The sequence below is a fragment of the Pseudomonas bharatica CSV86 genome (assembly GCF_000319305.2).
Lineage (GTDB): Bacteria > Pseudomonadota > Gammaproteobacteria > Pseudomonadales > Pseudomonadaceae > Aquipseudomonas > Aquipseudomonas bharatica.
Genome location: NZ_AMWJ02000001.1, coordinates 1,579,609 through 1,694,951, shown reverse-complemented (window position 1 = coordinate 1,694,951; position 115,343 = coordinate 1,579,609). Strand labels below are relative to the sequence as shown.

General features: G+C 64.0%; 87 protein-coding genes, 1 tRNA gene, 6 pseudogenes and 1 riboswitch (2 of these 95 only partly in view). Of the genes and pseudogenes, 47 read left to right on the top strand and 47 right to left on the bottom strand.

Going from position 1 to position 115,343, the window contains the following annotated elements; all coding sequences use genetic code 11:
• Positions 1 to 399, top strand: partial view of an alginate export family protein gene (locus CSV86_RS07430; RefSeq protein ID WP_009407327.1) — the 3' end only. It extends 930 nt beyond the left edge of the window; only the last 399 of its 1,329 coding nucleotides appear in the window; its start codon lies beyond the left edge, outside the window; the stop codon is at positions 397 to 399.
• 124 nt (positions 400 to 523) lie between these two features.
• Here CSV86_RS07430 and CSV86_RS07425 read toward each other — a convergent pair whose 3' ends face one another.
• The 6 genes from CSV86_RS07425 to CSV86_RS07400 form a co-directional block, all read right to left on the bottom strand.
• Complete coding sequence (locus CSV86_RS07425) at positions 524 to 715, bottom strand: hypothetical protein (RefSeq protein ID WP_009407329.1); 192 nt, start codon at positions 713 to 715, stop codon at positions 524 to 526.
• Between the two features lie 114 nt (positions 716 to 829).
• Positions 830 to 1,663, bottom strand: a complete 834-nt coding sequence (locus CSV86_RS07420; protein WP_009407330.1) for an alpha/beta hydrolase — start codon at positions 1,661 to 1,663, stop codon at positions 830 to 832.
• A gap of 14 nt (positions 1,664 to 1,677) precedes the next feature.
• Complete coding sequence (locus CSV86_RS07415; protein WP_009407331.1) at positions 1,678 to 4,035, bottom strand: TonB-dependent siderophore receptor; 2,358 nt, start codon at positions 4,033 to 4,035, stop codon at positions 1,678 to 1,680.
• A gap of 76 nt (positions 4,036 to 4,111) precedes the next feature.
• On the bottom strand, positions 4,112 to 5,011 hold the full coding sequence (locus tag CSV86_RS07410) for a DUF4880 domain-containing protein (protein WP_009407332.1): 900 nt from the start codon (positions 5,009 to 5,011) through the stop codon (positions 4,112 to 4,114).
• Positions 5,008 to 5,526, bottom strand: coding sequence for a sigma-70 family RNA polymerase sigma factor (locus tag CSV86_RS07405; RefSeq protein ID WP_009407333.1), 519 nt, complete (start codon positions 5,524 to 5,526; stop codon positions 5,008 to 5,010). Before CSV86_RS07405 ends, CSV86_RS07410 begins: the two co-directional genes overlap by 4 nt.
• A gap of 180 nt (positions 5,527 to 5,706) precedes the next feature.
• On the bottom strand, positions 5,707 to 6,486 hold the full coding sequence (locus CSV86_RS07400) for an IclR family transcriptional regulator (RefSeq protein ID WP_009407334.1): 780 nt from the start codon (positions 6,484 to 6,486) through the stop codon (positions 5,707 to 5,709).
• Positions 6,487 to 6,810: 324 nt separating this feature from the next.
• Here CSV86_RS07400 and CSV86_RS07395 point away from each other — a divergent pair, with 324 nt between their 5' ends.
• The 6 genes from CSV86_RS07395 (at position 6,811) to CSV86_RS07370 (ending at position 14,165) form a co-directional block, all read left to right on the top strand.
• The gene (locus CSV86_RS07395) at positions 6,811 to 8,181 is read left to right on the top strand and encodes an aminotransferase (protein ID WP_009407335.1); all 1,371 of its coding nucleotides are present in this window, start codon (positions 6,811 to 6,813) and stop codon (positions 8,179 to 8,181) included.
• On the top strand, positions 8,178 to 9,332 hold the full coding sequence (locus CSV86_RS07390) for an ABC transporter ATP-binding protein (RefSeq protein ID WP_009407336.1): 1,155 nt from the start codon (positions 8,178 to 8,180) through the stop codon (positions 9,330 to 9,332). The genes CSV86_RS07395 and CSV86_RS07390 overlap by 4 nt, the downstream gene beginning before the upstream one ends.
• 98 nt (positions 9,333 to 9,430) lie before the next feature.
• The gene (locus CSV86_RS07385; protein WP_009407338.1) at positions 9,431 to 10,480 is read left to right on the top strand and encodes an ABC transporter substrate-binding protein; all 1,050 of its coding nucleotides are present in this window, start codon (positions 9,431 to 9,433) and stop codon (positions 10,478 to 10,480) included.
• A 28-nt stretch (positions 10,481 to 10,508) separates the two neighbouring features.
• A complete protein-coding gene (locus tag CSV86_RS07380; RefSeq protein ID WP_009407340.1) occupies positions 10,509 to 11,726 on the top strand; it encodes an ABC transporter permease in 1,218 nt (405 codons plus the stop codon).
• Positions 11,723 to 12,523: an ABC transporter permease gene (locus CSV86_RS07375; protein WP_009407342.1), complete on the top strand. Its 801-nt coding sequence runs from the start codon at positions 11,723 to 11,725 to the stop codon at positions 12,521 to 12,523. Before CSV86_RS07380 ends, CSV86_RS07375 begins: the two co-directional genes overlap by 4 nt.
• Before the next feature lie 418 nt (positions 12,524 to 12,941).
• Complete coding sequence (locus CSV86_RS07370; protein ID WP_009407346.1) at positions 12,942 to 14,165, top strand: OprD family porin; 1,224 nt, start codon at positions 12,942 to 12,944, stop codon at positions 14,163 to 14,165.
• A gap of 145 nt (positions 14,166 to 14,310) precedes the next feature.
• On the opposite strand, the gene CSV86_RS07365 is transcribed toward CSV86_RS07370, so the two are convergent.
• The 4 genes from CSV86_RS07365 to CSV86_RS07350 all read right to left on the bottom strand — a co-directional run bounded on the left by CSV86_RS07365 (position 14,311) and on the right by CSV86_RS07350 (position 19,798).
• Positions 14,311 to 15,111, bottom strand: coding sequence for an IclR family transcriptional regulator (locus tag CSV86_RS07365; RefSeq protein ID WP_009398905.1), 801 nt, complete (start codon positions 15,109 to 15,111; stop codon positions 14,311 to 14,313).
• A 75-nt stretch (positions 15,112 to 15,186) separates the two neighbouring features.
• Positions 15,187 to 16,527 (bottom strand): MFS transporter, encoded by a 1,341-nt coding sequence (locus tag CSV86_RS07360; protein ID WP_009398904.1) that lies wholly within the window; start codon positions 16,525 to 16,527, stop codon positions 15,187 to 15,189.
• Between the two features lie 88 nt (positions 16,528 to 16,615).
• Positions 16,616 to 18,205, bottom strand: a complete 1,590-nt coding sequence (locus tag CSV86_RS07355; protein ID WP_009398903.1) for a GMC family oxidoreductase — start codon at positions 18,203 to 18,205, stop codon at positions 16,616 to 16,618.
• A gap of 162 nt (positions 18,206 to 18,367) precedes the next feature.
• The gene (locus tag CSV86_RS07350) at positions 18,368 to 19,798 is read right to left on the bottom strand and encodes an NAD-dependent succinate-semialdehyde dehydrogenase (protein WP_009398902.1); all 1,431 of its coding nucleotides are present in this window, start codon (positions 19,796 to 19,798) and stop codon (positions 18,368 to 18,370) included.
• A gap of 192 nt (positions 19,799 to 19,990) precedes the next feature.
• Here CSV86_RS07350 and CSV86_RS07345 point away from each other — a divergent pair, with 192 nt between their 5' ends.
• Positions 19,991 to 20,383, top strand: a complete 393-nt coding sequence (locus CSV86_RS07345; protein WP_009398901.1) for a cupin domain-containing protein — start codon at positions 19,991 to 19,993, stop codon at positions 20,381 to 20,383.
• Positions 20,380 to 21,147: an HpcH/HpaI aldolase family protein gene (locus CSV86_RS07340; RefSeq protein WP_009398900.1), complete on the top strand. Its 768-nt coding sequence runs from the start codon at positions 20,380 to 20,382 to the stop codon at positions 21,145 to 21,147. The genes CSV86_RS07345 and CSV86_RS07340 overlap by 4 nt, the downstream gene beginning before the upstream one ends.
• A 72-nt stretch (positions 21,148 to 21,219) precedes the next feature.
• On the opposite strand, the gene CSV86_RS07335 is transcribed toward CSV86_RS07340, so the two are convergent.
• Complete coding sequence (locus CSV86_RS07335) at positions 21,220 to 22,497, bottom strand: ISL3 family transposase (protein ID WP_000610830.1); 1,278 nt, start codon at positions 22,495 to 22,497, stop codon at positions 21,220 to 21,222.
• Positions 22,498 to 22,509: 12 nt separating this feature from the next.
• Entirely contained in the window at positions 22,510 to 23,514 is a 1,005-nt protein-coding gene (locus tag CSV86_RS07330) for a permease (RefSeq protein WP_040363373.1), read from the bottom strand.
• 141 nt (positions 23,515 to 23,655) lie between these two features.
• Between CSV86_RS07330 and CSV86_RS07325 the strand changes: the two genes are divergently transcribed.
• The 3 genes from CSV86_RS07325 to CSV86_RS07315 all read left to right on the top strand — a co-directional run bounded on the left by CSV86_RS07325 (position 23,656) and on the right by CSV86_RS07315 (position 26,185).
• The gene (locus CSV86_RS07325) at positions 23,656 to 23,970 is read left to right on the top strand and encodes an ArsR/SmtB family transcription factor (RefSeq protein WP_000349485.1); all 315 of its coding nucleotides are present in this window, start codon (positions 23,656 to 23,658) and stop codon (positions 23,968 to 23,970) included.
• Between the two features lie 200 nt (positions 23,971 to 24,170).
• A complete protein-coding gene (locus CSV86_RS07320; protein ID WP_009398898.1) occupies positions 24,171 to 25,103 on the top strand; it encodes a DUF6282 family protein in 933 nt (310 codons plus the stop codon).
• Between the two features lie 8 nt (positions 25,104 to 25,111).
• On the top strand, positions 25,112 to 26,185 hold the full coding sequence (locus CSV86_RS07315) for a beta/alpha barrel domain-containing protein (protein WP_009398896.1): 1,074 nt from the start codon (positions 25,112 to 25,114) through the stop codon (positions 26,183 to 26,185).
• A gap of 101 nt (positions 26,186 to 26,286) precedes the next feature.
• Here the strand turns inward: CSV86_RS07315 and yghU are convergent, their stop codons facing one another.
• From yghU to CSV86_RS07300, 4 genes and pseudogenes are all read right to left on the bottom strand, one after another.
• Complete coding sequence (gene yghU, locus CSV86_RS07310) at positions 26,287 to 27,171, bottom strand: glutathione-dependent disulfide-bond oxidoreductase (protein ID WP_170394712.1); 885 nt, start codon at positions 27,169 to 27,171, stop codon at positions 26,287 to 26,289.
• A gap of 32 nt (positions 27,172 to 27,203) precedes the next feature.
• The gene (locus CSV86_RS31770; protein ID WP_311985796.1) at positions 27,204 to 27,491 is read right to left on the bottom strand and encodes a methylated-DNA--[protein]-cysteine S-methyltransferase; all 288 of its coding nucleotides are present in this window, start codon (positions 27,489 to 27,491) and stop codon (positions 27,204 to 27,206) included.
• A 92-nt stretch (positions 27,492 to 27,583) separates the two neighbouring features.
• Positions 27,584 to 27,742: pseudogene (locus CSV86_RS31765) on the bottom strand (methylated-DNA--[protein]-cysteine S-methyltransferase); the annotation flags it as partial.
• A 147-nt stretch (positions 27,743 to 27,889) separates the two neighbouring features.
• Complete coding sequence (locus CSV86_RS07300; protein ID WP_009398891.1) at positions 27,890 to 28,813, bottom strand: LysR family transcriptional regulator; 924 nt, start codon at positions 28,811 to 28,813, stop codon at positions 27,890 to 27,892.
• Positions 28,814 to 28,927: 114 nt separating this feature from the next.
• On the opposite strand from CSV86_RS07300, the gene araD1 reads away from it, so the two are divergent.
• The 4 genes from araD1 to CSV86_RS07280 all read left to right on the top strand — a co-directional run bounded on the left by araD1 (position 28,928) and on the right by CSV86_RS07280 (position 34,503).
• Positions 28,928 to 29,926 carry an AraD1 family protein gene (gene araD1 / locus CSV86_RS07295; protein ID WP_009398889.1) on the top strand — a complete coding sequence of 333 codons (999 nt, stop codon included), beginning with the start codon at positions 28,928 to 28,930 and terminating at the stop codon, positions 29,924 to 29,926.
• Between the two features lie 67 nt (positions 29,927 to 29,993).
• Entirely contained in the window at positions 29,994 to 31,313 is a 1,320-nt protein-coding gene (locus tag CSV86_RS07290; protein ID WP_085982841.1) for an MFS transporter, read from the top strand.
• Between the two features lie 29 nt (positions 31,314 to 31,342).
• Positions 31,343 to 32,896, top strand: a complete 1,554-nt coding sequence (locus CSV86_RS07285) for a D-arabinonate dehydratase (protein ID WP_009398886.1) — start codon at positions 31,343 to 31,345, stop codon at positions 32,894 to 32,896.
• Positions 32,897 to 32,925: 29 nt separating this feature from the next.
• Positions 32,926 to 34,503: an aldehyde dehydrogenase (NADP(+)) gene (locus CSV86_RS07280; protein ID WP_009398885.1), complete on the top strand. Its 1,578-nt coding sequence runs from the start codon at positions 32,926 to 32,928 to the stop codon at positions 34,501 to 34,503.
• Between the two features lie 103 nt (positions 34,504 to 34,606).
• Here the strand turns inward: CSV86_RS07280 and CSV86_RS07275 are convergent, their stop codons facing one another.
• Positions 34,607 to 36,388 (bottom strand): thiamine pyrophosphate-requiring protein, encoded by a 1,782-nt coding sequence (locus CSV86_RS07275; RefSeq protein ID WP_009398883.1) that lies wholly within the window; start codon positions 36,386 to 36,388, stop codon positions 34,607 to 34,609.
• A gap of 97 nt (positions 36,389 to 36,485) precedes the next feature.
• Positions 36,486 to 38,438, bottom strand: a complete 1,953-nt coding sequence (locus tag CSV86_RS07270; protein ID WP_376699736.1) for an ATP-binding protein — start codon at positions 38,436 to 38,438, stop codon at positions 36,486 to 36,488.
• Between the two features lie 303 nt (positions 38,439 to 38,741).
• Here CSV86_RS07270 and CSV86_RS07265 point away from each other — a divergent pair, with 303 nt between their 5' ends.
• The gene (locus CSV86_RS07265; RefSeq protein WP_009398881.1) at positions 38,742 to 39,479 is read left to right on the top strand and encodes an AraC family transcriptional regulator; all 738 of its coding nucleotides are present in this window, start codon (positions 38,742 to 38,744) and stop codon (positions 39,477 to 39,479) included.
• A 768-nt stretch (positions 39,480 to 40,247) separates the two neighbouring features.
• Here the strand turns inward: CSV86_RS07265 and CSV86_RS07260 are convergent.
• From CSV86_RS07260 to CSV86_RS07235, 6 genes are all read right to left on the bottom strand, one after another.
• Entirely contained in the window at positions 40,248 to 42,485 is a 2,238-nt protein-coding gene (locus tag CSV86_RS07260; RefSeq protein WP_009398880.1) for an ATP-binding protein, read from the bottom strand.
• The gene (locus CSV86_RS07255; protein ID WP_009398879.1) at positions 42,482 to 43,096 is read right to left on the bottom strand and encodes a biliverdin-producing heme oxygenase; all 615 of its coding nucleotides are present in this window, start codon (positions 43,094 to 43,096) and stop codon (positions 42,482 to 42,484) included. Before CSV86_RS07255 ends, CSV86_RS07260 begins: the two co-directional genes overlap by 4 nt.
• 191 nt (positions 43,097 to 43,287) lie before the next feature.
• Positions 43,288 to 52,059 (bottom strand): beta strand repeat-containing protein, encoded by an 8,772-nt coding sequence (locus tag CSV86_RS07250; protein WP_009398878.1) that lies wholly within the window; start codon positions 52,057 to 52,059, stop codon positions 43,288 to 43,290.
• Positions 52,060 to 52,098: 39 nt separating this feature from the next.
• Complete coding sequence (locus CSV86_RS07245) at positions 52,099 to 53,694, bottom strand: ShlB/FhaC/HecB family hemolysin secretion/activation protein (protein ID WP_009398876.1); 1,596 nt, start codon at positions 53,692 to 53,694, stop codon at positions 52,099 to 52,101.
• A 1,419-nt stretch (positions 53,695 to 55,113) separates the two neighbouring features.
• Positions 55,114 to 56,415 carry an ATP-binding protein gene (locus CSV86_RS07240; RefSeq protein WP_009398874.1) on the bottom strand — a complete coding sequence of 434 codons (1,302 nt, stop codon included), beginning with the start codon at positions 56,413 to 56,415 and terminating at the stop codon, positions 55,114 to 55,116.
• Positions 56,412 to 57,155 (bottom strand): response regulator, encoded by a 744-nt coding sequence (locus tag CSV86_RS07235; RefSeq protein ID WP_009398871.1) that lies wholly within the window; start codon positions 57,153 to 57,155, stop codon positions 56,412 to 56,414. The genes CSV86_RS07240 and CSV86_RS07235 overlap by 4 nt, the downstream gene beginning before the upstream one ends.
• A 218-nt stretch (positions 57,156 to 57,373) precedes the next feature.
• On the opposite strand from CSV86_RS07235, the gene CSV86_RS07230 reads away from it, so the two are divergent.
• From CSV86_RS07230 to CSV86_RS07195, 8 genes are all read left to right on the top strand, one after another.
• Complete coding sequence (locus CSV86_RS07230) at positions 57,374 to 58,582, top strand: cytochrome c biogenesis protein DipZ (RefSeq protein ID WP_009398868.1); 1,209 nt, start codon at positions 57,374 to 57,376, stop codon at positions 58,580 to 58,582.
• A gap of 12 nt (positions 58,583 to 58,594) precedes the next feature.
• Positions 58,595 to 59,623: an alpha/beta fold hydrolase gene (locus CSV86_RS07225; protein WP_009398866.1), complete on the top strand. Its 1,029-nt coding sequence runs from the start codon at positions 58,595 to 58,597 to the stop codon at positions 59,621 to 59,623.
• Between the two features lie 201 nt (positions 59,624 to 59,824).
• The gene (locus tag CSV86_RS07220; RefSeq protein WP_009398864.1) at positions 59,825 to 60,721 is read left to right on the top strand and encodes a LysR family transcriptional regulator; all 897 of its coding nucleotides are present in this window, start codon (positions 59,825 to 59,827) and stop codon (positions 60,719 to 60,721) included.
• A 229-nt stretch (positions 60,722 to 60,950) separates the two neighbouring features.
• Positions 60,951 to 61,874, top strand: a complete 924-nt coding sequence (locus CSV86_RS07215; RefSeq protein ID WP_037060049.1) for a hydroxymethylglutaryl-CoA lyase — start codon at positions 60,951 to 60,953, stop codon at positions 61,872 to 61,874.
• A gap of 10 nt (positions 61,875 to 61,884) precedes the next feature.
• The gene (locus CSV86_RS07210) at positions 61,885 to 63,069 is read left to right on the top strand and encodes a CaiB/BaiF CoA transferase family protein (RefSeq protein WP_009398860.1); all 1,185 of its coding nucleotides are present in this window, start codon (positions 61,885 to 61,887) and stop codon (positions 63,067 to 63,069) included.
• Between the two features lie 15 nt (positions 63,070 to 63,084).
• Complete coding sequence (locus CSV86_RS07205; RefSeq protein ID WP_009398858.1) at positions 63,085 to 63,609, top strand: gamma carbonic anhydrase family protein; 525 nt, start codon at positions 63,085 to 63,087, stop codon at positions 63,607 to 63,609.
• 64 nt (positions 63,610 to 63,673) lie between these two features.
• Positions 63,674 to 64,993: an MFS transporter gene (locus CSV86_RS07200; RefSeq protein WP_009398856.1), complete on the top strand. Its 1,320-nt coding sequence runs from the start codon at positions 63,674 to 63,676 to the stop codon at positions 64,991 to 64,993.
• 54 nt (positions 64,994 to 65,047) lie between these two features.
• Entirely contained in the window at positions 65,048 to 66,337 is a 1,290-nt protein-coding gene (locus tag CSV86_RS07195; protein ID WP_051032696.1) for an OprD family porin, read from the top strand.
• Between the two features lie 365 nt (positions 66,338 to 66,702).
• Here the strand turns inward: CSV86_RS07195 and atzF are convergent, their stop codons facing one another.
• The 9 genes from atzF to CSV86_RS07150 form a co-directional block, all read right to left on the bottom strand.
• Positions 66,703 to 68,460, bottom strand: coding sequence for an allophanate hydrolase (gene atzF / locus CSV86_RS07190; RefSeq protein WP_009398852.1), 1,758 nt, complete (start codon positions 68,458 to 68,460; stop codon positions 66,703 to 66,705).
• Positions 68,457 to 72,041: an urea carboxylase gene (gene uca / locus CSV86_RS07185; protein ID WP_009398850.1), complete on the bottom strand. Its 3,585-nt coding sequence runs from the start codon at positions 72,039 to 72,041 to the stop codon at positions 68,457 to 68,459. The genes atzF and uca overlap by 4 nt, the downstream gene beginning before the upstream one ends.
• A 159-nt stretch (positions 72,042 to 72,200) precedes the next feature.
• On the bottom strand, positions 72,201 to 72,827 hold the full coding sequence (locus tag CSV86_RS07180) for an urea amidolyase associated protein UAAP2 (RefSeq protein ID WP_009398845.1): 627 nt from the start codon (positions 72,825 to 72,827) through the stop codon (positions 72,201 to 72,203).
• 9 nt (positions 72,828 to 72,836) lie between these two features.
• Positions 72,837 to 73,550 carry an urea amidolyase associated protein UAAP1 gene (locus CSV86_RS07175; RefSeq protein WP_009398843.1) on the bottom strand — a complete coding sequence of 238 codons (714 nt, stop codon included), beginning with the start codon at positions 73,548 to 73,550 and terminating at the stop codon, positions 72,837 to 72,839.
• Positions 73,551 to 73,552: 2 nt separating this feature from the next.
• Complete coding sequence (locus CSV86_RS07170; protein ID WP_009398841.1) at positions 73,553 to 74,332, bottom strand: ABC transporter ATP-binding protein; 780 nt, start codon at positions 74,330 to 74,332, stop codon at positions 73,553 to 73,555.
• Entirely contained in the window at positions 74,329 to 75,144 is an 816-nt protein-coding gene (locus CSV86_RS07165) for an ABC transporter permease (protein WP_009398839.1), read from the bottom strand. The genes CSV86_RS07170 and CSV86_RS07165 overlap by 4 nt, the downstream gene beginning before the upstream one ends.
• 13 nt (positions 75,145 to 75,157) lie before the next feature.
• Positions 75,158 to 76,225, bottom strand: a complete 1,068-nt coding sequence (locus tag CSV86_RS07160) for a putative urea ABC transporter substrate-binding protein (RefSeq protein ID WP_009398837.1) — start codon at positions 76,223 to 76,225, stop codon at positions 75,158 to 75,160.
• Positions 76,226 to 76,291: 66 nt separating this feature from the next.
• Positions 76,292 to 76,393: riboswitch (guanidine-I (ykkC/yxkD leader) on the bottom strand.
• A gap of 169 nt (positions 76,394 to 76,562) precedes the next feature.
• The gene (locus tag CSV86_RS07155) at positions 76,563 to 76,748 is read right to left on the bottom strand and encodes a hypothetical protein (RefSeq protein ID WP_009398835.1); all 186 of its coding nucleotides are present in this window, start codon (positions 76,746 to 76,748) and stop codon (positions 76,563 to 76,565) included.
• A 102-nt stretch (positions 76,749 to 76,850) separates the two neighbouring features.
• Positions 76,851 to 77,078: a ribbon-helix-helix domain-containing protein gene (locus tag CSV86_RS07150; RefSeq protein WP_009398833.1), complete on the bottom strand. Its 228-nt coding sequence runs from the start codon at positions 77,076 to 77,078 to the stop codon at positions 76,851 to 76,853.
• Between the two features lie 496 nt (positions 77,079 to 77,574).
• On the opposite strand from CSV86_RS07150, the pseudogene CSV86_RS32990 reads away from it, so the two are divergent.
• The 6 genes and pseudogenes from CSV86_RS32990 to CSV86_RS07120 all read left to right on the top strand — a co-directional run.
• A pseudogene (locus CSV86_RS32990) lies at positions 77,575 to 77,805 on the top strand (type II toxin-antitoxin system HicB family antitoxin); the annotation flags it as partial.
• Between the two features lie 176 nt (positions 77,806 to 77,981).
• Positions 77,982 to 78,692: pseudogene (locus tag CSV86_RS07140) on the top strand (IS5 family transposase); the annotation flags it as partial.
• A 281-nt stretch (positions 78,693 to 78,973) separates the two neighbouring features.
• Positions 78,974 to 79,684 carry a Fe(II)-2OG oxygenase family protein gene (locus CSV86_RS07135; protein WP_170394484.1) on the top strand — a complete coding sequence of 237 codons (711 nt, stop codon included), beginning with the start codon at positions 78,974 to 78,976 and terminating at the stop codon, positions 79,682 to 79,684.
• Between the two features lie 38 nt (positions 79,685 to 79,722).
• On the top strand, positions 79,723 to 80,634 hold the full coding sequence (locus CSV86_RS07130) for a Rossmann-fold NAD(P)-binding domain-containing protein (protein WP_009397554.1): 912 nt from the start codon (positions 79,723 to 79,725) through the stop codon (positions 80,632 to 80,634).
• Between the two features lie 141 nt (positions 80,635 to 80,775).
• Complete coding sequence (locus CSV86_RS07125; protein ID WP_158487709.1) at positions 80,776 to 81,936, top strand: SH3 domain-containing protein; 1,161 nt, start codon at positions 80,776 to 80,778, stop codon at positions 81,934 to 81,936.
• Positions 81,937 to 82,162: 226 nt separating this feature from the next.
• Positions 82,163 to 83,179: pseudogene (locus CSV86_RS07120) on the top strand (IS630 family transposase).
• Positions 83,180 to 83,305: 126 nt separating this feature from the next.
• Here CSV86_RS07120 and CSV86_RS07115 read toward each other — a convergent pair.
• The 3 genes from CSV86_RS07115 to CSV86_RS07105 form a co-directional block, all read right to left on the bottom strand.
• Complete coding sequence (locus CSV86_RS07115; RefSeq protein WP_009397567.1) at positions 83,306 to 83,851, bottom strand: hypothetical protein; 546 nt, start codon at positions 83,849 to 83,851, stop codon at positions 83,306 to 83,308.
• 6 nt (positions 83,852 to 83,857) lie between these two features.
• Positions 83,858 to 84,886: a hypothetical protein gene (locus CSV86_RS07110; RefSeq protein WP_009397568.1), complete on the bottom strand. Its 1,029-nt coding sequence runs from the start codon at positions 84,884 to 84,886 to the stop codon at positions 83,858 to 83,860.
• A 262-nt stretch (positions 84,887 to 85,148) separates the two neighbouring features.
• A tRNA-Ser gene (locus tag CSV86_RS07105) sits at positions 85,149 to 85,236 on the bottom strand.
• Positions 85,237 to 85,361: 125 nt separating this feature from the next.
• On the opposite strand from CSV86_RS07105, the gene CSV86_RS07100 reads away from it, so the two are divergent.
• A complete protein-coding gene (locus CSV86_RS07100) occupies positions 85,362 to 86,033 on the top strand; it encodes a Bax inhibitor-1/YccA family protein (protein ID WP_009397569.1) in 672 nt (223 codons plus the stop codon).
• A gap of 141 nt (positions 86,034 to 86,174) precedes the next feature.
• Here the strand turns inward: CSV86_RS07100 and CSV86_RS07095 are convergent.
• A pseudogene (locus CSV86_RS07095) lies at positions 86,175 to 87,556 on the bottom strand (aminotransferase-like domain-containing protein).
• Positions 87,557 to 87,707: 151 nt separating this feature from the next.
• Here CSV86_RS07095 and CSV86_RS07090 point away from each other — a divergent pair.
• The 6 genes and pseudogenes from CSV86_RS07090 (at position 87,708) to mrdA (ending at position 95,257) form a co-directional block, all read left to right on the top strand.
• The gene (locus CSV86_RS07090) at positions 87,708 to 88,994 is read left to right on the top strand and encodes a hydroxymethylglutaryl-CoA reductase, degradative (RefSeq protein ID WP_009397571.1); all 1,287 of its coding nucleotides are present in this window, start codon (positions 87,708 to 87,710) and stop codon (positions 88,992 to 88,994) included.
• On the top strand, positions 88,991 to 89,899 hold the full coding sequence (locus CSV86_RS07085) for a hydroxymethylglutaryl-CoA lyase (RefSeq protein ID WP_009397572.1): 909 nt from the start codon (positions 88,991 to 88,993) through the stop codon (positions 89,897 to 89,899). The genes CSV86_RS07090 and CSV86_RS07085 overlap by 4 nt, the downstream gene beginning before the upstream one ends.
• Before the next feature lie 102 nt (positions 89,900 to 90,001).
• Positions 90,002 to 90,454 carry a hypothetical protein gene (locus CSV86_RS07080; protein WP_009397574.1) on the top strand — a complete coding sequence of 151 codons (453 nt, stop codon included), beginning with the start codon at positions 90,002 to 90,004 and terminating at the stop codon, positions 90,452 to 90,454.
• Positions 90,454 to 91,836, top strand: a complete 1,383-nt coding sequence (locus tag CSV86_RS07075) for a tripartite tricarboxylate transporter permease (protein ID WP_009397576.1) — start codon at positions 90,454 to 90,456, stop codon at positions 91,834 to 91,836. The genes CSV86_RS07080 and CSV86_RS07075 overlap by 1 nt, the downstream gene beginning before the upstream one ends.
• A 72-nt stretch (positions 91,837 to 91,908) precedes the next feature.
• Complete coding sequence (locus CSV86_RS07070; protein ID WP_009397578.1) at positions 91,909 to 93,159, top strand: OprD family porin; 1,251 nt, start codon at positions 91,909 to 91,911, stop codon at positions 93,157 to 93,159.
• Between the two features lie 200 nt (positions 93,160 to 93,359).
• Positions 93,360 to 95,257, top strand: a pseudogene (gene mrdA / locus CSV86_RS07065) (penicillin-binding protein 2).
• Between the two features lie 6 nt (positions 95,258 to 95,263).
• Here the strand turns inward: mrdA and CSV86_RS07060 are convergent.
• From CSV86_RS07060 to CSV86_RS07045, 4 genes are all read right to left on the bottom strand, one after another.
• Positions 95,264 to 96,037 (bottom strand): ABC transporter ATP-binding protein, encoded by a 774-nt coding sequence (locus tag CSV86_RS07060; RefSeq protein ID WP_009397582.1) that lies wholly within the window; start codon positions 96,035 to 96,037, stop codon positions 95,264 to 95,266.
• A gap of 152 nt (positions 96,038 to 96,189) precedes the next feature.
• A complete protein-coding gene (locus CSV86_RS07055; RefSeq protein WP_009397584.1) occupies positions 96,190 to 97,575 on the bottom strand; it encodes an efflux transporter outer membrane subunit in 1,386 nt (461 codons plus the stop codon).
• A gap of 9 nt (positions 97,576 to 97,584) precedes the next feature.
• Positions 97,585 to 100,665, bottom strand: a complete 3,081-nt coding sequence (locus CSV86_RS07050) for a MexW/MexI family multidrug efflux RND transporter permease subunit (protein ID WP_009397585.1) — start codon at positions 100,663 to 100,665, stop codon at positions 97,585 to 97,587.
• Positions 100,662 to 101,603 (bottom strand): efflux RND transporter periplasmic adaptor subunit, encoded by a 942-nt coding sequence (locus CSV86_RS07045; RefSeq protein ID WP_376699735.1) that lies wholly within the window; start codon positions 101,601 to 101,603, stop codon positions 100,662 to 100,664. Before CSV86_RS07045 ends, CSV86_RS07050 begins: the two co-directional genes overlap by 4 nt.
• 231 nt (positions 101,604 to 101,834) lie before the next feature.
• On the opposite strand from CSV86_RS07045, the gene soxR reads away from it, so the two are divergent.
• The 8 genes from soxR (at position 101,835) to CSV86_RS07005 (ending at position 107,379) form a co-directional block, all read left to right on the top strand.
• Positions 101,835 to 102,308, top strand: a complete 474-nt coding sequence (soxR, locus tag CSV86_RS07040; RefSeq protein WP_009397589.1) for a redox-sensitive transcriptional activator SoxR — start codon at positions 101,835 to 101,837, stop codon at positions 102,306 to 102,308.
• 167 nt (positions 102,309 to 102,475) lie between these two features.
• Positions 102,476 to 103,846 (top strand): nucleobase:cation symporter-2 family protein, encoded by a 1,371-nt coding sequence (locus CSV86_RS07035; protein ID WP_009397591.1) that lies wholly within the window; start codon positions 102,476 to 102,478, stop codon positions 103,844 to 103,846.
• Between the two features lie 84 nt (positions 103,847 to 103,930).
• A complete protein-coding gene (tusD, locus tag CSV86_RS07030) occupies positions 103,931 to 104,323 on the top strand; it encodes a sulfurtransferase complex subunit TusD (RefSeq protein WP_009397593.1) in 393 nt (130 codons plus the stop codon).
• 1 nt (position 104,324) lies between these two features.
• Positions 104,325 to 104,684 (top strand): sulfurtransferase complex subunit TusC, encoded by a 360-nt coding sequence (tusC, locus tag CSV86_RS07025; RefSeq protein ID WP_009397596.1) that lies wholly within the window; start codon positions 104,325 to 104,327, stop codon positions 104,682 to 104,684.
• Entirely contained in the window at positions 104,684 to 104,974 is a 291-nt protein-coding gene (gene tusB / locus CSV86_RS07020) for a sulfurtransferase complex subunit TusB (RefSeq protein WP_009397598.1), read from the top strand. Before tusC ends, tusB begins: the two co-directional genes overlap by 1 nt.
• Positions 104,971 to 105,306: a TusE/DsrC/DsvC family sulfur relay protein gene (locus tag CSV86_RS07015; protein ID WP_009397599.1), complete on the top strand. Its 336-nt coding sequence runs from the start codon at positions 104,971 to 104,973 to the stop codon at positions 105,304 to 105,306. Before tusB ends, CSV86_RS07015 begins: the two co-directional genes overlap by 4 nt.
• Complete coding sequence (locus CSV86_RS07010; RefSeq protein ID WP_009397600.1) at positions 105,303 to 106,298, top strand: glycosyl transferase family protein; 996 nt, start codon at positions 105,303 to 105,305, stop codon at positions 106,296 to 106,298. Before CSV86_RS07015 ends, CSV86_RS07010 begins: the two co-directional genes overlap by 4 nt.
• Positions 106,299 to 106,410: 112 nt before the next feature.
• Positions 106,411 to 107,379, top strand: a complete 969-nt coding sequence (locus tag CSV86_RS07005; RefSeq protein WP_009397601.1) for a glutathione S-transferase family protein — start codon at positions 106,411 to 106,413, stop codon at positions 107,377 to 107,379.
• Between the two features lie 63 nt (positions 107,380 to 107,442).
• Here CSV86_RS07005 and cysG read toward each other — a convergent pair whose 3' ends face one another.
• The 6 genes from cysG to ftsK form a co-directional block, all read right to left on the bottom strand.
• Positions 107,443 to 108,828 carry a siroheme synthase CysG gene (cysG, locus tag CSV86_RS07000; protein WP_009397602.1) on the bottom strand — a complete coding sequence of 462 codons (1,386 nt, stop codon included), beginning with the start codon at positions 108,826 to 108,828 and terminating at the stop codon, positions 107,443 to 107,445.
• Positions 108,829 to 110,109: a serine--tRNA ligase gene (serS, locus tag CSV86_RS06995; RefSeq protein ID WP_009397603.1), complete on the bottom strand. Its 1,281-nt coding sequence runs from the start codon at positions 110,107 to 110,109 to the stop codon at positions 108,829 to 108,831.
• A gap of 29 nt (positions 110,110 to 110,138) precedes the next feature.
• Positions 110,139 to 110,513 carry a fluoride efflux transporter CrcB gene (gene crcB, locus CSV86_RS06990; protein ID WP_009397604.1) on the bottom strand — a complete coding sequence of 125 codons (375 nt, stop codon included), beginning with the start codon at positions 110,511 to 110,513 and terminating at the stop codon, positions 110,139 to 110,141.
• The gene (locus tag CSV86_RS06985) at positions 110,510 to 111,835 is read right to left on the bottom strand and encodes a replication-associated recombination protein A (protein WP_009397605.1); all 1,326 of its coding nucleotides are present in this window, start codon (positions 111,833 to 111,835) and stop codon (positions 110,510 to 110,512) included. Before CSV86_RS06985 ends, crcB begins: the two co-directional genes overlap by 4 nt.
• Positions 111,836 to 111,853: 18 nt before the next feature.
• Positions 111,854 to 112,477, bottom strand: coding sequence for an outer membrane lipoprotein periplasmic chaperone LolA (gene lolA / locus CSV86_RS06980; RefSeq protein WP_009397606.1), 624 nt, complete (start codon positions 112,475 to 112,477; stop codon positions 111,854 to 111,856).
• Between the two features lie 64 nt (positions 112,478 to 112,541).
• Positions 112,542 to 114,947, bottom strand: coding sequence for a DNA translocase FtsK (gene ftsK, locus CSV86_RS06975; protein WP_009397607.1), 2,406 nt, complete (start codon positions 114,945 to 114,947; stop codon positions 112,542 to 112,544).
• A 351-nt stretch (positions 114,948 to 115,298) separates the two neighbouring features.
• Here ftsK and aat point away from each other — a divergent pair, with 351 nt between their 5' ends.
• On the top strand, positions 115,299 to 115,343 hold the 5' portion of the coding sequence (gene aat, locus CSV86_RS06970) for a leucyl/phenylalanyl-tRNA--protein transferase (protein ID WP_009397609.1). 651 nt of this gene lie beyond the right edge of the window; 45 of the gene's 696 nt are visible here — the first part of the coding sequence; it begins with the start codon at positions 115,299 to 115,301; its stop codon lies beyond the right edge, outside the window.

Here is a 115,343-nt window from a genome sequence, read left to right as displayed (position 1 = left end):
TACCGCTACACCCGTTATTCCCAGGGCTGGGATTCGCTGTTCACCGGCCTGAGCACCGGCTATGGCACCTGGTTCCAGGGTGAAGTGGCGGCCAACTACTCCGGCCCGTTCAACAGCAACACCGGCATCCACCATGTCGGCCTGAAGGCCACGCCGCTGGAAAATCTCACCGTCGGCGCGCTGTATTTCGACTTCAATACCCTGAGGACCCGCGACACCCTCAACCTCGATGCCCGCGAGCTGGATTTCTATGTCGAATGGGCGGTCAACGAGCACCTGATCGTCAGCCCGCTGATCGGCCTCTACCAGCCGAAGAAGGATGAGACGAACGGAGGGAATCAGGTGGGCGGGAACGGGACCAATGTGTATAGCCAGTTGACCGTGGCGGTACCGTTCTAGCTCTCCATTGGTCTTGAGGGCCTCATCGCTGGCAAGCCAGCTCCCACAGGATCACCACTGCTCTTGAGAGCGGTGCTGTACCTGTGGGAGCTGGCTTGCCAGCGATGAGGCCCGAAAGAACACCTCAACCATCCGCCTTCTTGTCAGCCTTGTCCTGCTTCACCACCTGCTGCTCCTTGTCCCGGTCACCCCACAGCCGGTCCTGCTCGGCCTGGAACCTGGCCTGGAAATCCTGGATCCGCTGCATGCCATCAGCCGCCTGTGCCGTCCCGGCCAGCGCCGACACCAGACCCGCCACCGCCATTACCTTGAGCATCCGCATCACACCTCGAACGTTTTCGGACGCCCAGGGAAAGGGGTCCTGTTGCCGCCCAGTCTATGCAGGTGCAGCTAACGCCAAGGTGAGACGCGGATGACAATCGTGAAAGGTTCAGTAACGTCGCGTACTCATCAACTCGTCCAGCACCCGGTTCGGCACGCGGAATGGAATCGCCGCGTGATCCTCTCCTGCCTCGATCTGCAGGTCGCTGCGCAGTCCGTACTGCGAGAGGTTCTCCAGGCGCAGTTGCAGCGAGCGCACATCCTGGATCTCCTGGGGCATTTCCCGGTCGCCGACGCTCAGGCTCAGGCTGCGGTGGATCAGGTCCAGCTTGCCGGCATGGGCGTTGGCGGTGAAGGCCCGTTCATGGGCCAGCAGGAAACGATCCTGCCACCACAGGCTCGGGCTGATCGCCACGTAGTGCTGGAACAGCCCGGGCCGGGTGAACAGCGTATAGATGGCGAACATTCCGCCGAACGAGTGGCCGACCAGGCTGCGCTGGTCCTGGTCGACCTTGAAGCGCTCGTTGACCCTGGGCATCAGGCGCTTCTCGATGAAGTCGAGGAACACATCCTGCCCGCCCTGTGGCGGCTTGTTGCGCTCGGCCGGGGCCGGCGGCGACAGGTCATAGGCGCGGCGCACGAAATCCAGCGGTGTGTCGCTCGGATAGCCGATCCCCACCAGCACCGCCCCGCGCAGCCGGTCCTGGGCCCGCTTGGCGGCATGGAAGGCCGGGAAGTAGGCATTGCCGTCGAGCAGGTAGATCACTGGGTAGCCGCCGGTCCAGGGCACATCACCCTCGGGCAGGCTGACCATGATGCGGTATTCGCGGCCTTCGGCACTGTGCATCGTCCATTGTTCGGTGCCATCCAGGGTCACCGGTTCAGCCCGGGCCAGACCACTGAACAGCAGCACCGCAAGGCTCATCATCCAGTTACGCAGCATGTGTTTTCCCCTCGTTACCAGCGATAGCTGAGGCTGGTGACCACGCTGCGCGCTTCACCGCGATAGCAGTAGCCGTCCTGGCAATTGATAAAGCGCTCGTCGAACAGGTTGCGAGCATTGACGCCCACCCGCACGCCGTCGAGACCGCCACCGAAGTCGTAGTGCACGCCGGCGTCGACCAGGGTATAGCCCTGGTTCTTCACCCGGTTGGCCGCATCGCCGTAGGTGCTGCCGGTGTAGCGCGCGCCGCCGGAAATGCCGAAGCCGAACGGCAGCCTGTAGTCCAGCCACAGCGAAGCCAGGTGGCGCGGTACGTTCTTCGGCACCTTGCCCTGGTCGCCGTTGTTGCCCTTGGTCACCTCCGCGTCGTTGAAGGCATAGCTGGCAGTCAGGCGCAGGCTGTCGTTGACGTCCGATACCGCTTCCAGCTCGAGCCCGCGGGACACCTGCTCGCCGGTCTGCAGGTTGTTCAGCGGGTTGACCAGGTCGCGGGTCTGTACGTTGCTCTGGGTCAGGTGGTACAGCGAGGCGGTGAGCAGGGTGCTGCTGCCTGGCGGCTGGTATTTCACCCCGACTTCATACTGCTTGCCCTCGGTAGGCTTGTACGGCTGGCCGCTGGCGTTCACGCCGCTGACCGGCAGGAACGAGGTGGCGAAGCTGGCATAGGGTGCCACGCCGTTGTCGAACAGATAGAGCACCCCGAGCTGACCGGTGGTGGCCGAATCGCTGGTGGTGCTGTTGATGTCGGTCAGGTTGTCGTCGCGCCGCACATGCACCCAGTCGCGGCGCAGGCCGGCGGACAGGCGCCACTGGTCGAGCTCGATCTGGTCCTGCACATAGGCGCCCATGCGGTGTTCCAGGCCATCCTGGTCGGCCAGCGGCGAAGTCGGCTTGGCGACCGGCTGGTGGTAATCCGGGTTCCAGCGATCGATGGTGGGTGCCGGGCCCATGGCGTAGAGCAACGAGGTGTCCAGCCAGGCATAGTCGACGCCGCTGACCAGGGTGTGGTGCAGGTTGCCGGTGGAGAAGCGGCTGACCAGGCGTGTGTCGGTGGACAGCGAGTTCATGTCCTCGTACACGCCCACCGCATAGCGGTCGAGGATATGCCCGGCGGTGATCGAGGTCGGCTGCAGGTACTGGTTGGTGGTGCTGACCTGGCCGTAGCGCAGGTTCTGCTGAAGGCTGAAGGTTTCATTGAAGGCGTGCTCGAACTCGTAGCCGAAGGTCCACTGGCGCTGGTGCAGCTTGTCGAAGTATTCGTCGCCCTGCCAGAAATGGGTCAGGTGGTCGCCTTCCTGGAGCATCATCGGCGAAGCGGCGGTCTGCCGCTCCTGGTATTGCGCCAGCAGGGTCAGGCTGGTGTCCGGGTCGATCTGCCAGCTCAGGGACGGCGCCAGCAGACGCGAGTCGTTGTCCATCTGCTCGACCGAATAGCCGGAATCGCGGTACAGGCCAACGCTGCGGAACAACACGTCACCCGCCTCGTCCAGCTGACCGCCGATATCGAACTGGCCTTGCCGGTGGTCATAGCTGCCGGCTTGTACCTGCACTTCATTCCTGGCCAGCAGGCTCGGGCGCTTGCTGACCCGGTTGACCATGCCGCCGGGGCTGATCTGGCCGTAGAGCACCGAGGCCGGGCCCTTGAGTATTTCGATGCGCTCCAGCGCGTAGGCTTCGGTGGAATACAGCGACAGCCAGCCGCTGCCGGGCTGGCGCAGGCCGTCGAGGAAGTCGGCAGCGATGGTGGTCTCGAAGCCGCGCACCTGGATATTGTCGAAGCGCGGGTCCAGGCCCGAACTGCCGACCCGCACCCCGGCACTGTAGGCTACGGCATCCTCGACCTTGTTGACCTTGCGGTCGTTGATCTGCTCGGCGGTGACCACGCTGATGCTCTGCGCGGTCTCCAGGATGGGCCGGTCGCTCTTGGTCGCACTGCTGGCATTGCTGGCGAAATAACCCGGCACCGGGGCGAAGGCGCTCTGCACCGAGGTGCTTTCGATGCTGGTTGGCGCCAACTGCAGACCAGCTTCGCTATCGCGCAGTACCACATAACCGGAGGCGGTCTTGCGCGCGACCAGGCCGCTGCCCGCGAGCAGCCGGTTCAGGCCCTCCTCCAATGAGCCGCCACCGCCGAGGCCGGAAGTGCTCAGGCCACGCACGTCATCAGGGGCGAACGACAGGGTGATCCCGGAGCGCTCGGCGAAACTGCTCAGGGCCTGGGCCAGCGGGCCGGCAGCCACGGCCGGGGCGACCGGGTATTCGGCCCGGGCCGGCAAGCTGGCGACAGCGCTGCCCAGGGCCAGCGCCAGGCACACGGCGCGGGACAGGAAACGGGGCTGCGAGGGAATCGATGGAGGGCTTGGGCGGCGCATTCAGGGGTCCAATAAGGGAAGTGATAGCCCATAACCGGACGAGTCCATGAAGTCCGACAAAAAATTCTGCCCGGCGCTATGCCGGCACTACCCGCACCCACCAGCGGGTGCGCTCCACCACTTTCACTGGCAGCAGATGGCTGATGTTGTCCAGCAGCGAGGCTGGCTCATCCAGGCGGAAAACGCCGGACAGGCGCAGGTCGGCAATTCGCTCGTCGCAGCCCAGCCAGCCGTGTCGATAGCGCCCGGCCTCGGCGAGGAAGTCACCCAATGGCATATCGTTGACCACCAGCAGCCCACGGCTCCAGGCGAACGGATCGAGGCGGCTCTTGCCCAGTTCCGTCAGCGCCGACGCCGACGCGCCCAGCCCCTCGCCCGCCTGCAAGCGGCGCTGGCCGACCGGCGAGGTCACCAGCACCTCGCCGCGATCGACGCGGATCTCGCTGTAGCCATCGCGCTCGCGCAGCGCCACCCGGGCCTCGCGGCCGCTGCATTCGGCGAAACGGCAGCGCGCCTGCCAGCGCGCACCGTCCACCAGCACCTCGCCGGAGCGCAGCAACAACTCACCGCCCTGCACGTCCACCGAGCTGTCGCCGTTGAGGGTGACCTGGGTACCGTTGCCCAGGTCGATCTGACGGCGCTCGCCGAGGCCGGTGATATAGCCGGGATGCCAGGTCGGTGGCGCGCTCACTGTCGCCAGCGCGGTACCTCCAGCGACCAGCCCGAGCATCTTCAGCATGCGTCGCCGGCTGAGGTCGGCCGAGGCGCGCTGCAGCAACGGGATACTCTGCTCGGCCCGCGGCAACTGGCTGGCCTGGAACATCCCAGCCATCTGCTGCAGGCGTTGCCAGGCCAGTTGATGACGGGGGTCGCGGCGCAACCATTCATTGAACGGGGCCTGCAGTTCGGGGTTGCCGCGCAGGCGCATCTGCCAGTCGATGGCGGCACGCACCACGTTTTCCGGCAGGCGACTCATGATGGCGTCTCGAAGCACAGGCGGTAGCAATGCAGCAGGGCATGGGCGACATGCCGCTCCACGGTACGGCTGGACACCCCCAGTTGCTCGGCGATCCGGGTGTGGGTCAGGCCGCCGAGCTGGTACAGCAGGAAGGCTTCGCGCACCGCCGGCTTCAGGCCTTCGAGCATCTGCGCGATGCGCTCCAGGCACTGCAGGGTTTCATGTCGGACTTCCGGCGAGGGGTGGCAGGCTTCCGGCAGATAGGACAGGGTTTCGAGGTAGGCACGCTCCAGGGCATCGCGACGCCAGTGATCGATCACCAGGCCACGGGCAATACGCGCCAGCAGGGCCCGGGGCGAACGGTTGGTCACCGGCTGATTGCGCACCAGCAGGCGCACGAACGTATCCTGGGCCAGGTCGGCGGCCTGCTGCGAACAGCCGACCGAACGCCGCAGCCAACCGTTGAGCCAGCCGTGGTGGGTGCCGTAGAGCACTTCGAAAGGCACGATGGAACCCGCTTCATGTAGCGACATGGCACCCCCTCCGGAGCCAGAACGGCTGAAATACGGGGGCACATTAATAGCGAATCATTCTTATTTCAATATGAAGAGTTGTGTTGTTACTACTGGCTTATCGCTGGCAAGCCAGCTCCCACAGCGATACCTGGGGGAGCTGGCCTGCCAGCGATGAGGCCCTCTGCCACACAGGAACTCTCAAGGCCCATCCCGATACCCAAGATTCCACGAAGCCCGCAACGCCGCCTTCTTCAGGGCGTGCACCTGCGCCGGGTCCACCTGCCGGGTGATGTTCTGCACCGTCGCCACCAGCGCCACCGCGCCGATGAACTCGGCATTCAGCCCGAGGATCGGCGCGGCGATCGCCGAGATCCCCAAGGTCTCTTCCTCGATCGCTGCCGCCCAGCCCTGGGCCCTGACTTCCGCAACCTGGCGCTTCAGTTCCTGACGATCGGTCACCGTATTGACCGTCACTGCCGGGAGATCCGCCGCCCCCAACTGATCCACCCCCAATTGCCGGGCAAAGGCCAGCGCCACCTTGCCCTGGGCATTGCAGTGCAGCTGCAGCTCGGTGCCGGTGCGCACGCCGATTTCCAACGCCGACTTGCCCAATTGGGTGTCCACCACCACCAGGCGCCGCCCCTGCAATACCGAGAGCACCACCGACAGGCCCAGTTCATCACGCAGATCCCGCAGGGCATCGGCCGAGGCGCTGAGCAGGTCGATTCCGTCCGCCGCCGCATGCCCCAGCACATAGGACTGGACGCCGAGACGGTAACGCGAGGTCTGCGGGTTCTGGCTGAGGTAGCCGCGTTCCACCAGGGTTTTCAGATGGCGAAATACAGAGCCCTTGGTCGTGCCCAGTTGCACTGCCAACTCGCTGACGCCGATTTCCTCGCTGGCCCCCGCCACCCGCTCCAGCACATCCAGGGCGAGCTGCACCGAGCGCACGCCGCCCGAGGTCGTTTCTTCCTTCATCGTGAAGATCCCTGATAGGTAGAAAAACATACCGCGTTCGCATAGGCGAAACGCAGCGATGGCCGGACTATCGCGCAGTTTCATGTAAGCTGACAAGCCCCGCCCCGATCCGTCCAGGTCCAGTTCAAGGGACTATTACCACGCAACCCCATGATTTAACGGAAAATATCGGATCACCTCGCGCCACGCCGAACTGAACAGTTCTTTCAGAGAAAAACCATTCTTTCAAAAGAAACAAAAATGATTTGACGAAACTCCAGACCAATCATAAAAATGAAACTACGTACCGCATACGCATACGAAAATCGCATCGAGGATAACGTCATGACAGCTCGTGGTTCGGCCCTGGCCCAGCGCGACATCGCCTACCATCTGCACCCCCAGACCAACCTGCGCCTGCACGAGGAAGTCGGGCCGCTGCTGATGGAGCGTGGCGAGGGAATCCATGTGTTCGACGAACAGGGCCAGCGCTATATCGAAGGGATGTCCGGCCTGTGGTGCGCGACCCTGGGTTTCAGCCAGCCGCGCCTGGTCGAGGCGGCCTACCAGCAGTTGCTCAAGCTGCCCTACCAGCAGACCTTCGCCCACCGCAGCCACGGCCCCGCCGCCGACCTGGCTGCGCTGCTGATCGAGCATGCTCCCGTCGGCCTGACCAAGGCGGTGTTCCAGAGCTCCGGCTCGGAAGCCGTGGATACCGCGATCAAGTTCGTCCGCTACTACCACACCGCGATCGGCAAGCCGGGCAAGACCCGCCTGATCGCCCGCCAGCGCAGCTACCACGGCACCACCCTCGCCGCCGCCAGCCTGACCGGCCTGCCGAACATGCACAAAGGCTGGGGCGAACAGCTGGCCGACGTGATCCATGTGCGCTGCCCGCATCTTTATCGCCAGGGCCTGCCGGGGGAGAGCGAGGAAGCCTTCGCCACCCGCCTGGCCGAAGAACTGGAACAGACCATCCTCGACGCCGGCCCGGACACCATCGGTGCCTTCTTCGCCGAGCCGGTGATGGGTACCGGCGGGGTGATCCTGCCGCCCGCCGGCTACTTTGCCAAGGTCCAGGCAGTGCTGAGCAAGTACGACATCCTGATGGTCGCCGACGAGGTGATCTGTGGTTTCGGTCGTACCGGCCACTATTGGGGCTGCGACGCCATGGGCATCGAGCCGGACATGCTGACCTGCGCCAAGGGCCTGTCGGCGGCGTTCCAGCCGATCTCGGCGCTGCTGGTCAGCGAGCGCATCTACCAGGTGATTGCCGACCAGAGCCAGGCCCTCGGCGGCCTCGGCCACGGCTACACCTACGGCGGCCACCCGGTGGCGGCCGCGGTAGCCCTGGAAACCCTGAAGATCTATGACGAGCTGGATATCGTCGCCCATGTACGCGACGTGGCCCCGGCCTTCCAGGCCGGCATACGCGCCCTGGCCGACCATCCACTGGTGGGAGAGGCCCGCGGCATCGGCCTGATGGCAGCCCTGGAATTCGTCGCCGACAAGGACAGTCGCATGCCCTTCCCCGCCGAGTTGAAGATCGCCCAGCAGGTCAGCAACGCCCTGCAACGCAACGGCATCCTCCTGCGCGCCCTCGGCGACACCCTGGTGATGGCGCCGCCACTGATCATAGATGCACAACAGATCGCGACTATCCTCAACGCACTGACCCAGGCCCTGGACGACGTGCTGGCAGGTATCCGGCCATGATCGCCCAGGACCTCCGCCCCTTGCCCAAGGCCGCCATGAACATCGAGTCCGACGCCTCCGATCCACTGGCCGACGCCCCGCTGCTGGTGCGTTTCGAGGAGGTCTGCAAGACCTACGACGAACGCTCCTGGGTGGTCGATAACCTGCACCTGGATATCCGCCAGGGCGAGTTCCTGTCCTTGCTCGGGCCCAGCGGCTCGGGCAAGACCACCACCCTGATGATGCTCGCCGGCTTCGATGCCCCGGACCGCGGGCGCATCCTCATGGACGGCGCCGATATCAGCCGCCTGCCGGCGTACCGACGCGATATGGGCGTGGTGTTCCAGAGCTACGCGTTGTTCCCGCATATGAGCGTGGCGCAGAACGTGGCCTTCCCGCTCAACCTGCGCAAGGTACCCGCCGCCGAAACCCGCGAGCGGGTGCGCGAGGCCCTGGCCCTGGCGCGCCTGGAAGGCTTCGAGGATCGCCAGCCGGGGCAATTGTCCGGCGGCCAGCAGCAACGTGTCGCCCTGGCACGCGCCCTGGTCTACCGCCCGCGCATGCTGCTGATGGACGAACCCCTTGGTGCCCTGGACAAGGCCTTGCGCGAGCATATGCAGCTGGAGCTCAAGGCGATCCACAAGCAACTGGGCATCACCTTCATCTACGTCACCCATGACCAGGACGAGGCGATGACCCTGTCCGACCGGGTCGCGGTGTTCAACGAAGGACGCATCGCCCAGATCGCCGCGCCGCAGACCCTGTACAACCGCCCGGCGACCCGCTTCGTCGCCAACTTCCTCGGTGAGACCAACCTGCTGGAAGGCCGGGTGATCAGCAACGCCGGCGGTTTCGCCACCCTGCGCCTGGAAGAGGACGGCTCGCTGCACCACGCCCGCTGCGCCGATACCACGCTGGCCGCAGGTGACAGCGCGGCCCTGGCGATCCGTCCGGAAAACCTGCGCCTGGCCAGCGGCGACGAGCCGGCCGTGGCGGCCCGGGTGATCGACAGCATCTTCCACGGTGCCCATTGCCGCCTGCGCCTGCACATGGCCGGTGGCAGCGAACTGTCTATGACCTATAACCCGGGCAGCCTCGGCCGCCCGGCGCCGCTTCCGGGCGAAGCGGTGATCCTCGGCGTACCGCCGCAACTGGCGATGATCCTGCGCTGAACCGGCCTCAAGACACCACAAGAACAAGCACCACCCGATTCGATGAACCGCTCTGTCACTGCCGTCCAAAACCAATTTCAAAGGCTGGGAGTTCCATCATGTTCATACCCTCTTCCGTGCGTCATTTCACCCTCGCCCTGTGTGGCCTTGCCCTGTGCGCCGGCGCGGTCCAGGCCCGCGACCTGACCGTGGCCTCCTGGGGCGGCGCCTACCAGGACGTGCAACGCAGGATCTTCTTCGAACCCTACGCCCAGGCCAGCGGCAACAAGGTGGTCGAGGATAGCTGGGAAGGCGGCATCGGCCTGCTGCGCACCCGTGCCGAAGGCCAGGACGGCGGCTGGGACCTGGTCCAGGTGGAAGCCGAGGACCTGCAACTGGGCTGCGGCGAGGGCCTGTTCATGGCCCTGGACTTCAACCGCATCGGCGGCAAGGACAGCTACATTCCCAGCGCCGTCAGCGAATGTGGCATAGGCAACGCGGTGTACAACTTCGTCATCGGCTACGACACCAGCAAGCTGTCCCGCGCGCCCGCCGGCTGGGCGGATTTCTTCGACACCAAGACCTTCCCCGGCAAGCGCGCCCTGCGTCAGGGCCCGAAGGGCAACCTGGAGATCGCCCTGATGGCCGACGGTGTGGCACCGGCCGACGTGTACAAGACCCTCAACCTGCCCGGCGGTGTCGATCGCGCCTTCAAGAAGCTCGACAGCATCAAGGACCAGTTGTTGTTCTGGAAGGCCGGTGGCCAGCCGATGCAACTGCTGGCCTCGGGTGAAGTGGCCATGACCACCTCCTACAACGGCCGGGTGACCAACGCCATTCGACAGGACCACAAGCCCTTCGGCCTGGTCTGGAACCAGTCGCTGCAGACCATGGACAGCTGGGTGATCCTGGCCAACTCGCCGAACCAGGACAAGGCCTACGGCCTGCTCAAGGTGATGGGCGAAGGCGAGCACCAGAAGCTCTGGCCGGCCCTGCAACCGACCGGCATCACCTCGTTGCAAGGCATCGCCGATACCGACCCCAAGGCCCTGGCCGACTCGCCGAGCGCACCGCAGAACGCGGCCAATGTGCTGGTGCTGGACGATAGGTTCTGGGTCGACCGCATCGACGAACTGAATGCCAAGTGGACCGCCTGGTCGGCCAAGTGATCCTTGCCACCGCTGCCGAGGAATCGACATGAGCGCTATAGCCCTCCCCCCTTCACTGCCAGTGGTCGCGCGCAAGGACCGCGCCGCCCTCTGGCGGGCCTATGGCCTGCTGGCACCGCTGGTGCTGTTCCTGCTGCTGACCTTCGTAGGCCCGATCGGCACCCTGCTCTGGCGTGCCGTGGCCGACAACGAGCTGCCCCAGGCCCTGCCCACCACCGCCCGCGCCCTGTCGGCGTGGGACGGGCGTTCGGCGCCGGACGAGACGTTGTTCAAGCCCTTCGTTGCCGACCTGCGCGAGGCCAGCCCCCGCGACCTGGCCGCCCTGGCCCGGCGCCTGGCCTATGAAACGCCAGCCCTGCGCAGCCTGCTGGCAACGGCCAAGCGTGAAGTCGCCGGTCTCGACGGCAGCGTCGCGGCCATGGGCGCGCTGGACCAACGCTGGCTGGACAACGCCACCTGGCAAACCTTCAAGCGCGCCGCCGGCCCGGTCGGCAGCTATCACCTGCTCTCGGCCGTGGACATCAAGCACGACTACCAGCAGGGCCTGGTGAACAAGGACGAAGCGGGCCTGTACCGCTCGATCCTCGCCCGCACCTTCAGCATCGCCGCCATCACCACCCTGGTCTGCGTGCTGCTGGCCTTTCCACTGTGCGTGTTCCTCGATCGGCGCACGCCGCGCACGCGCAACCTGCTGCTGTTGATGATCCTGCTGCCGTTCTGGACCTCGATCCTGGTGCGGACCACGGCCTGGATGGTGCTGTTGCAGGACGGCGGCATGGTCAATGCCCTGCTCATGGCCCTGGGTTGGGTCGATAGCCCGGTGCACCTGCTCTATAACCGCTTCGGGGTGATCCTGGCCCTTGTCCATGTGATGCTGCCGTTCATGGTCTTCCCGCTGCTCGCGGCCATGGCCGGCTGCAACCGCCTGCTGGTACAGGCCGCGTATTCCATGGGGGCACGGCCGCTGCGGGTATTCTTCCAAGTCTACCTGCCGCAGGTGCTGCCGGGGCTGGCGGCCGGGGCGCTGATGGTGTTCATCGTCACCCTCGGCTTCTACATCACCCCCGCGCTGCTCGGCGGGCCGGCGGACCAGATGATCAGCTTCTATATCGCCCAGTTCACCACCGGCACCCTCAACTGGGGCCTTGCCTCGGCCCTTGGCCTGGTGCTGCTGGTCGCCACCACCCTGCTCTACCTGGTCCAGGCGCACCTGGCCCGGCGTGGCGCGGAAGGAGTCAAACGATGATCCGCAACCCAAACAGGGGGCGCCTGGCCTGGTTCGGCAACCTCGGGCTGTCGCTCAGTGGCTGGCTGGTGCTGGCCTTCCTTCTGCTGCCGATCCTGGTGGTGCTGCCGCTGTCGTTCAGCGACAGCCGCTACATGTCGCTGCCGCTGGGCAATTTCACCCTGCACTGGTACGAGGAGTTCTTCGGCTCGGCGCAGTGGCTGGGGGCCTTGTTCAACAGCTTTGCGATTGCCGTGGCCAGTACCGTGCTGGCTGTCGTCCTGGGCGGGCTGGCGGCCCTGGGGCTGCGCCATCCGGCGATGCCGGGCAAGCGGCTGATCGAAGTGCTGCTGATCGCACCGATGATCGTCCCGGCGGTGATCGTCGGGGTGGGCATGTACTTCGTCTTCGCCAATGCCGGGCTGACCCGCAGCTACCTCGGGCTGATCCTGGCCCATACCACGCTGGCGGTGCCGTTCGTCATCGTCAACGTCGGTTCGGCGCTTGGCGGGCTCAACCAGCGCTTGCTGTGGGCAGCAGCGAGCATGGGCGCGACCCCATGGATGACCTTGCGCAAGGTGACCTTGCCACTGGTATCACCCGGCCTGATTTCCGGCGGGTTGTTCGCCTTCGCCACCTCGCTGGACGAGGTGGTGGTGACGCTGTTCCTCGCCGGGCCTGACCAGCGCACCTTGCCGCGAGAGATGTTCACCACGGCGCGGGAGGCGTTGAGCCCGGTGCTGCTGTCGGCGGCGACCATCATGGTGCTGTTCGCCACGCTGCTGTTGCTGGTTTCGCGGTCGTTGAGCAAACGCTGAACTATCACTGAATTGCGGAGCCCCTGTGGGAGCTGGCTTGCCAGCTCCCACAGGGGCTTTCGGCTGTCTGGGAAATAGCGGTGGAAAAGCCGCCGAAATGCCTCTCCCAGAACCTTGACAGTCCTCCCAATACCTCCATAACATCACCAACCAGAGAAACCGTGTTTCTCCAGAAAAAACAAATTACATTGCTCACTGCCAACAACAATTCCATAACAGAGAGACGCAATGAACCTGATCTCCCGCCGCTTCCTGCTCGTGCCGCACATTGCGGCGTTCCTCGACCGCCTGTGCCAGAACGTCCAAAGGCGACCTGGCTGATCTGACGCTTTCCCTTTCTACAACCCCTGCGGTCCACGCCCTGTTCCGCTCCCGGAACAGGCCGCGTGCCCGCGCACCTGCCTGGAAACCTAAAACAATGAATGGCAAAACCCTTCTCGCCCTGGCGATTCCCTGCGCCCTTCCCTTCAATGCCCTGGCCGAGGGCGGCGGCTTCGTCGAGGATGCGCATTTCTCGATCAAGGCGCGCAACTTCTACATGAACCGCAATTTCCTCGACGAGCGCACGTCGCAGAACTACTCGGAGGAGTGGGCCCAGGGCTTCATCGGCATTTTCGAATCCGGATTCACACAAGGCACCGTGGGCTTCGGCGTGGACGCCATAGGCCTGCTAGGGATCAAGCTCGACACCGGCAATGGCCGCAAGGGCGGCGGCACCCTGCTGCTGGAAGAAGATAGCGATGGCGCCAAGGACAGCTACGGCTATAGCGGCGCGGCGCTGAAAGCGAAGTTCTCCAACACTGTTTTCAAGTACGGCGACCAATTGATGAACCTGCCGGTACTGGCCACCAGCGACAACCGCCTGCTTCCGGAAACCACCCAGGGCTGGCTGCTGACCAGCAAGGAAATCGACGGCCTGACCCTGCATGCCGGGCACTTCACCGCCCTGCGCAGCCGTGACCAGAGCGAGCACGACAGCGGCGGCATGACCACGGTGGACCTGGTCGGCGGCAACTATCAGTTCAACCGCGACCTCAGCGCCCGCCTCTACCACTCGGACGTCGACGACTACTGGCGCAAGACCTACGCCGGCGCCACTGCGCAATGGCAACTGTCACCGAACTGGCTGAGCAAGTTCGACTTCAACGGTTACGACACCCGCAGCCAGGGCCGCGAGCTGGGCGGCAAGCTGGATAACCGCATCTGGAGCCTGTCGGCGACCCTCGGCACCGGCCCACACAGCGTAATGATCGCTCACCAGCGGGTCAGCGGGGATGGCAACTACACCTACGGAGTGGACGGCAACAGCACGGTGTTCCTGGCCAACTCGGTGCAGTATTCGGACTTCAACTACGAGAACGAGCGCTCGTGGCAGGCACGCTATGACTTCGACTTCGCGGCAGTGGGGGTGCCGGGGCTGACCTTCATGACGCGCTACTTGCGCGGCACCGGTTTCCATACCGCGCAGACCAATGACGGCAAGGCCTGGGAGCGGGATATCGAGCTGAAGTATGTGGTGCAGTCGGGGGCGGCGAAGGATTTGTCGATGCGCGTGCGCCAGGCGAGCTTCCGCAGTGCGGACCGGGGGCTGAATTTCAATGAGGTGAGGTTGATTACCGAGTATCCACTCAATGTCTTCTGAGAACAGGGGTAATCCGCTGTAGGAGCGTGGCTTGCCCGCGAAGGACCGCGCAGCGGTCCCAAAATAGTGGTGACACTGAGATTTTGGGACCGCTGCGCGGTCCTTCGCGGGCAAGCCACGCTCCTACCTGTGTCTGCGGTACCCGCTAGAGCCGCTGGTAAGTCCCCGCATGCAAGCGCTCGCTGATCTCCGCCGCCGCCGATTGCAGCTCCCGCAGCATCGCCGCCGGAGGCGGTGACGGGATCGCCGCGCTGGGCCCGACAATGCCAATGGTCCCGACGATCTGGTCATTTTCCCTGAACAACGGGCAGCACAAGGCATTGATTCCCAGGGTCACCTCCCCGTCCGCGTCGTCATACAGCCGCTCGCGAATCAGCTCCAGACGCGCTGCAAGTTGCTCCGGATCATGCAGCGTGCGCTCGGTCAGTTGCGGCATCTTGCGCCGCATCACCCGCTGCTGGCTGGCGGCATCGGCAAAGGCCAGCACCGTCCGGCCCTGGGCCGAGCAGTATGGCAGCACGCGATTGCCCGGCTTGACCGAGATGCATACGTTGGCCTTGGATTCGACGCAAGACACCACCAACGCCGTGTCATGGGTCGCCACGGCGAGCAACGCGGTCTGCCCGGTGGCATCGCGGATACGGGTGAGATAGGGGTCGGCGATGGCGCGCAGGTCGAACTGCTCCCCGGCGGCCTCGCCATAGGCCACCAGGCGCGCGCCGAGCATGTACTTCTCGCTGGCCGGATCCTGTTCAAGGATGCCCAGTTGGCGCATCGAGGCAAGGTGGCGATAGGTACGCGGCTTGGCGGTCTGCAGCAGTTGCGCCAGTTCGGTCACGCCCAGGGGGCGGCGGGCGGCGGTGAGTTCATCGAGCAGGCGGAAGACCATTTCCACCGACTCCAGCAGCGCAGGACCGCTGCTGGGCTTTTCTTCATTCTGGTCCAATCGATCACCTCGTACCGGTAACGGGAAAGTGATCGATTGTATCGCTGCGCGAAACGCTTGTGTTGGTGCGCAACACTAAATTGCTGAAGGCTGGCCGACTCGCTGTGCCTGCCCGCTGCCTGGGGTCTTCACCGAGAACATCGCAAGGGCACCGAGGACAGTCATCGCCGCCAGCACGTACAAGCCATATTCCAAATGCCCGCTGCTTTGCTTGACCCAGCCCATCATGAACGGGCTGGCATAGCCGCCGAGGTTGCCGATGGTGGCGATCAGGGCAATCCCCGCCGCCGCCGCAGTACCGGTCAGCAGCACGCCAGGCAGGGCCCAGAGCACGCAGAACCCGGCCAGGCCACCGGACATCGCCAGGCTCAGACCGGCCAGGGACAGTACCGGCTGGTCATGGAAGAACGCCGCCAGCGCCAGCCCTGCCGCCGAGGCCAGGTTGCACAGGGTACCGTGCCAGCGCCGCTCGCGGGTACGGTCGGAATGGCGGCTGACCAGGATCATCACCACCGAGGCGATGGCGAACGGGATCGCGGCGATGAGGCCGGTGCGGGTCAAGCTCTCGACCCCCAGGTTGCGCACGATCTGCGGCAGCCAGAACGACACGCCATAGGTCCCGCAGAGCAAGGCGAAGTTCACGTAGATCAGGCGCCACAAGTCCTTGTTGACGAAGGCCGCGCGGAAGTTGTGCCCGGCGCCGGCCTGCTCCTGCTGGCGGCGCTGCTCGGCCAGTTGGCGTACTACCCGTTCGTTCTGCTCCGGGGTCAGCCAGTGCACCTTGCCCGGGCGGTCATCCAGGTAGAAGAACACCACGATGCCAAGGATCACCGCCGGCATCCCTTCGAGCAGGAACAGCCACTGCCAGCCGGCCATGCCCGCCACGCCGGCGAAGGTCTGCATGATCCAACCCGACAGCGGGCTGCCGATCACCCCGGCCATGGCAATGCCGAGGTTGAACCAGGCCATGCCCTGGGACCTGGCGTGGGACGGGAACCAGTAGGTCATGTACAGCACGACGCCGGGATAGAACCCGGCCTCGGCCATGCCCAGCAGGAAACGCAGAACGTAGAACTGGTTCGGCGTGCTGACGAACATCATCGACACCGACAGCAGCCCCCACATCACCATGATCCGGGTGATCCAGAATCGTGCACCGACCCGTTGCAGCATCATGTTGCTGGGAATCTCGCACAGGCAGTAGCCGAGGAAGAAGACCCCGGCGCCAAAGCCGAAGGCCAGGTCGCTGAGGCCGATGTCGGCGGACATCTGCAACTTGGCGAAACCCACATTGACCCGGTCGAGGAAGGCGACGATATAGAGCACGAAGAGAAACGGCAGCAGACGCCAGGCAATGCGGTTGTACAGCGTGCTGTCCTGCTCGTTGTCGAAGGTATTGCGGGCTATGAGGTTCATCGCGGCACTCTTGTAATTGTTGTTTCGGCGAAGGGGTGAAACCGCATCCGTGCGGGCCGGCGCATGCGCCGGCCTGAAGAACCTCCGGTCAAGCCTGGGCCGCAAGGATGAAATCCGCGCAGCGCTCGCCGATCATGATGCTCGGCGCGTTGGTATTGCCACTGACGATCGTCGGCATGATCGAGGCATCTGCCACCCGCAGGCCCTTGATACCGTGCACGCGAAGGTCGGGGGCGACCACCGCATCGCGGTCCTGGCCCATGCGGCAGGTGCCGGCGGGATGGAACACGGTCTTGGCGACCTTGCGCACGTAGTCCTCGAACACTTGGTCGGGAACATCGTCCTCTTCCGGCAGCAGCAACATGCTTTCCACCACGGCGGCCAGGGCCGGGGCGCGAAGGATGCGCCGCGCCATCTTCACTCCGGCCACCATGGTGCGCATGTCTTCCGGGTCGCTGAGGTAGTTGGCGTTGAGCGCCACTTCGTCCTGCGGGTCTGCGCTTTTCAGGCGCAGGCGGCCGCGGGAACGAGGGCGCAAGGCACAGGGGTTGATGGAAACACCATGGCCTTCCGGCGGCAGGCGGTCGATATCGCCGACCAGCGCCGGGACCACATGGAACTGCACGTCCGGGCGGCCACAGCCGGTGGCATCGACGAAGGCACCGCTTTCCACGACATTGGAGCTGAGCAGGCCGCGGCGCGAGGCCAGGTATTTGAGGCCGTGACCAAGAGCGCGCAGGCCCCGGTCGTGGCCGAGCAGGCTGTCGGGCGTGCGAATGCGGGCATAGACCGAGGCACTGAGATGATCCTGGAAGTTTTCGCCGACGCCGGGCAGGTCCAGGCGTACCGGGATGCCCAGTTCGTCCAGGTGGGCACGGGGGCCGATACCGGAGAGCATCAGCAGCTTCGGGGAGGCGATGGCCCCGGCACTGACGATCACCTCGCCGCTGGCTCGATAGCTGACGGTTTCGCCACGGCTGTCCACTGCCTCGACACCGACCACTCGCTCGCCTTCGAACAGCAGGCGGGTGGCGAGGGTTTCGGTGAGCACGGTCAGGCGCCGATCACCACGCAACGGCTTGAGATAGGACACCGCCGAGCTGGCCCGACGGCCCTGGCTGGTGGTGGTCTGGTAGAAGCCCGCGCCTTCCTGGCGGGCGCCATTGAAATCGTCGTTGGCCGGCACGCCAGCCTGCACGGCGGCACTGACGAAGGCTTCGCTCAGCGGGTGGCGGTGGCGTGGATCACTGACCTTGAGCGGCCCGGCCTGGCCGTGGAACTGGCCACCGAGACGGGCGTTGTCCTCGCAACGGCGAAACACCGGGAGCACGTCGTCCCAGCCCCAGCCGGGACAGCCGCTGGCTTTCCACTCGTCATAGTCCTCGGCCTGGCCGCGGATATAGATCATCGCGTTGACCGCGCTGCCGCCGCCCAGGGTGCGCCCCTGAGGGATGAAGACCTGGCGCTGGTTGACGAAGGGCTCCGGCTCGGTGCGGTACATCCAGGTGCGGCGAGTGCCGTGGACACGGATGAAGGTGCCGGGGATATGGATATAGGGATGGTTGTCGGCGGGGCCGGCTTCCAGCAGCAGCACGCGGCGCCCGGCCCGGGCCAGGCGTGCGCTCAGGGCACAGCCGGCCGAACCGGCACCGATCACGATGTAGTCGAAGGTTTGCATTGTTTTTATTCTCGCCGTAAGTCGCTGGAATCAAGAAGCGGGAGCGGCGCGGACCTTGTGGGAGCTGGCTTGCCAGCGATTGCGATGGTGAATTCACCAATGTCATCGCTGGCAAGCCAGCTCCCACAGGTTCCCTGCTAGCTCAGGAGGTCATGTGCTCGATCAGCCCACCTGGCTGACGAACTTGGTGGTGAAGTAGGCATCCAGCCCTTCGCTGCCGCCCTCGCTGCCATAGCCGCTGTCCTTCACCCCGCCAAACGGCGTTTCCGGTGCGGCCAGGCCGAAGTGGTTGATCGAGACCATGCCCGACTCCAGCTCGTCGGCCAGCAAGGTGGCACGCTGGATCGAACGGGTGAAAGCGAATGCGGCCAGGCCGAAGGGCAGGCTGTTGGCTTTGTCGATCACTTCTTCAAGGGTAGAGAAACGTACGATCGAAGCGATCGGCCCGAACGGCTCTTCGCTCATGACACGGGCGTTTTCAGGCACACCGGTCAGCACCGTGGCCGGGTAGAAGAAACCCTCGCCCTCACCGCGCTGACCACCCAGGGCCAATTGCGCGCCCACCGCAAGGGCATCGTCGACATATTCCTGGATAGCCGCGACGCGGCGGGGGTTGGCCAGCGGGCCGAGCTGGCTGGACGGATCCTGGCCATCGCCCATCTTCAACCCCGCACCGGCACGGCAGAAGGCCGCAACGAATTGGTCATGCACCGCGTCCTGCACATAGAAGCGGGTCGGCGAGGCGCAGATCTGCCCGCCGTTGCGGAATTTAAGGCCGGCCCCCAGGGCCGCCACCGCCTCGACATCGACGTCATCGCAGACGATGAACGGCGCATGCCCGCCCAGTTCCAGGGTGCAGCGCTTCAAGTACCGGCCGGCCAAAGCACCCAAGGCACGGCCCACCGGCACGGAGCCGGTAAAGGATACCTTGCGGATTACCTCGGAACGAATCAGGTAGTCGGACACCTCGGCCGGCACGCCGAACACCAGGTTCAGCACCCCCGGCGGTACACCTGCATCCTGGAAGGCCCGGCACAACTCGATGCAGGACGACGGGCTTTCCTCCGGGCCCTTGGCGATGATCGAGCAGCCGGCCGCCAGCGCCCCGGCGATCTTGCGTACCAGCTGGCTGACCGGAAAGTTCCACGGGCTGAACGCCGCCACCGGGCCGATCGGCTCGCGCAGCACCACCTGGCGCACACCACGGGCACGGGGCGGAATCACCCGGCCATAGGCGCGACGGCCTTCTTCTGCATACCAGTCGATATGGTCGCCAGCCCCGAAGGCTTCCATCTTCGCCTCGGCCAGCGGCTTGCCCTGCTCAAGGGTAATCAGCGCAGCGATTTCGTCGGAACGCTCGCGCACAAGGTCGGCAGCGCGTCGCAGCACCTTGGAGCGCTCGTAGGCCGAGACCTTGCGCCAGGCCTGGAAACCGCGCTGGGCAGCCGCCAGGGCGCGGTCCAGATCAGCGCTGGAGGCCAGGCCCAGGCGGGCGATCAGCTCGCCCGTCGCGGGGTTGAACACATCGGCCTGGCGCTCATGGCCGCCTGCCGACCACTGACCGTCGATAAGAAGAGATTCGATAACGCGCATGGAGCCACTCCCTCAGAGCTTTCTATTTCTTACATAGAAATATTGTTTTGATCTGCGACACATCCTATGGGGCGATTCCGGCACCTGTCAAGGCATGAAAAAGACACTTGACCAGCGTCGCAGGCAAGGCTTAGCTTTATCTCACAAAGAAACACAGTTCTCTCAAAAGAAATATAAAATGGAGTGAAACCGATGAGCCTCGCCCAAGCCCTGCTACATAACTGGAACGACCTGCCTCGCGAAGTGGTACGCAAGGGCGTAGAGCGCGTCGCCTTCCGCGGCGACGACACCCTGTGCGTGATGAACTGGCTGAGCCCGGGCATGGATGTCTTTCCCCACAGCCACACCTTCGAGCAACTGGTCATCATCGTGCAGGGCCGGGTGCGCTTTCACCTGGACGACGAGGTGGTCGAGGGCGGCCCCGGCAGCATGATCCGCATTCCGCCGCACGTAGTGCACTACGCCGAGCCACTGGGCGATGAAGTGGTGATGAATCTCGATGTGTTCTCGCCGATCCGCGACGACTACCGCCACCTGATCGAATACCAGGCCGCCGAGTTCCCAGGCCAGGAAACCTCGGCATGAGCACCGCGACCTTCACCCAGCGCCTGCGCGCCGGCGACACCCTGCTGACCAGCTTCATCAAGACCCCGGCCCATGCCGTGGTGGAGATCGCCGGTGATGCCGGACTGGATGGCGTGGTGCTGGATACCGAGCATGCACCCTTCGATGCCGCCAGCCTGGACCGTACCCTGCTCGCCTGCCGCGCCACTTCGGTAGCCGGGCTGGTGCGAGTCGCCGAGCAGCGCCCGGCCACCCTGCTCCAGGCCCTGGACCTGGGTGCCGACGGTCTGGTACTGCCGCATATCATCGGCGCCGAGCAGGCTCGCCAGGTGCTGGCGGCAACCCGTTATCGCGACGGCTGTCGTGGCTTTTCCAACTCACCCAGGGCCGGCGGCTACGGCCGCGCAAACCTGGCCGAGCACCTGGCGGCGGAAGACGGCCGCCACGCCATGGTCGCGCAGATCGAGGACCGTGAAGCGCTGGACAACCTGGACGCCATCGCCGCCGTTGCGCAGATCGACTGCCTGCTGGTGGGCCGTGCCGACCTCAGCGTGTCCCTGGGCGCCAGCAGCCTCGACGATCCTCGGGTCGAGGACGCCACCCTGCGCACCATCGATGCCGCCCGCAGCGCCGGCAAGGCCGCCGGAATCTTCGTCGCCAGCCTCGACGATCTGGACCGTTTCGCCGAACGCGGCGTGACCCTGTTCATTCTCGGCTCCGACCAGGCATTGCTGCGCGCCGGCTGGAGCCATCAGGTCAGGCACCTGCGCAACCGCGCACGCTGACCCCATCAAACAATGGGTATACGGATTTAATGGTTGATGGGGCACCTTTACCCCACCAACCTGATACCATTATCAGATGGTTGATAGATCGACTCCGTAGTTGAGTTCCTCTGCGAAGTCCGGCAGTCCGTAACCGATGGTTTTCTTGTAGAAAGGAGAGACCTTCGCAGTCGGTGCCTTCTTCTTGTGCTTCGTGGTGTAGAGCATTCGTGCCCGCATCACCTCGAAGGAGTAACCGCGCCCTTCACGGTTCTTGTCCTTGGCCAGTCGGTTGATGGACTCCGTGTAAGCGTTGGTGACGGGCATGTCCGTCTCGAAGTAGGTCATGGTCTCTTCGCGCCAGTTTCCCACTGCCCTGACCAGATCGCTCCAGACTTCCTTTTGGCCCTTCGGGATGGTGGCTATCCACTCGTCCAGGGCGGCTTCTGCCTGGAGCCGTGTGGTGGCGTCCCAGATGCCGTAGAAGCGCTCCTTGTGCTCGTAGGCGGCCAGCAGTTGCGGGAACGCGCCTGTCCAGGTCTCCATGATGAGGCGCTCCCGGTCTGAGACTTCGTGAGCGCGTTTCAGCAGGATTTTCCGGTCTCCCTTGAGAGTCCGGCTCTGGGACGGTTTCAGCTCCTTTCTGAGGCCCTTGCGCACTCTCTCTAGGGCATCGTTGGCCATGCGCACCACATGGAACTTATCGACCACGATACGGGCCTGGGGCAGCACAGCCTTGACCGCTGCCCGGTAGGGGTTCCACATGTCCATGCTGACGATCTCGACCTTCTGCCGGTCTTTCAGCTTCATCAGGTAGTTGGTCACCACGTCCTGGCGGCGGGTGGCCAGCAGGTCGAGCAGGGTTCGCTCCTCAATGTTGGTCAGAATGCAGCGGTAGCGCTTGTTCAGGTATAGCTCGTCAATGCCCAGGATGCGGGGCGTCTCGAAGCGGTGCCAGCGCCCCAGGAACTCGGCGCGGGCGTTGAAGATGTCGCGCACCGTCTTCTCGTCCAGGCCGGTCTGTGCCGCCACAAAGGTGTAGGGGTGGTTGAAGGATTCCTTCTCCACGTACTCATGCAGCCGCAGTGTCATACGGAATCCGTCCACCATCTCCGGTAGCTGGGGCCTGAATGTTGTCTTGCAGGCCCGGCAGGTGTATCGGCGGCGGACCACCCAGAGAGTGACCCGCTTGCCGTGGATGGGCAGATCACGATAGGGAACGTCACGCTTGCCGAACCGCACGAACTCACCCTGCACGCCGCACCCCTCGCAGGCTACTGGTGTAGGTGCTTCAAGCCGAAAATGTATGTCTTCATTCTGCTCATCAGAATCCACCAACTGGTACCCAGGAAGGCTTAACGAATTAATCATCTCCCGCCTTGATCAGAAAAACAGGTAGGTGGCGTAACCGGCAATCATCGCCATAGCAAAAATGACTGCTAAAAACGCCGCTAAAAGCTTCAGCGTGAACAAAGAGCGCAACAGAATGAGCTCAGTCAGGCTGGCTCCGGCACTGCCGATGATCAACGCTAGCACCGTCCCGGCACCCACGCCTTTGGCCATCAGAGCCGCTGCCAGAGGTATGACGGCTTCAGCGCGAATATACAACGGCACGCCGATGACAGCGGCAACTGGAATGGCAAAGGGATTATCTGGGCCTGCATACTGCTCCAATAAGTCAGTGGGCATGAAACCATAGATCACGCTGCCAATCGCAATACCGATGAGCAGGTAAGGCAACACATCGATAAAGTCCGACCAAGCTTCCCGCCACACACCACTGTACTTCCCTTCTTTCTTAACCGTGACAGTGGGTTGACTGTCACAGCATTCGCTAGACGTAGAGACTGTTGTCTTCCTATCAGCCCCGCAAGAAGCCGTCTTCGGAGTGGTGTCGCAGCTGTTGGTGCCGCAACTCGATGCGGTCGATGTAGCACTGCACGGGCTTGCTGATGAACTACATCCACTGCTCTCTTGTGTCGCCGTCCGGCGCACATAACGCTCGAAGCCAAGCGTGTGAAGCAGCCATCCGGCACCTACCGCGACCACCAAAGCGGCGAGCACATAGATAGCAGTAAGTGTCCATCCAAACGTGGCAACCAGCAGGCCGACGACGATAGGATTCAGCAACGGAGATGAGAAAAGAAACACCATCATCGGCCCAAAACCGGCCCGTGCCCGAATCAACCCTTTCAACATGGGGATAGTCGAGCAACTACAGAAGGGCGTTATAGCTCCTAAACCAGCAGCAAGAAAATAGCCTCGCTTCCCACTGGAAGTCAGTAACGCTTCCACCTTGGATGGTGGGATGTGACGTTGAAGAACTCCGACCAGCAAGCTAATGCCAATGAATAAAACCGATAGCTCGATAGCGAGAAAGGCGAACATGCCTAGAGCGTCTTGGAGTTGAGATGACATTCAATATTACTCCTATATTTCTAGTATTGTCGAAATGATGTACGCAGCCTACTTGCGTTTATCCGACCTGTCAACTATAATTCTAGAAACATCGAATTATTGGGGCGTGCTATGGATCACGAAAAGGTTGCAGCCAGCTTAGCTGAGCTAGGGAATAGTCACCGACTGTCCGTGTTCCGCTTTCTGGTCAAAGCTGGCCATGATGGGGCTTCGGTCGGAGATATCCAGAAGGGGCTGGGTATTCCTGCTTCGACGCTATCACATCACCTTGCGCGCATGGCCAAGGTAGGGCTGATCCGGCAGGAGAAACATAGCCGCACGATTGTCTGTATACCCGAGTATGGGCACCTAGAGAATTTGATCGGTTTCTTACAAGAGGAATGTTGTGCAGGTGTCCGGATTGCGCATGAACCAGAACCGCTTTGACGCTTGCCCAGCTCTCGCTGTCCTCCCTAGTCAGCATCGCTATGAAGACTCAGGCGAAGGTGGAAACAGAAAATTGGCAGTAGAGTAGGCTGAAGAGGATCAATCAGATAATCCGCTGAGAAAGATTTTCTTCTTTACATCTTTGGCATTTTATCAACCAGAAATTCCGGATACCCCAAACAATAAAAGAGGTACCTGCCATGAATGCCATCCTGACCCCGACTGCCAGCGAAGACCGCCAGGCCCGCATCAACGAACTGCTGCACGGCGCCATCGACCTGCACTGCCACAGCGGCCCCTCGGTGATGCCGCGCTACTGCGACCATGTCGAAGCCATGCGCGAAGCCTCCGAAGCCGGGCTCAAGGCCGTGCTGCTCAAGGACCACTACTACAGCTGCACGCCGGTCACCGAGTTGCTCAACAAGCACTTCAGCGAACTCAACGTGCACATGCTCTCCGGCGTGCCGCTGAACAACTCGGTGGGCGGCCTCAACGTGCATGCGGTGGAACACGGCCTGAACCTGGGCGCCAAGCTGGTGTGGATGCCGACCTTCTCATCGGCCAACCATATCGCCCACCATCACCAGGACGTGAAGTTCGTCGAGAAATTCCCCCAGACCACCCAGCGCATGCTGCAACCGATCCCGCTGACCGTGCTGGATGACGACGGCAAGCTGAAGGAAGAGGTCAAGGCCATCCTCGACCTGATCGCCGCCCAGGACGTGGTGCTTTCCGCCGGCCACCTGAATATCCGCGAGATCTGGCCGCTGTTCGAGGAAGCGCGCAAGCGCGGGGTCAAGCGCCTGCTGGTCAACCACCCGACCTATGTGGTCGACGCCACCCTCGACGATATGCGCCAACTGGCCAGGGAAGGCGTGTTCATGGAGCACTCGATGTGCATGTGGGTACCCGGTTCCAAGTTCAAGTTCTATGACGACACCTTCCTGCGCCAGGTGATCGAGGCCGGTACCATCGACCTCACCATCCTCGGTTCCGACCTTGGCCAGCAGGGCAACCCGAGCATTGCCGACGGTTTCCGCAACGTGATCGGCCAGCTGCTCGACCTGGAATACAGCGATGCCGATATCCGCAAGATGATCTCCGGCAACGCCGCCCGGCTGATGAACCTGTGAGTACCGCAATGAACAGACCCAGTAGCCGACTCACCACCCGCATCGGTAGCCTGACCCTGAAGAACCCGGTGATCTGCGGCGCCGGCGAGCAAACCATGAGCGCCGAGGCCATTCGCGCCGCCCTGCACAGCGGTGCAGGGGCGGTGGTGGCGAAATCCACCAACGAGTCCCAGGCCGCCAAGGACCAGTTGGACAAGACCGACTACGTGCTGCTGGACAGCCACTGGCGGCGCCTGCCGTGGAACTTCGCGCCACCGGCCGACGCCCATCTGTTCGGCCGTTCCGGGCTGGTACAGCGGGACTTCGACGAATGGCTGGAGGAATTGGCCGGGCTCGACCGCGAAGCGCGGGTGCTGGACAGCTATGTGGTGCCAAGCCTGATCCTCAGCGACCTAGAGCAATGCGCGGCATTTGCCCGGCGCATCGAACAGGCGGGGCTGCGGGTGCTGGAACTGAACATCGGCGCCCCGCATGGTGAGGAAGCGGCCAAGGGCGCCATTGTGCTGGAAAGGGGTGCGGCGCGGATCGAAACCATCGTCCGGCGGATTCGCGAGGCCACCAGCCTGCCGCTGTGGATCAAGCTCACCGGGCAGAGCGAGGATGTGGTCGGCCTGGCCCAGGCGGCACGGCGCGGCGGAGCTGACAGCGTGGTGATGATGGGGCGCTTCATGGGCTTCCTGCCCGACCTCGAAAGCGGTCTGCCACTGCTGGGCACCAGTGCCGCCATCGGTGGCGCCTGGGCCCTGCCCCTGACTGCGCGCTGGCTGATGCTGACGCGCAAGGCCATGGGTGACGACTATCCACTGATCGCCACCAATGGTGCACGCAACGGGCTGGATGTGGCGCGTTTCCTGTTGGCCGGGGCCAGTGCCACGGAGATGACTTCGGCGGTGTTTACCGGGGGCTATGAGGTATTGAGCCGCGCCGTCGAAGAGCTGGACGCCTATGTCGCCAGTCGCGACAGCAGTGTCGAAGCCTTGCTCGGCAGCGCCGCGGACCGCGTCGAGAGCTACCAGCAGCAAGCCGACCGCCCTGGCTGGTGGCAGCGCTTTGCCCCAAAGCCGACAGGGTCTCCCGAGTGAAGCGCTGGTATCGGGAGATCACTGAAAGTTGGCGGATGCTGGCACCCTGAAGGCAGCCGTCTGACTAATCCGCTGCCACGGGCTGGTGTGTGATTGCGGGTTCAATCGAAATCACTCGCCGCATGCCGCTCCGGCAACTGCTCCGACTCGTCGCCCCAGGTCCGGTTGACCCGTGCCCCGCGCTTTACCGCCGGACGCTCGGCGATCTCGTTGGCCCAGCGCAGCACATGGGGGTAGCTGGGCGCATCGAGGAATTCCGCCGCGCCGTAGACCTTGTTGCGCAGCATCTCGCCGAACCACGGCCAGCAGGCCATGTCGGCGATGCTGTATTCGTCCCCGGCGACATAGCGATGTTCCGCCAGCTGTCGGTCCAGCACGTCGAGCAGGCGCTTGACCTCCATGGTGTAGCGGTTGATCGGGTATTCGAACTTCTCCGGCGCATAGGCGAAGAAATGCCCGAAACCGCCACCGACGAAACCGGCACCGCTCATCTGCCAGAACAGCCAGTTCAGGCATTCGGCGCGCTTGGCCGGGTCCTTGGGGATGAAGGCGCCGAAAGAGTCGGCGAGGTACAGCAGGATCGAGCCCGACTCGAACAGGCGCACAGGCGGGTTCTGGCGGGTGTCCAGCAGGGCAGGGATCTTCGAGTTGGGATTGAGTTCGACGAAGCCGCTGCCGAACTGGTCGCCCTCGCCGATGCGGATCAGCCAGGCGTCGTACTCGGCATCCTTGAAGCCGGCGGCGAGCAGCTCTTCGAGCATGATCCCGACCTTGACGCCGTTGGGCGTGGCCAGGGAATACAACTGCAGCGGATGGCGGCCCCGGGGCAATTCACGCTCGTGGGTCGGGCCGGCGATCGGGCGGTTGATATTGGCGAACTGGCCACCGCTGGCCTTGTCCCAGGTCCAGACCTTGGGCGGGTGTAAGGGGTGTCTGACATGAAAAGCCCTCCTCGACGGATCGTTTGCAGGTCCTTGGTTCGGCAGCGCATGGCCGCCACGGGTTCAGTTTTCGCCGCCTACAGCGCCGTACCGCGGCGCGGCGTGTAGAACAGCGAGGACAACGCACCTTCGTGCTCCAGCAGGTGGATCTTCTTTTCGATGCCCCCGGCGTAGCCGGTCAGGCTGCCGTCGCGGCCGATCACCCGATGGCACGGAATGATGATGGAAATCGGGTTATGCCCCACTGCCCCGCCCACGGCCTGGCTGGACATGCTTGCCAGGCCGCTGCGCAGGGCCACGGCCTTGGCGATCTCGCCGTAGGTAGTGGTGCCGCCGTAGGGGATTTCACAGAGCAGGGCCCACACGGCCTTGCGGAAATCGCTGCCGATCGGGCCATGGGCAGGTCGGCGATGGCGGGCTGCCGGCCAGCGAAGTACTGGTCGAGCCAGTCGCAGGCCTGTTGGAAGAACGGCAGGTTGTCGTTTGGCTCAAGGGTGCCGGGAGCACTGCCGCCGAAGTACTTCTGGCCGACCATCCACAGGCCCAGCAGGTGGCTGTCGCTGGCGGCGAGCTGCAGGGTGCCGACGGGGGACGGGTAGAGGGTGGAGTAGTACATGGGGCTGTCCTGGATCCGGGGGGAAGTCTTTAACATGGCATCCGCTGTGTTCTCAAGGGCCTCATCGCTGGCAAGCCAGCTCCCACAGGGTCGGCAGAGCACACAGAACCTGTGGGAGCTGGCTTGCCAGCGATGAGGCCCCCGAGGTCAACGATCAATCGTCAGGATATCCACCAGCACCCGCCCCGGCCCGCTCAGTTCCACCCCGCGCCGCGTCACCACCTCGTACGGCTCGCTGCGCGATCTCAATTGCAACGGCAACTGCACCAGCATCCCGTGCTCCACCGCCACCCGCGCCACATCCCAGGGCATCACCGCCAGCAGACCCGGGTCCTGGCGCAACAAGGACAAGGTGGTGAAGGTCGAGGAAGTTTCGATCGGGTACTGGGGGAAATTCAGCCCCGCTTCGCGAAACTCCCGCTCCAGGGTCAGGCGCATCGGCATGTTCACCGGGAACACCACCCAGCGCGAATCCGCCAGTTGCGCCAGGTCGAGCTGCTCGCTACCGGCCAGGGCGTGCTCCGGGTTGGCCACCAGCACCAGTCGCTCCTGGTGCCGGACCCGGCTGTCATAGGCATCCGGCCGCCGGCTGACGCTGGTCCGGCAGATCACCACATCCAGCCGCCCTTGGTCGAGCAGGCTGAGCAGGCGGTCGCTGGTGTCCTCGACCACGGTCACCGACAGGTCCGGCTGCTCCTCGCGCAGCCTCGCCAGCCCCTCGACCAGCATCGGCACCGCGCCCATGATGGTGCCCACCGACAACCGCCCGCCGTGCCCCTGCATGATCCCGAGCATTTCCTCACGCAAATGGGCCAGGTCGGTGTTGATCAGCCGCGCGTAGCGCAACACGCAGCGCCCAAGGTCATTGGCCTCCAGGCCCTTGCTGGTGCGCTCGAACAGCACCGCGCCGAGGGTCGATTCGATCTCGTTGAGGGCCTTGGTCGCCCCTGGCTGGGTAATCGACATGGCGTCGGCCGCCTTGTGGATCGAACCCAGTTCGTCGAGACAGATCAGCAGGCGCAGTTGTCGCAGGCGCAGGCGCGAGGCCATGGAACTCAGGGACGGCAGCACAGGGGATCACCAAAAGTTATCACAGGGTCAATAGCTGTCATTAGGCAGCATCGTCCGGGAAATTTAAAGTGGCCCCAGCGATCCTCCACAAGAACACACAATCACGGAGCCTCCATGCGCCTGATCCAATTCGAAACCGCAACCGCCCGGCGCCACGTGGGCGTGGTCGAGGGCGACCTGATCCAGCCGGTCCGCGCAACCAGCCATATGCGCGAGCTGGCCTTGGCCGCGATTCGCAACCAGCGCAGCCTTACGGCCGAGGTGCTGGCCCGGGGCCTGGACGATTTTACTGAAAGTTATTCCCTGGCCCTGAACGAATGCCGGGTCCTGCCGCCGCTGGACCACGAGGATCCGGCCCACTGCCTGGTCAGCGGCACCGGCCTGACCCACCTGGGCAGTGCTTCGACCCGGGACAAGATGCACCAGCAGAAGATCGACGATGCCGCTGCCCTTACCGACACCGCGCGCATGTTCCAGTGGGGCATCGAGGGCGGTCGTCCGGCGGCCGGCAGCGTCGGCGCCCAGCCCGAGTGGTTCTACAAGGGCGACGGCTCCACCGTGGTCCGCCCCGGCCAGGCATTGCGCAGCCCGGCCTTCGCCGAAGACGCCGGCGAGGAACCGGAACTGGCCGGCCTTTACGTGATCGCCGATGATGGCCAGCCTTACCGCCTGGGCTTCGCCATCGGCAACGAGTTTTCCGACCATGTGATGGAGCGCCGCAGCTACCTGTACCTGGCCCATTCGAAACTGCGCAATTGCGCCTACGGCCCGGAGCTGCGGGTTGGCGAACTGCCGCGCCATCTCGAAGGCGTGAGCCGGATCCGCCGTGGCGACAGGGTGCTGTGGGAAAAACCTTTCCTCAGCGGCGAGGACAACATGTGCCACTCGCTGGAGAACCTCGAGTACCACCATTTCAAGTACCAGCAGTTCCTGCGCCCGGGCGACGTGCATATCCATTTCTTCGGCACCGCCACCCTGTCCTTTGCCGACCAGGTCAGGACCGAGCCGGGCGATGTGTTCGAAATCAGCCTGGCCGAGTTCGGCGCGCCGCTGCGCAATACCGTGGGCCAGGCCGCCGAACCGCTGGCACCGGGAGCCGTGCAGGCCCTCTGAACCCGACCCACCCGGCGCAGGGAGGCGCCACCCGGCATTTCATAACAAACATAAGAGTGAGATGAGCATGAAGAACAGCCCCTTCCCGGCGGCGCCCTCGCCCGCCGTCGCCGGCGCCGACAGCACACGTCCGAGCAACGTGCGCTGGCGCATCTTCCTGATCCTGCTGTTGCTGGCGGCGATCAACTACATCGACCGCGCTTCGCTGTCGGTGGCCCTGCCATTGATTTCCGCCGAGTTCGAACTGACCCCGGCGCTGGAAGGCCTGATCCTCAGCGCGTTCTTCTGGTCCTACGCGTTGATGCAGATCCCCAGCGGCATGCTCCTGGACCGCTTCCAGGTGCGCAATATCGTCGGCGTCGCCACCGTCGGCTGGGGCGCTTTCCAGGCCCTCGGCGGCTTCGCCCATAACTGGATCACCCTGCTGATCACCCGGGTCGGCCTGGGCGTGGCCGAGTCGCCGATCATGCCGGCTGGGGCCAAGCTCAACGGCTCCTGGCTGACACCCAACGAACGCGGGCGCGGTGCCACCCTGGTTGACGGCGGCGCACCGCTGGGCACCGCCTTCGGGGCGATCATCATCGCCGGGCTGATCACCTGGTTCGACTCCTGGCGCATCGCCTTCATCATTGCCGGCGTCGGTACCGTGGTGGTCGGCGTCTGGGCCTGGTGGTACATCCGTAACCACCCCAGCGAACACCCGCTGGTGAACAAGGCCGAGCTGGACTACATCACCCAGGCCAACGACGCCGCGAGCACGTCCGGCGGCAACCGCAAGGCGGTGCTCAAGGAACTGCTGAAAAGCCGCTCGGTACTCTGCATGTTCGCCGGCTATGCCTGCTACAACAGCGTGTTCTACGGCCTGCTGACCTGGATGCCGAGCTACCTGCACCAGAGCCACAACCTGGATATCAAGGCCATGGGCGGGGCGACCTTCCTGATCTTCATGTGCGGCTTCGTCGGCGAGCTGGTCGGCGGCTGGATCGCCGATAAATGGCGGACCAACGGCGGCCAGCCGAACACCGTGATGCGCAGCATGTTCGCCGGCTCCGCTGCCGTCGCTGCGCTATGCATCCTGCTGGTGGCCTACACCCCGGATGCCGCGCGGGTGATCGCCCTGCTCTGCGTGGCGCTGTTCTTCATCCGCTGGTGCGGCATGTACTGGTGCCTGCCGGCCATTCTCGGCGGCAAGTCCAAGGCCGGCGTGCTGGGTGGCAGCATGAACTTCTGCGGCAACATGGTCGGGGTGATCGTGCCGATCCTGATCGGCCTGATCGTACAGTTCACCGGCTCCTATTTCCTGGCTCTGATCTTCTTCGTGGTCATGGCCTTCGGCCTGATGCTGTTCTCCGGCCTGATCGACTATCGCGAGCGTGGGCTGGCCTGAGCCCACACCGTTATCCGAGGTAAACCGTCATGCAACTGATTACAACAACAGGCAGTGAACGCGCTGCTCTGGCCGTGATCCGGCTCAATCCGCTGGACGATGTGCTGATCGCCCGCCAGCCGCTGACCGAAGGCCTGGAACTGCCCGAAGGCATCCGCGTGCGCGAGCCGGTGCCGGCCGGGCACAAGATCGCCGCCCGGGACATCGCCGTGGGCGAGCCGCTGCGCCGCTACGGGCAGATCATCGGCTTTGCCAGCCAGGCCATCGGCGTCGGCCAGCATGTCCACGTGCATAACCTGGCCATGGGCGACTTCAGCCGCGACTATGCGTTCGGCGTCGATGCCAAGGGCGTGCAGACGCCCGTCGAGGACAGCTTCATGGGTATCGTCCGCGCCGATGGGCGGGTCGCCACGCGCAACTACATCGGCATCCTGACGTCGGTGAACTGTTCGGCCACCGTGGCCCGGGCCATCGCCGACCATTTCCGCCGCGACATCCATCCCGAGGCGCTGGCCGACTACCCCAATGTCGATGGCGTGGTCGCCCTGACCCACGGCGTCGGTTGCGCCGTGGACCCGGGTGGCGAAGCCCTGGCGATGCTCCAGCGCACCCTGGGCGGCTACGCGGTGCACGCTAATTTCCACTCGGTGCTGATGATCGGCCTGGGCTGCGAGACCAACCAGATCCCCGACCTGCTCGCGGCCCAGGGCCTGGAAAGCTGCAACACCCTGCGCACCTTCACCATCCAGGGCACCGGCGGCACCTCGAAAACCATCGCCAGCGGTATCGCCCAGGTCAAGTCGCTGCTGGCCGAGGCCAATGCGGTACAACGCGAACCGGTCAGCGTCCGCCACCTCACCGTCGGCCTGCAATGCGGCGGCTCCGATGGCTATTCCGGGATCACCGCCAACCCGGCGCTGGGCAATGCGGTAGACCGCCTGGTGGCGGCCGGCGGCACCGCGATCCTCTCGGAAACCCCGGAAATCTATGGTGCCGAGCACCTGCTGACCCGTCGTGCGGTCAGCCAGGCCGTGGGCGAGAAACTCATCGCCCGCATCCAGTGGTGGGAGGCCTACTGCCAGCGCATGGGCGCCGAGCTGAACAACAACCCGTCCGCCGGCAACAAGGCCGGCGGCCTGACCACCATCCTGGAAAAGTCCCTCGGCGCCGTGGCCAAGGCCGGCTCCAGTGACCTGGTGGATGTCTACCAATACGCCGAACCGGTACGCGCCCATGGCCTGGTGTTCATGGACACCCCCGGCTATGACCCGATCTCCGCCACCGGCCAGGTTGCCGGTGGCGCCAACCTGATCGCCTTCACCACCGGGCGCGGCTCGGCCTACGGTTGCGCGCCCTCGCCGTCGATCAAACTGGCGACCAATACCCGCCTGTGGGAAACCCAGGAGGAAGACATGGACGTGAATTGCGGTGGCATCGCCGACGGCAGCATGACCATCGAAGAACGCGGCGAGCACATCTACCGCCTGATGCTGGCGATCGCCTCGGGCCAACGCAGCAAGAGCGAGCAGCACGGCTACGGACAGAACGAGTTCGTGCCGTGGCAGATCGGCGCCATCACCTGATTTTCCGTTTTACCGCTTAGGAGCAACCCATGATCCTCGGTCACAACTACATTGGCGGACAGCGCTCGGCGCAGGGCGATATCCGCCTGCAGAGCCTCGACGCCAGCACCGGCGAAGCCCTGCCTGGCGAGTTCTGCCAGGCCACCGAGGCGGAGGTCGATGCAGCGGCGCGCGCAGCTGCGGCAGCCTTCCCGGCCTATCGCAACCTGTCGCCGGAGCGGCGTGCGCAGTTCCTCGATGCCATCGCCGACGAACTGGACGCCCTGGGCGATGCCTTCGTCGCCATGGTCTGCCGCGAAACCGCCCTGCCCGCCGCACGTATCCAGGGCGAGCGCGGACGTACCAGCGGGCAGATGCGCCTGTTCGCCAAGGTGCTGCGCCGCGGTGATTTCCTCGGTGCGCGGATCGACCGCGCCCTGCCCGATCGCCAGCCGCTGCCGCGCGTGGACCTGCGGCAGATGCGCATCGGCATCGGCCCGGTTGCCGTGTTCGGTGCCAGCAACTTCCCCCTGGCCTTCTCTACCGCCGGCGGCGATACCGCCGCGGCGCTGGCGGCGGGATGCCCGGTGGTGGTCAAGGCCCACAGCGGCCATATGGCCACCGCCGAAGCGGTGGCCGATGCCATCCTCCGCGCGGCGGAGCGCACCGGCATGCCGGCCGGTGTCTTCAACATGGTCTACGGCGGTGGGGTTGGCGAATGGCTGGTCAAGCACGCGGCGATCCAGGCCGTGGGCTTCACCGGCTCGCTGCGCGGCGGCAACGCCCTGTGCCGCCTGGCCGCCGAACGGCCACAGCCGATCCCGGTGTTCGCCGAGATGTCCAGCATTAACCCGGTGATCCTGTTGCCGCACGCGCTGCGCACCCGCGGCGACACCATCGCTCGGGAACTGGCGGCCTCGGTGACCCTGGGCTGTGGGCAGTTCTGTACCAATCCGGGACTGATCATCGGCCTGCGCTCGGCGCAGTTCACTGGGTTCGTCGAGCAGCTAAAGGGGCAGATGGCCGAACAGCCGGCGCAAACCATGCTCAATCGCGGCACCCTGGCCAGCTATTGCAAGGGGCTGGAGCATTTGCACGGGCATCCCGGCGTGCGTCATCTGGCCGGGGCCGCGCAGGGCGACGGGCAAGCGCAGCCGCAGCTGTTCGCGGCGGATGTGCGGCTGTTGCTGGAGGGCGATGAACTGCTGCAGGAAGAAGTATTCGGGCCGGCAACCGTGGTGATCGAAGTCGAGGACACGGCGCAACTGCGCGCGGCAATCCAGGCGCTGCGCGGGCAATTGACGGCGACACTGATCGGCGAGCCGGACGAGCTGCTGGCCCATGCCTGGCTGGGTGAACTGTTGCAGGAAAAGGTCGGGCGGGTACTGGTCAATGGCTATCCGACCGGGGTCGAAGTCTGCGATGCCATGGTCCATGGTGGGCCCTATCCGGCGACCTCCGATAGCCGCGGAACGTCGGTGGGCACGCTGGCGATCGAGCGCTTCCTGCGGCCGGTGTGCTTCCAGAATTATCCGGATGCCTTGTTGCCGGAAGCGCTGAGGGATGGGAATCCGCTGGGGGTGTTGCGGCTGGTGGATGGGGTGTTCAGTCGGGAGGGTCTGGTCTGATCTTCAGGGCCCCATCGCTGGCAAGCCAGCTCCCACAGGTATTGCGTGCACCGCTGAACCTGTGGGAGCTGGCTTGCCAGCGATGGGGCCCTGCAAATCCAACTTACTTCTTCGGCAAGACACTGCTCACCAGCTGCCTCGCCGTCTGCCGGATCACCCCCACGCCATCCGGATCACCCTGCAACAGCGCCCCGGCGAACTGCCGGGCCTGCTTGAGGTTGATGTGCGGCGGCAACGGCGGAACATCCGGGTCGGTGCGAAACTCGATGAGCACCGGCACATCGCTGGCCAGCGCCTGCTCCCAGGCCGGGGCCACGTCTTCCTCGCGCTCGACGCAGATACCTTTCAAGCCAATGGAAATGGCGAACAGGTGATACGGCACATCCGGTATCGCCTGGCTCGCCACGTACTTCGGATCACCCTCCATCACCCGCTGCTCCCAGGTTACCTGGTTCAGGTCCTGGTTATTGAACACGGCGCAGATCCAGCGCCCGTTGCCCCACTGGCGCCAGTACTTGGCGACCGTGATCAGCTCGGCGAGGTTGTTCATCTGCATCGCGCCGTCTCCCACCAGCGCCACCACCGTCTGCTGCGGATGGGCGAACTTGGCGGCAATGGCGTAAGGCACCGCCGCGCCCATCGAGGCCAGCCCGCCGGACAGCGAGCAGCGCATGCCCGGACGAATCCGCAGGTCGCGGGCGAACCAGTTGGCGCAGGAGCCGGAGTCGCTGGTGATGATCGAGTGATCCGGCAGGCGCGGCGAAAGCTCATACACCACGCGCTGTGGATTGACCGGGTCGGCCTTGCTCAGCGCGCGCTTCTCCAGCTTGCTGTCCCAGGCCTTGCGCCAGCCCTCGATCTTCTTGCGCCAGCGCCGTTCGCCCTTCTGCTCGATCAGCGGCAGCAGCGCATCGAGGGTGTCGGCAGCATCGCCCACCAGGTTGATTTCCATCGGGTAGCGCAGGCCGAGCATGTTCGGCTCGATATCGATCTGCACGCCCCGGGCCTGGCCTTCCTTGGGCAGGAATTCGGCATAGGGGAAGCCCGACCCGATCATCAGCAAGGTGTCGCATTCGTTCATCAGCTTCAGGCTCGGCTCGGTGCCGAGCAAACCGATGCAACCGGTGACCCAAGGCAGGTCATCGGACAGGACCGCCTTGCCCAGCAACGCCTTGGCGACCCCTGCACCGAGCTTGTCGGCCAGTTGCCTGACCTGCTCGCTGGCCCCCAGGGCACCGGCGCCGACCAGGATGGCCACCTTGCTTCCCTCGTTAAGCAGCTTCGCCGCAGCCGCCAGGTCGTCTTCCCGCGGCAGGACCCGCGGCCGACGGTAGCCAAGGCCGGAATGTAGGGTGCCGTGGGCGCGGGCCGGCTCTTCGTAGGGCAGTTCCTGCAGGTCGTTGGGCAGGATCAGCGCCGTCACCTTGCGCTCGCCCACTGCGGTGCGCACCGCACGATCCAGCAGATGGCGCACCTGGGACGGCGCCGAAGCCTGCTGGACGAACGCCCCGGCCACATCCTTGAACAGCGACACCAGGTCGACTTCCTGCTGGTAATGCCCGCCCAGCGCGGTACGGGCCTGCTGGCCGCAGATGGCGAGGACCGGCATGTGGTCCAGGCGCGCGTCATACAGCCCGGTGACAAGGTGCGATGCGCCGGGCCCCGAGGTGGCGATGCACACCCCCAGCTCCCCGGTGAACTTGGCGTGGGCACTGGCCATGAAGGCGGCCATTTCCTCGTGGCGGCACTGCACGAACTCGATCTTGCCGGAGCGCCGCAGCGCCCCGAACACGCCGTTGATGCCATCGCCGGGGTAACCGAAGATGCGCTTCACGCCCCACTGGCTGAGCCGTTCCACGAGAAAGTCGCCTACGGTGCTGGACATGTACTGCCTCCTTTATCGTTCGGGTCGATAAAGGTTGGGACAGGAAGCGTTCGGCAGGTGTTCAGATTGTTTGAACCGGGCGTGACCCGTCAGGACATCAGCTACTGCCCAGTAAACGGGCCATGCTCCTGGCCAGTTCCAGCCGCCGGAACGGCTTGCGCAACACTTCGAACTCAAGCAATGCCTGGGGTGGCAGGTTGGCGTAGCCGGTGATGATCAACACCGGCAGGTCCGCCCGCCATTGGCGCAGGTCGTGGGCGAAGCGGCTGCCGGTTTCATCGGCCATGATCTGGTCGGTCACCAGGATATCCAGCTCCAGCCCCGCCTCGATCAGGCGCCGCGCCTGGGCCGGGCCGTCGGCTTCGGTGACCTTGTAGCCGAGATCGCGCAGTTGCAATGCCGTGGCGTTGCGGACCATTTCCTCGTCATCCACCAGCAGCACACGGTTCAGGTGCCGGGCCATGGGCACCGCGTCACCGAACTCGTCCTGCCCCTCCTGCTCCACCGATCCCACCGGCAGCCAAAGCGTCACTTCGGTACCACGCCCCGGCCAGGAGCGGACCTCCATGCCGCCACCGGATTGCCCGGCCAGCCCCTGGACCATGGACAGGCCCAACCCGGTCCCGCGGCCTACGCCCTTGGTGGAGAAAAACGGCTCGGCGCAGCGGCGCAGCACATCCGCACTCATGCCACAGCCGCTGTCGCTGACCTTGAGCCACAACTGTTGCCCGCGTACGCCCTCCGGCGGTTCGCCCGGACCGGCGGAAATCCGCAGGCGCCCCCCCTGTTCCATGGCATCCCGGGCATTGACCACCAGATTGAGCAACGCCAGTTCCAGTTGATGCGGATCGACCACCACGGTCGGCAGGTATTCGTCGACCTCGACCTCGAACTGTATGGTCGGCCCCAGGGAGTGGGCAATCAGCTCGTGCATCTCCGCCACCAGGCTTGCCAGCGCCACGGTCTGCGGGGTCAGGGTCTGGCGCCGGGCGAAGCTGAGCAGGCGCCCCACCAGGTTGCGCGCCCGCTCCGCCGCCTGCAATGCGCCCTGGGTCAGGCGCGCGGTGCGTTGCAGGTCATCGGGGCGGCGCTGGATCAACTCCAGCGAGGCAATGATCGGCGTGAGCATATTGTTGAAATCGTGAGCGATACCGCCGCTGAGCTGGCCGACCATCTCCATCTTGCGCGCTTCATGCAGCTCGACGATGGCCGCCTCACGCTCGGCAAGGATGGCGCCGACCCGCTCCTCCAGGCTTTCATTGAGCGCCTTCATCTCGGCGAAGGCCGCCTGCAGGTCGCGTTGCGCGCGGGCATGGCTCATGGCGTCCCAGGTCTGCCGGGCACACTCCTCTACCAGCAGGCATTCGTCCTCGCACAGTACCCGGGGCCGGGCGAACTCCACACTGAGCATGGCCTGCAGTTCACCCGCCCGCAGCACCGGCACCTGCAGGCTGGCCGGCACGGAAAAGCGCGCGGGGTCCTCGTCGAAGCACACGCAGGAGGCGTCCAGTTCCTGCTGCAAACGGCGGGTCGCATGGTCGCGGATCGCCTCGGCGTCGTCGAGCCCGCGCAGCGCCTCGCCGAGCTCCAGGAGAAAAGCCTGGCGCCGCTGGAACTGCACGCGCCGGGTGGTCTCGGTGACGATGCACAACACCCCGCCCACGCTGCCGTCACTCTCGCGCACTGCCGAATAGGACACATCGAACCAGGCCGTCTCGCCGAAGCCGCTGCGTTCGATATAGAACGGCCGGTCGGTGGCGGAGAAGGTCTGGCCGGTTTCGCGCACGCCGCGCAACAGCGGCTCGAGGTCGTCCCATAGCTCGCTCCAGTGTTCGATGGCAGGGCGGCCAAGGGCGTGGGGATGCTTGGCACCGATGGTCGGCACGTAGGCTTCGTTATACAGGGCCACGTACTGCGGCCCCCAGAACAGCACGATCTGCGCCTTGGCCGGGAGCATCAGGCTCATGGTCGCTTGCAGCCCCGCCGACCAGGCGTGCGGAGGACCCAGCGGCGAGCTTCGCCAATCCAGCGTCTGCAATAGATCACTCATGATGCCGCCATTGTCGATAAAGCCTGGCGAAAGCGTCGTGCAACCGTCCAAAGGGTTGCCGTGGCTTGTTTTCATCCTGTAGAGGCCCGGCCGTGTTTCGTTCATCCATCAATATGAAGCACGCCGGCCCCGGATCGTTCCACGCCGAGCGACCGAAGGAGAGAAAATTTCGTTTATTGCGCAAAAAGTCGTAAAGCCAGTGATCCCTGCTGTTCAACGGCTTTTTGTGCAATAAATAGAAATAACCGTTCGGTTGGACAGCCTACAATGGCCTGTCCACCACCCTTTCCAGCAAGGAGTCCCATGACCTGCGCCCTGGCCCTGGAAGCACTGGCCTTCGATCACCGGGATGGCGAAGAGATCCTGCCCCACTGCCATGCCCAGGCGCAGCTGATCCACGGTATCAGCGGGGTCATGCTGGTGGGTGCGGCGGGTACGCACTGGGTGCTACCGGCCGGCCATGCACTGTGGGTGCCGCCGGGCATCGAGCACCAGATCCGCATGCTTGGCCAGGTCAGCATGCGCACCCTGTTCATGCCCGCCTCGACCTGGCCATGGGGCGGTGAGCAGTGCCAGTTGATCAGCGTCACGCCGTTGATGCGCGAGTTGCTGGTGGCCGCCAGCGGCCTGCCTTCGCAAGCCGACAACCCACACCGCCGGCAGTGCATCCATGAGCTGCTGCTGGTGGAAATGCACGGTGCGCAGGCCGTCGCCCTGCATCTGGCAATGCCCGCCGACCCGCGCCTGCAGCGCCTGTGCAACCAGGTGATCGCCCGTCCGGCGAGCGAAGCCGGGCTGGAGGAATGGGCCCGGCAATTGAACATGAGCAGCCGGACCCTTGCCCGCCTGTTCCAGCGCGAGCTCGGAACCAGCTTCGGCGACTGGCGCACCCGCGTGCGCATGGTACTGGCCATGCAGCGCCTGGGCAGCGGCGCCTCTGTGCTGGAAGTGGCGCTGGAGCATGGTTACCAGAGCCCGAGTGCGTTCTCGCAGACCTTCAAGCGGGTCGTCGGGCATCTGCCGAGTCATTACCAGGGGTGAGTCCGTCTCACAAGACTGCCTAGCGCGAGATTATCCGTTCGATGTGGTGCGGCTGACGGCCCCTTCCGCCTTTACGGCGGCCTACTTTTTTCTTGGAAAAAGTAGGCAAAACCGCTGGCTCCTACATGCGGCCCTGCGCTTCGCTCCGGGTTCCCTCCCTCCGGCACCTTCCGGGGCCATCGCGGCCTACGATTTGCTGCGCAAATCTACATCTCGCGTCTTCGGCTAACGCCGAAGGGTGCTGCGCACCTGGCCCCTACAGGCACCTCCACTCGGCCTCCTGAAGTCGCAATTGGCGGCGTTTGAACTGACGCGCACGAGGAGCAAGAGCAAAAGCCAAACCAGAAACTTGAATCCAGGAATCGATCTGTCGATGCAGTTTTCGATTTCGAAGATGGGTCAATGCAGGCGCCACCCGTAACTCGCGACGTCAGGAGGCCGAGTGGAGGTGTCTGGAAGGGGCTGGTGCGCAGCACCCTTCGGCGCAGCCGAAGGCGCGAGATGTAGATTTGCGTAGCAAATCGTAGGCCGCGCGCCCCTGGAAGGCACCGGAAGGAGGGGACCCGGAGCGAAGCGTAGGGCCGGATGTAGGAGCAAGCGGTTTTGCTTACTTTTTCCAAGAAAAAAGTAAGCCGCCGTAAAGGCGGAACGGGTCGTCAGCCGCACCACACCGAACGGATAATCTCGCGAGACAAGCCGCACACACGAAGCACTTCCCCATATCAGATCGAACAACGGTGCAGATACAGCGACAAGATCCTGAAAGGATCAATCCCCCATTGGCATGGTGAACCTGAACTCGGTGCCCTTGCCCACTTCACTGCGAGCCTCGATCCGCCCGCCATGGGCTTCGACGATGCCCTGGGTGATATACAGCCCAAGCCCGGTACCGTTGGGGTTGCCCTCCTTCATCGTCCAGTAGCGCTCGAAAACATGGGGCAATTGTTCGGCCGGGATGCCTTCGCCGTCGTCCTTGACCGTAAACACAATCTCGTTGCCGCCCAGCGCCGCATGTACGCCCACCGTGCCCAGGCGCGGGGTGAACTTGATGGCGTTGCCCACCAGGTTGGAGAGCACCTGGAACAACCGCTCCGGGTCGGCGTGGATCTTCAGTTCCGGCTCGCTTTCGAAGGCGATGCTGATGTTCTTGTTCAACGCCAGCGGCATGAGCAGCGCCTGGGTTTCCTCGAAGATCTGGCCGACGTCCAGGGTCTTGGGCGAGATGGTGTAGCGTCCGGCGTCGATCTTCGAGGTATCGAGCAGGTCGTCCAGCAGCGTGCTCATGCGCCCGGCCGCCTGCTGCATGGTCTCGATGGCCGTGGCAATGCGCCGCGAGGCATGCGGGCCGTCGGAGCTGAAACTCTTCTGCATCATGCCGCAGAGCATGGAAATGACCGTCATCGGATTGCGCAGGTCATGGGAAACCACCGCCACCAGGTCGTCGCGGGTGCGCACCGCCTGCTGTTCACGGCGTACCTGGCGGGCCAGGTCGTTTTCCAGCGCGGAGCGGCGCAGGTCGTTGGCAGCGTACAGGTCGCCATGGCTCCACTTGCGTGAGATCCCGGCCATTTCCACCTTCCAGATCTCGAACGAGGCACGCGGGCGCAGGCGCGGGCCGGCTTCGGAATTTTCCAGGTCCAGCGGCTTCTTCGGGTCGCCGCTCCAGTTGATGGTTTCTTTTACTTCCGGGCGGAACCACAGCACGCCGTTATCCACCGGCTTGGGCAGGCTCATGGCGAGTAAGCCGCTGGCGACATGCTGGTAGGCCTCGGCCGGGGGATAGACCGCAGACAGATTGTGGCTGGCGAAAACCGCCTGGCCGCCCTGCTGCAGCCACTTGTGCAAGGCGCGGATCTCGTCGGGCTCCGGGCAATTGCCATAGCGGTGCAGTTGCTTGTCCTCGATGATCGCGATGCCGGCGGCATCGGTCAGGTTCATCAGCACCTCGGGCTGGCCGGCCAGGCCGTCGAACACATTCTGCGGCGAGTCGATCATGGCCTGGTTGAGCAGCCCCAGCGCTTCGATCTTTTCTTCACGCTGGCGGCTGACTTCCAGCGCCTCCATGGCACTGATCTGCAGCGACAGCACCTGGCCGATGGACTGGCAGGCCATGCGCAGTTCATGGGGCACGTGCAGCGGCTGGCGATTGCCACAACTGATCAGGCCCCACAGCTCGCCGTCCTTGAGCAGGGAAATGCTCATGGACGAGAGCACGCCCATGTTCTTCATGTACTGGCAGTGGATCGGCGACACGCTGCGCAGGTTGGCAAAGCCGAGATCCAGGGGCTCGCCGGTGTCGGGCCGCAGCGCCGGCACCAGCGGGACAGCCTGGTAGCCGGCATCCGGAATGATCCGCAGCCAGTTCTTGCGGTACAGCTCGCGGGCCTGCCGGGGGATGTCCGAGGCGGGGAAGAACAGGCCGTTGAAGACTTCCATGGACGGGCCGGAGGCCTCGGCGATCACCTGGCCATGGCCTTCCTCTTCGAAGCGGTAGATCAGCACCCGGTCGTAGCCGGTCAGGGCCTGGATCTCGCGGACGCTGACCTCGTACAGCGCCTGCAGGGAGGCTGCGCCCTGCAGGCGCTGGAGCATGCGGCCCAGGTTGGTCAGGTTGCCGGCGATGCTGCCGGGCTGGTAGTGCCCGGCATGCACTTCCAGTTCGAAGATCAGTACACCGTCGTGACGGTGCAGCAGGCCATCGAAGGTCATGCCGTTGAGCGCGACGGTCAGTGGCGAATCATTGGACAGCAGCGGCTGTTGCACGCTGTGCTGCAAGGCGGCGGCCTGGGCCTGGCCCAGCAGGCCTTCGACGGGCTGGCCCAGCAGCGACTGCGGCGTACGACCGAGCAGGGTCTCGACGTTGGCGCTGACCTGGAGGATCTCCAGCCCCGGCTCGCTCAGGGTCAGCAGCAGGCCGTGGGGCTGGATGGCACCGGGAAAACGGATGGGTTCATCGGCGCAATTGGCCAACAGCGTTTCGAAGGCATCCTGTTCTTCTGGGGTCATAGCAGTACCTCCCGGCCTTGCAGCCAGTGTTCGAAACAGCGAAATGTATCCTGCGCCGCACGCACCGTGGCGGCGCGCTCTTGGCCGCTCAATGGCTGCGAGCACAGATAATGAAGAAAGGCACGCCAGCGGCGGCCGGTATCTTCACCATAGACATCGAGAAAGGCCGCACCGTTTCGGGCGTCCAGGCCCAGGTGCGCGTGGATGTGCCGGCGCAGCACCTGGCCGCCCAGGGTCGCCCCTTCCACAACATAGAGCACGCCCAGGCAGGCCGCCCTGGAATCAAGGGCTGGCAGGTCCCGGCAACGCGGCAGCCCCTCGATGGCCTCGGCAGACAGGCCCAGGGCCCGCAGATCATCCTGCAGGATGGCGGATTTCAGGCGCGGTTGCAGATCGAAATCGGCGGGAAACCACGGGCTGGTGCGCAGCGCGTCTTCCAGCGGGGCATAGAAACCGTGATAGGCCTGCATCAACTGCAGGAAAGCGTGGGAATCCAGGAAATCGGCGAAGAAAGGCAGGCGTTTTTCCAGTGCGATGTGCAGTTCGGCAGTATGGGTACGCAATTCCTGCAGTACCGGCGCCGAAGCGACCTCACGGGACGTTGATTGCATATAGCGGGGCTCGGATGGCTGACCTCGTGATGGCCAATGGCTGAAAGTTGATCGAAAGATCAGGGCACAAAATGGCCTATTTCCTACAAGGAAGCAATGCGAACGACGATTTTGTACCCGGGCCCTGGATACCGAATCAGTAAAAAAGGCCGCCGGGTCTCCCGGCGGCCTTTTTTATTACAGGACCCGACTTACTTGTTGTAGGTCATCACCCCATCCTCGCCTTCGACGAAGCCGTTGTACGGCGCGATCTGCTGGCTGGTCAGCAGGCCTGCGTCGAACATTTTCTCCGCGCCAGTCTGCTGCACGATCGCCGGCTGCAGCAGCGCTTCCATGAAGCGACGGCTTTCGGCCAGGCTGCCACCGATGACGCGGCTGCCCAGATCGACCTGCGACGAGTCGTTGACGTCGCCCATCAGTTCCTGGATCAGCGCGGCATTGCCGTTGTCCGCGGTGATCGACACCTGCCACGCACGCACGTTGGCCACGCCCGGCATGTTGTCGAGTACCTGCGGTGCGACGAACACCACCTTGCCGCCACCCATGTTGTTGGCGGTCTGGATCGACGCCACCTTGATGGTCTTGCCGCCCTGGTAGCTGACGGTACCGGTATCGGTGCTGGTGGTGCTGTTGGTGGCCATGACCACGTCGCCGGAACCGGTGACGCTGACGTTGCCCCGGCCACTGGTGCTGATATTGGCATTCTGGTTGACGTTGGCACCGCTCAGGGCAATGTTGCCCGCCCCGCTGTTGCGCACCGCGCCATTGACGTTGAGGTCGCCGGCAGTGGCCAGGGCGATGTTGCCCTGGGCAGTGGACAGCGAGGCCAGGTTCAGCGCCGAGGTGGAGGTGCTGTTCAGGTTGGCACCGCCGTTGCCACCGTTGCCGGCCAGGGTCTGCACGTTGACGTCGAAGGCATTGCCGGCCTGACCGACGCCATTGGCGGCGACCAGGTTGGCGCTTTGCGCGTTGACGTTGCTCACCGCGTTGCCATTGGCGTCGAGGATCGCGCCGGTGGTGGCATTGAGGTTGACCGCGTGGCCATTGGCATTGACCACATCGACAGCAAGGTTGCCGCCACGGCTGGTTACCGAGACGTCGCCATTGGCGCTGTTGACCGTCAGGCGGTTCAGGCCGTCGGCTTCGTCGATGGCGATATTGCCATTGCCAGTGACCTGGGCATTGACGCTGTTGCCCTGGGTCTGCACGGCGATGCCGTTGCCCGCCGTCAGGTTCAGGGCATTGCCCTGGACGCGGGTGCTGGCGTTGCCGTCATCGACCAGGGCGCCATTTTCGGCGGTCAGGTTGACCGAGCCCGTGCCGCTTACCGAACCCAGGGTGGCATTGCCATCGGCCACATCGACCGAAACATTGCCATTGCCGGTACGAACCTGCTCCAGGGTCACGGCCTGGCTCTGCGCCAGGTTGACGTCGCCGCTGGTGGTGCTGGCCGCGACGGTAGTGCCGTGCAGTTGCAGGGCGCCTTGCGAACCGTTGCCCAGGCCGTTGGCGGCATTGAGCTCGATGCGTTCGCCGGTGATCCCGGTTGCCTGGGCGACACGGGACAGCAGGCGAGCGAAGAAGCTCGGCTGCGCCTGGGTGACGATGGCACCGCTGGCGGAGTTCAGGCTGACGGTGTGGGTACCGGCATCGACCGTGCCCACCGCAATGTCGCCACCGGCGTTGACCCGGACGTTGCCGTCAGCCGCGCCCAGGCGGGTCAGGCTGATGCCGTCGTCTTCGGTCAGCACCAGGTCGCCGCTGCCATTGACCCGTACCGAAGCGCTGTCCACCGCGGTATGCAGATTGACCCCGGTCTCGGCCGTGACGTTGAGGCTGCCACCCTTGACCAGGCCGCCACTTGCAGTGACCACCTTGCCGGTGGAATCCAGCGAGATGCTGTCGCCCTGCAGTTGCTTGACGGTGATGTCACCGGCGCTGACCGCTACCAGGCCATTGGCCGCAGTGACCGCGTCGAGGGTGACGGCGTTGGCTTCGTCGATGATGATCGAACCATTGTCGGCCTTGGCCACCAGGCTATCGACCTCGGTACGCAGGGCGCCGTTGCTACCGATATCGGTCCCGGCATTGGCGGTCAGCTGACGGGCGGTAACATTGCGTGCCGCAGTGCCCTGGACCTGGATATCACCGCTGCCGGCGCTCAGGGTCGCGTTGCCATTGGCAGCGACGATTTCGTCGATCAGCAGGTTGCCGCCGGCACCGTAGGTCACGTCGCCCTGGCCGTTGACCAGGGTCTGGGCACCGAGGTTCATGATCAGGTCGCGGCCGGCCGAGGCGTTGACATGGCCGCTGGCAGTCTGCACCAGCGCTTGCTGGGTCAGGTTGCCGACCAGCGCCTTCAGGTCGATGTTGCCGCCGCCGCTGGTCACTTGCTGCAGGTCGAGGTTACCGCCGGCGCTGTAGTCGATGTTGCCGCTACCCGAAACCCGGGTGTCGGCCAGGGTGGTCAGGTTGCCATCCGCCTGGGCGGTGATGTTGCCTGCCCCGGTCTGCACGAGCTGGTTCTGGGTCAGGTTGCCGCCGGCCTTGAGGCCGATATTGCCGGCCGATGTGCTGACTTGCTGCAGGTCCAGGTTGCCGCCGGCGCTGTAATCGATGGCGCCATTGCCGATCACGGCGGTCGGCGCCAGGGTGGTCAGGTTGCCACCGGCCTTGGCGACGATATCGCCCTGCCCGGTCATGACCGCCGCGTTCTGCACCAGGTTGCCGCTTGCACTCAGGTCGATCTTGCCGCTGCCGGTGTCGACCTGCTGCAGGCTGAGGTTGCCGTGGCTGACGAAGGTGATGTCGCCGGTCCCGGACACGTTGGTGCTCGCCAGGGAGGTGACGTCACCTTCTGCGCCGATGCGGATATCGCCGTCGATGGTGTGCACCAGTTCCTGCTGGGTCAGGCTGCCCAGGGCAGTGAGCTGGATATCGCCGGTGCCATTGACCACCACCTCGCGCTCGGTGACCAGGTTGCCGCCGGCATGGGCGCTGATATTGCCTGCGCCGGTCTGCACCAGCCTGTGCTGGGTCAGGTTGCCCTGCCCGGCCTTCAGGTCGATGTTGCCGGTAACGGTGGTCAGGCGTTCCAGGTTGGCGTTGCCGCCGGCGTGGTAGGTGATGTCACCGCTGCTCAGGGAGTTGGCCGAGGTGCCGGAGAGCATCTCGATGTCGCCACCGGCGGTGACCGACAGGTTGCCGTTGGCGGTCATCAGGCTGGTGTTCTGCCGGACATCGCCGCCCGCCTCCAGCGTAAGGGAGCCCGCCGCAGTGTTGGCCACGCCTTCGTTGACGGTGAGGTTGCCGGTGGTGCCGACCTCGATATCGCCACCGTTGGTGTTGACCCCGAAGATCTGCTGGTTGCCCAGGTTCGGGACCACGCCGCCGATGACCAGGTCGCCGTCCAGGTCCTTGACCTTGACGCCGCCGACGGCGGTTTGCGCCACCAGCCTGTCGACCTTGACGTTCAGGGCCTTGTCGGTGCCGATGCCGTTGACGGCCGACAGGGACAGGTTGCCGGCGTCGATGTTGCTGTCGTCGCCAGTGCTGGCGTTGCTGATGCGGTCACCGGCAACCAGGGTCACGGTGTCACTGGCGGTGCTGATACGGCCGACGTTCAGCGCGCCACCGGTGGTGACGGTGACATTGCCCTGCTCGGTTTCCAGGGTGCCGATCTTCAGGTCGTCGACTTCGGCCAGGTTGACCTCGCCGCTGGCGGTGACATTGACGGTGTTGACCTTGAGGTCCAGGTGACGGTTGCTGTCGCTGCCGACCGCACCGACGCTGCCCGCCGCGTTGACGTTCAGGGTGTCGGCGACGATCAGGGTGTTGTTGTCCTGGTCATCGGAGACCGCGCCATCGGCGTGCAGGTCGATGGTGCCAGTGCCGGCACCGGCGTCGAGGCTGCCCACCACTACCGCACCACCGGCCTTGAGGTCGATGTTGCCGGCGGCGGTGTTCAGGTTGCGCGCGGTCACGCCGTTGGCTTCACGCAGGGTGATCGTGCCGGCGTTGGTGACCTGGACGTCGAGGGTATCGACTTCGCTGTCGAGGTCGATATTGCCAGCGGCCCTGGCCACCAGGGTACCGCCCTGGACATTGCGCTCGACGGTGTTGCCATCGACGATCGCGCCGTTGGTGGCGGTCAGGCTCACGGTATGGGTGTGGGTGCTGTCCTTCACCAGTTGCTCGATCTTCAGCGAACCATCGGTACTGACGCTGATGTCGCCCGCACCGCTGATGCCCTTGACCGCGCCCTGGGTACCGATGGTCAGCAGCGCGCCGCCATTGGCGTTGACGATGGCCACGCCGCCGTTGCCGGCGTCCGCTGCAACGCGGTCGACCTGGGTGTTGACCGCCTGCAGGGCACCGATGCCGTTGCCGGCGACCATTTTCAGGTCCGGAGTGACCAGCACGCCGCCCTGGCCGAGGATGGCCTGGCCGGCTTTCAGGCTGATGGAGGTGTCGCTGTTGACGTTGCCCACCACGCCGACGTTGCCGGTGGCTTCGGCGACGATCTTCTCGCCGGCGGCGACGGTGATGTCACCCAGCCCCAGGCTGCCGGTGGAGTTCAGGTACAGGCTGGAGTCGATCACCCCGCCGTTGTTGATGTCCAGGCGGTTGGCGGTGATGCCCAGCGGCTTGTCGGCGGAGCTGTCGATCTGCTGGTTCAGGTCATAGGCGGCCACGGCCTGCTTGCGCACCTGGAGGGCGGCGTCGCGGGCGGTGTTGGCCTTGAACACGGCAAGGTCCGCGGTGGCCTTGGAGGTCGCGGTGGTGTCGCGGATCTGGGTGGTGGTCGCCAGGTTGGTGGCTGCGGTGTAGACCGCGGCGTTGGCCACGTCCAGGGTGTTGTTCAGCTCCACCAGCAGGTCTTGCTGCGGTGCCAGGCTGTAGCGCTCGTAGCTGTCCAGCGCCAGGGATGCGGCGGACATCACCAGGTCGACCACGGCGAAGGCCGCGTCGGCACCGGCGTCACCGGAGAACGGGATGGCCTGGGCGGCACCGGCGATCACCGCGGCGGCGTTGCGCACCACGGTGGCGGCGTTCAGCGCGGTGTTCAGCGCATCGGCGGTGGCCGACATGCTGTCGACCTTGGCGGCCTGGGCATTGGCGTTGATCTCGGACAGACGCTGGGTCAGCTCGGCCAGGCTGTTCTGCAGGGCCGCCGAGTTGACCAGCGCCTCGTAGTCCTTCAGTTGCTGGATCAGGATGTTCAGTTGCAGCAGCTTGGCCGCGGCTTCGGCATCGCGCGCCGAGTATTCGGCGATGGCGGTGTCGCGGGTCAGCTCGGCGGTGTGCTCGCTCGGGGTGCTGGCGGTCAGGCTGACACGGTTGCCGCGGATGTTCTGCGCGCTACCGTTGCCATCGAGGATCACGCCGCCGGCCGAGGCCACGGTAACGTTGCCGGTGCTGCCGGCGTCGAGCATGCCGATGGTGATGTTCGACTGCGCCTGCAGGGTGATGTTGCCACCGTCGGTCTTCAGGTTGCCGGCGATGATCACGCCGTCATAGCCCGGAACCTGGGAGCTGGCCTTGGAGGTGGCGATCAGGCTGATGCTGCCGCCACCCGGCAGGTAGATGGTGTCGTTCTGGTTGAGGAAGACGATGTTGCCCGAGGTCGCCTTCAGTACCAGCGAGCCGCCATCCATGGTGATGGTGCCGCCGTTGTTGTCGAGGATGGTGATGGCGGTGGCGACGATATTGATCGCGCTGGCGCCCTTGCCGGTCAAGGAAGAGGCATCCACGGCCACGGCGCCGGCGTTGGTCGCGGTGACGCCCGCGTTGCCGCCGGCGGCAGACAGGAAGCTGACGTCCAGGGCGAGGTCGCCCTGCTGGCCGATGCCGTTCGGCGCGCTGATATCCAGCGAGCGGGCGACCACGTTGGCCTTGCTGCGGTCGGTGCGACCGTCCTCGATGCTGCCACCGGCAGCGATCTTGACGTTGTTGCCGCCAGCATCGACGTTGCCCAGCTTGATGCTGCCGTCGGCGTCGATCTGGATGTTGCTGCCGGTGCCGCCGCTGGTGACCTGGACCAGGGACAGCAGGTTGCCGTTGCTCTGGCGTGCGTAGATACCGCCGTTGGCGGCGTCGATCACCAGGTTATCGACCTGGATTTCCAGGGCGTCGCCGCTGGTACCGAAGGATTTCACCGCCGCGGTCAGGCCGCTGGTGATGAAGTTGGCGGCACTGCCGTTGCCGTCGGTGACGTTGCCGGTGACCTTGAAGTCGATGGTGCCGCTGGCCTGCAGTTGGCCGACCACGGTGTCGCCGGCGTTCTGGAAGGCGATCTTGCCATTGGTAGCGAGCACGTCCAGCAGGCTGATGGCACCGCTGTTGGCGAAGTTCACGTCGCCGCCGGTGGCGGTCAGGTTCACGGCGCCGCCAGCCACCTGGCTGGACAGGGCCTTGCTGCCGGTGCCGATGGAGGCGCCGGTGACGGTCAGCGAACCCGCCGAGATCGGCGTGCCCACGGCGTCGGTCGCAGTGGTCACGGCGCCGCCGGCGCTGAGTTGCACGGCTTTCTTGGCGATGACCGAGTTGACCGCGAGGTTGCCGGTCTGGGTCGCGGTGATCGCACCGTTGGTGGCGTTGGCCTTGGCGGTCAGGGTCAAGTCGCTGGAGCTGTTGGCGACGTTGACGGTGCCGTTGCGGCTGGTCAGGTTCAGGCTGCTGGCCTGGGTGGCCAGGGCGGCCCCATCGGCACCGACACTGCCGGAAGCGTCGATGACCACATCCTTGCCGACCAGGCTGCCGCTGCCCTGGGTGATATCACCGGCGGCGGTCAGGGACACCTTGCTGTCGGCACCGGCGTCGATGCCGTTGAGCTTGAGGCCGGCGGCGGTGTTGGCGAAGGACAGGTCCAGCGCCTGGGTACGGTTCAGGGTCAGGGTACCGAGGGTGCGGCTGTACACCAGCGAACCGCCGGTGAAGGCCACGTTGGTATCGCCGTTCGGAGTGGTCACCGACAGCGCGCTCAGGGCCTTGTCGTTGTTGGCGTAGACGCCGGCCTGGGCCGCCGTGGTGGTGGCGGTCAGGGTATCGACGCTGGTGCCCAGCTTCTTGGCCGAGGTACCGATGCCGGATTTGCTCGATGCGGTGAGGTCCTTGGCGCTGACGTTGGTGGTCGAGCCGCTGGCGGAGACGATGCTGCCGTTGCCGGCGTTCAGGGTTACCGAGGCACCGGCAGCGCTGATGCTGCCTACGGTCAGGTTGCCCTGGGTGGCATTGAGCACGACGTTGTTGCCGGTGCCTGCGGCAGTGATGGTGCCGACGCTCAGGCCGTTGCTTTCGCTCAGGTACACGCCACCGTTGCCGGCCGCTGCGTTGAGCGTGTTGCTTTGGGTGCTCAGGGCCTGGGCGGCGTCACCGATCTCGCCACCGGCGGACAGGTCGATGGTGCGGCCAACCAGCGAGGTGCCGGCCTGGGCGGCGAGGATGCTGCCGGTGTCGGACGTCACGCTCAGGCCACTGGTGGCCGAGACGGTACCGGTGAGGATCACCCCTTCGCTGGCCTGGACCTTGACGTTCCTGGTGCCGGTGCTGCCGTTGCTCAAGGTGATCGAGCCGCTGTTGTCCACCGCGCCGGACACCGAGGACTGGCCGTTGATGCTGATCTGCTCGCGGGCGACCACGTCGCCGAGGATCAGCGCACCGTCGTTCTTGACGTTGATGCCGCCGTTCTGGGTCGAGGCCGAGAGTACGCCGACCTGGGTGTTGACCGCGGTGCTGTCGCTGCCGACCGCGCCGTCGGCGACCAGCTTGGCCGAGTAGCCGCTGACGTTGGTTTTGCTGGTATCGGCCGAGGTGATGGAGCCGTTCTGCGCGGTGATCACCACGCTGCCGCCGGCAGCCGGGGTACCGGCCTTGACTTCGCCCAGGGCGACGCCGCCACTGACGTCGGTAACCAGCACGTTGCCGCTTTGCGAAGTGGCATTGAGCACGTCGGCATCGACCAGCAGCGCGCCTTGCTCGAAGCCGATCGATGCGCCTTCGTCCTTCACGGTCAGGTTCAGGGTGCTGGCGCGGGTCGAGCTGTTGCCGCTGGTGCTGATGGTCTTGCCGGCGGTCAGGCTGGCGGTGGTGGCGGCGGCCGTGCCAACGCCCTTGATCACGCCGGCCTGGACGATATCACCGGCGTCGATGCTCAGGTCGGTCGCCTCGACGATACCGCTGTTGTTGACCACCGAGCTCATCAGGCCGCTGGCCGAGTTGCCTTGCAGCAGGACGGTCTGGGCCGACACGGTGCCGCTGTTGCTGACGCCGGTGGCGTCGCTGCCGGTGGCGGCGGCCAGGGTATCGGCGCTGACGCTGAAGTTGATCAGGTTGCTGCCTTGCAGGTTGACCGTGAAGCGGTCGCCTGCGGCCATGGTCACCCGGCCGACGTTGGCGATGACGAAGCCGGAGTTATCGACCTTCGGTGCCACCAGGTAGACGAAGCCACCGGTATCGGCGGTGATCTGCCCCTGGTTGGTGATGCTGCCCAGGTCCTTGCCGGCGACCTGGGTGAAGTTCAGCTGGCCACCGTTCATGAAGCTCTGGTCGCTGACATCGAACGTGGTGGCCAGCAGGCCGGCCACGTCCACCTGGGAACCGGCGCCGAAAACGATACCGTTGGGGTTGATCAGGAAGATGTTGCCGTTGGCCTGCAGGGCGCCCTGGATATTCGACACCTGGCTGCCCAGCACCCGGTTCAGGGTGATCGAATCGTTACCGGCCTGCTGGGCGAAGCGCACCAGCTCGCCGGCGTCGATGCTGAAGTCGGTCCAGTTGATGATGCCCTTCTGCAGGGCCTGGGTGATCACCAGCTCGTTGTTGTTCATGCTGCCGATGGTGATGCCACCCTGGACGGCGACGCCGCCGCTCGGGGCTGCCAGCGCTACCGAGCTGCTGGCGCCGATCACGGAAACCGAAACCGCCTTGATGAATCTCTGCGTGCCTTTCTTCTTGCGGGACATAAGTACTTACCTGTGCAAATGGGGTGTGGTTTCCGAGGCTCAGAAGTGGTAGCGGGCCTGGGCGTAGACGTAGGAGCCGTCTTCGGTCTTGTCACCGATAGGCACTCCGAAATCGACGCGCAGGTCGACGCTGTCCAGCGGCCGCGCAAGCAGGCCGATGGCGGCACCGGTCAGGTCCTGGTGGTCGTCCTGGCCGACCAGCGGGTCCTTCAACCAGACCTGACCGTGGTCCAGGCGCGCGGTGGCCTGGTAGCGGTCGTTGTCCTTGAACAGCGAGTAGCGACCTTCGAGGCTGGCGGTGAAACCGTGGTCGCCCGACCAGGTGGAGGGCGCGTGCCCGACCACGGAGTTGAAACCACCGATGCCCCACTGCTCGCTCGACACCAGCGAGTCCAGCGAGTACTGGCCGGCGATGCGCGGAATCACCAGGAAGCGCGGGGTGATCTGCTGCAGACGGGCGATATCGAAGGTGAACTTGGTGAACCGGTTGTCCGCCTTGGCCGCAGCGCGGCTGGACATCAGCGAGTCGTCGTCCATGCCGCCGAGGGCCTCGCCAAGGCCGTAGTGCAGGCCGGCGGTGGCCAGGGTGCGGCCGTACAGGTCGGAGTTGTCCAGGTTCAGGCTGAAACGCAGTTTGCGGATCTTGTCTTCGGCGGTACGCACGCCGAGGATGCTCTGCTCCAGGTCCTGGGATTCGAGCCAGGCCTCGGCGGTGACGATGCTGCGCGCGGAACGCACGAAGTCCTGGGACAGGCCCAGGCCCCAGCTCTGGTTGTCACCCTCGATTTCCAGCACGCGGTAGGTGTTGCCGACGTCGACGTTACCTTTCGAGAAGTAGGCGCGGGCCTTGGTGCCCCGGGCATTGAGCGGCAGGCTGTAATCGACGTAGCCGTACCACAGGTCGCCGTCGCCCACCGAGGTCAGGGCCAGGACGTTGGCTTCGTCGCCGTGGCCGGTCAGGTTGGCGAACTTCAGGCTCGGCATCAGGCGGGTTTCGCCGGTGTCCTTGCTCCCGTAGTTGTTGATTTCCATCGCGCCTTGGACCCGCGGCGCCTCGCTCACATCGACCACCAGGTCGGTGGAACCGGTCTGCACGCCCGGTTGCAGGGTGGAGGTGACTTCGATGCCGGACAGGCGGTTCAGGTGGGTCAGCGCCCGCTCGACCTGCTCCAGGGTGAACGGCTTGCCTTCGACCACGCCACCGGCGGTGAGGGCGTCGTGCACCTGTTCCGGGGTGAAGCGCTTGGCGCCGGTGACCTGGACATTGCCCAGCCAGCCTTCCAGCACCACCAGCTTGAGGGCCGGCTCGTTGGCAAAGTCCTGGGCCGGCACCACCACCTTGACCAGGCGGTAGTTGGCGGCCTGGTAGAAGGCCTCGATCTTGGCGGCCAGGGCCTTCATCTCGACCAGGCTCATCGGCCGACCGATGTCGGCGGCGATCTGCGCGCTGAGCTGCTCGCTGGTGAAGGTGCGGTTACCACTGAACTCGACGGCCTTGACCATCACCCGGCTCTGGGAAGCCTGGGGCTGGGCGGCCGGAGCCGCGCTTTCGCTGGCCATCGCGGCATTGGCTGTCATCACGGCAAAACCGAGGGCGCACAGCAGCGCCTTCGCCGGTACGGAGGAATTGAGCATGGGAACCTTGCTGTCAGTTATTGGCGAGGAGGTTGTGCGGGACGGGCGGTTCGATCGTCGTGATACATCCGGCATCTTTGTTGTTTCTCTAACGTTGAAGCACAATCGAGCACAATGCCCCGAAACAGGGCATCGAACAGTCCTTGGTAACACCGGTTGGCATAATTCGGGCACACAGGTGCCCCTGGCCGAAAAACAGTCAGCCAATCATCTTTTTTGTCGGGCACACATAAGCGGCTTCGAGGAAGCTTGCACGCAAAGTTGTTTGCCACTCCCCCGCAAGTCCATCGCAGTCACGACCAATAGCATGGTCTGGGTAGAGTTGGCGCATTAATAGCGCTGTTAGCAATAACGGTCAACGGCAAGTTGCTGATATTTTCTGACGCCGCCTAATTGACGCGACGACGTGCAACTTTCATAAGTGCGCAAAATAATCGGAACGGGTGGCCGAGAGGGAACGAAACAGACACAACTAGGCACGCGCAGGCCTTGAACTGCGCGGCCTGCAGCGCGACAGAGCCTTAGAGCCGCAACCTCGCAGGTAGTACCGCAAATATTTTGAGCGCTAAGCAATCAACCGGACTAGTTAAGTTACAGCCAATAACTCAGAACTACCCAATCCGTACCCAAGCATAAAAACAACAGCTCATTAATAACAACTTAAACAGCAAACCGCATCACCGACGCTCTCTACAAAGGCGCACTTCTAAATACGTAGCGCTGCGCAAAAGTCATAGAGCACATGTTAGCGGGGACGACCTGGACTATTAAGCAATCCAGGCAACTTAAAAAACGCCGCTATCAGACAATAACCAACTTTGCCTCGCCCCTGATTGCACAAATAAACAGAGGCCTCAGGTTCTCTTCATGACTACTAGGAAGACACCCAGAAACTGCAGTCGGATATGCCTACTCACACCCGATTGCCGCGCCGAAGGAAATGCGAACTTCATCACATATTTTTTTGCCTGGTCGGTCAGGACCAACGATTCCGGGGGTGATGCCCTGGTAAGGCCATGTTCGGAGATACGACACGTCGCAACTCGGCCCTATCAACGAAGAGCGACGCTAGTTGATGGCTCAATGATGGCACCTCTGATCGGGTGATGTTCCGTCAGAGCAACACTCAAATGGCTTGCTTGAACTAGCTGACCACCCCAAGCGGATGAACCGACACGCTCCAAACGAATGGTTTTTTCGAAATGTGAAATACAGTTTATATAGCGATTGGAAGCAAGCGGTTGCCCTGTACCAACTAGTCGTATGGCATACCAAGCGCACAGCCGGGAGTTCCGGCAAACATGGCGGAATGATGGCATCTATGAGGCGCCGATCATCGTAAAGTTGGGAATATGCAGGGCAAGCCTGGAACTTCTTTGCCCATAGGTAGTCGGCGCCCTGCCAGCGTTAAGAACGATGCTATTCGCTGGCCGAAGGCAACAGGACCTCGGCGCACAACCCTCCCTCCTGCCGGTTGCTCAAGCGCAACGCCCCGCCCAGGCTCTGCGCCAGTTGCGCCGCGATCGCCAGGCCCAGACCGGTGCCGCCGGTATCCCGGCTGCGCGAGCTTTCCAGGCGATAGAACGGCTTGGTCACCTCTCCAAGCAGGGCATCGGGGATCCCCGGCCCGCTATCCAGCACTTGGATCGACAGGCCGGCACCTGTGTCCTCAAGCAGCACCCTTACCCGCGCCTCGCCAGCGAACTTCAGGGCATTGTCGAGCAGGTTGGCAAGCAGCCGACGCAATGCCTGCGGCCGGCTGACCACCAGCAGATCCGCCATCTCCAGCAGCTCCACCGGCCGCCCGGTATCGCGGTAATCGAACACCAGGCTTTCAAGGAACGCCCTGAGCCGGATCCGGCTCGCCACCTCGGTGCAAGGCTCGCTGCTGCGGGCGTAGGCCACGCCCTCCTTGACCAGGTGCCGCATCTCCTCGAGGTCGCTGTTGAGCTTGTCCTTGTCCGTCGAGTCGTCCATGAACTCGACCCGCAGCTTCATTCGCGTGATCGGGGTCTGCAGGTCATGGGAAATGGCGGCGAGCAGTTGCACGCGCTCCTTCACATAGGCAGCGATGCGCTCCTGCATGGCGTTGAAAGCCACTGCCGCCTGTACCACCTCACTCGGCCCCTGCTCCGCAAGACGCGGGTTCTGGCGGTTGAGGTCGAGACTGTCGACGGCGCTGGCCAGTTGCGTGAGCGGACGCACGGCGGTTCGCACCGCCAGCCAGGTGCAGATCAGCAACAGCGCCAGTTGCCCGAGCAACAGCGCCGGCAGCCATGGCGAAAGCGGCATGATCGACGGGCGCACATCGATGGTCAGCGGCTGCCCGTCGGCCAGGCGCAGGTGCGCCTGGTAATGCGGGCGGACATCGGGGATATCACGAAAGCTCAAGGCGTAGTGCGGGCCCAGGGTGGCCTTGATCGATTGCACCGACGCCGGCGCATCGGTCATCTCCTCCCCCGCTTCGCCCTGGTCCAGCCGGTAGCTGTAGTTAGGCCGCTGCAAACGCTGGAGCCAGGCCGGACGCTCCGCCGCAGGCAGGCGTTCGAGAATCGCCACCGAGGTGTCGATGTCCTGCTCGAAATTGCTCAGCATCAGGGTCCGGGCGCTGCTATAGCGCTCGAAGGTCTGCAGGCCGAAGGACAGGCCGTGGGCGAGGATCAGGCTGGCAAGGAAGATCAGCGACAGGCGCGAGGCCAGGCTGCGTGGCCAGGGTTTCATGAGTCGCCCCCGACCAGGCGCACCGGGAAGCTGAACACGTAGCCTTCGCTGCGCACCGTCTTGATATAGGCCGGCTGGCGCGCATCATCCAGCAGGCGTTGGCGCAGGCGGCTGACCATCAGGTCGATGGAGCGGTCGAACAGGTCGGCGCCGCGGCCCTGGGTCAGGTTGAGCAATTGGTCGCGGCTGAGCACTCGCTGCGGATGGTCGAGAAACACCCGCAACAGGCGGTATTCGGCACCACTGAGGGCGACCACGGTGTTCTGCTCGTCGAGCAGATGGCGCGCCGTGGTGTCCAGACGCCAGGTGCCGAATTCGAGCACCCGCACCGGCTCGCTGACCTGCAGGTTCGGCGGCAGCATCCGTGTGCGCCGCAGCACGGCGTTGATCCGCGCCAGCAACTCGCGGGCCGAGAAGGGTTTGACCAGATAGTCGTCGGCGCCCATTTCCAGGCCGATGATGCGGTCGGTCTCGTCGTCCCGAGCGGTCAGCATCAGCACCGGCGTAGCGCGGTGCTTGCCGGCGCGCAGTTCGCGGCAGAGCACCAGGCCGTCGTCGCCGGGGAGCATGATGTCGAGAATGATCAGGTCGACCTGGCCGGCTTCGAGGTAACTGCGCATCTGCCGGCCGTCGGCGGCCAGGGTGACACGCAGGCCGTTCTTCTTCAGGTAGTTGCCCACCAGTTCGCGGATTTCGCGGTCGTCGTCGACGATCAGCACGTGATCAGCGTTGGAATCCATTGCGGTGACCTTGCTCAGCGGGTGGTGCGCTGAGTCTAGCGAGGCGTCCCCTGGCTGGCAGCAGGCTTTGTAGGGTTTTGTATCAGAGTGGTACGCAGATACCAAAAGCGACAGCAAAGGCCCCGGATCGACACATCCCGGATACCTGCGCGGCGTGAAATGCCTGGCAAGCGCTGATCCGCGGAGCAGCGCCCTCCCCCTCGCAACCGGAGAACGCCATGTTGATCATTGCCTTCCTGGGCGGCCTGCTGACCGTCCTCAGTCCCTGCATCCTGCCCATCGTGCCCTTCGTCTTCGCCCGTAGCGGACAACACCGCGCCTCGATCCTGCTGACCCTCGGCGGCCTGGTGCTGACCTTCGCTGCGGTGTCGAGCCTGGCGGTGGTCGGCAGCGCCTGGGTGGCCAAGGCCAATACCGCCGGGCGCTATCTGGCACTGGCGGTTTTGATGCTGTTCGCCGTGTCGCTGCTGGCGCCGCGCCTCGGCAACTGGCTGGCCCAGCCTTTCGTGGCCCTGGGCAACCGCCTGGCGCCAAAGGCCTCGGCCTCGGGCCCGCTGGCCTCGTTGCTGATTGGTGTCGCCACAGGCCTGCTCTGGGCGCCCTGCGCCGGGCCGATCCTCGGCCTGATCCTCAGCGGCGCCATGCTCGCCGGGCCGAATGCCCAGACCAGCCTGCTGCTGCTCGCCTACGGCCTGGGCAGCGCGGTCTCCCTTGGCGTACTGATCCTCGCCGGCAAGGGCCTGGCCCGGCGTTTGCGCCTGTCCCTGCCAAGTCTCGAATGGCTGCGCCGCGGTACCGGCGTGGTGGTGCTGCTGGCGGCAGTCGGGATCGCCAGCGGCGGCACCCGCAGCCTGCTGGCGGACACCTCGTCGCAACTGTCCAACCGGGTCGAACAGCAGGTGCTGAAGTCGGTTTCAGGCGCCCTCGACCACCTGATAAGCAAAGCCCGGGCCGCCACCGAGCCGGACCTTTCGCCCAAGGGGCCAATGCCCTCGCTGGGCGGCGCCGTGGAATGGCTCAACTCCCCCGAACTCAGCGCCGAAGCCCTGCGCGGCAAGGTGGTGCTGGTGGATTTCTGGACCTTCGACTGCATCAACTGCCAGCACACCCTGCCCTACGTCAAGCAGTGGGCCGACCGCTACGGCAAGGACGGCCTGGTGGTGATCGGCGTGCATACCCCGGAATACCCCTTCGAGCGCGTGCCGGCCAATGTGCGCAGGCAGGTACGCAAACTCGGCATCACCTACCCGGTGGCGATCGACAACGACTACGCGATCTGGCGCCAGTTCGCCAACCAGTACTGGCCGGCCCACTACCTGATCGATGCCACGGGCCAGGTGCGCTACGCCCACTTCGGCGAAGGCGCCTATGCCACCCAGGAACACGTTATTGAAAAACTGCTGGCCGAAGCCAAGGCCACCCACTGAAGGAGCATGACCATGAACACCCTCACCTCGCTCTTCGCCGCCACCGCACTGCAACTGGGTCTGCTGGGGGCCACGCACGCCGCCCCGGGCAATGCACCGCAGATTGCGCCGCAGATTGCCCCGATCAGCGTCGGCAGCCATGTGTCCCTCGGCCCGCTCAAGCACATCAAGGCCGGCCTGCTGGATGTCGCCTATGCCGAGGTCGGTCCTGCCGACGGCCCGGTGGTGATCCTCCTGCACGGCTGGCCCTACGACATCCACAGCTACGCCGATGTTGCCCCGGCCCTCGCCGAACAGGGCTACAGGGTGCTGATCCCTTACGCCCGGGGCTATGGCGAGACCCGCTTCCTCTCGCCGAAAACCCTGCGCAACGGCCAGCCGGCGGCACTGGCCGAGGACCTGATCGCCTTCATGGATGCGCTGCAGGTGAAGAACGCCGTACTTGGCGGCTATGACTGGGGCGCACGGACGGCGGATATCGTCGCGGCGCTGTGGCCGGAGCGCGTCAAGGCACTGGTGGCGGTCAGCGGCTACCTGATCGGCAGCCAGGAGGTCGGCAGGAAACCGCTGCCTCCGACCGCCGAGCTGCAATGGTGGTACCAGTTCTACTTCGCCACCGAGCGCGGTCGCGAAGGCTATGCGCAAAACACCCATGACTTCGCCAAACTGATCTGGAAGACCGCATCGCCGCAATGGCAGTTCGACGATGCCACCTATGACCGCAGTGCAGCGGCCCTGGCCAACCCGGACCATGTCGCGGTGTCGGTGTACAACTACCGCTGGCGGCTGGGCCTGGAAAAGGGCGAGGCGCGCTATGACGCGATCGAGAAGAAGCTTGCCGGCTTCCCCGCGATCACGGTGCCCAGCATCGCCCTGGAAGGTGACGCCAACGGTGCACCGCACCCACCGGCCGAGGCGTATGCCAAGCGCTACACCGGGAAATACGAGTACCGCCTGATCGAGGGCGGCGTGGGGCACAACCTGCCGCAGGAAGCGCCACGGGCGTTTGCCCAGGCGATCGTGGATGCGGATCGGATGTAGCCATCTCAAGTGCACCGCATTACCCTGTGGGAGCTGGCTTGCCAGCGATAGCGGCTGTGAATTCAGCAAAGTCATCGCTGCGGTGCGGCGGTCCGACAAGCCAGCTCCCACAGGGTCCGCAGCGCTCCTGCCGTTCCGGTTGCCCTGATCTTGGCGGCCTGCGTATCCTGCCCCGGCCCACACACGCACAAGGCCTCCCTCATGTGGCACATCGACCCGATCTCCCTGCGCCTGTTCATCGCGGTCTGCGAGGAAGGCACCATCGCCCGCGCCGCCGAGCGCGAATTCATCGCACCCTCGGCGGTGAGCAAGCGCATCGCCGATATCGAGGCCGACCTCGGCGTGCCGATGCTGCACCGCAGCAAGCGCGGCGTCACGCCGACGCCCGCAGGCCAGGCGCTGTTGCGCCATGCGCGGCAACTGATGCTGAGCATGGAAAGGCTGCAAGGGGAAATCAGCGAATTCGCGGAGGGCGCGCGCGGGCATGTGAAGGTACTGGCGAACATTTCGTCGATCATGGAGTTCCTCCCCGAGTCGCTGTCGTCGTTCATGATGGCCAACGAAAACATCCGCGTGGACGTGGAAGAGCGCTTCAGTTTCGATGTGGTCCGCGGCGTGCTGGAAGGCCAGGCCGACCTGGGGATCTGTCGCAAGACCGTGTCCACCAGCGAGCTGGAATTCATTCCCTATCGGCGCGATCACCTGTCGCTGGTGGTCAACGAGCGGCACCCGCTGGCCGGGCGCAGCAGCATCACCCTCGGTGAGACCCTGGACTACGAGCATATCGGCCATTCGGCGTTCGCCACCCTCAACAGCTTCATGCAGAACACCGCCCAGGAACTGGGGCGGGAATTGCGCATCCGCGCGCATGTGTCGTCGTTCGATGCGGCTTACCGGCTGGTCCAGTCCGGCCTGGCGCAGACCATCCTGCCCCGGGAAGCGGTGACCCGCTACGCGACGATGTTCGGCCTGAAGGTGATTCCGCTGACCGATGCCTGGGCCAAGGGAGAATTCGTGATCTGCGTGCGCGACCAGGAAGCGCTGTCGCCTTCGGCACGGCGGTTGTTGAATCATCTGCTGGCGGAGATACCCACATAGCTGACCGACCCAACACGCCCTTGTGGGAGCTGGCTTGCCAGCGATTTGGTCCTACCTAACAACATCGCTGCACAGGCCGGCCTCATCGCTGGCAAGCCAGCTCCCACAGGGTTCTGTGCCAGCCGAATCGATCCATCGCCATCCACGATGGATACCCCCGTCAAAGACGTCTTTTCCCTCGCCTGCCCCCTGCCTACCTTAGGCAGCAGATCACCCCGCGAGAGACGCCATGACAAGAATAATCATCAACGAAGTCGGCATGCGCGATGGCCTGCAAAGCCTGCAGAGCATCATGCCCACCGACGCCAAGAAACGCTGGATCGACCAGGCCTACGCCGCCGGCGTGCGGCATATGGAGGTCGCCTCCTTCGTTCCCGCCCGCCTGTTGCCGCAGATGGCCGACGCCGCCGAGGTGGTGGCCCATGCCCTGACCTGTCCCGGACTGACTGTCACCGTACTCGCGCCGAACCTGCGCGGTGCGCAGAACGCCCTGGCCTCGGGCGCCCACCGTATCGTCGCGCCGATCTCGGTCAGCGCCGCCCATAGCCAGGCCAATGTGCGCCGCTCGCCGGAAGAAATGGTCGAGGAATTCGCACGCATGTGCGACCTGCGCAGCAGCAGCGGTCGCGACGACGTGATCATGGTCGCCGGGATGTCCACCGCCTTCGGCTGCACCCGCCAGGGCGAAGTGCCGTTGGCCGACCTGTGCGCCCTGGTGCGCCGCGTGCTGGAAACCGGTTGCGAGCAGATTTCCCTCGGCGACACCACCGGCTACGCCACCCCGGGCCAGGTCGGCGAGACCATCGATGCGGTGCGCGAGGTCGCCGGCTCGAAACTGCAAGCAGCACACTTCCACGACACCCGCGGCCTGGCCCTGGCCAACAGCCTGGTGGCGGTGCAGCACGGCATCACCGAGCTGGATGCCTCGCTCGCCGGCCTCGGCGGCTGCCCGTTCGCCCCGGGTGCCTCGGGCAATACGGTGACCGAAGACCTGGTGTTCATGCTGCAGAGCATGGGCCATGCCACCGGCATCGACCTGCAGGGCCTGATTGCCAGCCGCGAACTGCTGGCCCGGGCCCTGCCCGGCGAGCCGCTGTACGGCTACATCGCCCGCGCCGGCCTGCCGAAGCACTTCGTCGCCCCCGCTGCCTGAGGAAAAACCCATGCAACAGTTGCCACTCGACGGCGTTCGCGTCGTGGAAATGTCCCATATGGTCATGGGCCCTACCTGCGGGATGATCCTCGCCGATCTCGGCGCCGAAGTGATCAAGGTCGAGCCGCTCAAGGGCGACGGCACCCGCCGACTGCTCGGCGCCGGCGCCGGCTTCTTCCGTACCTTCAACCGCAACAAGCAGAGCCTGGCGGTGGATGTCGAGACGCCCGAGGGCCGCGATGCCGTGCTCAAGCTGCTGGACAGCGCCGACGTGTTCATCGAGAACTTCAAGCCCGGGCGCATGGACGCCCTCGGCTTTGGCTACGCGGCGCTGAAACAGCGCAATCCGCAGCTGATCTACGCTACCCACAAGGGTTTCCTGGCCGGACCCTACGACAAGCGCCTGGCCCTCGACGAGGTGGTGCAGATGATGGCCGGCCTGGCCTACATGACCGGGCCGGTGGGACGACCGCTGCGCGCCGGCAGTTCGGTCAACGACATCATGGGCGGCATGTTCGGCGCCATCGCCGTGCTCGCCGCGCTGTTCGAGCGCCAGCGCAGCGGCAAGGGCCGCGAAGTGCAGAGCGCACTGTACGAGAACTGCGTGCTGCTGGCCGCCCAGCACATGCAGCAATACGTGGTCACCGGCGAAGCGGCGGCGCCGATGCCCAATCGCATCAGCGCCTGGGCCATCTACGACGTGTTCGGCTTTGCCGGCGGCGAGCAGATGTTCGTCGCCGCCACCGGCGACGGCCAGTGGCGCACCCTGTGCACCCTGCTCGGCCAGCACGACCTGATGAACGACCCAACCCTGGCGAGCAACAACGACCGGGTCCTGCAACGCCCGCGCCTGCTGGCTCATCTCGCGGAAATCTTCGCCACCCTGGATGCCCGGCAACTGGCAGCGCAACTGGAAGCCAACGGCATTCCCTTCGCGCCCATTCGGCGCCCGGAAGAGCTGTTCGACGACGAGCACCTGATCCACAGCGGCGGCCTCGCCCGGCTGGAACTCGAGGACGGCAGCCATACGGAAATGCCCCTGCTGCCGTTTTCCCTCGATGGCGAACGCCTGGGGCCACGCCGCCCCATCGCGCGGATCGGCGAGGACACCCTCGGGGTGATGCGCGGCCTCGGCTACAGCGACGACGAAATCGTCCGCCTGCGCGATGCCGGCGTGCTGCGCAGCGAACAATAGGAAGAGGACTGCAAGATGGCTATCTACGAATACGACGGCCAGCGGCCGGAATTGCACGACAGCGTGTACGTGGCCGAGGACGCCACGGTGATCGGCAAGGTGGCCCTCGGCCAGGGCGCCAGTGTCTGGCCCCTGGCGGTGCTGCGCGGCGACAACGAACTGATCGAGATCGGTGCCGGCAGCAATGTCCAGGAAGGTGCGGTGCTGCATACCGATCCAGGCTTCCCGCTGCGGGTCGGCAACGACGTGACCATCGGCCACCAGGTGATGCTGCACGGTTGCCAGATCGGCGACGGCAGCCTGATCGGTATCCAGTCGGTGATCCTCAATGGCGCGGTGATCGGCAGGAATTGCCTGGTCGGCGCTGGCTCCGTGGTCCCCGAGGGCAAGGTCTACCCCGACAATTCGCTGATCCTCGGCGTACCGGCCAAGGTGGTGCGGGAACTCAACGACGAAAGCATCCGCAGCTTCCACCGCAACGCCCATGATTATGTGGAGCGTGCACAGATCCACAAGCGGAGCCTGATCCGCATCGCCTGACCCGAACCCGCCGCCCTCGAAGGCGGCAAACACTCTCCGCACAATTACAAGAATGGAGAACACCATGACCACGTCCTCGACGGCGCTGGACATTCCACACGCCTCTGCACGCCTCGACGAACTGCTGCTGTACCGCCGGGTGGCCTGGCGGATCATGCCGCTGGCGATCATCTGCTTCCTGTTTTCCTATTTCGACCGCATCAATATCAGCTTCGCCAAGACCCAGATGCAGGCCGAGCTGGGCCTGAGCGATGCCGCCTATGGCCTGGCGGCAAGCATGTTCTTCATCGGCTACGTGCTGTTCGAAGTCCCCAGCAGTTGGGGCCTGAAGAAGTACGGGGCGCCGGCGTGGATCTGCCGGATCATGATTTCCTGGGGCCTGGCGACTGCCGCGCTGGTGTTTGCCTACACCCAGTACACCCTGTACTTCCTGCGGTTCCTGATCGGGGTGATGGAGGCTGGTTTCGGCCCGGCGATCCTGTTCTACCTGGCCTGCTGGTTTCCCAAGCGCTACCTGGCACGGATCAACGGCCTGTGGTTCCTCGCCGTGCCCCTGGCCGGTGCGGTCGGCTCGCCGGCCGCCGGGCTGATCCTCGGCAAGATGGACGGCCTGCTTGGCCTGGCCGGCTGGCATTGGTTGTTCCTGCTGTCCGGCCTGCCCTGCGTGCTGCTCGGCCTGGCGGTGCTGTGGAAGCTGGACAAGGATATCGATTCGGCCAAATGGCTGAGCCCGGAGCAGAAGCACCAGTTGAAGGAAAACCTCAAGGCCGACCGCAAGCCGGACAGCAACGGCCACGGCTCGATCTGGCGGGTGCTGCTGACCTGGGAGGTGGGCGTGTTCGCGCTGATCTACTTCGTGATCAAGAGCGCCAGCTACGGCCTGAACTTCTGGATGCCCAACCTGATCCAGCTGTCCGGGGTACATGACCTGCTGATGGTCGGGCTGCTCAGTTCCTCGCCCTATATCGTTGCTTGCATCGGCATGCTGGTGGTGACCCGGCGCTCGGACAAGACCGGCGATCGCAAGAGCTACCTGCTCTGGTGCATGGTCGCCTCGGCCATTGGCTACATCCTCGCCTGCGGTTTCTCTGGCAATCCGGTAGCGCTGATGCTGGCGCTGGTGTTGGCGACGGCCGGCACCTTCATCGCCATCCCGGTGTTCTGGACCATTCCCCAATCCACCTTCTCCGGGCTGGGCATCGCCACCGGCACGGCGGCGATCAACTCCCTCGCGCAACTGAGCGGCATCGTCTCCCCGGCCATGGTCGGCTTCGTCAATGACCTGACCGGGATCAGCTACATGGGCATGCTCGCCATCGTGCCGTTGATCCTTGGCTGCATCGTGCTGATCGCGGTGTTCGTGAAGAACCCGGCAAAAGACTGAACCCCTGGTCGTCGGGCCGAGCCTCGGCCCGCACCGCTCTCGCAGGTAATAACAATGACAACAAGCACCTCCTGGTGGGCTTGCGCCGTGGGCGCCGGCCTGGGTTTCACCCTGCTCGCCCCGCAGGCTTCGGCGGACTTTCTGGCCGACAGCAAGGGCAAGCTGGAACTGCGCAATTTCTACTTCAGCCGGGATTTTCGCGATGGGTTTCCCAGCCAGTCCAAACGTGAGGAATGGGCGCAGGGCTTTATCCTCAACTGGCAATCAGGATTTACTCCGGGACCCGTGGGCTTCGGTGTAGATGCCATCGGCATGCTCGGGCTAAAGCTGGATTCCAGCCGGGATCGCTCGGGCACCGGCTTGCTGCCGCGCAATGCCGAAGGTCGGGCCGAGGATGATTATTCGAAGATGCTCGTGACCGCCAAGCTGCGCTTCGCCAAGAGCGAGTTGCGCTATGGCGGGCTGAATCCGCTGCTGCCGCTGATCGCCTCGAACAACAGCCGGCTGCTGCCGCAGTACTTCAATGGCGGGCAACTGATCTCCCGGGATTTTGACGACCTCACCCTTCATCTCGGCCGGGTCGACAAGGTCAAGCAGCGTGACTCGGCGGACTCGGAAGAACTCACCACCATGGCCCAGGTGGGTGCCTGGTCCACGGCGATCCACAGTGACAGCTACACCTATGGCGGCGTCGATTACCAGCCGCTTGCCGACCTGACCCTGAGCGCCCATGCCAGCGAGCTTGAGGGCTTCTACCGGCGCACCTACCTCGGGTTGAAATACTCGCTGCCACTGGGGCCCGGCAAGGCGTTCACCGAGATCCGCCACTTCACCGCACGGGAAACCGGGGCCGCACGGATTGGCGAAGTGGACAACCGGGTGATCAGCAGCAACTTCGGCTACCAGCTGGGTGGGCACCGGTTCAGCGGCGGGTACCAGAAGGTCGCCGGGGATACGGCTTATGTCTATCTTGGCGGCACCGATACCTACCTGTTCAGCGAGCAGCAGGCGTACACCTTTTCCCTGCAGGACGAACGGGCCTGGCATGCGCGCTATGACTTCGACTTCGCGACGCTGGGTGTTCCAGGTCTGACGTTTACCCTGCGCTACGTAAAGGGTGATGACGTCGATGTCAGCCATGTGTCGACCCGCAAGGCCGCGTTATTGCGCGCTGCCGGCGAGGATGGACACGAATGGGAGCGCACCACGGACCTGGCCTATGTAATCCAGAGCGGGCCGTTGAAGAACCTCGGGCTGAGGTGGCGCAATGCGACGGCGCGGTCGAATCTGCAGGATGGGGTGGATGAGAATCGGGTGATTGTCAGTTACGAAATAGGGTTCTAGGTGAGCGCGCCGCGAACCCTGTGGGAGCTGGCTTGCTAGCGATTTGGCCCGACCTGACAACATCGTTGCTCAAGCCGGCCTCATCGCTGGCAAGACCAGCTCCCACAGGGTTTTGAGCCAACCCTGGAATCAGAGTCCACCGCGGACACTGTGGGAGCTGGCTTGCCAGCGATTTGGCCTGACCTGACAACATCCTTGCTCAAGCCGGCCTCATCGCTGGCAAGCCCCCACAAGAGTTGAGCCAACCCTGGAATCAGAGTCCACCGCGGACACTGTGGGAGCTGGCTTGCCAGCGATTTGGCCAGATCAGGCAACATCATTGCCCTTGCCGGCCCTCAGGGTTCGCGGCGCTTACAGCATGTTGACTACGAGTTCAACCAGGCGCGCCAGCCGCCCCACTCGCTGATATCCTGCGCGCCCTCCAGCCCGTAGGCATCACAGACGAAGCCAGTCTCCCAGCGTCCATCTTCCAGTTCGACCTTGCCCAGCCCCAGCGGCGCCGGGATCTCGGCGAGGAAGGCGCCCAGCGCCGCGCTAGGGATTTGCCAGACCTCCAGCGCAATTGCCACACCATCACGGGCAACCCGCACCATCCCCGGGCGCTGCACCGGCCCGCCGGCCAGGGCATACAGCCGGTAGTTCGGCGAGCTGCGGGTCGCTTCGACCAGCGTCGCGCCACGCTGCTGCAACTGCCAGTTGAGCGCCAGCCCTTCCAGGTGAGCACCACAGACCACCACGCTAACGCGGTCATTGCGCGCCTCGCGGGCCGGCACTTCAAGGCCCTGGTAAGCACTGGCCAGACTGAGCAGGTACTGATCGGTAAATGCCCGACCGAACAGGGTCACTCCCCACGGCAACCCGTTGCCCATGAACCCGCTGGGCAGCGCAACCGCCGCGTAGTCCAGCAGGTTCATGAAATTGGTGTAGTAACCCAGCTCGGCATTGCGCAGCACCGGCTCCTCGGCCAGTTCGGCCAGGGTCACCGGACGGCCGATGGTCGGGGTAAGCACGCACTCCAGCCCGGCCAGCAGCCGGTCGCATTCCGCCTTGAGCTGCTGCAAACGGTACTGGGCACGGAAGGTATCGACGCCACTCACCTGCGGCGCCTTGGCCAGCACCGCGTGGATGACCGGCAACACCGCTTCAGGCTGGTTGCGCGCCAGCTCGCCGACCACGCTGTAGCGCTCGGCGACCCAAGGGCCTTCGTACAGCAACCGGGCTGCCTCAAGGAACGGAGAAAGATCCAGGGTCACCGCCTCGCCGCCCAGCGCCTGCAAGCGCTCCACCGCAGCCGCGAACAGTGCCGGGCCTTCCTGGCAGCCGAAGAATTCGAGGTCCTGCTGCCGTGGCACGCCGAAACGGAACCTGCCCACGCGGCCAAAGGCGCTGCCCAGGTTCCACCCGGCGTTGCCCCGGCTGTATTCGTCACGCGGATCCTGCACCGCCAGCAGTTGCAGCAACTGGCTGGCCTCCGGGGCGGTGGCCGTAAAGGTGGTCACGCAATCCAGGGTGCGGCAGGCCGGGACCACGCCAGCGGTGGAGATCAACCCTTTGCTGGCCTTGAGTCCAACCAGGTTGTTTAGCGCTGCCGGGACCCGACCGGAACCGGCGGTGTCGGTGCCGAGGGCAAAGCTGGTCAGCCCCAACGCCACGGTCAGCGGCGACCCGGCACTCGAACCGCCCGAGGGATAATCCTCCAGCACGCTGTTGATACAGGCGCCATAAGGCGAGCGCGTACCGTTGAGCCCGGTGGCGAACTGATCCAGGTTGGTCTTGCCCAGCGGCACCGCGCCCAGTTTGATCAACTGCTCCACCACCGTAGCCGAGCGCTCCGGCACATAGGCGAATGCCGGGCAGGCCGCCGTGGTCGGGATGCCGGCGAGGTCGATATTGTCCTTGATCGCGAAGGGCACGCCGTACAGCGGCAGGCTCTGCAGCGAAGCGCCGTCCAGCGCTGCCAGATAGGGCTCCAGTTCTTCCGCGCTCAACAGATGAATGAACATGTTGAAGCGCGGATTCAGCTGCGCCGCCCGCTCGCGCAGGGCCAGGATCAGGTCCCGCGGTGAGTGTTCACCAGCGCCATACGCCTTGCGCAGCGCGTCCAGTTGCAGATTCACCTTCATGCTTCACCTCCTTGCAGTACCACCACCCGTTGCCCCGCACGCACCGCCGAACCCGGCTCGACCCGCACTTCCTGAACCACACCCGCACAGGGCGCCAGCAGCGGGATCTCCATCTTCATCGACTCCAGCACCACCAGCGCGTCCCCTGCCGCAACCCGCTGACCGACAGCGACCTGCACCTGCCAGAGATTGCCGGCGATAGCGCTTTCCACACCGATCTGCCCCGCAGGCAACGGCGCTTCCTCGCCCGCTTCGGCCACCGCCTCGGTGGATTCGAAATGCGCTTGCCCACTGTCGATCCAGCGCTGCCGCTCGGCCGCGAACGCCGCCTGCTGCTGGTCACGGAACGCCTGGATGCTCGCTGCTTCCTCGGCCAGGAACTGCTGGTAGTCCGCCAGACGCAACTGGCCAGGTTCGATCGCCAGATCGAAACGCCCCAGCGGAAAATCCCGGCGAATACGCTCCAGCTCCCCGGCACTGACCGGGTAGAAGCGGATCTGGTCGAAAAAGCGCAGCAGCCAGGGCTTGCCGTCGAAGGCCGCGACCTCGCGGTAGCGGTTCCACATCTGCAAGGTGCGCCCGACGAACTGGTAACCACCCGGCCCTTCCATGCCGTACACGCACATATAGGCGCCGCCGATACCCACCGAGTTTTCCGCAGTCCAGGTGCGCGCCGGGTTGTACTTGGTGGTGACCAGGCGATGCCGCGGGTCCAGCGGCGTGGCCACCGGCGCGCCGAGATAGACGTCGCCCAGGCCCATGACCAGGTAGCTGGCGTCGAACACCGTGCGCTGCACCTCGTCGAGGTTCGGCAGGTCGTTGATACGGCGGATGAATTCCAGATTGCTCGGACACCAGGGCGCGTCCTTGCGCACGGTGGTCATGTATTTCTCGATGGCCAGCTGGCAGGCCGGGTCGTCCCAGGACAGTGGCAGGTGGACGATGCGCGATGGCACCTGAAGGTCCTTCGAAGCGCACACGGACTGCCATTCACCGGCCACGACTTCCAGGAGATGACCAAGCGGCAGGCGCTCCGGCTGGTAATGGACCTGCAGCGAGCGGATGCCCGGGGTCAGGTCGATCACGCCGGCCAGGGCCCTGGCTTCCAGCGCCTGCATCAAGGCGTGGCCACGGAAGCGCAGGACCAGGTCCAGCTCGGCAGCGCCGATTTCCAGCAGCAGATGGGTATCCCCCGCCAACCGCGCGACCAGGCGGGTATCGTCCGCGCCGAGATCAAGAACGATGGGCGACAGCCATTGCTCTTCGCCGACGGGTTCGACCGTTTCGGCCAGCAGCTCTGCACAAGCCAGTCGCCGTGCCTGTTCCAGGGAGACGGGAACAAAGCGCACCTTGTCCCCCGCCTTGAGCTGGCCGAGCTGCCAGAGATCGGCCTCGATCACCGTTACCGGGCAGACGAAACCACCCAGGCTCGGGCCATCGGGGCCGAGGATCACCGGCATGTCGCCGGTGAAGTCCACCGCGCCGATGGCATAGGGGTTGTCGTGGATATTCGATGGATGCAGCCCGGCCTCGCCGCCATCGGCACGGACCCACTCGGGTTTCGGGCCGATCAGGCGCACGCCGGTACGGCTGGAGTTGAAGTGCACTTCCCAGTCGGTGGCGAAGAAGGTGCGGATGTAGTTTTCGCTGAAGTATTCCGGAGCGCCATGCGGGCCATAGATAACCCGGACCTGCCGGGTGGCGGCCAGCGCCGCTTGCCCGGGCAGCGAGGCACCTGCCGATCTGTCGCTCAAGCACTCCAGGTGCAGCACATCCCCGGCCCGCAACGCACGACCGCCATGGCCGCCGAACTGGCCGAGCATGAAGGTACTGCGGCTGCCCAGGTATTCCGGCACCTGGATACCGCCACGCACGCACAGATACGCCCGGGCGCCAGCACCGGCAATGGTGCCCAGGGCCAGCGTACTGCCGGCCTTGACCAGCACGCTGGTGTTCATGGCGATCGCCTGGCCGTCCAGGGTCAGCGGGATCACCGCACCGGTCACGGCGATCACCGCATCGGTATTGAAGCGCAAGGTCGGACCACTCATGGTCACTTCCAGCCCCGCTGCACCTTCCGGGTTGCCCAGCAACTGGTTGCCCAGGCGCAGGGCGCGGCTGTCCATAGGCCCGGACGGGGGCACGCCGACGGCCCAGTAGCCCAGGCGCCCGGGGTAATCCTGCACGCTGGTCTGGGTGCCGCCGCCGAGCACTTCGACGGTGGCGGCGCGGTAGGCCAGGCCTTCGAGGCAGCGGGTCCAGGGCTGGCCACTGGCGAAGGGCGCGTCCTGGAGAATCTGGCGCAGGTAGTCGCGATTGGTTTCGACGCCGTAGACCTGGCTGTCGCCGAGGGCACGATGCAGTTGCTCCCGCGCCTGCTCGCGGTCGTCGGCCCAGACGATCACCTTGGCGATCATCGGGTCGAAGTACGGCGGAATTTCGCAGCCAGCACCGACCCAGGTGTCGATCCGCAGCGCCTTGCCATCAGCCTCGGGGAAGCCGACGGCGGTGAGCAGGCCGGGGCTGGGCTGGAAATCCTTGCCCGGATCCTCCGCATACAACCGCGCCTGCACCGCATGGCCCACGGGTTCCAGGCCCGCGGCCAGTTGATGCAGCGGCGGCAGATCGCCGGCCGCCAGTTCGATCATCCAGCGCACCAGGTCCACGTCCCAGACCTGCTCGGTGACACCGTGTTCCACCTGGAGCCGGGTATTCACCTCAAGGAAGTAGAAGCGTTGCGCATCGCTGTCGAAGACGAACTCGACGGTGCCGGCGCTGCGGTACTTCACGGCGCGAGCCAAGCGGATCGCGGCGTCGCACAGGGCTTCGGCCATGCCTTCGGGCAGGTTCGGCGCCGGGGTTTCCTCCAGCACTTTCTGGTTGCGCCGCTGTACCGAGCAGTCGCGCACGCCGAGCGCAATGACCTCGCCGGCGCCATCGCCAAACACCTGCACTTCAAGATGGCGGGCGCGCTCGATGTATTTTTCGATGAACACCCCGGCATCGCTGAAGTTGTTCTGGCCCAGGCGCTTGACCGCCTCGAAGGCCTCTTCCAGCTCCGCCGCCGAGCGGCATACGCGCATACCGATGCCGCCACCGCCTGCCGTGCTTTTCAGCATTACCGGGTAGCCGACCGCTTCGGCGGCGCGCCAGGCGTCGGCGAGGCTATCGAGCAGACCGGTGCCTTCCAGCAGCGGCAGGCCTTGCTGGCGGGCGAGATCACGGGCGGTGTGCTTGAGGCCGAACAGGCGCAATTGCTCCGGCGTCGGGCCGACGAAGACCAGCCCGGCAGCCTCGCAGGCTTCGGCGAACGCGGCGTTTTCGGAGAGAAAGCCATAGCCGGGATGGATGGCCTGCGCCCCGCTCTCTTTGGCGGCGGCGAGGATCTTGTCCACGGCCAGATAGGTACCGGCCGCAGCGCCCTGCCCCAGGCTGATGGCCTGGTCGGCCTCGACGAGGTGGCGGCTGGCGAGATCGGCTTCGGAGTAGACCGCGACGCCGCGGACCTTCAGCTCGCGCAGGGTGCGCAGGATGCGACAGGCAATGGCGCCACGGTTGGCGATCAGCAGTGTTTCGAACATGACAACGTCCCCGGAGGGGTGCGGGCCGTCCCGCAGTTGTTTGGAGGTCTCGGGGTCGTCCCCGGACGGCAGATCAGGGATGCCTGTCGGCGTTCAACTGGCCGAAACGGGCCTGGCAGGCGCTGAAGAAGCACAGCCGGACCTTGCGCAAAAAGGCTTTCAGTTCCATATCAGCAGCTCCGCCGGGGTCGGGTTGTAGCCGTTGCACGGGTTGTTCAGTTGCGGGCAGTTGGAGATCAGCACCATCACGTCCATTTCGGCCTTGAGCTGTACGTACTTGCCGGCAGCGGAGATACCGTCCTCGAAGGTCAGGCCGCCTTCGGGGGTGACCGGGACATTCATGAAGAAGTTGATGTTCGGGCTGATATCGCGCTTGCCCAGGCGGCCGTCGTGGCAGCAGGCGCGCAGGTAGTTATCGCGGCAGCTGTGCATATGGCGCTTGTCGAGGGCGTAGCGCACGGTGTTGCTTTCCTGGGCGCAGGCGCCGCCGAGGGTGTCGTGGCGGCCGCAGTTGTCCTCGACGATGGTCAGCATCGGCCGCCCCAGGTTGGAATACAGCACGCTGCCAACGCCCAGGTAGACATTGCCCTGGCGCCGCAGGGTGCGTTGCACGTCATAGCGCTCGCGGGGGTTGGCGACGCTGTAGAACAAGGTGTCGATGGCCTGGTTGCCTTCCAGGTCGAGAATGCGCAGGGTCTGGCCGGCCTTCACTTCGGTGAGCCAGGGCTCGCCGGCCGGGATGGTGGCGCGGTAGATCGCGGTGTCGGCTTGCAGGGGTGACGTCATGACGGGTCCTCAGGCGAACAGGCGTTGGGTGTTGAGGAAGCCGCGCTCGTTTTCCGGGCGCGAGGTGCGGCAGTGCTCGGCGACGCTTTCGTCGGCGCGGGCAAAGGTCAGTTGTACCGGCCTGGGGGCGTATTGCGCGGACGGGTCCATCGGGTGCTGCAGGGCGGTAACGATGAACAGGGTGTCCATCGGCGCATACAGCTCGATGGCATCGCCCGGCCGGGAGTTGCCCTCGACGAAATGCAGGCTGCCGTCGGCGCCCACGTCCACGCGGCTGAACAGGTTGAGGGGCATGGTCAGGTCGGACAGCTCCAGGCCCCACTTGCCCATTTCCACCAGCAGGTTGTCGGTGCCGTTGCGGTGGAAGCGGTTGCGCAGTTCCTGATAACGCCCGGTGCCATATTTTTCCCGGACTTCCTCGGCGTTCAGCACACCGCCGATGCTGTCGCTCCAGCCGCAGGTATCGCGGGTGATCGCCGCCAGGACGCGGCCCATGTCCGAATACAGGCAATGCCCGCTGGTGAGCCTGGCGGTGTGCTGGCACTTGAGGCTGTCCGGCAGGTTCAAGCGTTCGCTTTTTTCATGGGCGTTGAACAGCATCAGGCTGACGTTGGCGCCGCCTTCCAGGTCGGTGAAGCGCACCTGCTGGCCGCGCTTGAGGACGAAGGACAGGTGGCCGCCTCCGGGCAGGAAGTCTTCGGCGAATACAGAGTTGTCGGTCATGGTTAACCTCTTGCGTACGATTGAAGAAGCTCGGGCAACGCGTCGGCCCGGGCCGCGAGGCGCTTGTCGTTGAGCGGCAGGTCGTAGGTGACCCGCGAGCCGAACGCCGCCGGCGCGTGCGGGTCGTGGCGCACCTTGTCGAAGACCAGCAGGCGGCTGCCGAGGCTGAAGCCTTCGCTCAGGTCGTGGGTGACCATGAACACGGTGACCCCGGTTTCGCGCCACAGCTCAAGGAGCAAGGCATGCATGTCCTTGCGGATTCCCGGATCGAGGGCGCCGAAGGGTTCGTCGAGCAGCAGCACCCTGGGCTTCATGATCAGCGCCTGGGCGATCGCCAGGCGCTGCTGCATGCCGCCGGAGAGCTGGCTGGCGTATTTGTCGAGGGCGTGGCCGAGGCCGACCTTGTGCAGCAAGGCGGCGGCCTGCTCCCGGGCTTCGCGCCTGGCGCTGCCGAACAGGCGGCCCAGCAGCTTCGCCCGGGGCAACTCAAGGCCAAGGGCGACGTTGTCCAGCACACTCAGGTGCGGGAACACCGAGTAGCGCTGGAACACCACGCCCCGGGCCGGATCAGGCTCGGCAACCAGGGGCTGGCCATCGAGCAGGATCTGCCCGCGGCTTGGTCGTTCCTGGCCCAGCAGCAGGCGCAGGAAGGTGGATTTGCCGCAGCCCGAAGCCCCGACCATGGTGCAGAACTCGCCTTCGGCAATGCTCAGGTTCAGGCCTTCGAGTACCACGTGCTGGTCATATTCCTGCCAGACATTCCTTACCTGGATAAAGCTCATGCCCGTGCCCCCTCGTACCAGGGAAACGCACGGCGGGTCAGGGCCTTGAGCAGCCAGTCGGTGAGCCAGGCGAGCGCGGTGATCCACACCACGTAGGGCAGGATCACATCCATCGCCAGGTAGCGCCGGACCAGGAAGATCCGGTAGCCCAGGCCATCCTCGGAAGCGATGGCTTCCGCCGCGATCAGGAACAGCCAGGCCGAACCCAGCACCAGGCGCAGGGAGATCAGCAGGCGCGGCAGCAGTTGTGGCAGCACCACCCGCAGGATCAGGGTCCAGGAACTGGCGCCCAGGGTCTGGGCCTTGATCAGCAATTCGACGGGAATCTCGCGGGCACGCTGTTCCAGGTCACGGGCCAGGACCGGGGTGATGCCGATGACGATCAGCATCACCTTGGACAGCTCGCCCAGGCCGAAGACGATGAACAGGATTGGCAGGATCGCCAGCGGCGGAATCATCGACAGCACCACCAGCAAGGGCGAGAGCATCGCGCCGAACAGCGGCAAGGTGCCCGAGGCGATGCCCAGGCACAGGCCGATCAAGGCGCTGATGGCCAGGCCGACGCCAAGGCGCTGCAGGCTGGAAGCGGTGTCCTGCCAGAGCAGGTAGTTGCCGCTGCGCTTGTCCTCCACCAGCGCCATGCGTTCCACCGCCGCGCCCATCTGGGCCGCGCCGGGCAGCAGCTTGTCGTTGGGATTGTCCGCCAGGCGCTGCGCCGAGCCGAGGAAATAGGCACAGAGCACCAGCACGAACGGCAACAGCATCAGCAGCAGCCGCGACGGACGATCGGGATGGCGATTGATCAGGCGCATGTTCATTCCTCGCTTACAGCGAACCGTCGACGGCCATGCGTACGTAGGTCGGGTCGAAACGCAGCTTGAGGTTGTCGCGGTTGCCGACGATCACCTCGTTGGCGAAGCTCATGCCCACCGCCGTGCTGTCCTTGGCGCCCTCGCCCAGCAGGCCGTGGTCGAAGGAGAAGCTGGCGACCTTGTCCATGGTCCTGGGCAGTTCCGCGCTGCTGACGAAGGTCAGTGCCGCCTTGGGCGTATCGAACAGGTAGGTGGTGGAAAGCTGGCGCTCGAAACCGGCGAGGTCGGTGCCGGAGGCCTTGGCCATATGCTCCAGGGCCTTGGTGCGCTGCGGGGAGTCGCCGGCGATCAGGTCCATCACCTCGTACCAGGCGCCGGTCAGCGCCTTGCCCAGCGCCGGGTTGTCCTTGAGGGTCTGGGTGTTGACCACCATCAGGTCAAGGATCTCGCCGGGAATGCGGCTGGAGTCGAAGACCTGGGTCACGCCGGGCTTGCTGCGCACTTCTTCGAGCATCGGGTTCCAGGTGGTCACCACCTGCACGTCGGGAGTATTGAAGGCAGCGGCGATATCGGCGTCGGAGGTGTTGATCACCTTCAGGTCCTTCTCGCGCAGGCCGGCGCTGTCGAGGGCGCGGGCCAGCAGGTAATGCGAGACGGACAGCTCGACCAGGTTGACGTCCATGCCCTTGAGGTCGTTCACCGTCTTGCCGGTGCCTTTCAGGACCACACCGTCATTGCCGTTGGAGAAGTCGCCGACGATCAGCGCGGTACTGTCGACGCCGCCGGCGGCGGGGATGGTCAGGGCGTCCATGTTGGTCATCGAGCAGCCGTCGAACTGGCCGGCGGTGTACTGGTTGATCGACTCGACGTAGTCGTTGACCTGGGTGAGCTTGATATGGATGCCGTACTTGCTCGCCCACTTGTCGACGATGCCTTCGGCGGCGGCGTATTCCCAGGGCATCCAGCCGGCGTAGATGGTCCAGCAGATATCGAAATCGGTCTTCGCCGCGGCGTTGGAGGCGGAGCTCGCGGACAGGGCCAGGCCGGCGGCGAGGAAGGCGGAAAGCAGGGACTTTCGCATGAAGTGACTCCAGTTGACGGTGGACGAACCAGGGAGCAGCACGACACTCATTGCAGTGAGTGGTCTGTCTCCCGGGCTTTTATCCCGCCGTGTAACCTCGAACTGGAGGTCGCCGGCTCTCGGTCCAGACGCCCGCAGAAGCGGACCGGAACCCTAGCCGACCTATTTTCAGATTGTGGTGCAATTTAGCTCGCGCTACTCCCGCACGGAGGGAAGTAATGCCAGAGGCGTGCCAAGTGGATGGCGGGGTGGGTTTTGCGGGGGTTCTGGGGGATGCGGGGGGATTATGGGCGCGGGGGATGCACGGTATTGGGGCGTTGTGCGCGTTGGCGGGGCGTCAGCTTGCGACAGGGAGAAGGGTATGGGCGAGGAAGGTGGCTGCGGGGGCGATCAGGGCGCTGAGGCTGGTTTCGGAACTGGCCAGGGCGCCGCCGGAGAGTGCGGCTGCGATGAGGGAAATGGCGGTCCAGAGGCGGCGCTTGGGGGTGAGGCCGGCTTGGAGGTTCTTCAATCGCTTGACCATGTTGGCTCTGCTTTTTATCCGGAGACTAATGAGCGGTGCAGTCTACCAGCCATTTGGGGACATCCCTTGTGCTAATCGACAGCAGGGTAATGGGCTTGGCCTTCATCCACGGCTATTGCGAACCCTGGTGCGGAGGGACCCGAAGTAGTCGTCGGTCACCGCAACGGTCGGGGCCGACTCTGCTCCAGCCGATAGCGCGTTCCGTAAATGCTGGCGGTCGTGATCCTTGCGAATCAGCTCTTGCACATACTCGCTGCTGGAGCTGTAGCCGCGTTGGCTGACCTGCTCATCGATGAAGAGCTTGAGATCGTCAGGCAGGGAAATGATCATAGTGTTGGCTGCTTTGGGCTCAAGTTCTTCAAAGCATACACTTTTGATCCTGCGTCGGCAGTGCTCGAGCTGGACACGTTTTCTGTAGGAGTCCAACCAGCCTTTCAGGCTGCGCTGTCGCGCAAAGCACTGTTCTAGAGCAGGATGCGGACCCTGTGGGAGCGAGCTTGCTCGCGAAGGACCGCAAAGCGGTCCCAAAGCCTGCCAAACTGGGGATTTGGATAAATACCATCAGCCAGTTCCCGTGAATCCAGCACTGCATTTACCTGCAGCCCGTGCTGGATGGTTTTGGGACCGCTCCGCAGTCCTTCGCGGCGCTTCGGCGGTCCGACAAGTCACAGTCCAATCCGGCACCGATCAGCGCGAGATGCGTAGATCCCCTTCCCCATCAGAAACGAGAACAGGTACTGCGAAATGCTACAAAAGGTCATGTCTCCACACTGATGATCTACCGTTGCGTCATTCAATGCAGAGACGCTAGGCAGAGGATTGAAACGTGTTTGACTACCCAGTGACCATTCACACTGACGGAAACCCGGGCGTCGCACTCACCTGCGACGACCTGCCGGAGTTCAATAGCGCTGGAGATGACATCGAGGATGCACTGTGCGAAGCAGTGGATGGCATCGAAAGCGCGTTGTCGATCTATGTTGATCAGCGTCGCGTGATTCCTGTCGCATCCGCCCCGACGCGAGGGCAGCGTGTCGTTCACCTGCCTGCCGTCAACGTGGCCAAGATCGTACTTTGGAATGAAATGATGAGCCGGGACATGCGCAAGGCTGACCTGTGCCGTCTGCTTGGTGTTTCGCAGACGCAGGGGGACCGGTTGGTGGACTTTCTTCACGCGTCAAAGATGGAGGCTGTGGAGAAGGCGCTGGCTGCGCTCGGGAAGCGGTTGAGCATCTCGGTGCTTGGCGAACGGTTTATCACCGCTTCCGGCTTTGGCGAAACAGTGGAACGTTCGAGCAGATGCTCAAGCGATTGCATCTGCAGTTCAATAATCAAGGGCTCATCGACCTGCGGGCCGGGATGATCGATTCAACTGCTATTCGTGCCACCCGCGCTTTATCAGGTGCCGGTAAAAAAGGGAGCTTGATGCCCCCAGATCACGCTCTAGGCAGCAGTCGGGGTGGTCTCACCACCAAGATTCATATGCTCTGCGACGCCAACGGCGTGCCTCTGCGCTTCCTGCTTTCTGGAGTTCAAGCCAGCGATATCAGCTACGCAGAGCCACTGCTGGACGATGTCTGTATTCCGACAAGCAAGCGCGGCCGGCCTCGCAAGCGCTGTCGCTGGCTTCTGGCCGACAAGGGCTACGATGCTGATGCACTACGCCGCTACTGTGACCGGTATCGAATGCAGCCGGTCATTCCTCTGCTTGCGATGAAGCGCAAACCCAAGCCTGGATTGCCCCGCCTGTTTGATCGCCCCAAATACCGTCAACGGAATGTGATCGAGCGCATGTTCGGCTGGCTGAAAGAGAACCGCCGAGTCGTGACACGCTTCGACAAGCTCGCAAAAAGTTATGGCGCGATGGTTTCGCTGGCTTGTGTCATGCGGTGTCTGCGACACCTGTTTCAGACACAGAAGGCGACAGAGGCAACCAGAGCTTAAAGAGTCCAGCCTGGCTGAGTGGTCTTCACTCTGCCAGGCGTTGGCCAGGTTTGAATCTGACGCATACAACACCGAAGTAACTAGCTTGGCCGGACAGGTGCTGTTTTGACGGAGATCGGCGCCTGCAGCCACCACCCCAATCGGGGTGGAGGTTGCCCTTCCCCTCCTAGGAAGCACGCTGCCAACCTATCTGCGCATCGAAGCCATGCTTTCGACCCCACGATCAAAAGCTCTGGACTACATTTGATCAATCTATTGCCTGAGTACGCATAGGTCTGAGCATGTTGATTCTGCAGGAGCAGCCAGGAGAAGGCACCATCGCATCAGCGTTGAGCAGCCACGGCTATCTTTTCCTCAAGACATGGCAGCCTGAGGCTTCAACCCTCGAACTGGCATGCAGCATCGGCCCTATCACCGATCTGGAGAAAATTGCTGCCGCGTACAAGCTCGGCAGCATCCAGACCTTAAAGCCGCGTGAAAGCGACGAATCCAGTCCTCACAGTTACAGTGCCGTGTACGGGCTCAACGCCTTCCCCCTACACACGGATTACGCTCACTGGGGAACCCCTCCTCGCTTCCTCATGCTTCGCTGCCGACTTGGCGACCCTTCAGTCACCACCTGTCTCCTGCCGTGGTCATACTTAGCCGAACAAGCCAGTCACATCATTAACCGCGCGATTGTGGCTCCACGTCGAAAGCATCCGGCACAAGCAATCTGCCCCCTTGCGGTTCGATATCGCAAAGACGGCCAGGTTGGGTTCAGATGGGACTCCCTTTTCCTGAGGCCACTTAATCAGGCCGCAGAAGCATTAGCTGACGTTTTGCAGGCCAGGGCCAGGATAGATCGCATTGCAATAGCTTTATCCGATCCTGGGGACACCTTGATTATTGACAACTGGCACATGCTGCATGGCCGCTCCGAGGTACCGCAACGAGCACTGAAGCGCCACATTGAGCGCATCTACCTGTCCAGCTTATGGGAATTGAAATGACAGCACCTGAAGAATCGCCGTGGTCTAAAGAAGCGCTCATGCTTAAAGCACAGCTGTACGCTGAGGAGATGGGGCGCTTTCCAGCGAACGACTGGAGGTTTGGCCTGTTCTCTTCACTCAGCCTTGAATTTCTCGCTCGGGCAGCACTGTCCAACTTCTCACCAGTGCTTCTCGCAGACCAGCAAAGCTGGCGAAACATCATGTATGCGCTGGGCAGAGAGGCTACTAGCAAAAAGTTTTCCGCCACGTCGATAGGCACCAAGGAGGTTCTGGTGCGCTTGAAGGAACTCCTGCCCTCCTTTACTGAGGAGATCGCCGGATTCTGTTCCAAACATGTAGAACGACGAAATATCGAGCTCCACACTGGCGAAGCTGCTTTCTTAGAAGCAGCAACGTCCGAGTGGCTTCCTAGGTTCTATCGCGCCTGCAGTGTCCTCCTCCAATCGATGGATCTTCCCTTGCAAGACCTGGTACCAGACGCGGGCAAGGCTCAAGAAATGATCGCCTCCCTGGAAGATGCAGCTGCTAGAGCGGTCGAGCAGGATATAAAGGCGCACGCAAAGGTATGGAGCAACACCGCCGAGAAGGATAGGAAGACCCTAACCGAGCAAGCAACAACATGGGCTGCCAGGCAATCCGGCCACAGAGAGAAATGCCCAGCTTGTCACTCCCCTGGGTTGCTGAACGGTGATCCAATTGGAACCGTCGACACGTCAATCGGGGATGACGAGGTGATTCAGCGTCAGAGCATGCTGCCCTCCACGTTCGAATGTGTTGCTTGCCGACTTAAGATCAGCGGGTTCTCCAAGCTTTCAGCATGCGGAATGGGCAACGTTTTCACCGAGACCTCAACCTACACGGCTGCTGAGTATTTCAACCTCTACACAGAGGACGATCTTGAGGACGCTAGGCGTGAGGGCCATGACTATGAGATGGACAACAACGAGTGAGGGTAATCTACGAACTGGCACTCAATTGCACCCAGCACCACCGCAGGGCTTATGGGCGCTTGATAAATCACTGGAGCGCAAAGCATTGAGCATCATCCACTAAGCGTTTGCCGATACCTCCCAATCGGAAGCGAAACGGGTATGCTTTGGGTCTTGGCAGAATACTTGGGGTGGGCGGTGCCGAATCAAGACGAACAACTTCAGCAGGCAGCTGATCACATTGAAAAATTGAAACAGGCTGAAGTAGCGTGGACACCGGATGATTTGACTGTGCGCCAGAGCATCGCGAATCCAACTAGCCTTTCTGCGTTATCGTTAATGATAAACTCCCGCTCAAAAAGCATAGAGTCACTTAGTGAGCTAGTTGAGTCCAGACTTCTAAACCTCTGTTTTTCTTCATCTAACTTCTTCATCGAAGAAATACAGAGATCAGCGCTAGCGTCGATACTAAAACACTACTCACCGAAATCAGGAGTTACACGCACCGACTTTCAGAGATCAGCTGCCCGCGCCATAAGAAATACTGTGAACCAAAACACTAACACCAACCTATTTAATGCATTCCTAGCTAAACAGCGAGAGATTGAAGCAACCTTACCATTCAACTTCTCCTCACTTAAATTTCAAAATCTCACTGATAAGCTTGCGAAAATCCAAGCAATTGATTACTGCAAAGAAATAACAAGGCAAGTGCTCGATATTGATGAGCCATCAGTGCTGAGGGCCATCGAAAACTCCAGGCCTGATGAACTTTCTAAACTGTTCGAAGAATATCAGGATGCCGTCGAGGGCGACGGAGCCATTGAGTCGCCGACCGCTTTCGTTAACCGGCCAGTTAACGGAGCCTTGATACATGCAGAAATCATCGATGCACTCGAAGGCAAGAAGAATCGCAAGCCGCTTTCGCCTGCCGCGTTCCTCCTGCTCTGCTACATTCTTGGCTTCCTTACCGGCACGATGACACTCATAAGCCAGTGGAAGGACTTCAAGGAGGGTCTGTGTGAGCTCAACGACCTCACGCTTCAGTCAGAGTCTACTGCAGAGGCCCAAAGGTGGGTTCGTTCCTCGATGTGCCATATGCCTAAAAGCGCCAAAGCGCGTGTGAGGCTCGTGGCCAGGGACAACGTAAACCTTCGCTACTCGCCAAGCATGAAGGCCGAGGTAATCATGCCTTTGAAGCAGTATGCCGTGCTGGAGGTTGTAGACTCGACCGATAAGACTTGGCTCGAGGTCATTTACAAGCACGAGGACATTGAGATTCAGGGCTGGGTATCTAGGAGCATGGTGAAGACCGTCCAGTAATGCATCGAACAAAAGGAGCTGTTTTCGAGTAGCCACCCACGCTCAAACCGTTTGTGACTGAAAGATTCGAACAGATCGTTGAGAGAGCACTCGCCAAGCGCTGACTAACGAGCGCTACTACTCAGGCTATGATCTGTCGAAGCTACGCCACTAGCGTGGTGTTTCGCAAGTAACACTCATATTTTGGTCTAGGCTTTCAGCATCAGAAATGCCGTGGAGCAACGATATGAAAACCGGCCGACCTGCTGCCCCGATTGAGTTGAGCGACGAAGAAAACCTCGAACTGCTTCGTCGCTCCCTACAGCGTAAAGGCCCTGCTGAATCGCGCATTCGGGCCGAAATCATCTTGGCGTGCGCAGCGACTCAGTCGGCTGCGACTCGATGGCTTAAATGATGAACATCGTTCAGGCCGGCCTCGCAGCATTACCGATGAACAAGTACAAGCCGTGGTCAATCAGGCAATGCAATCCAAACCCGAAGATGCCAGTCACTGGAGCACTCGCTCGATGAGTCAGGCAACCGGGATTTCTCCAGCCAGCGTCATGCGGATATGGCATGCCTTCGGCCTTAAGCCTCACCTGGAAAAGACTTTCAAGCTTTCGACCGATCCGCTGTTCGTCGACAAGGTGCACGACATTGTCGGGCTCTATCTCAACCCGCCTGAAAAGGCCCTGGTGCTCTGTATCGACGAGAAAAGCCAGATTCAGGCGCTGAACCGTACCCAGCCAGGCTTACCTCTTGCCCCGGGCAAACCCGTCACTCGTACCCACGACTACAAACGCCACGGAACCACATCGTTGTTCGCGGCGCTGGATATCGCTACGGATGAAGTCATCGGAAGATTGAAGCGCCGCCATCGAAGCACCGAGTTTCTCTCGTTCCTCAAAGAGGTGGACGCCAACGTACCAGAGGACATGCCAGTTCATTTGGTAATGGACAACTACGCGACACACAAGACCGACAAAGTGAAAGCGTGGTTGGCAGCGCATCCGCGCTACCAAGTGCATTTCACGCCTACTTCGGCATCCTGGTTGAATCTGGTGGAGCGCTTCTTTTCTCGACGCTGAGCGAGAAGTGGATCAAGCGCCAGGCACATACCAACGTGAAAAATCTGGAGGAGTCTATTGAGTACTACCTGTCCGCTCATAACGCCAACCCTCGACCCTTTCGCTGGCATCGAAAGGCCGATGACATCTTGGCGAGCGTCGGCCGTGCAGCCGAGGCGCTAAGCCGAAAAATATGAGTGTTACTTGCGAAACACCACACTAGACCATACAGACAAACGCATCACTGCAACGGTATATCGGAGAATAGGGGACCGTACTACCTGCTCAACAACCTTTTATAATTTTAAAAATCGAGCTCCATATTAGCCCTGATCTCCACCTTCAGTTTTCCTAGGAGAAAAACCAGCATTACTAGTTAAGTCTCGCAACGTACCAGCGTGGCGTTCCTCATGCTCTGATCTCGATATCACAATATCTGCTGGGACGAGCGATAACACTACGGTCCATAATTGCCACAGCGTCAAAATAGCTAGCGAACCATATGATAAAGAACGCATAATCTCAACATGCGAAACTAAAAAATCAAACCGTTTCAACAGCGGAGCAATGATTCCAATCAACAATACCGAACAAAGTATTGCAGTTGAATGAACAATGGGCGTGAGAAGTCGAGACATCCCTCCACCATTACTTGGCTTGGGGGTAGTAGCTTTGCGAAAGGAGAGTTTTAATCGATCCGGATAGATGATCGCCAACCAAGCCCCGACTACAGCAAAGATAATAGAGGCTGTAGCTCGCAGAGCTTCAAACAAAGGCCACTGGTCTTTGAAAGGCACCCCACTACCTTGCCAGAATGCAAGCATAACTATAGCAAGGGAGAGGACTAGAGCGACAGCCTTGATAATCACCTTCAGTCACCTCATAAGGTTAAGTATATCCGCCCGCTGGGCACGAAGCGCTCGAAGCAGCGATTTTGGATTGACAACTTCTAGATTGTTACGTTCAATATCAAAACTGAAACTGCTACGAGCGATCGCGTGACTCAGCCAATGCGGAGAGCTCTGACCACTAAGAACAAACCCATAGTCATCCCATTCAGTTTCATGATCTTCGGTCCAAGCCTCGATGATGCTTTGAACCTCATCGCGATCCATTCGCGCCTTCACTTCATATTTGAAGTTCACTTCATCAGGAAGGTTCTGCGCATAGCGAAGTGTCGCCATCCTGTACGCTTTTTGCCAAAAAGCCAACTCTTCGGGACGGTTTAGCTGTAGGCTTGTCTTCCTAATAACCTTACGGATCAAGTGTGCACTTTCAAGGAGCAGATTATGCTCTCCAGCTTTTTTCAATATCTGCGTCCGAAATCTTGGATATACATCGTTTCGTACAGGATCGTTCACTCCGCGACGGTAACCAAGTATTTGCAAATCCGCATCAGCATCCGGGTCAGTAAACACCACTGATGATGAATAATGCCCAAGGTACGCTTCCATGTATTCCTGCATAGGTTTTTGCCCCGTGATTAGGTGCTGAAACCGAATACTGGCGAATGCACCTTCTTCTGGAACAAACCAAAAATATGTCGCGAACCCAGGGATCCCTCCCTCAGGAATATCATTCATGACAACTTGCGCATTACCCACTGCCGAGTTACCCATCGCAGCTGCAACCTTCCCCTGGGTAGCCGGCGTTTGATTCCACATAGTGACCAGCCAATCCTGCCGGTCTGCAGTGATGTCCATCAAATAGACCGGCAGGAAATCCGATCCTTCAGCGGGCTCAAAGGTCTTAGTCACAGCGAGGCTCTTGCCTTGACTCCACCCTGACAACTCCTGGAGCAATGAGGCCGAGCTACCAAATTCTGGGTGTTCAGTTTCACCCCGCTTGTAAAAGCCGGTTTGATTAATTTTGTAAAATGTGATCTGTGCCTGCTCTAACGCCACTGCGCCGCTCCTGTGCTCAGCAAAATGATAACTACATCGGCAATCCCCGAGGAGGATACACCTGAGGGCATCATGGCATCAAAGTGCCGTCAAAAGGTGCCCTATCGTCGCCCGCGAACGGACAGCCCTGACGGTGCGTAATTGGAGTGAAGCGGAAATGATCCGAAAAATGCGGAAACGAGTAAGCGCCCAGCGAGGTTGAAACGGGGACTTATGAAAACGCAAAAAGCCCTGATTAATCAGGGCTTTAGTGCAGAAAATATGGCGGAAGCGTAGAGATTCGAACTCTAGGATAGTTGCCCATCGACGGTTTTCAAGACCGTTGCCTTAAACCACTCGGCCACGCTTCCACTTTGTCATGCGGGCGCCATCATACCGAAATGAAACACGCTGTCAAACTCTCTACGTGGCTGCTTTCCAAGGGTCTGATATGATCTTTGCAACTCAACGTTTCAAACCCCACAGGAGTGTCGCCATGCGCGAACAGGATTATGCCGTCCACCACGGCCTGCAGGCCGATCAGCAGGAAGTCAGCAAGGTCCTGCGCAACACCTACGGCCTGCTGGCCCTGACCCTGGCTTTCAGTGCCGTCATGGCCTATGTCGCACAGCAGATGCGCGTCGGTTACCCGAACATCTTCGTCGTACTGATCGGTTTCTACGGTCTGTTCTTCCTCACCGCCAAGCTGCGTGATTCGGCCTGGGGCCTGGTCTCCACCTTCGCCCTGACCGGCTTCATGGGCTTCCTGCTTGGCCCGATCCTCAACCGCTACCTGGGCATGGCCGGTGGCGCCGAGGTCATCAGCTCGGCCTTCGCCATGACCGCGCTGGTCTTCGGTGGCCTGTCGGCCTACGTGCTGATCACCCGCAAGGACATGAGCTTCCTCAGCGGCTTCATCACCGCTGGCTTCTTCGTCCTGCTGGGCGCTGTGGTCGCGAGCTTCTTCTTCCAGATCAGCGGCCTGCAACTGGCGATCAGCGCCGGCTTCGTACTGTTCTCGTCGGTCTGCATCCTCTTCCAGACCAGCCAGATCATCCACGGCGGCGAGCGCAACTACATCATGGCGACCATCAGCCTGTATGTATCGATCTACAACCTGTTCGTCAGCCTGCTGCAACTGTTCGGCATCATGAGCTCGGACGACTGATCCAGGTGCTGAATTGAAAAAGCCCGCTTCGGCGGGCTTTTTTATGCCTCTGAATAGGCGACCCTGGTTTGCGAAATTGCGATGGCGAGGCTACTACCGCAATCGCGGGTGAACCCGCTCCCACAAGGTCCGCGTCGCACTTCAGACCTGCTCTCCCCGCCCCCGAATACACTCCGCAAACACCGCCTCCCGCAAATACGCCACATTCAACCGCGTCCACGGCGTCACCCCCTTCTGATCCGTCTGGAAAATCGCCCCCGGCGCCAGCATCACGCCCCTGCCCTGCACTTCCCGGGTCAACTGCGCCGTGTCCTCGATCCCGGAAACCGCGCCCACAGATACAAACTCTGCTGCGGCCGGCAGAACACCTCCGCCCCCAACTCATCCAGCACCTGCAATCCACCTTCCGTGGCCTCCCGCACCCGGTCCTGCAAGCGCATCAGATGCCGCAGAAAATGCCCTTCGCCAAGAATCACGTCCGCCGTACGTTCGCACAGCTCCGAGCAACTGGTGTGCAGCATCATCTGCAGATCCGCCAGCTCATCGATGATGTCCTTGCTGCCAGCGATATACCCCACCCGCAACGCCGCCGAGACCGACTTGGAAAAACTGCCGATGTACAGCGAACGGCGCAGTTGGTCCAGCGCCGCGACCTTGAGCGCGGAGCTGGGCTTGAAGTCGGCCAGGGCATCATCCTCCACCAGCAACAGGTCGTGCCGCTCGGCCAGTTGCAGCAAGCGATGGGCCTTGGCCGGCGAGATATCCGAGCCGGTGGGGTTGTGACAGACCGACTGGACGAAGAACAACCGCGGCCGCTCCCGCTGCAACAGCGCTTCGAGGGCATCCATGTCCGGCCCGTCGGGCAGGCGCGGGACACTGAGCATCCGCGCGCCCTGCATCTGCAACTTGCCGAACAATGGGTAGTAACCGGGGTTCTCCACCAGTACCGCATCCCCCGGCACCACGAAGCGGCGGATGATCAGGTCCAGCGCATGGTTGGCACCATGGGTGGTGACGATCTGCCGCGGCGTAGCGCTGATCGCGTAGCTGGCCAGCTTGCGCACCAGGCTCTGGCGCAACGCCGGGTTGCCCAGGCGGTTGCCGTAGCGGAACAGGTTGCCGGCCCCGCTGCGCATCACCTGGCGGGTGAATTTGTCCAGGCGCATGTCCTGCAGCCAGGCCACCGGCGCAAAACCCTCGCCCAGCGGCGCCACCCCCGGCTCGCGCACGAACTGCTGGCGCATCATCCAGATGGTGTCCATGGCCCTGGTGTAGGGCGGCGTTTCATCCGCTTCGGCAGCCTGCACCAGCGCGCCGACGAAGAAGCCCTGCCCGTGCCGCGCCTCCACCAGGCCCTTGGAGGCAAGGATCTCGTAGGCGGTGATCACGGTGTTCTTCGAGTGCCCGTGCAGGCGCATGTATTCGCGCAGCGACGGCAGGCGGTCACCGGCCTTGAGCACCCCGGCACGGATCTGCTGCTCCACCGAATCGGCGACCTGCTGGGCAAGGGTGACACGGACCATCGGCGCGCTCCTGGGCTGTCATGGGTACAGTCTGGGTACTGTTGGGCAAAACTGTACCTTTATCCAAGGGCACAGTGGCTGCACATTTAGCACCACGCCGGCGCCGCGCTCAAGCCGTCGCCCCAACAACAATGACTCCACAGGAGCCCCCATGAGCCTCGACTCCCGCCTGCCCGATTTCCGCAACCTGCCTCCTGCCGCCCGCCTCGACCATATCGGCCGCCTGCTCGGCCTGAGCGGTGATGAAGTCGCCCTGCTGGCCGACGCCGGTGCCCTGCCGATGGAAATCGCCAACGGCATGATCGAAAACGTCATCGGCAAGTTCGAACTGCCCTTCGCCGTGGCCAGCAACTTCCAGGTCAATGGCCGCGATGTGCTGGTGCCGCTGGTGGTGGAAGAGCCTTCGATCGTCGCCGCCGCCTCCTATATGGCCAAGCTGGCCCGGGCCAACGGCGGTTTCGTGACCTCCAGCAGCGCCCCGCTGATGCGCGCCCAGGTACAGATCGTCGGTATCGCCGACCCGCTCAATGCCCGCCTGAGCCTGCTACGGCGCAAGGACGAGATCATCGAGCTGGCCAACCGCAAGGACCAGTTGCTCAATCGCCTCGGCGGCGGCTGCCGGGATATCGAGGTCCACACCTTCGCCGATACCCCGCGCGGCCCGATGCTGGTGGCCCACCTGATCGTCGATGTGCGCGATGCGATGGGCGCCAACACCGTCAACACCATGGCCGAAGCCGTGGCGCCGCTGATGGAGGACATCACCGGCGGCAAGGTGCGCCTGCGCATCCTCTCCAACCTGGCCGACCTGCGCCTGGCCCGGGCCCAGGTGCGAGTCACCCCGGAGCAACTCAATTCCGCCGAATTCAGTGGCGAAGCGGTGATCGAGGGCATTCTCGATGCGTACTCCTTCGCCGCCGTCGATCCCTACCGCGCCGCGACCCACAACAAGGGCATCATGAACGGCATCGACCCGCTGATCGTCGCCACCGGCAATGACTGGCGCGCCGTCGAGGCGGGCGCCCATGCCTACGCCTGCCGCAGCGGGCATTACGGTTCACTGACCACCTGGGAGAAGGACGGCAACGGCCATCTGGTCGGCACCCTGGAAATGCCGATGCCGGTCGGCCTGGTCGGCGGCGCCACCAAGACCCATCCGCTGGCACAACTGTCGCTGCGCATCCTCGGGGTCAAGACTGCCCAAGACCTCGCGGAAATCGCCGTGGCCGTGGGCCTGGCGCAGAACCTCGGGGCCATGCGCGCCCTCGCCACCGAAGGCATCCAGCGCGGCCATATGGCCCTGCACGCGCGCAACATCGCCGTAGTGGCCGGCGCCCGTGGCGACGAGGTGGATTGGGTCGCCCGGCAACTGGTGCAGGACCACGACGTGCGCGCCGACCGCGCCGTCGAGCTGCTGAAACACAAGCGCGGCGAATGACTATGCAGGTCAGGATCTTCGAGGTAGGCCCGCGGGACGGGTTGCAGAACGAGCCACGGCATCTGTCGGTGGACACCCGCCTGGCCCTGATCGGCAAGCTGGCAGCCACCGGCCTGCGGCATATCGAGGGCGGCGCCTTCGTGTCGCCGCGCTGGGTACCGCAGATGGCCGACAGCGAGGCGCTGTTCCAGCGTCTGCCGGAGGACGACGGGGTCAACTATTCGGCCCTGGTGCCCAACGGCCAGGGTTTGGACGCCGCGCTACGCGCGGGATGCCGGGAGGTAGCGGTGTTCGCCGCCGCCTCCGAGGCGTTTTCGCGCAACAACATCAATTGCTCCATCGATGAGAGCTTCGAGCGCTTCACCCCGGTGCTGCAAGCTGCCAAAGCTGCGGGTGTCCGGGTGCGCGGCTATGTATCCTGCGTGCTCGGCTGCCCGTTCAGCGGTGCAGTGGCGCCAGACGCCGTAGCAGCGGTAGCGCGCCGCCTGCATGCACTGGGCTGCTACGAGATCAGCCTGGGCGACACCATCGGCGCAGGACGCCCGGACGAGACCGCCCGCCTGATCGAGCACTGCGCCCGCGAGCTGCCGGTCGAAGCCCTGGCCGGGCATTTCCATGACACCTGGGGCATGGCCATCGCCAATGTCCACGCTGCGCTGTCGCAGGGAGTACGCACCTTCGACAGCTCGGTCGCCGGCCTCGGTGGCTGCCCCTACTCCCCCGGCGCCAGCGGCAACGTGGCGACCGAGGACGTGCTCTACCTGCTGCATGGCATGGGGTTCGAGACCGGCGTGGACCTGGACGCAGTGGCCCGGGTCGGCACCTGGATCAGTGCGGAGCTGGGCATCGCCAATCGCTCCCGCGCAGGCAGGGCCCTGGCGGCAAGGAGCGCAGAACACCGCTGAACCCGATCCTGGCTCCCGAACAAAAACAACAAGCCCGCAAGGGCAGGAGAATTCCGATGACACTTGAATGCCGCCTGCACCCCCGCACCACGGTGGTGAACCATGGCTGACGACAACCTCTACGAAGTCTGGGGCGACACCGTGGACAGCCGCCACCTGATCGCTTCCATCGCCATCGGCGCCGCCTGCAGCCTGGGCATCTTCTTCCTCGCCGAGCACCTGCTGACCGGCTGGGTCGAGTCCGCGCAGATGGCCCGCGCCTACGCCATGCTCCTCGGCATCCTCGGCTCGCTGCTGGGCGGTGGCGTCAGCGCCTGCCTGTTCAAGCCCAAGCGCCATGTGGTGGAACACGTCGCCGACCCGGCGTGGCGTCAGCAGGTGATCGAAGAGCTGCGCAGCGAATACGGCGGTATCGGGCAACTCTCCGAACTGCCGCCGGAAGTTCGCGCCGAGCTGCGCGAGCTGGGCCTGGAGCAGTTGTTCGATGAAGCCGAACCGGCCAGCCACACCCGCACCGTCACCGCCCCGGCAGCCCTGAAGGGAGGTACCGCCTGATGGAAGCCCTGTTCGACCAGATCCTGATGGCCGCCCTGATGGGCGTGATCGGTGCGGTGGTGTTTTCCGCCATCGGCCTGATCTCCGGCAGCGACGAGACCACCACCCTGGCCCCGCTGACCCTGCTGGTGGTGCTGCTCGGCGTTCCTGCCGCCGGAGTCTTCACCTTCTTCCTCGCCGGCGCCGTGGCCAAGCACATGACTCACGCCGTGCCCACCGCCCTGCTCGGCATCCCCGGCGACACCATGGCCACGCCGCTGATGCGCGAGGCGAACTTCCTGCGCAACCTCGGCGTGCCACATATCGCCCTGCGCAAGATGATCTCCGGGGCGGTGATCGCCGCACTGGTGGCCGTACCGCTGGCAGTGCTGTTCGCCGTGCTGCTGGCGCCGTTTGGCGACGGGATCAAGCAGGCGGCGCCCTGGGTGTTCCTCGCCGCCGCGACCACCATCGCCTGGTTCTCGGCCGGCCGCTGGGCGTCGGTCCTGGCACTGCTGCCCTTCGTGCTGGTGATCATCGCCCTGCAGACCTTCACTGGCCAGCATGGGGTCAAGCTCAGCGTCAGCTACTTCCTCGGCATCGCCATCGGCCCGCTGATCGCCGCCTTGTTCGCCATGCTTGCCCCGGCCGAACGGGCGCGGATGAAGCGCAGCGAACCGCGGACCTTCTCCCTGTCGCCGGACGTGAAAAGCTGGGGCGGCTGGTTCCCCAACCCGCTGAAGGTCCTCGACCGCCGCCAGTCCGGCTGGACCCTGGCCACCGCCACGGTGTCCAGCGCCACCTTCGTATTCAGCCCGGTGGCGATGACGGTGATTCTCGGTGAAGTGGTCGGTGCGCGAATCAAGCACGCCTACCACCGCCTGACCTCGGTGATCAGCGTGCGCAACGGGGTGACCGAGTCCACCTATATCGCCGAGGCGCTGATCCCGCTGATCGCCTTCGGCCTGCCCCTGAGCCCGGTGGCCGCCGGCCCGGCCGCGCCGCTGTTCAACGCCCCGCCGCGCTTTACCGTGGACAGCGCCACCGGCCAGGTGAACAATCTGCACAACCTGCTCAGCGCCGGTGAGTTCCTTGCCTTCGGCATGCTCGCGGTGGTGATCGCTATCCTGATCGCCTACCCGTTCTCGATGAACTTCGCCCACCGCGCGGCTTCGTTCGTGTCGCGGCGCATCAGCCACGAGGCGGTAATCGCCACCTTCGTCGGCCTGATCCTGGTCATCGGCCTGTGGGAAGGTGGCCTGCTGGGCCTGCTGGTGATCCTGACCATCGGCCTGCTGGGCGGCTTCCTGCAGCGTTTCATCGGCTTCAACATCGGCGTGCAGTTCATGGGGTACTACACCGCCGTGCTCAGCGTGCCGGCCATCATCGCCCTGTTCGCCTGACCTTCCACTTTCTCCCACGCAGCCCCGGGCGGCTGCGTGGTTTTACTCGCCCGCAAGAAAGGAACAACAACAATGAATATCCTTTGCTTTCCACGCCGTCTGCCGGCGGCCTGCGCCTGCCTGCTGTTCGGCGCCGGCACTGCCCAGGCCGCCGGTTTCGTCGAAGACGCCAAGGCAGGCCTGACACTGCGCAACTTCTATATCAATCGCAACTTCGTCGATCCGGCGTACCCGCAAGGCAAGGCCGAGGAATGGACCCAGAGCTTCATCCTCGATGCCCGCTCGGGGTTCACCGAGGGCACGGTGGGCTTCGGCGTGGATGTGCTGGGGCTGTATTCGGTCAAGCTGGACGGTGGTCGCGGCACGGCCAACACGCAACTGCTGCCGGTGCATGACGACGGTCGTCCGGCGGATGATTTCGGGCGTGTCGCGGTTGCCGGGAAAGCACGGATTTCCGCGACCGAACTGAAGGTCGGCGAGTGGTCGCCGATGCTTCCGGTGCTGCGCTCGGACGACGGCCGCTCGCTGCCCCAGACCTTCCAGGGCGCCCAGGTCACCTCCCGGGAAATAACCGACCTGACCCTCTATGGCGCGCGTTTCCGTGGTAACAGCCCACGCAACGACGCGAGCATGGACGATATGTTCATGTCCGGCCGCCCCGGCGCCACCTCGGATCGCCTGGATATCGTCGGTGCCGAATACCTGTTCAACGACAAGGCGACCCTGATCGGTGTTTGGCATTCGGAGCTGCACGACATCTACCAGCAGCAGTACTACAACCTGACCCATCGCCAGACCATGGGCACCTGGACCCTGGGCGCCAATCTGGGCTACTTCACCGGCAAGGACAGCGGCCGCTCGCTGGCCGGCGACATGGACAACCGCACCGCCTCGCTGCTGCTCTCGGCGCGCACGGGCGGGCACACCTTCTACCTGGGCCTGCAAAAGGTCAGTGGCGATACCGGCTGGATGCGGGTCAATGGCACGGCGGGCACCAGCCTGGCCAACGACAGCTACAACTCCAGCTATGACAATGCCCATGAGCGCTCCTGGCAGGTGCGCTATGACCATGATTTCGCGGTTGATGGATTGCCGGGGCTGCAGTTCATGACGCGCTATATCCGTGGGGATCAGGTGCAGGTCGGCAGCGTGAAGGATGGCAAGGAATGGGGGCGCGAGACGGAGCTGGCCTATACCGTCCAGAGCGGTGCGCTGCGCGACCTGACGCTGAAGTGGCGCAGCTCGACCTTGCGGCGGGACTTCAGCAGCAATGAGTTCGATGAGCATCGGGTGATCGTGAGTTATCCGCTTTCGCTGCTCTGACAACCAGCCTGGGTTATTGCTGATGGCCCCATCGCTGGCAAGCCAGCTCCCACAGGGTCCGTGTGGGAGCTGGCTTGCCAGCGATGGGGCCAGGTCAGACAACACCACTCTTCATGAATCAACATGAACAAGCCTTCATGTTCGCCCATGAACACTCCGGTAACGCGTAGCATCGCCGACCCGCTGCCCGAAACACGCCCATGCCACAACCGATCCCCCTCAAGGACCACGAAAAGGAACAGCACCTGGTCAACCGCCGGCTGGTGGCCTGCGCCATCCTGGTCCTGGCCCTGGTCGCTGTACTCGTGGGCCGCCTCTATGTCCTGCAGGTGCTCCAGCACGACCAGCAGACGGCCGTTTCGGAAAACAACCGCGTCCACATCCTGCCCATCCCGCCCGAGCGCGGGCTGATCTATGACCGCAACGGCGTGGTCCTGGCCGACAACAAGCCCAGCTTCGACCTGACCATGACCCGCGAGCGCGCCGGCGATTCAGCGAAAACCCTCGACACCCTGGCGCAAGTCCTGAACCTCGGTGAAGACGACCGCCGCCAGTTCGACAAGGACCTGCGCCGCGGCCGCAAGCCTTTCGAGCCGGTCACCCTGATGGTCGGCCTGACTGAAGAGCAGATCGCCCTGATCGCCGTAAATCAGTTTCGCCTACCGGGGCTTGAGGTGGAGCCGCAGTTCATCCGCGAATATCCCTTGGCCGAGCATTTCGCGCATTCCGTGGGCTATGTCGGACGGATCAACGAGAAGGAAGCCAAGGTCCTCGACAGCACCCAGTACCGCGGTACGCAATCGATCGGCAAGACCGGGATCGAGCGCTTCTACGAGAACGAGCTGCATGGCCAGGTTGGCTATGAAGAGGTCGAGACCAACGCTCAGGGCCGAGTGATGCGGGTACTCAACCATAAGGACCCGGTCCCCGGAAAGAACATCACCCTCAGCCTCGACGCGCATTTGCAGCTGGCCGCCGAGCACGCCCTGGGCGACCGCCGGGGCGCGGTGGTGGTACTCGACCCCGGCAACGGCGACGTGCTGGCGATGGTCAGCAACCCGAGCTTCGACCCCAACCTGTTCGTCAAGGGCATCAGCTTCAAGCAGTACGCTGCCCTGCGCGACTCCATCGACCGGCCACTGTTCAACCGCGTGCTGCGCGGGCTGTATGCACCCGGATCGACGGTCAAGCCGGAGGTCGCCATCGCCGGCCTCGACAGCGGTGTGACCACCGCGGGCAACCGCGTGTTCGACCCGGGCTACTACGAGCTGCCCAACTACGACCACAAGTACCGCAACTGGAACCGCAGCGGTGATGGCTGGGTGGACATGTACACGGCGATCATGCGTTCCAACGACACCTACTTCTACGACCTGGCGCACAAGCTCGGCATCGATCGCCTGCACGACTACATGGCCCGCTTCGGCCTCGGCGAGAAGGTCTCGCTGGACATGTTCGAGGAAGCGCCGGGCCTGATGCCCTCGCAGCAATGGAAACGCGCCACTCGCCGCCAGGCCTGGTTCCCGGGGAAACGTTGATCCTTGGCATCGGCCAGGGCTATATGCAGGTCACGCCGCTACAGCTGGCCCAGGCCACCAGCCTGCTGGCCAGCAAGGGCAAGTGGCATCGGCCGCACCTGGCGCTCGAAGTCGGCGACACGGCGCCGGTCGACCCCAATCCCATGCCGGACATCGTGCTGCACGACAGCCATGCCTGGGACCAGGTCAACCAGGGCATGCAGATGGTCATGCACGACCCCCGCGGCATCGCCCGCGCCGCCGCCGCCGGAGCGCAATACCGCATCGCCGGCAAGAGCGGCACGGCCCAGGTGGTGGCGATCAAGCAGGGCGAACGCTACAACCGCAACAAGACTCTGGAGCGGCACCGCGACAACGCCCTGTTCGTCGGTTTCGCGCCTGCCGATCATCCCAGCGTGGTAGTGGCGGTGATGATCGAGAACGGCGAGGCCGGCGGCCGGGTGGCCGGGCCGGTGGTGCGGGAAATCATGGATGCGTGGCTACTGGACGATCAGGGGCACCTTAAACCCCAATACGCCGGCGGCCAGGGCCTGGCGCTGCATGCATCGGCACACCCCTAGATACCGTCAACCGTGCCAGCAACGGTACCAGCCATCCTGCTCGGTCAGGCGCAGGTCGGTCTGGTACAGGGCAGACAGGCGTTCGCTGGTGAGCACGTCGGCCTTGGGCCCGTCGGCGACGATGCGGCCCTTGTCCAGCAGGACCACCCGCTCGATTTCTGGAATGATCTCGTCGATATGGTGGGTGGTGATGATCATCGCGTGCTCGGCACCGCAGAAGCGCCGCATCAGCTTGAGCATGCCCAGGCTGGCGCCCATGTCCAGGCCGTTGGCCGGCTCGTCGAGGATCAGTGCACTCGGCTGGTGGACCAGGGCACGGGCCAGCAGCAGGCGGCGACGCTGGCCGGTGGACAGGCGCTGGAACATGGTCTGTTCATGGCCGGACATCTCTACCACGGCCAGCAATTGGCGGGCGTTCTCCAGTTGCTCGGCGCTGGGCTGCAGATGGCCATGGGCACCGATGGAACCGAAGAAGCCGGAGACCACCACGTCCAGCGCCTGGGTGTAGGGGGTGTAGTCGTCCTGCAGGTCCTGGGAGACGAAACCGATGCGGCTGCGCAGGGCCCAGAGATTGACGGTGTCGCTGCCGAACAGGCGCAGGTGGCTGCCCTCGCGCTCCACCGGGTACAGCTCGCGGGTGATCAGCTTGAGCAGGGTGCTCTTGCCGGCGCCGTTGGGGCCGAGGATGGCGACCTTCTCGCCTTCGCCGATATGCAGGGAGAAACCTTCCAGGACTCGGGTCTGCTGCTGGAAAGCGGTGACGTTATGGATATCGATCATCAGGGGGCTCTTGGCTGCCTTGTGTAACAGGAGTTTGCCAGAGGCATCGGGGAACCAGCATGGTTTTTTGTTGTTCTTTCGGGCCTCATCGCTGGCAAGCCAGCTCCCACAGGGATCAGCAGCGCCGCGCGATGAGGCCCGAGAGACCACCATCACCCCCGCCAGGCCAACGCCTTGTACAACCCCACCGCATTCAGATAAGACGCCGTTTCCGCCCCCGCAATCGCCTGCCTTGTGCGCAACAGCTCGCGCTGACTCTCCAGCACCGCCTGATAGCTCCCGCCGCCGGCGTCATAACGCCGGCTGGCGATGGCGAACGCCGCCTCGTCATGCACGGCCGACTTCACCAGCCCCTGCAGATGCCGCTGCTGCTCGGTCAGTTCCACCACGGCGCCCTCCACTTCTTCCACCGCCACCAGCAGCACCTGCTCGAAGCGCGCGCCCTCGCCCGCCGAACGTGCCTGCGCCGCCCGCAAGCGGGCCCGCACACTGCCCAGGTCCAGCGCCGGCCAGGTCAGCCCGGGGGCCAGTTCGAAGGCCCGCGAGGCACTGCCGAGATCGCCGTCGCGCAGGGCGAAGAAGCCGATAAAGCCTCCCAGGTTCAAGCGCGGATAAAGATCCGCCGTCGCCGCGCCGACGTCTTCGACCCGGGCCGCCAGCAAGCGCTCGGCGCGCACCACATCCGGGCGCTTGCGGATCAGCCGGTCGACATCGCCCAGCGGCAGTTGCCGGGCCAAAGGCAGCGGTGGCGCCGCACCCAACGCCAGCGCAAGACTGCCGGGACGCTGTCCGCATAACACTTCCAGCCGGTACAGGCTGCGCTGCAAAGCACTGCTCAAGGGTGCGATCGATGCCTCGGCCCGCAGCAGGTTGCTCCGCGCACTTTCCAGGTCTTCGGGCAGACCGCTGCCCGCCGCCAGCTGCGCCTCGACCATGCGCACCGTCTCGCCCCAGCTACGCACCTCGTCATGGGCCAGCGCCAGTTGCCGTCGTTGTCCCTGGGCCTGGAACCAGGCTCGCGCCACCTCGGCGGCGATGCTCAACTGCACCTGCTCGAAGTCTGCCCGGGACGCCTCGACCCGCGCTTGCGCGGCACGACTGAGGTGGTCGAGGCGGCCGAACAGGTCCAGTTCCCATTGCAGGTCCAGCCCTGCCCGCCACGACTCGGCCAGGCTGCGCTGGGGCGCCGCGCCGTCCACCGCGCGCTGTTCAAGACTGCGCTGGTAACCGGCCTCGCTGGTGACCCGCGGATAGCGCTTGAGGTCCTGCTCGTCGAGTCCGGCGCGGGCCAGCAGCAGGTTGGCGTGGGCCTGGCGCACATCGTTGTTCTGTACCAGGGCCCGCTCGATCAGGCGCAACAGTTGCGGGTCGTCGAAAAAACCCCACCAGTTCGCCTGCGACTGCGCCCCGGTCGCAGCGAACTCCCCGGCCTGCGGACTGACCAACGCGATCGGCGCCACATCCGGCTGCCGATACTGCGGCCCGACACTACAAGCCCCCAGAATCAACGCCCCGCTCACCACGCCAAAATACTTCATGAGCATTCCTCAGTTCCCCAGCACGCGTTGGGCATCGGCCAGCTGTTGCTTGCGTGCACCTTCGACCCGGTGATCCCGGGCCAGCCATGAATAAAGGGTCGGCAGCACGAACAGGGTGAACAGCGTGCCCACCAGCATGCCGCAGACGATTACCACCCCCAGGCCGAAACGGCTGTTGGCCCCGGCACCACTGGCGAACAAAAGCGGTACCACGCCGAAGGTCATCGCCGCCGTGGTCATCAGCACCGGGCGCAGGCGGACCTGCGCGGCGCGGATGATCGCCTCGCCACGGCCCAGGTTGTCGCGCACCTGGATCTCGTTGGCGAACGCCACCATCAGGATCCCGTGCTTGCTGATCAGGCCGATCAGGGTCACCAGGCCAATCTGCGTGTAGATGTTCAGGGTCGCCCAGCCCATCGCCAGCGGCAGCAGCGCACCGCAGATCGACAGCGGCACGGTGACCAGGATGATCAGCGGATCCACCAGGCTTTCGTACTGGGCGGCGAGCACCAGGTAGATCACCACCAACGCGGCGAGGAAGGCCCACATCAGCGCCAGTCCTTCCTGCACGTATTGCCGCGACTCCGATTGCCAGTCATGGCTGAAGCCTGGCGGCAGCTCGCTGGCCAGTTGTTCGAGGAAGGCCACCGCCTGGCCTTGGGAAACACCCGGCGCGGGAATCGCCTGCAACGTGCTGGCATTCTGCTGATCGAATTGCAGCAGGCGGTTCGGCGCCACGCCGATGTCCATGTGCACCACGCTGGACAGAGGCAGCAATTGCCCGTCATCCGCCCGCACATACTGGCGGGCCAGGGCCTGCGGGGTCAGGCGTTGGTCGTGGATGCTCTGCGGGATCACGTCGTAGGAGCGGCCATACAGGGCGAAGCGATTGATGTACTGCTCGCCCACCAGCACCGCCAGCGAATCGCCGATGGCCTGCATGCCGATGCCGAGGCTGGCGGCCTTGGCCCGGTCGACACTCAGGCTGACCAGCGGGTTGTTGTAGTCCAGGTCGCTGTCCACCACGACGAACAGGCCGCTTTCCCGCGCGCGCTGCTTGAGCCCTTCCATGGTCTGGTACAGCAGCGGGTAGTCCTGGGCGCTGCGCAGCACCATCTGCACCGGCAGGCCACCACTGGAACCCGGCAGCGAGGCCACCTGGAAGGCGAAGATGCTGCTGCCTTCGACCTCGCCCACGGCCGCTTGCAGTTCGGCCTGGACCTGCGCCGCCGAACGCTGGCGTTCGCCCCAGGCACTCAGGTTGATGCCGCCGAAACTGCTGGCCGGGCCGTCGGTGCCGTTGATGATCCAGGTATCGGTGGTTTCCGGGATGGCCTTCATCACCCGGTCCAGCCTGGCGTTGAAATGCTCGGCGTATTCCAGGCTGGCATATTGCGGTGCCTTGATCGCGGCCAGTACCGCCGCCTGGTCCTCCGGCGGTGCCAGCTCGCGCTGCGCCTGCAGGTACAGCCAGGGCAGGCTCAGGCAGACCAGGATGGCGATGCCGCCGCTGATCCAGCGCCGCGCCAGCGATTGCCCCAGCAACCGGCCATACCCTCCGGCCAGGCCCCCGAAAACCTTCTCCGCCAGCCGGGCCATCGGCCCCTCCTGCTGTCCGGGCTTGAGCAGCAACGAGCTCATCACCGGCGATAAGGTCAGGGCAACGATTCCGGAGATGATCACTGCACCGGCCAACGTCAGGGCAAACTCACGAAACAGCGTGCCGGTGAGCCCGCCCATCAAACCGATGGGCGCGTACACCGCCGCCAGGGTCAGGGTCATGGCCACCACCGGCCCGGCAATCTCCCGGGCGCCCGCCAGCGCCGCAGCCACCGGCGTCTGCCCTTCTTCTATATGGCGATGGACGTTCTCCACCACCACGATGGCATCGTCCACCACCAGGCCGATGGCCAGGACCATCGCCAGCAAAGTGAGCAGGTTGAGGCTGAAGCCGAAAGACAGCATCAATGCGGCGGCGCCGAGCATCGACAGGGGAATCGCCAGCACCGGGATCGCCACGCTGCGTAGCGAACCCAGGCACAGCCAGATTACCGCGACCACGATCAGCATCGCTTCGAGCAAGGTGTGCAGCACTTCCTTGATCGACGCATCGATAAAACGTGCAGTCTCGTAGGCCAACGCCACCTTCACCCCTGGCGGCAGGGTCTGCTGGATCTGTGGCAGGAGCTTGCGAATGCCGTCGACGATCACCAGCGGGTTGCCCGAGGGCGTGGGGAACAGGCCCAGGTGCACCGCGGGCTTGCCGTCCATGGTGGCGCTGGTCTGGGTCATGGCCGCGCTCAGCTCGACGCTGCCGATGTCACGCAGGCGCACGAGGTCGCGGCCGTCGTTGCGCACGATCAGGTCGCGAAAGGCCTCGACGCTGGTCAGGTCGGTGTCGACGCGGATATCCGCCAGCACGTACTGCCCGCGCACCTGGCCCGGGGTGGCCTGGTAGTTGTTGCGCCGCACCGCCTCGGCTACGTCGCCGGCGGTGACCCCGCGCCCGGCCATGCGCTCGCTGTCCAGCCACAGGCGCATGGCCAGGTTCTGGCCGCCGAAGGTCTGCACCTTGACCACGCCGTCGATCCCCGAGAACTGTGGCTCGACCACCCGCGACAGGTAATCGCTCAATTCGGGGATGGACAGGGTCTCGCTGGAGAACCCGACATAGGCCACCGCGGTGGAGTCCCCCGCCGACAGCTCGACCACCGGATCGTAGGCCTTTTCCGGCAGGCGATAGCGCACCTGGTTGACCTTGGCCATGGCCTGGGTCAGGGCCTGGGTTGGATCGCGGTTGAGGATCATGCGCAGGGTGATGGTGCTGCGCCCCTGCATCGACGAGGACGCCAGGTAGTCGATGCCCTCCACCGAGGACACCGCCTGGGTGATCGGCTGGGTGACGAAACCCTGCATCAGTTCGGCAGACGCGCCGGGATACTCGGTGGTGATGGTGATGGTCGAGCTTTCCAGCAGCGGGTACTGGCGGATCGGCAACTTGCCGAGGGCGAACAGGCCCATCAGGGTGATCAGCGCACTGACCACCAGGGCCAGCACCGGACGGCGGACGAACAGGTCGGTGAATCTCACGGCCGGCCTCCTTCATCCAGGCTGTTGCCGGCCAGGGGTTCCACCGCCATGCCATCGCTGAGCTTGAGCTGGCCGGAAACCACCACCTGCTCGCCTTCGGCCAGGCCAGAGGTGATTTCCACCCGGCCCTGCCAGCGCTCGCCGGTGGTCACGCCGACCCGCGCAACCTGCAGGCCGCCCTCGACCTGCCGCGCGACGAACACGGTCTGGCCGTAGGCGGTGTAGGTGACGGCGGTTTCCGGCAGCGACAAGACACTGGCCGGCTGTTGGGCGTCCAGACGCACCCGGGCGTACATGCCGGGTTGCAGTTGGCTGTCCGGGTTGACCAGGGTGGCCTGCACCTGGACCAGGCGCGTAGAACTGATCATTGGGTCGATGGCGCTGATCCGCGCCGGGAAGCTCCGGTCCGCCAGGGCATCGATGCCCAGTTGCACGGTCTGTCCGGTACTCAGTTCGGCGACTACCTGTTCGTTCAGGGAGAAATTCACCCGCAGCCGGTTTGGTTCGACCAGGTTGGCAACCGCGTCGCCCGCATTGAGGTACTGGCCCTGATGCACCCGGCGGATCCCGAGCTTGCCGGCGAATGGTGCGACGATAGCCTTCTGCGCAATCCGCGCTTCAACCTGTTGCAACTCGCCCCTGGCCATGTCGGCGGCGGCGCTGGCGTTATCCAGTTGCTCCTGGGTGGTGACACTGGAGGCACGCAGCTTGCGCGTCCTCTCCAGCAATGATTCGGCATTGCGCAACTGTGCCCGCAGGCGCAGGCGCTCAGCCTGCTCCGGGGCATAGTTGAGCTGGACCAGCAACTGCCCGGCCTTGACCGTCTGGCCCGAGTCGAAGGCAATGCGCGTCACCCGGCCGGCGCTTTCGGCGGCCAGCCGCACCTGATCCACGGCTTCCAGCTCGCCCACCGCGAAACGCTGCCGTGGCGCCGGCATCGACGTAACCCTGGCCAACGCCACCTTGGTTGTCGGCCATGCACTGCTGGCCTGCGCCGGCGGTGTCCGCTGCGTGCCCACTACCAACACCAGCGCACCCAGCGCCAGCGCCCCTCCCCCAACAGCAGCCTTTTGCCCATGCTCCGCCCCGCTGATCGATGATGATTCCTGCACTTGCAGGAACGACGGGGCCGGACTATAAAACCTCAACTTTACTTGAGGTCAACAGGCATGGCGGAGAAAAAAGCGGTGGACGGGATGCGACTGCTCAGCGTCGGCGAAGTGGCGCGGCGCGCCGGGGTGCCGGTGTCGACCTTGCACTTCTACGAGGCCAAGGGGCTGATCGCCAGTACCCGCAATGCCGGCAACCAACGGCGCTTTCCGGCACTGGTACTGCGGACCATCGCGGTGATCAAGGTGGCCCAGCGCACCGGGATTCCGTTGGAGGAGATCAAGAATGCCTTTGGCCGCTATCCGCCGAACAGCAAGCTGACGGCGGCGCAGTGGGGGGAAATGTCCACGGCCTGGCGCGAAGACCTGAATGCGCGGATACGGACGCTGGAAGCATTGCGCGACAGCCTGGATGACTGCATTGGCTGTGGCTGCCTGTCGCTGGAGGATTGTCCGTTGCGCAACCCGGAGGACAGGCTCGGGTTGGAAGGGCCGGGGCCGCGGGTGCTGGAGGCGGCTTGTCGAGGCAGTTGATTGGTGTGGTGTACTTCATGGCCTCATCGCTGGCAAGCCAGCTCCCACAGAACCTGTGGGAGCTGGCTTGCCAGCGATGAGGCCCCGAAGAACACCGAAAAAACCGGACTACCGCAAACCCCAGGCGCCCCGTAGAATGCGCTCCTTTTTTCCGGGGCATCCTTTCCATGAGCTCAATCGAACAAGGCCCGGCACAGGCCAATGAACTGGTCCTCGGCCTGGAAGACCGGCCGCGCCTGGTGATCGGCCTGCTGGCCGCGCTCCAGCATTTGCTGGCGATCATCGTGCCTATCGTGACCCCGGGCCTGCTGATCTGCCAGGCCCTGGGCGTTTCCGCCCGCGATACCAACCTGATCGTGTCGATGTCCCTGGTGATCTCCGGCATCGCGACCTTCGTCCAGTGCCGCCGCTTCGGGCCGTTCGGCGCCGGGCTGCTGATCGTCCAGGGCACCAGCTTCAACTTCGTCGGCCCGCTGATCGCCGGCGGTGCGCTGATGGTCAAGCAGGGTACGCCGGTGGAAGCGGTGATGGCGGCGATCTTCGGCGTGGTCATCGCCGGATCGTTCGTGGAAATGGGCATTTCGCGCATCCTGCCCTTCGTCAAGCGCCTGATTACCCCGCTGGTGACCGGCATCGTCGTACTGATGATCGGCCTGACCCTGATCAAGGTCGGCCTGATCAGCATGGGCGGCGGTTTCGCCGCCATGGGCGACGGCACCTTCGCCAACAGTGAGAACCTGCTGCTGTCCGGCGTGGTGCTGGCGATCATCGTGGTGCTCAACCGCATCCCGCTGGTATGGATGCGCAGTTGCGCCATCGTCATTGCCCTCGCCGTGGGCTACGCCCTGGCCGGGTACCTGGGCCGCCTGGATTTCACCGGCATGCATGAAGCAGCGCTGTTTCAGGTGCCGGTGCCGCTGCATTTCGGGCTGGGCTTCTCCTGGTCGTTGTTCATTCCGATGCTGGTGATCTACCTGGTCACCTCGCTGGAGGCCATCGGCGACGTCACCGCCACCAGCAAGGTGTCGCGCCAGCCGGTGGAAGGCCCGCTGTGGATGCAGCGGATCAAGGGCGGGGTACTGGTCAACGGTGCCAACTCGCTGCTGGCCGGGGTGTTCAACACCTTCCCCAGCTCGATCTTCGCGCAGAACAACGGGGTGATTCAGCTGACCGGCATCGCCAGCCGCCATATTGGCGTATGGATCGCCCTGATGCTGGTCGTGCTGGGCCTGTTCCCGGCGGTGGCCGGGGTGATCCAGGCCGTGCCCGAGCCGGTGCTGGGCGGCGCGGCCATGGTCATGTTCGGCGCCGTCGCCGCTTCCGGGATCAACATCCTCGCCAGCATCAGCCTGGACCGCCGGGCCCTGCTGATCATCGCCGTGTCCCTGGCCCTCGGCCTGGGCGTGGCCCAGGTGCCGGAGTTCCTCGCCCATATGCCTTCGGCCCTGCGCAACGTGCTGGAATCGGGCGTGGCCACCGGTGGCATCTGTGCCCTGGTGCTGAACTGGTTCCTGCCCGAGGCCAGGCGCGAGGCCTGATCCGGGTCGTGCATCGGACAAGCCCGCAGCCTGCTGCGGGCTTTTTGCTTTATCATGCCGGGTGTTTTTCCCACAGGGCCTGCCATGAAGTTCGTCATCGCGGTTTTTTCCCCCGGCCACGCGCCCTCCTCGCGCCGCGCCTTGCTGTTCGCCCAGGCGGCTCTTGCCGGCGGTCATGAGATCGTGCGCCTGTTCTTCTACCAGGACGGTGTGCACAGCGCCTCGGCCAACGTGGTCACGCCCCAGGATGAAAACGACGTGCCGGCGCACTGGCGCGAGTTCGTCACGGCCCACCAGCTCGATGCGGTGGTGTGCATCGCCGCCGCCCTGCGCCGCGGTGTACTGAACGACGAGGAAGCCAATCGCTATCAGCGTCCGGCTGCCAACCTGCCGGTACCGTGGGAACTGTCCGGCCTCGGCCAGTTGCATGAAGCCGCACAAAGCGCGGACCGCCTGGTCTGCTTCGGAGGCGATTGAAATGGCCAAGTCCCTGCTGATCATCAGCCGCCAGGCGCCGTGGAGCGGCCCGTCCGCGCGCGAAGCGCTGGATATCGCGCTGGCCGGCGGCGCCTTCGATCTTCCCCTGGGCATGCTGTTCCTCGATGACGGCGTGTTCCAGCTCGCGCCCAACCAGCAACCGGCGCTGCTGCAGCAGAAGAACCTCGCAGCCAATCTTCAGGCCCTGCCGATGTTCGGCGTCGAAGACCTGTTCGTTGCCGCCAGCAGCCTGGCCGAGCGCGGCCTGGACCCCGACGGCCTGGGCCTGCCGGTGCAGGTGCTGGATGACGCTGGCCTTACGGCCTTGATCGACCGTTTCGACCAGGTGGTAACCCTCTGATGAGCACCCTGCATGTCATTTCCCGCTCGCCGTTCGGCGACAACCGCCTGGCCAGTTGCCTGCGCCTGCTCGGCCCGCACGACGGCCTGCTGCTCTGTGGCGATGCGGTGTACGCGTTGAATCCTGGCAGCGTAACGGTCGCCGGGCTGAACACGCTCGGCCCGCGCCTGTATGCCCTTGCGGAAGACCTCGAGGCCCGCGCCATCAGCGACACCGGCGCTACGGCCGTGGATTATCCGGCATTCGTCGAACTGTCCCTGAACTACGACAAGGTCAACAGCTGGCTATGAGCATCCTGCATGTCAACGGCCGCGATATCGCCCTCGACAAGGACGGTTACCTGGTGGAACTGGGTGACTGGTCCGAGGATGTCGCCCGGGCCCTGGCCGAGCGCGAGTCCATCGAGCTGAGTGCCGATCACTGGGAGGTGCTGGAGCTGCTGCGCCAGTTCTACCAGGAGTTCGAGCTGTCGCCGGCGACCCGGCCGCTGATCAAGTACACCGCGCTCAAGCTGGGCGCGGACAAAGGCAACAGCCTGCACCTTAACCGCCTGTTCAACGGTACTCCCGCCAAACTTGCCGCCAAGCTGGCGGGCCTGCCCAAGCCGACCAATTGCATATGACCGAGCCACGTCCCCTCGTTACCGAAACCCCGGCCGAACACCCTTTCGCCGAATTCGTCCGCATCCTCGGCAAGGGCAAGCGCGGAGCCCGCGGCCTGACCCGCGAGGAAGCCCGCGAGGCGATGGGCATGCTCCTCGACGGCAAGGTCGAAGAAACCCAGCTTGGCGCCTTCCTGATGCTGCTGCGGCACAAGGAAGAAAGCCCCGAGGAACTGGCCGGTTTCACCGAGGCCTTGCGTGCGCGCCTGGATGCCCCGGCGATCGCCGTGGACATCGACTGGCCGAGCTACGCCGGGAAGAAGCGCCACCTGCCCTGGTACCTGCTGGCGACGCGTTGCCTGGCGCGCAATGGTGTGCGCATCCTGATGCACGGCGGTGGCGCGCACACCGCCGGGCGCCTGTATACCGAGCAAGTACTGGGCCTGCTGGACATCCCGCTGTGCCGCACCTGGGGCGAAGTCAGGACAGCGCTGGACCAGCACAACCTGGCCTTCTTCCCGCTGCAGGACTGGGCGCCGCGCCTGCAACGGATGATCGACCTGCGCAACACCCTCGGCCTGCGCTCGCCGATCCACTCCCTGGCCCGGGTGCTCAATCCGCTGGGCGCCCGCTGCGGCCTGCAGAGCATCTTCCACCCCGGCTACCAGGCGGTGCACCGCGAGGCCAGCCGTTTGCTGGGCGATCGCACCATCGTGATCAAGGGCGATGGCGGCGAGATCGAGGTCAACCCGGACGCGACCAGCCATCTCTACGGCACCGCCGAGGGTGCGGACTGGGATGAGGAATGGCCGCAGATGTCGGCGCAACGGCATGTGAAGCCGGCAAGCCTGGAGCCTTCGCACCTGTTGAGCGTCTGGTCCGGCGAGACCGCTGACAGCTATGGCGAGATGGCGGTAGTCGCGACCATGGCCCTGGCGCTGCGAGGTCTCGGACACAGCCAGGCCGACGCCTTCGCCAAGGCCCGTGAATACTGGGCGGCCCGCCTGGCCTGAGACAATCCATCGACTCTTTCGATCAAACAGGCAGGATCTTTGCGCTATTCGTTCGAACTTGAGCCCGTAGAATGGCCTCCAATTTCAAACGAATTGCCAAGGAGCCTTCACCATGGGCCTGTTGATCGACGGACGCTGGCATGACCAGTGGTACCAAAGCAGCAAGGACGGCGCTTTCGAGCGCGAAAACGCGCAGCGCCGCAATGACTTGCCAGCGGCCGAAGCCGGACGCTATCACCTGTATGTGTCGCTGGCCTGCCCCTGGGCCCACCGCACCCTGATCTATCGCAAGCTCAAGGGCCTGGAAAGCCTGATCGACGTGTCCGTGGTCAGTTGGCTGATGGGCGAGCATGGCTGGACCTTCGACAAGGGCCTGGGCTCCACCGGCGACAAGCTCGACGGCTTCGACTACCTGCACCAGCGCTACACCCGCGACGACCCGCACTACACCGGGCGCGTCACCGTACCGGTGCTTTGGGACAGGCAGGAGCAGCGCATCGTCAACAACGAGTCGTCGCAGATCATCCGCATCTTCAACAGCGCCTTCGACGGCTTGACCGGCAATCGCCTGGACCTGTACCCGGAGCCGCTGCGGGCAAAGATCGATGCCTTGAACGAGCGCATCTACCCGGCAGTGAACAACGGTGTCTACCGGGCGGGCTTCGCCACGTCGCAGAAGGCGTATGAGGAGGCGTTCGATGCGCTGTTCGCCGAACTGGATACCTTGGAGCAGCTACTGGATGGGCAGCGTTACCTGGCCGGGGAATACCTGACCGAAGCCGATATCCGCCTGTTCACCACCATCGTGCGTTTCGATGCGGTGTACTACGGGCACTTCAAGTGCAACCTGCGGCGGATTGCCGACTACCCGAACCTGAGCAACTGGCTGCGCGAGCTGTACCAATGGCCGGGAGTGGCGGAGACAGTGGATATGGAGCATATCCAGCACCACTATTACGCCAGTCACAAGACCATCAACCCGAACGGCATCGTGCCCAAGGGGCCGAAGCAGGACTTTGGCCAGGCGCATGATCGGGAACGGTTGGTTGGGCGGGGGATCTGGAAGAAAACCGGGGCCTGAAAGAACATCGCTGGCAAGCCAGCTCCCACACCCTGTGGGAGCTGGCTTGCCAGCGATGAGGCCCTACTGGGCGCCTTCGAACCAGGCCAGCTTGTCGCGCAGTTGCACCACCTCACCCACGATCACCAGGGTCGGCGCATGAACCTCATGCTCCGCCACCAGTTGCGGCAGGTCGGCCAGGGTGCCGGTAAATACCCGCTGGTTCTTGGTAGTGCCTTGCTGGACCAGCGCTGCCGGGGTGTCGGCGGCGCGGCCATGGCGGATCAATTCGGAACAGATGGTCGGCAAGCCCACCAAGCCCATGTAGAACACCAGGGTCTGCGCTGGCGCCACCAGATCGTTCCACGGCAGGTTGCTGGTGCCATCCTTCAGGTGACCGGTGACGAAGCGTACCGACTGCGCGTAGTCACGGTGGGTCAGCGGGATTCCGGCATAGGCCGAGCAACCGCTTGCCGCGGTGATACCGGGCACCACCTGGAACGGTATGCCCTGCTCCGCCAGTTCCTCGATCTCTTCCCCGCCACGCCCGAAGATGAACGGATCTCCACCCTTGAGCCGCAGCACCCGCTTGCCCTGGCGAGCCAGGTCCACCAATAGCTGGTTGATCTGTTCCTGGGGTACTGAATGATCAGCGCGGCGCTTGCCGACATAAATGCGCTCGGCATCACGCCGGCACATTTCGATGATCGCGGGCGCGACAAGACGGTCATACAGCACCACGTCAGCCTGCTGCATCAGGCGCAAGGCGCGGAAGGTCAACAGATCCGGATCACCCGGACCGGCACCGACCAGGTACACCTCGCCCGCCGTCTGCTCCGGCTTGCCCTCGACCTTGGCCTGCAACAGGCGCTCGGCTTCGGCGCCCTGCCCGGCCAGCTGGCGCTCGGCGATCGGGCCCTGGAACACTTCTTCCCAGAAACCCCGACGCTGGTTGACGTCGGGGTACAGCTGCTTGACCCGGTCGCGGAAACGCGCGGCCAGTCCGGCCAGTTCGCCGTAGGCGGCGGGGATCCAGGTTTCCAGGCGGGCACGGATCAAGCGCGCCAGCACCGGGGCATCGCCGCCGCTGGAAACCGCGACCACCAGCGGCGAACGATCGACGATGGCAGGAAAGATCACCGAGCACAGCGCGGGGGCATCCACCACGTTGACCGGCACGCAGCGCTTGCGCGCATCTGCCGAAACCTGGGCATTGAGCGCCTGGTCATCGGTGGCGGCGATGACCAGTTGGCAATCGTCCAGGTCCTGTTCCTGATAGCCACGCTCCAGAAGCTGGCCACCACTGTGCCGGGCCAACTCGGCCAGTTGCCCTTCGATCGCCGGGGCGACCACGCGCAGCCGTGCTCCGGCATCGGCCAGCAGGCGGGATTTGCGCAAGGCAATCTCGCCGCCACCCACCACCAGGACCTGGCTGCCGCGCAAATTGTGGAACAGCGGCAGGAATTCCATTTAGCCGATGACCTCGATGCCGCCCATGTAGGGCTTGAGGACTTCCGGTACACGGATGGTGCCGTCGGCCTGCTGGTAGTTCTCCAGCACCGCGACCAGGGTCCGGCCTACCGCCAGGCCCGAACCGTTGAGGGTGTGGACCAGCTCCGGCTTGCCGGTTTCCGGGTTGCGCCAGCGCGCCTGCATGCGGCGGGCCTGGAAGTCGCCGCAGTTGGAGCACGAGGAGATCTCGCGGTACTTGTCCTGGCTCGGCACCCAGACTTCCAGGTCGTAGGTCTTGGTGGCACTGAAGCCCATGTCGCCGGTGCACAGGGCCAGCACGCGGTACGGCAGCTCCAGCGCCTGCAGGACGCGCTCGGCGTTGGCGGTGAGGCTTTCCAGGGCTTCCATGGATTTCGACGGCTCGACCACCTGGACCATCTCGACCTTGTCGAACTGGTGCTGGCGAATCATGCCGCGGGTATCGCGGCCCGAAGCGCCGGCTTCGCTACGGAAGCACGGGGTGTGGGCGACGAACTTGATCGGCAGGTCCTTGGCGTCGACGATCTCGTTGGCAACGATGTTGGTCAGCGACACCTCGGCGGTCGGGATCAGGTAGAAATCGGCCTCGCCTTCGCGGCTGATCTTGAACAGGTCTTCCTCGAACTTCGGCAACTGGCCGGTGCCTTGCAGCGCCGGGGCCTGGACCAGGTACGGGGTGTAGGCCTCTTCGTAACCGTGCTCGTTGATGTGCAGGTTGATCATGAACTGGGCCAGGGCGCGATGCAGGCGGGCAATCGGGCCGCGCAGCAGGGCGAAGCGCGCGCCGGAGAGCTTGGCGGCGGTTTCGAAGTCCAGCCAGCCGTTACGCTCGCCGAGGGCCACGTGGTCCTGGATCTGGAAGTCGAACTGGCGCGGGGTGCCCCAGCGACGTACTTCGACATTGCCGTCTTCATCCTCGCCGAGCGGAACGCTGGCATCCGGCAGGTTGGGAATGGTCAGCAGGATCTGGTCCAGCTCGGACTGGATCTGGTCCAGCTCGACCTTGCCGGCGGCCAGCTCGCTGGCCATGCGCTCGACGTCGGCCATCAGCGGTGCGATGTCCTCGCCCTTGGCCTTGGCCATGCCGATCGACTTCGAGCGCGCGTTGCGCTCGGCCTGCAACTGTTCGGTACGGGTCTGCACCGTCTTGCGGCGCTCTTCCAGGGATTCGATGCGCGCGACATCCAGGCTGAAGCCACGGGAGGCCAGGCGGTCCGCCACTTCCTGAAGTTGGCCGCGTAACAGTTTGGAATCGAGCATATCGTTCTCTCGTTATGTGTGGTGTTGGTTCAGATTCGGGTCAGAGCCAGGCCGGCCCAGGTTGCGAGCAGGCCGCCCAGCACGCTGGCTGCGGCATAACCGAAAGCCAGCGGCGCCTGCCCGCTTTCGAGCAGGCGCACGGTATCCAGTGAAAAGGATGAAAACGTGGTCAGGCCGCCGAGGAAACCGACGATCAGGCCGCCACGCAGTTCGACCGGCACATACGGCCGATGCAGGAACAGCCCGTAGAGCAGGCCGATCAGCAGGCAGCCGACCAGATTGACGGCCAGCGTACCGAGATAAAAGTGGCGAGGCCAGTGGGCGGCGACCCAATTGCCGGTGGCAAAGCGCAACAGGGTACCGGCGATCCCTCCGGCGCTGACGGCGGCGACAAGGGCGATCACGGTTTTCTCCGTTGCCGGGGGCTGTTGCGGTCGAGCTCGGCCAGTTGCCGGAGCTTTTCACCGATTTTCAGTTCCAGGCCGCGGGGCACCGGCTGGTAGTACTGGCGCGGCTCGAGGTCTTCGGGGAAATAGTCTTCACCGGCGGCGTAGGCGCCCGGCTCGTCGTGGGCGTAGCGATACTCCTCGCCGTAGCCCAGCTGCTTCATCAGTTTGGTCGGCGCGTTGCGCAAGTGCAGCGGGACCTCCAGCGAACCATGTTCCGCAGCTTCGCGCAACGCAGCCTTGAAGCCCATGTACACGGCATTGCTCTTCGGCGCGCAGGCCAGGTAGGTGATGGCCTGGGCCACCGCCAGTTCACCTTCGGGGCTGCCAAGGCGCTCCTGCACGTCCCAGGCCGACAGGCACAGGCTCAGGGCGCGCGGGTCGGCATTGCCGATATCCTCGCTGGCCATGCGCACCACACGGCGAGCCAGGTACAACGGGTCGCAACCACCGTCGAGCATGCGCGCGAACCAGTACAGCGCAGCGTCGGGGTTGGAGCCGCGGATGGATTTGTGCAACGCGGAAATCTGGTCGTAGAAGGCTTCGCCACCCTTGTCGAAACGGCGGCGGGTATCGCCGAGCAGGCTTTGCAGGAGCTCGGCACCGATCTCACCGCCGTCTTCGGCCAGGTCCGAGGCGTTCTCGAGGAAGTTGAGCATGCGCCGGCCATCGCCATCGGCAGCGGCCAGGAGCATGCTGAAAGCCTCGTCGGAAAGGCTGAGGTTACGCTTGCCCAGGCCGCGCTCCTCGGTGAGGGCGCGTTGCACCAGGCGGCGCAGGGCTTCTTCGTCGAGGCTCTTGAGTACGTAGACCCGGGCTCGCGAGAGCAGTGCGTTGTTCAGTTCGAAGGACGGGTTCTCGGTAGTGGCACCGATGAAGATCAGCGTGCCGTCTTCCACATAGGGCAGGAAGGCATCCTGCTGGGATTTGTTGAAGCGGTGCACTTCGTCGACGAAGAGGATGGTCCGCCGTCCGTACTGGGCCGCCTGCTGCTTGGCGACTTCCACCGCCTGGCGGATTTCCTTGACCCCGGCCAGTACCGCCGAAACCGTCTCGAAGTGCGCATCGCAGAATTGCGCCAGCAGCCGCGCCAGGGTGGTCTTGCCGACCCCGGGCGGGCCCCAGAAGATCATCGAATGCAGCGCGCCCTGTTCCAGGGCCTCGCGCAGCGGCTTGCCACGGGCCAGCAGGTGCTGCTGGCCGACGTATTCGTCCAGGCTGGCCGGGCGCATGCGCGCGGCCAGGGGCTGGGCAACCGGTTCACTGCGAAACAGGTCCATGGACGGCTAGGCGACCTCTTACTCTTTGATCACGTCCGCGCCCTTGGGCACGACGAACTCGAACTTGCTCGCCGGGATCGACTCGTTGGCCTTGACCCCGGTGAACATGATGTTGGTGCGCTGGCCAACGCTGTCGATCAACTGCATGTCGTTGATCAGGCCACCCCGGAAGGACAGGCGCAGGGAGTCGAACAGGGTGTCCTTGGTCTTGGGACGCAGAACGAAGTCCATCACCTCGCCCTGCTCTTTCGAAGTGATGTCATAGCTCTGACCGATCTTCGAGATATCGCCGGACAGCAGCAGCGCCGGGGTCTGGGTCAGGCGCTGGTCGAGCTTCTTGATGGTCGCCTGCTCCAGGTCCGGGTCCCACAGGGTGACATTCTTGCCGTCGGACACCACCACCTGCTCCTGTGGTGCGTCGGTGTGCCAGTAGAACAGACCCGGGCGCTTGACCGCCATCTGTCCCTTGGTTTCCTGCAGTTGGGTGCCACTGGAATCCAGTGCCAGTTGAGAGAAGTTGGCGCTGATGGTCGTCGAGCGCTCGAGCAACTGGCTCAGGCGCGCCACGTCGGCGTCGGCGGCGAACACCGAGGCACTGGACAGGCTCAAAGCGGAAACCAACATCATGCGAATCAGGCGCATGGCAATCCTCGTTGCTGAATGAATGAAGCGGCGGGCGTCTTCGCCTACCGCCATTGAAGAGGGATCAGTCCCGCGCCTGCCCCGGCGCGATGACTTCGCGTGATCCATTGGTATTCATCGGGGTGACCACACCGGCCATTTCCATAGCCTCGATCATCCGTGCGGCGCGGTTGTAGCCGATCTTCAGCTTGCGCTGTACCGCGGAGATGGAGGCACGACGGCTTTCCAGGACGAACTGCACGGCTTCATCGTAGAGCGCGTCGGTCTCGGCATCTTCACCACCCTCGCCGCCACCGCCGCCTTCGAAGCCGCTGCCGGCCTCCTCGACGCCATTGAGGATGTCGTCGTTGTAATCCGGTGCGCCCCGCAGCTTCCATGCCTCGACCACACGGTGCACCTCGTCGTCGGAGACGAAAGCGCCATGGACACGGATCGGCAGGCTGGTGCCGGGCGGCATGTAGAGCATGTCACCGTGACCGAGCAGTTGCTCGGCGCCACCCTGGTCGATGATGGTCCGCGAGTCGATCTTGCTCGACACCTGGAACGCCATGCGGGTCGGGATGTTGGCCTTGATCAGGCCGGTGATGACGTCCACCGACGGGCGCTGGGTGGCAAGGATCAGGTGGATACCGGCGGCCCGGGCCTTCTGGGCGATACGGGCGATGAGCTCCTCGACCTTCTTGCCGACGATCATCATCATGTCGGCGAATTCGTCCACCACCACCACGATGGTCGGCAGCGTACCCAGGGTCGGCGGCACGTCGTCCATGCTTTCGCGACGGAACATCGGGTCGTAGATCGGCTCGCCGGCTTCCTCGGCGTCCTTGATCTTGCGGTTGAAGCCTGCGAGGTTGCGCACGCCCATGGCCGCCATCAGCTTGTAGCGCCGCTCCATCTCCGCGACGCTCCAGCGCAGGGCGTTGGCGGCGTCCTTCATGTCGGTGACCACCGGGCACAACAAGTGCGGGATGCCTTCGTAGATCGACAGTTCGAGCATCTTCGGGTCGATCATGATCAGCTTGGCGTCCTGCGGGCTGGACTTGAACAGGATCGACAGGATCATGGCGTTCACGCCCACCGACTTGCCGGAACCGGTGGTACCGGCTACCAGCAGGTGCGGCATCTTGGCCAGGTCGGTAATCACCGGCTTGCCGCCGATGTCATGACCGAGGGCCAGGGTAACCGGCGACTTGGCCTCGTCGTACTGCGGCGACGACAGCACTTCGGAAAAGCGCACGATCTGCCGGTCTTCGTTGGGGATCTCGATGCCCACGGTGGTCTTGCCGGGAATCACCTCGACCACGCGCACACTGGTCACCGCCAGGGACCGTGCCAGGTCCTTGGCCAGGTTGGCGATGCGGCTGACCTTGACGCCGGCGGCCGGCTGGATTTCGTAGCGGGTGATCACCGGGCCCGGGTGGATCGAGTCCACCGAGACCTCGACGCCGAACTCCTTCAGCTTGATTTCCAGCAACTGGCCGACACCCGCCAGGGATTCGGGCGAGTAGTTGACTTTCTTCTGCTCGGCCGGGTCGAGAATCGAGATCGGCGGCAGCGTACCTTCGACGGCACTGTCGACGAACAGCGGCACCTGCTTCTCTTTCTGCACGCGCTTGCTCGGTTCGGGGGCCTTGGCCGGCGCGGGCATGATCACCGGCGGGGTCTTTTCCTCGCGCTCGGCGACATGCCTGGCCAACGCCTGGTCACGCTCGATGATGCGTTCGCGGGCCTTAGCCTGCTCGCGGCGGTCCGGCACCACCGGGACCACCACTTCATTGACCTGCTCGTCGACCTCGCGCAATTGCGCGACCAGTTGCTTGCGCTCGTTGCGCGCGCTCCACCAGCGGCTGGCGGCGCCCTGGATCAGTTCGAAGAGGTCGAGGGTGATCTTGCCGGTGATGTCCATCACCTTGAACCACGACAGATCGGTGAACACGGTCAGGCCGAAGAGGAACAGCGCGATGAACATCAGGGTACTGCCCTGCACGTTCAGGGCGTTCTTCGCCAGGTCGCCAAGGCTCTCGCCCAGTGCGCCGCCGGCCGAGGCCGGCAGGCTCGGTGCGGAATGGAAATGGATATGGGCCAGGGCCGCGCCGGAAAGGACCAGGAACACCAGGCCGATCAGCCGCCACGAGAACAACCAGCCGCTCCACTGCCACGGCTGGTGGCGTTCGCGAAAGATCTGCCAGGTCTTGATTGCCAGCAGCAAGGGGAAGATGTAGGCGAAATAGCCGAGCACCATGAACAGGACGTCGGCGAAGAAGGCACCCGCGCGGCCGGCGGCGTTCTGCACCTGTTCGACGTTGCTGGTGTGACTGAAGCCCGGGTCGGCCTGGTCGTAGCTCAGCAATGCCATCCACAGGTAGAGGCACAGGGCGCCCATGGCAATCAGGGCACCTTCCTTGAGCCTGTAGTGCAACTGCTGGCGCCAGAGCGGCTGGGGGCTGGGTGTTGCTGTGTTTTTCTTCAAAACGGGTCTATTCCTGCGCGGATGCGCGTCCAACCGTGATTGACCGAGGGGCCCGGTCAACAAATCACTACTTTTAACATTACTGTCGATCCATCGCCATTGCACTCGGCGGAACGAGCCATGACAGGAGCAAATTCCAATACAACAATTTGAGCACGCATTTTCTTTTGTGACAAAGGCTTATGCGGGGTTTTTGCATGGTTGGGACAACTGCCCCGATATTAAGTTGCGCACAAGGCAGACGGCCGTCATCCAAGCGCACCACACGCGCCAGGCAACGGGTTGTCCGCCGGGGCTTTTTCGGGTCATGCTGGGCGCCCTCCCCTGCCCCGACACACGCGACGGAACCCGATGCTGACCTGGCTGAACCGCAACACCCTGGATTTCCCGCCATTG

Bases quoted from the DNA above. Each gene is read 5' to 3' on its own strand.
- CSV86_RS07340 (WP_009398900.1), top strand. From the start codon at position 20,380: ATGAGCACCGCGACCTTCACCCAGCGCCTGCGCGCCGGCGACACCCTG.
- CSV86_RS07250 (WP_009398878.1), bottom strand. From the start codon at position 52,059: ATGTCCCGCAAGAAGAAAGGCACGCAGAGATTCATCAAGGCGGTTTCG.
- tusC (WP_009397596.1), top strand. From the start codon at position 104,325: ATGGCCAAGTCCCTGCTGATCATCAGCCGCCAGGCGCCGTGGAGCGGC.
- CSV86_RS07260 (WP_009398880.1), bottom strand. From the start codon at position 42,485: ATGACCCCAGAAGAACAGGATGCCTTCGAAACGCTGTTGGCCAATTGC.
- tusB (WP_009397598.1), top strand. From the start codon at position 104,684: ATGAGCACCCTGCATGTCATTTCCCGCTCGCCGTTCGGCGACAACCGC.
- CSV86_RS07420 (WP_009407330.1), bottom strand. From the start codon at position 1,663: ATGCTGCGTAACTGGATGATGAGCCTTGCGGTGCTGCTGTTCAGTGGT.
- CSV86_RS07210 (WP_009398860.1), top strand. From the start codon at position 61,885: ATGCAACAGTTGCCACTCGACGGCGTTCGCGTCGTGGAAATGTCCCAT.
- CSV86_RS07405 (WP_009407333.1), bottom strand. From the start codon at position 5,526: ATGTCGCTACATGAAGCGGGTTCCATCGTGCCTTTCGAAGTGCTCTAC.
- CSV86_RS07225 (WP_009398866.1), top strand. From the start codon at position 58,595: ATGAACACCCTCACCTCGCTCTTCGCCGCCACCGCACTGCAACTGGGT.
- tusD (WP_009397593.1), top strand. From the start codon at position 103,931: ATGAAGTTCGTCATCGCGGTTTTTTCCCCCGGCCACGCGCCCTCCTCG.
- serS (WP_009397603.1), bottom strand. From the start codon at position 110,109: ATGCTCGATTCCAAACTGTTACGCGGCCAACTTCAGGAAGTGGCGGAC.
- CSV86_RS07100 (WP_009397569.1), top strand. From the start codon at position 85,362: ATGCGCGAACAGGATTATGCCGTCCACCACGGCCTGCAGGCCGATCAG.
- CSV86_RS07215 (WP_037060049.1), top strand. From the start codon at position 60,951: ATGACAAGAATAATCATCAACGAAGTCGGCATGCGCGATGGCCTGCAA.
- CSV86_RS07195 (WP_051032696.1), top strand. From the start codon at position 65,048: ATGACAACAAGCACCTCCTGGTGGGCTTGCGCCGTGGGCGCCGGCCTG.
- CSV86_RS07335 (WP_000610830.1), bottom strand. From the start codon at position 22,497: ATGATTAATTCGTTAAGCCTTCCTGGGTACCAGTTGGTGGATTCTGAT.
- CSV86_RS07130 (WP_009397554.1), top strand. From the start codon at position 79,723: ATGCTTAAAGCACAGCTGTACGCTGAGGAGATGGGGCGCTTTCCAGCG.
- CSV86_RS07070 (WP_009397578.1), top strand. From the start codon at position 91,909: ATGAATATCCTTTGCTTTCCACGCCGTCTGCCGGCGGCCTGCGCCTGC.
- CSV86_RS07080 (WP_009397574.1), top strand. From the start codon at position 90,002: ATGGCTGACGACAACCTCTACGAAGTCTGGGGCGACACCGTGGACAGC.
- CSV86_RS07360 (WP_009398904.1), bottom strand. From the start codon at position 16,527: ATGAACCTCATAGCCCGCAATACCTTCGACAACGAGCAGGACAGCACG.
- CSV86_RS07200 (WP_009398856.1), top strand. From the start codon at position 63,674: ATGACCACGTCCTCGACGGCGCTGGACATTCCACACGCCTCTGCACGC.
- atzF (WP_009398852.1), bottom strand. From the start codon at position 68,460: ATGAAGGTGAATCTGCAACTGGACGCGCTGCGCAAGGCGTATGGCGCT.
- CSV86_RS07060 (WP_009397582.1), bottom strand. From the start codon at position 96,037: ATGATCGATATCCATAACGTCACCGCTTTCCAGCAGCAGACCCGAGTC.
- CSV86_RS07400 (WP_009407334.1), bottom strand. From the start codon at position 6,486: ATGAAGGAAGAAACGACCTCGGGCGGCGTGCGCTCGGTGCAGCTCGCC.
- lolA (WP_009397606.1), bottom strand. From the start codon at position 112,477: ATGCGCCTGATTCGCATGATGTTGGTTTCCGCTTTGAGCCTGTCCAGT.
- CSV86_RS07410 (WP_009407332.1), bottom strand. From the start codon at position 5,011: ATGAGTCGCCTGCCGGAAAACGTGGTGCGTGCCGCCATCGACTGGCAG.
- CSV86_RS07330 (WP_040363373.1), bottom strand. From the start codon at position 23,514: ATGTTCGCCTTTCTCGCTATCGAGCTATCGGTTTTATTCATTGGCATT.
- CSV86_RS07005 (WP_009397601.1), top strand. From the start codon at position 106,411: ATGGGCCTGTTGATCGACGGACGCTGGCATGACCAGTGGTACCAAAGC.
- CSV86_RS07425 (WP_009407329.1), bottom strand. From the start codon at position 715: ATGCTCAAGGTAATGGCGGTGGCGGGTCTGGTGTCGGCGCTGGCCGGG.
- cysG (WP_009397602.1), bottom strand. From the start codon at position 108,828: ATGGAATTCCTGCCGCTGTTCCACAATTTGCGCGGCAGCCAGGTCCTG.
- CSV86_RS07010 (WP_009397600.1), top strand. From the start codon at position 105,303: ATGACCGAGCCACGTCCCCTCGTTACCGAAACCCCGGCCGAACACCCT.
- CSV86_RS07220 (WP_009398864.1), top strand. From the start codon at position 59,825: ATGTGGCACATCGACCCGATCTCCCTGCGCCTGTTCATCGCGGTCTGC.
- CSV86_RS07230 (WP_009398868.1), top strand. From the start codon at position 57,374: ATGTTGATCATTGCCTTCCTGGGCGGCCTGCTGACCGTCCTCAGTCCC.
- CSV86_RS07315 (WP_009398896.1), top strand. From the start codon at position 25,112: ATGAACAGACCCAGTAGCCGACTCACCACCCGCATCGGTAGCCTGACC.
- CSV86_RS07055 (WP_009397584.1), bottom strand. From the start codon at position 97,575: ATGAAGTATTTTGGCGTGGTGAGCGGGGCGTTGATTCTGGGGGCTTGT.
- CSV86_RS07165 (WP_009398839.1), bottom strand. From the start codon at position 75,144: ATGCGCCTGATCAATCGCCATCCCGATCGTCCGTCGCGGCTGCTGCTG.
- CSV86_RS07205 (WP_009398858.1), top strand. From the start codon at position 63,085: ATGGCTATCTACGAATACGACGGCCAGCGGCCGGAATTGCACGACAGC.
- CSV86_RS07075 (WP_009397576.1), top strand. From the start codon at position 90,454: ATGGAAGCCCTGTTCGACCAGATCCTGATGGCCGCCCTGATGGGCGTG.
- araD1 (WP_009398889.1), top strand. From the start codon at position 28,928: ATGCGCCTGATCCAATTCGAAACCGCAACCGCCCGGCGCCACGTGGGC.
- CSV86_RS07395 (WP_009407335.1), top strand. From the start codon at position 6,811: ATGACAGCTCGTGGTTCGGCCCTGGCCCAGCGCGACATCGCCTACCAT.
- CSV86_RS07160 (WP_009398837.1), bottom strand. From the start codon at position 76,225: ATGCGAAAGTCCCTGCTTTCCGCCTTCCTCGCCGCCGGCCTGGCCCTG.
- CSV86_RS07325 (WP_000349485.1), top strand. From the start codon at position 23,656: ATGGATCACGAAAAGGTTGCAGCCAGCTTAGCTGAGCTAGGGAATAGT.
- CSV86_RS07265 (WP_009398881.1), top strand. From the start codon at position 38,742: ATGACCTGCGCCCTGGCCCTGGAAGCACTGGCCTTCGATCACCGGGAT.
- CSV86_RS07415 (WP_009407331.1), bottom strand. From the start codon at position 4,035: ATGCGCCGCCCAAGCCCTCCATCGATTCCCTCGCAGCCCCGTTTCCTG.
- CSV86_RS07285 (WP_009398886.1), top strand. From the start codon at position 31,343: ATGCAACTGATTACAACAACAGGCAGTGAACGCGCTGCTCTGGCCGTG.
- CSV86_RS07085 (WP_009397572.1), top strand. From the start codon at position 88,991: ATGACTATGCAGGTCAGGATCTTCGAGGTAGGCCCGCGGGACGGGTTG.
- CSV86_RS07235 (WP_009398871.1), bottom strand. From the start codon at position 57,155: ATGGATTCCAACGCTGATCACGTGCTGATCGTCGACGACGACCGCGAA.
- CSV86_RS07180 (WP_009398845.1), bottom strand. From the start codon at position 72,827: ATGACGTCACCCCTGCAAGCCGACACCGCGATCTACCGCGCCACCATC.
- CSV86_RS07280 (WP_009398885.1), top strand. From the start codon at position 32,926: ATGATCCTCGGTCACAACTACATTGGCGGACAGCGCTCGGCGCAGGGC.
- CSV86_RS07035 (WP_009397591.1), top strand. From the start codon at position 102,476: ATGAGCTCAATCGAACAAGGCCCGGCACAGGCCAATGAACTGGTCCTC.
- CSV86_RS07015 (WP_009397599.1), top strand. From the start codon at position 104,971: ATGAGCATCCTGCATGTCAACGGCCGCGATATCGCCCTCGACAAGGAC.
- CSV86_RS07175 (WP_009398843.1), bottom strand. From the start codon at position 73,550: ATGACCGACAACTCTGTATTCGCCGAAGACTTCCTGCCCGGAGGCGGC.
- CSV86_RS07275 (WP_009398883.1), bottom strand. From the start codon at position 36,388: ATGTCCAGCACCGTAGGCGACTTTCTCGTGGAACGGCTCAGCCAGTGG.
- CSV86_RS07255 (WP_009398879.1), bottom strand. From the start codon at position 43,096: ATGCAATCAACGTCCCGTGAGGTCGCTTCGGCGCCGGTACTGCAGGAA.
- CSV86_RS07270 (WP_376699736.1), bottom strand. From the start codon at position 38,438: ATGAGTGATCTATTGCAGACGCTGGATTGGCGAAGCTCGCCGCTGGGT.
- CSV86_RS07350 (WP_009398902.1), bottom strand. From the start codon at position 19,798: ATGCGCGTTATCGAATCTCTTCTTATCGACGGTCAGTGGTCGGCAGGC.
- CSV86_RS07125 (WP_158487709.1), top strand. From the start codon at position 80,776: ATGCTTTGGGTCTTGGCAGAATACTTGGGGTGGGCGGTGCCGAATCAA.
- CSV86_RS07150 (WP_009398833.1), bottom strand. From the start codon at position 77,078: ATGATCATTTCCCTGCCTGACGATCTCAAGCTCTTCATCGATGAGCAG.
- CSV86_RS07385 (WP_009407338.1), top strand. From the start codon at position 9,431: ATGTTCATACCCTCTTCCGTGCGTCATTTCACCCTCGCCCTGTGTGGC.
- CSV86_RS07375 (WP_009407342.1), top strand. From the start codon at position 11,723: ATGATCCGCAACCCAAACAGGGGGCGCCTGGCCTGGTTCGGCAACCTC.
- CSV86_RS06985 (WP_009397605.1), bottom strand. From the start codon at position 111,835: ATGGACCTGTTTCGCAGTGAACCGGTTGCCCAGCCCCTGGCCGCGCGC.
- CSV86_RS07320 (WP_009398898.1), top strand. From the start codon at position 24,171: ATGAATGCCATCCTGACCCCGACTGCCAGCGAAGACCGCCAGGCCCGC.
- CSV86_RS07240 (WP_009398874.1), bottom strand. From the start codon at position 56,415: ATGAAACCCTGGCCACGCAGCCTGGCCTCGCGCCTGTCGCTGATCTTC.
- CSV86_RS07380 (WP_009407340.1), top strand. From the start codon at position 10,509: ATGAGCGCTATAGCCCTCCCCCCTTCACTGCCAGTGGTCGCGCGCAAG.
- CSV86_RS07355 (WP_009398903.1), bottom strand. From the start codon at position 18,205: ATGCAAACCTTCGACTACATCGTGATCGGTGCCGGTTCGGCCGGCTGT.
- CSV86_RS07370 (WP_009407346.1), top strand. From the start codon at position 12,942: ATGAATGGCAAAACCCTTCTCGCCCTGGCGATTCCCTGCGCCCTTCCC.
- CSV86_RS07155 (WP_009398835.1), bottom strand. From the start codon at position 76,748: ATGGTCAAGCGATTGAAGAACCTCCAAGCCGGCCTCACCCCCAAGCGC.
- uca (WP_009398850.1), bottom strand. From the start codon at position 72,041: ATGTTCGAAACACTGCTGATCGCCAACCGTGGCGCCATTGCCTGTCGC.
- CSV86_RS07290 (WP_085982841.1), top strand. From the start codon at position 29,994: ATGAAGAACAGCCCCTTCCCGGCGGCGCCCTCGCCCGCCGTCGCCGGC.
- CSV86_RS07135 (WP_170394484.1), top strand. From the start codon at position 78,974: ATGTTGATTCTGCAGGAGCAGCCAGGAGAAGGCACCATCGCATCAGCG.
- CSV86_RS07170 (WP_009398841.1), bottom strand. From the start codon at position 74,332: ATGAGCTTTATCCAGGTAAGGAATGTCTGGCAGGAATATGACCAGCAC.
- CSV86_RS07245 (WP_009398876.1), bottom strand. From the start codon at position 53,694: ATGCTCAATTCCTCCGTACCGGCGAAGGCGCTGCTGTGCGCCCTCGGT.
- CSV86_RS07345 (WP_009398901.1), top strand. From the start codon at position 19,991: ATGAGCCTCGCCCAAGCCCTGCTACATAACTGGAACGACCTGCCTCGC.
- CSV86_RS07390 (WP_009407336.1), top strand. From the start codon at position 8,178: ATGATCGCCCAGGACCTCCGCCCCTTGCCCAAGGCCGCCATGAACATC.
- soxR (WP_009397589.1), top strand. From the start codon at position 101,835: ATGGCGGAGAAAAAAGCGGTGGACGGGATGCGACTGCTCAGCGTCGGC.
- CSV86_RS07045 (WP_376699735.1), bottom strand. From the start codon at position 101,603: ATGCCGGCGCCACGGCAGCGTTTCGCGGTGGGCGAGCTGGAAGCCGTG.
- CSV86_RS07090 (WP_009397571.1), top strand. From the start codon at position 87,708: ATGAGCCTCGACTCCCGCCTGCCCGATTTCCGCAACCTGCCTCCTGCC.